This window comes from Candidatus Megaera polyxenophila, assembly GCF_029982035.1.
GTDB classification, from domain to species: domain Bacteria; phylum Pseudomonadota; class Alphaproteobacteria; order Rickettsiales; family Rickettsiaceae; genus Megaera; species Megaera polyxenophila.
In genome coordinates, this window is record NZ_CP104166.1 from 1,182,984 (window position 1) to 1,298,326 (window position 115,343).

At 32.8% G+C, this 115,343-nt stretch carries 107 protein-coding genes, 3 tRNA genes and 9 pseudogenes (1 of these 119 only partly in view); 71 read left to right on the top strand and 48 right to left on the bottom strand.

The window, feature by feature from the left end; translation table 11 throughout:
• Positions 1-34: 34 nt before the first annotated feature.
• Positions 35-439 carry a hypothetical protein gene (locus N3Z16_RS06320; protein WP_282485820.1) on the top strand — a complete coding sequence of 135 codons (405 nt, stop codon included), beginning with the start codon at positions 35-37 and terminating at the stop codon, positions 437-439.
• Between the two features lie 10 nt (positions 440-449).
• Here N3Z16_RS06320 and N3Z16_RS06325 read toward each other — a convergent pair whose 3' ends face one another.
• Positions 450-716: a hypothetical protein gene (locus N3Z16_RS06325; protein ID WP_282485836.1), complete on the bottom strand. Its 267-nt coding sequence runs from the start codon at positions 714-716 to the stop codon at positions 450-452.
• A 103-nt stretch (positions 717-819) separates the two neighbouring features.
• Here N3Z16_RS06325 and N3Z16_RS06330 point away from each other — a divergent pair, with 103 nt between their 5' ends.
• Positions 820-1,203: a hypothetical protein gene (locus N3Z16_RS06330; protein WP_282485819.1), complete on the top strand. Its 384-nt coding sequence runs from the start codon at positions 820-822 to the stop codon at positions 1,201-1,203.
• Positions 1,204-1,213: 10 nt separating this feature from the next.
• On the opposite strand, the gene N3Z16_RS06335 is transcribed toward N3Z16_RS06330, so the two are convergent.
• Positions 1,214-1,618, bottom strand: a complete 405-nt coding sequence (locus N3Z16_RS06335) for a hypothetical protein (protein WP_282485820.1) — start codon at positions 1,616-1,618, stop codon at positions 1,214-1,216.
• A 337-nt stretch (positions 1,619-1,955) separates the two neighbouring features.
• On the opposite strand from N3Z16_RS06335, the gene N3Z16_RS06340 reads away from it, so the two are divergent.
• Positions 1,956-2,114: a hypothetical protein gene (locus N3Z16_RS06340; RefSeq protein ID WP_282485837.1), complete on the top strand. Its 159-nt coding sequence runs from the start codon at positions 1,956-1,958 to the stop codon at positions 2,112-2,114.
• A gap of 27 nt (positions 2,115-2,141) precedes the next feature.
• On the opposite strand, the gene N3Z16_RS06345 is transcribed toward N3Z16_RS06340, so the two are convergent.
• Both N3Z16_RS06345 and N3Z16_RS06350 read right to left on the bottom strand, forming a co-directional pair.
• Positions 2,142-2,218 (bottom strand) — tRNA-Arg (locus tag N3Z16_RS06345).
• A gap of 102 nt (positions 2,219-2,320) precedes the next feature.
• The gene (locus tag N3Z16_RS06350; protein ID WP_223939449.1) at positions 2,321-2,518 is read right to left on the bottom strand and encodes a Fe-S cluster assembly protein IscX; all 198 of its coding nucleotides are present in this window, start codon (positions 2,516-2,518) and stop codon (positions 2,321-2,323) included.
• A 262-nt stretch (positions 2,519-2,780) separates the two neighbouring features.
• On the opposite strand from N3Z16_RS06350, the gene ligA reads away from it, so the two are divergent.
• Positions 2,781-4,850 (top strand): NAD-dependent DNA ligase LigA, encoded by a 2,070-nt coding sequence (gene ligA / locus N3Z16_RS06355; RefSeq protein ID WP_282485839.1) that lies wholly within the window; start codon positions 2,781-2,783, stop codon positions 4,848-4,850.
• On the top strand, positions 4,847-6,571 hold the full coding sequence (locus N3Z16_RS06360) for an aminopeptidase P family protein (RefSeq protein ID WP_282485840.1): 1,725 nt from the start codon (positions 4,847-4,849) through the stop codon (positions 6,569-6,571). The genes ligA and N3Z16_RS06360 overlap by 4 nt, the downstream gene beginning before the upstream one ends.
• A 72-nt stretch (positions 6,572-6,643) precedes the next feature.
• Here N3Z16_RS06360 and N3Z16_RS06365 read toward each other — a convergent pair whose 3' ends face one another.
• Complete coding sequence (locus N3Z16_RS06365) at positions 6,644-6,766, bottom strand: hypothetical protein (protein ID WP_282485841.1); 123 nt, start codon at positions 6,764-6,766, stop codon at positions 6,644-6,646.
• 6 nt (positions 6,767-6,772) lie between these two features.
• Between N3Z16_RS06365 and tnpA (N3Z16_RS06370) the strand changes: the two genes are divergently transcribed.
• Positions 6,773-7,210 carry an IS200/IS605 family transposase gene (gene tnpA, locus N3Z16_RS06370; RefSeq protein ID WP_282485546.1) on the top strand — a complete coding sequence of 146 codons (438 nt, stop codon included), beginning with the start codon at positions 6,773-6,775 and terminating at the stop codon, positions 7,208-7,210.
• A gap of 86 nt (positions 7,211-7,296) precedes the next feature.
• A complete protein-coding gene (locus N3Z16_RS06375; RefSeq protein ID WP_282485819.1) occupies positions 7,297-7,680 on the top strand; it encodes a hypothetical protein in 384 nt (127 codons plus the stop codon).
• Between the two features lie 10 nt (positions 7,681-7,690).
• Here N3Z16_RS06375 and N3Z16_RS06380 read toward each other — a convergent pair whose 3' ends face one another.
• Together N3Z16_RS06380 and N3Z16_RS06385 are read right to left on the bottom strand one after the other, a co-directional pair.
• A complete protein-coding gene (locus tag N3Z16_RS06380) occupies positions 7,691-8,095 on the bottom strand; it encodes a hypothetical protein (protein WP_282485820.1) in 405 nt (134 codons plus the stop codon).
• A 223-nt stretch (positions 8,096-8,318) separates the two neighbouring features.
• The gene (locus tag N3Z16_RS06385; RefSeq protein WP_282485842.1) at positions 8,319-8,819 is read right to left on the bottom strand and encodes a hypothetical protein; all 501 of its coding nucleotides are present in this window, start codon (positions 8,817-8,819) and stop codon (positions 8,319-8,321) included.
• A 147-nt stretch (positions 8,820-8,966) separates the two neighbouring features.
• Between N3Z16_RS06385 and N3Z16_RS06390 the strand changes: the two are divergent.
• Positions 8,967-9,101: pseudogene (locus tag N3Z16_RS06390) on the top strand (IS6 family transposase); the annotation flags it as partial.
• A 138-nt stretch (positions 9,102-9,239) separates the two neighbouring features.
• On the opposite strand, the gene N3Z16_RS06395 reads toward N3Z16_RS06390, so the two are convergent.
• Positions 9,240-10,397 (bottom strand): hypothetical protein, encoded by a 1,158-nt coding sequence (locus tag N3Z16_RS06395; protein ID WP_282485843.1) that lies wholly within the window; start codon positions 10,395-10,397, stop codon positions 9,240-9,242.
• 280 nt (positions 10,398-10,677) lie between these two features.
• Between N3Z16_RS06395 and N3Z16_RS06400 the strand changes: the two genes are divergently transcribed.
• The 14 genes from N3Z16_RS06400 (at position 10,678) to N3Z16_RS06465 (ending at position 28,952) form a co-directional block, all read left to right on the top strand.
• Entirely contained in the window at positions 10,678-12,309 is a 1,632-nt protein-coding gene (locus N3Z16_RS06400) for a glycosyltransferase (protein WP_282485844.1), read from the top strand.
• 8 nt (positions 12,310-12,317) lie between these two features.
• On the top strand, positions 12,318-13,412 hold the full coding sequence (gene wecB / locus N3Z16_RS06405) for a non-hydrolyzing UDP-N-acetylglucosamine 2-epimerase (RefSeq protein ID WP_282485845.1): 1,095 nt from the start codon (positions 12,318-12,320) through the stop codon (positions 13,410-13,412).
• A gap of 13 nt (positions 13,413-13,425) precedes the next feature.
• Entirely contained in the window at positions 13,426-14,073 is a 648-nt protein-coding gene (locus tag N3Z16_RS06410) for a PIG-L deacetylase family protein (protein WP_282485846.1), read from the top strand.
• Positions 14,074-14,084: 11 nt separating this feature from the next.
• The gene (asnB, locus tag N3Z16_RS06415) at positions 14,085-15,941 is read left to right on the top strand and encodes an asparagine synthase (glutamine-hydrolyzing) (RefSeq protein ID WP_282485847.1); all 1,857 of its coding nucleotides are present in this window, start codon (positions 14,085-14,087) and stop codon (positions 15,939-15,941) included.
• 10 nt (positions 15,942-15,951) lie between these two features.
• On the top strand, positions 15,952-16,401 hold the full coding sequence (locus tag N3Z16_RS06420) for a GNAT family N-acetyltransferase (RefSeq protein WP_282485848.1): 450 nt from the start codon (positions 15,952-15,954) through the stop codon (positions 16,399-16,401).
• Positions 16,402-16,408: 7 nt separating this feature from the next.
• Positions 16,409-17,080, top strand: coding sequence for a WbqC family protein (locus N3Z16_RS06425; RefSeq protein ID WP_282485849.1), 672 nt, complete (start codon positions 16,409-16,411; stop codon positions 17,078-17,080).
• Between the two features lie 3 nt (positions 17,081-17,083).
• On the top strand, positions 17,084-17,908 hold the full coding sequence (locus N3Z16_RS06430; protein ID WP_282485850.1) for an ABC transporter permease: 825 nt from the start codon (positions 17,084-17,086) through the stop codon (positions 17,906-17,908).
• On the top strand, positions 17,901-19,853 hold the full coding sequence (locus N3Z16_RS06435) for an ABC transporter ATP-binding protein (protein WP_282485851.1): 1,953 nt from the start codon (positions 17,901-17,903) through the stop codon (positions 19,851-19,853). The genes N3Z16_RS06430 and N3Z16_RS06435 overlap by 8 nt, the downstream gene beginning before the upstream one ends.
• A 25-nt stretch (positions 19,854-19,878) precedes the next feature.
• Positions 19,879-20,526, top strand: a complete 648-nt coding sequence (locus N3Z16_RS06440) for a hypothetical protein (RefSeq protein ID WP_282485852.1) — start codon at positions 19,879-19,881, stop codon at positions 20,524-20,526.
• A 132-nt stretch (positions 20,527-20,658) separates the two neighbouring features.
• On the top strand, positions 20,659-23,454 hold the full coding sequence (locus N3Z16_RS06445) for a class I SAM-dependent methyltransferase (RefSeq protein WP_282485853.1): 2,796 nt from the start codon (positions 20,659-20,661) through the stop codon (positions 23,452-23,454).
• Positions 23,455-23,814: 360 nt separating this feature from the next.
• Positions 23,815-25,722 carry an asparagine synthase (glutamine-hydrolyzing) gene (asnB, locus tag N3Z16_RS06450; protein WP_282485854.1) on the top strand — a complete coding sequence of 636 codons (1,908 nt, stop codon included), beginning with the start codon at positions 23,815-23,817 and terminating at the stop codon, positions 25,720-25,722.
• A gap of 2 nt (positions 25,723-25,724) precedes the next feature.
• On the top strand, positions 25,725-26,948 hold the full coding sequence (locus N3Z16_RS06455; RefSeq protein WP_282485855.1) for a glycosyltransferase: 1,224 nt from the start codon (positions 25,725-25,727) through the stop codon (positions 26,946-26,948).
• The gene (locus N3Z16_RS06460; RefSeq protein ID WP_282485856.1) at positions 26,945-28,183 is read left to right on the top strand and encodes a glycosyltransferase family 4 protein; all 1,239 of its coding nucleotides are present in this window, start codon (positions 26,945-26,947) and stop codon (positions 28,181-28,183) included. Before N3Z16_RS06455 ends, N3Z16_RS06460 begins: the two co-directional genes overlap by 4 nt.
• A 184-nt stretch (positions 28,184-28,367) precedes the next feature.
• The gene (locus N3Z16_RS06465) at positions 28,368-28,952 is read left to right on the top strand and encodes a UbiX family flavin prenyltransferase (protein WP_223939297.1); all 585 of its coding nucleotides are present in this window, start codon (positions 28,368-28,370) and stop codon (positions 28,950-28,952) included.
• Between the two features lie 59 nt (positions 28,953-29,011).
• On the opposite strand, the gene N3Z16_RS06470 is transcribed toward N3Z16_RS06465, so the two are convergent.
• Together N3Z16_RS06470 and N3Z16_RS06475 are read right to left on the bottom strand one after the other, a co-directional pair.
• A complete protein-coding gene (locus tag N3Z16_RS06470) occupies positions 29,012-29,518 on the bottom strand; it encodes a hypothetical protein (RefSeq protein ID WP_223939296.1) in 507 nt (168 codons plus the stop codon).
• 155 nt (positions 29,519-29,673) lie between these two features.
• Entirely contained in the window at positions 29,674-32,055 is a 2,382-nt protein-coding gene (locus N3Z16_RS06475) for an AAA family ATPase (RefSeq protein ID WP_282485857.1), read from the bottom strand.
• A 154-nt stretch (positions 32,056-32,209) separates the two neighbouring features.
• On the opposite strand from N3Z16_RS06475, the gene N3Z16_RS06480 reads away from it, so the two are divergent.
• From N3Z16_RS06480 to N3Z16_RS06500, 5 genes are all read left to right on the top strand, one after another.
• Positions 32,210-32,578, top strand: coding sequence for a glutaredoxin (locus N3Z16_RS06480; protein WP_282485858.1), 369 nt, complete (start codon positions 32,210-32,212; stop codon positions 32,576-32,578).
• 323 nt (positions 32,579-32,901) lie between these two features.
• Complete coding sequence (locus tag N3Z16_RS06485; protein WP_223939292.1) at positions 32,902-33,501, top strand: ATP-dependent Clp protease proteolytic subunit; 600 nt, start codon at positions 32,902-32,904, stop codon at positions 33,499-33,501.
• A gap of 175 nt (positions 33,502-33,676) precedes the next feature.
• Positions 33,677-34,951: an ATP-dependent Clp protease ATP-binding subunit ClpX gene (gene clpX / locus N3Z16_RS06490; protein WP_282485860.1), complete on the top strand. Its 1,275-nt coding sequence runs from the start codon at positions 33,677-33,679 to the stop codon at positions 34,949-34,951.
• Between the two features lie 8 nt (positions 34,952-34,959).
• The gene (locus N3Z16_RS06495) at positions 34,960-35,949 is read left to right on the top strand and encodes an aminoglycoside phosphotransferase family protein (RefSeq protein ID WP_223939290.1); all 990 of its coding nucleotides are present in this window, start codon (positions 34,960-34,962) and stop codon (positions 35,947-35,949) included.
• A 22-nt stretch (positions 35,950-35,971) separates the two neighbouring features.
• Positions 35,972-36,745, top strand: a complete 774-nt coding sequence (locus N3Z16_RS06500; RefSeq protein WP_223939289.1) for a sugar phosphate nucleotidyltransferase — start codon at positions 35,972-35,974, stop codon at positions 36,743-36,745.
• A gap of 294 nt (positions 36,746-37,039) precedes the next feature.
• On the opposite strand, the gene pal is transcribed toward N3Z16_RS06500, so the two are convergent.
• Entirely contained in the window at positions 37,040-37,480 is a 441-nt protein-coding gene (gene pal / locus N3Z16_RS06505; protein ID WP_223939288.1) for a peptidoglycan-associated lipoprotein Pal, read from the bottom strand.
• A gap of 259 nt (positions 37,481-37,739) precedes the next feature.
• On the opposite strand from pal, the gene N3Z16_RS06510 reads away from it, so the two are divergent.
• The 3 genes from N3Z16_RS06510 (at position 37,740) to N3Z16_RS06520 (ending at position 42,079) form a co-directional block, all read left to right on the top strand.
• Positions 37,740-38,741, top strand: a complete 1,002-nt coding sequence (locus tag N3Z16_RS06510) for a mitochondrial fission ELM1 family protein (RefSeq protein ID WP_282485862.1) — start codon at positions 37,740-37,742, stop codon at positions 38,739-38,741.
• A gap of 8 nt (positions 38,742-38,749) precedes the next feature.
• Complete coding sequence (locus N3Z16_RS06515) at positions 38,750-39,157, top strand: HIT domain-containing protein (RefSeq protein WP_282485864.1); 408 nt, start codon at positions 38,750-38,752, stop codon at positions 39,155-39,157.
• Between the two features lie 129 nt (positions 39,158-39,286).
• Positions 39,287-42,079, top strand: a complete 2,793-nt coding sequence (locus N3Z16_RS06520; RefSeq protein WP_282485865.1) for a sodium:solute symporter family transporter — start codon at positions 39,287-39,289, stop codon at positions 42,077-42,079.
• Positions 42,080-42,097: 18 nt separating this feature from the next.
• On the opposite strand, the gene N3Z16_RS06525 is transcribed toward N3Z16_RS06520, so the two are convergent.
• The 4 genes from N3Z16_RS06525 to N3Z16_RS06540 all read right to left on the bottom strand — a co-directional run bounded on the left by N3Z16_RS06525 (position 42,098) and on the right by N3Z16_RS06540 (position 46,026).
• A complete protein-coding gene (locus N3Z16_RS06525; protein WP_282485866.1) occupies positions 42,098-43,336 on the bottom strand; it encodes an MFS transporter in 1,239 nt (412 codons plus the stop codon).
• Positions 43,337-43,662: 326 nt separating this feature from the next.
• Positions 43,663-43,747 (bottom strand) — tRNA-Leu (locus N3Z16_RS06530).
• Between the two features lie 69 nt (positions 43,748-43,816).
• A complete protein-coding gene (locus tag N3Z16_RS06535; RefSeq protein ID WP_223939283.1) occupies positions 43,817-45,091 on the bottom strand; it encodes a citrate synthase in 1,275 nt (424 codons plus the stop codon).
• Between the two features lie 89 nt (positions 45,092-45,180).
• Entirely contained in the window at positions 45,181-46,026 is an 846-nt protein-coding gene (locus N3Z16_RS06540) for a uracil-DNA glycosylase (RefSeq protein WP_223939282.1), read from the bottom strand.
• Between the two features lie 65 nt (positions 46,027-46,091).
• Here N3Z16_RS06540 and N3Z16_RS06545 point away from each other — a divergent pair, with 65 nt between their 5' ends.
• The 4 genes from N3Z16_RS06545 to dapB all read left to right on the top strand — a co-directional run bounded on the left by N3Z16_RS06545 (position 46,092) and on the right by dapB (position 49,065).
• On the top strand, positions 46,092-47,051 hold the full coding sequence (locus tag N3Z16_RS06545) for an RluA family pseudouridine synthase (RefSeq protein WP_282485867.1): 960 nt from the start codon (positions 46,092-46,094) through the stop codon (positions 47,049-47,051).
• A gap of 61 nt (positions 47,052-47,112) precedes the next feature.
• The gene (locus N3Z16_RS06550; RefSeq protein ID WP_282485868.1) at positions 47,113-47,856 is read left to right on the top strand and encodes a transporter substrate-binding domain-containing protein; all 744 of its coding nucleotides are present in this window, start codon (positions 47,113-47,115) and stop codon (positions 47,854-47,856) included.
• Positions 47,846-48,322: a flavin reductase family protein gene (locus N3Z16_RS06555; RefSeq protein WP_282485869.1), complete on the top strand. Its 477-nt coding sequence runs from the start codon at positions 47,846-47,848 to the stop codon at positions 48,320-48,322. The genes N3Z16_RS06550 and N3Z16_RS06555 overlap by 11 nt, the downstream gene beginning before the upstream one ends.
• Entirely contained in the window at positions 48,319-49,065 is a 747-nt protein-coding gene (gene dapB / locus N3Z16_RS06560) for a 4-hydroxy-tetrahydrodipicolinate reductase (RefSeq protein WP_282485870.1), read from the top strand. Before N3Z16_RS06555 ends, dapB begins: the two co-directional genes overlap by 4 nt.
• 69 nt (positions 49,066-49,134) lie before the next feature.
• Here the strand turns inward: dapB and tsaB are convergent, their stop codons facing one another.
• Positions 49,135-49,830 carry a tRNA (adenosine(37)-N6)-threonylcarbamoyltransferase complex dimerization subunit type 1 TsaB gene (tsaB, locus tag N3Z16_RS06565; RefSeq protein ID WP_282485871.1) on the bottom strand — a complete coding sequence of 232 codons (696 nt, stop codon included), beginning with the start codon at positions 49,828-49,830 and terminating at the stop codon, positions 49,135-49,137.
• 40 nt (positions 49,831-49,870) lie between these two features.
• On the opposite strand from tsaB, the gene N3Z16_RS06570 reads away from it, so the two are divergent.
• The 5 genes from N3Z16_RS06570 to N3Z16_RS06590 all read left to right on the top strand — a co-directional run bounded on the left by N3Z16_RS06570 (position 49,871) and on the right by N3Z16_RS06590 (position 54,827).
• Positions 49,871-51,295 (top strand): phosphomannomutase/phosphoglucomutase, encoded by a 1,425-nt coding sequence (locus N3Z16_RS06570; protein ID WP_282485872.1) that lies wholly within the window; start codon positions 49,871-49,873, stop codon positions 51,293-51,295.
• Positions 51,296-51,339: 44 nt separating this feature from the next.
• On the top strand, positions 51,340-51,882 hold the full coding sequence (locus tag N3Z16_RS06575) for a GNAT family N-acetyltransferase (RefSeq protein ID WP_282485873.1): 543 nt from the start codon (positions 51,340-51,342) through the stop codon (positions 51,880-51,882).
• Complete coding sequence (locus tag N3Z16_RS06580) at positions 51,845-52,756, top strand: ribose-phosphate diphosphokinase (RefSeq protein ID WP_282485874.1); 912 nt, start codon at positions 51,845-51,847, stop codon at positions 52,754-52,756. Before N3Z16_RS06575 ends, N3Z16_RS06580 begins: the two co-directional genes overlap by 38 nt.
• A 139-nt stretch (positions 52,757-52,895) precedes the next feature.
• Positions 52,896-53,300: a hypothetical protein gene (locus N3Z16_RS06585; protein ID WP_282485875.1), complete on the top strand. Its 405-nt coding sequence runs from the start codon at positions 52,896-52,898 to the stop codon at positions 53,298-53,300.
• A gap of 174 nt (positions 53,301-53,474) precedes the next feature.
• Complete coding sequence (locus tag N3Z16_RS06590; RefSeq protein ID WP_282485876.1) at positions 53,475-54,827, top strand: carboxypeptidase M32; 1,353 nt, start codon at positions 53,475-53,477, stop codon at positions 54,825-54,827.
• Here the strand turns inward: N3Z16_RS06590 and N3Z16_RS06595 are convergent.
• From N3Z16_RS06595 to N3Z16_RS06610, 4 genes are all read right to left on the bottom strand, one after another.
• On the bottom strand, positions 54,824-55,513 hold the full coding sequence (locus tag N3Z16_RS06595) for an IS630 family transposase (protein WP_282485877.1): 690 nt from the start codon (positions 55,511-55,513) through the stop codon (positions 54,824-54,826). The genes N3Z16_RS06590 and N3Z16_RS06595 overlap by 4 nt on opposite strands.
• Positions 55,428-55,904: a helix-turn-helix domain-containing protein gene (locus N3Z16_RS06600; RefSeq protein ID WP_282485878.1), complete on the bottom strand. Its 477-nt coding sequence runs from the start codon at positions 55,902-55,904 to the stop codon at positions 55,428-55,430. The genes N3Z16_RS06595 and N3Z16_RS06600 overlap by 86 nt, the downstream gene beginning before the upstream one ends.
• 152 nt (positions 55,905-56,056) lie before the next feature.
• Complete coding sequence (locus tag N3Z16_RS06605) at positions 56,057-56,875, bottom strand: IS3 family transposase (protein ID WP_282485683.1); 819 nt, start codon at positions 56,873-56,875, stop codon at positions 56,057-56,059.
• 7 nt (positions 56,876-56,882) lie between these two features.
• Positions 56,883-57,182: a transposase gene (locus N3Z16_RS06610; protein WP_282485684.1), complete on the bottom strand. Its 300-nt coding sequence runs from the start codon at positions 57,180-57,182 to the stop codon at positions 56,883-56,885.
• Positions 57,183-57,274: 92 nt separating this feature from the next.
• On the opposite strand from N3Z16_RS06610, the pseudogene N3Z16_RS06615 reads away from it, so the two are divergent.
• The 5 genes and pseudogenes from N3Z16_RS06615 to N3Z16_RS06630 all read left to right on the top strand — a co-directional run.
• Positions 57,275-58,204, top strand: a pseudogene (locus N3Z16_RS06615) (IS630 family transposase); the annotation flags it as partial.
• A gap of 125 nt (positions 58,205-58,329) precedes the next feature.
• A complete protein-coding gene (locus N3Z16_RS11000; protein ID WP_410519611.1) occupies positions 58,330-58,503 on the top strand; it encodes a hypothetical protein in 174 nt (57 codons plus the stop codon).
• Positions 58,504-58,684: 181 nt separating this feature from the next.
• Positions 58,685-59,044, top strand: a complete 360-nt coding sequence (locus N3Z16_RS06620) for a cupredoxin domain-containing protein (RefSeq protein WP_282485879.1) — start codon at positions 58,685-58,687, stop codon at positions 59,042-59,044.
• Entirely contained in the window at positions 59,037-59,855 is an 819-nt protein-coding gene (locus N3Z16_RS06625) for an FTR1 family iron permease (protein WP_282485880.1), read from the top strand. Before N3Z16_RS06620 ends, N3Z16_RS06625 begins: the two co-directional genes overlap by 8 nt.
• On the top strand, positions 59,848-60,381 hold the full coding sequence (locus tag N3Z16_RS06630; protein WP_282485882.1) for an inner membrane-spanning protein YciB: 534 nt from the start codon (positions 59,848-59,850) through the stop codon (positions 60,379-60,381). The genes N3Z16_RS06625 and N3Z16_RS06630 overlap by 8 nt, the downstream gene beginning before the upstream one ends.
• Before the next feature lie 218 nt (positions 60,382-60,599).
• Here the strand turns inward: N3Z16_RS06630 and N3Z16_RS06635 are convergent, their stop codons facing one another.
• Genes N3Z16_RS06635 through hflK form a run of 5 tightly spaced genes read right to left on the bottom strand, consistent with a single transcriptional unit; the run spans position 60,600 to position 65,499 of the window.
• Positions 60,600-61,229 (bottom strand): winged helix-turn-helix domain-containing protein, encoded by a 630-nt coding sequence (locus N3Z16_RS06635; RefSeq protein ID WP_223938439.1) that lies wholly within the window; start codon positions 61,227-61,229, stop codon positions 60,600-60,602.
• The gene (gene trhO, locus N3Z16_RS06640; protein ID WP_282485883.1) at positions 61,226-62,050 is read right to left on the bottom strand and encodes an oxygen-dependent tRNA uridine(34) hydroxylase TrhO; all 825 of its coding nucleotides are present in this window, start codon (positions 62,048-62,050) and stop codon (positions 61,226-61,228) included. The genes N3Z16_RS06635 and trhO overlap by 4 nt, the downstream gene beginning before the upstream one ends.
• Positions 62,051-62,072: 22 nt before the next feature.
• Positions 62,073-63,545 carry a Do family serine endopeptidase gene (locus tag N3Z16_RS06645; RefSeq protein WP_282485884.1) on the bottom strand — a complete coding sequence of 491 codons (1,473 nt, stop codon included), beginning with the start codon at positions 63,543-63,545 and terminating at the stop codon, positions 62,073-62,075.
• 3 nt (positions 63,546-63,548) lie between these two features.
• A complete protein-coding gene (hflC, locus tag N3Z16_RS06650) occupies positions 63,549-64,406 on the bottom strand; it encodes a protease modulator HflC (protein ID WP_223938442.1) in 858 nt (285 codons plus the stop codon).
• A 28-nt stretch (positions 64,407-64,434) separates the two neighbouring features.
• Positions 64,435-65,499, bottom strand: coding sequence for an FtsH protease activity modulator HflK (gene hflK, locus N3Z16_RS06655; RefSeq protein ID WP_282485886.1), 1,065 nt, complete (start codon positions 65,497-65,499; stop codon positions 64,435-64,437).
• 91 nt (positions 65,500-65,590) lie between these two features.
• Here hflK and N3Z16_RS06660 point away from each other — a divergent pair, with 91 nt between their 5' ends.
• Positions 65,591-66,580, top strand: coding sequence for an Mrp/NBP35 family ATP-binding protein (locus N3Z16_RS06660; RefSeq protein ID WP_282485887.1), 990 nt, complete (start codon positions 65,591-65,593; stop codon positions 66,578-66,580).
• A 211-nt stretch (positions 66,581-66,791) separates the two neighbouring features.
• Here the strand turns inward: N3Z16_RS06660 and N3Z16_RS06665 are convergent.
• From N3Z16_RS06665 to N3Z16_RS06680, 4 genes and pseudogenes are all read right to left on the bottom strand, one after another.
• Positions 66,792-67,921 (bottom strand): annotated as a pseudogene (locus tag N3Z16_RS06665) (IS91 family transposase).
• A gap of 73 nt (positions 67,922-67,994) precedes the next feature.
• A complete protein-coding gene (locus tag N3Z16_RS06670; protein WP_282485543.1) occupies positions 67,995-68,249 on the bottom strand; it encodes a hypothetical protein in 255 nt (84 codons plus the stop codon).
• A gap of 98 nt (positions 68,250-68,347) precedes the next feature.
• Positions 68,348-68,734, bottom strand: coding sequence for a rhodanese-like domain-containing protein (locus N3Z16_RS06675; protein WP_282485888.1), 387 nt, complete (start codon positions 68,732-68,734; stop codon positions 68,348-68,350).
• A gap of 28 nt (positions 68,735-68,762) precedes the next feature.
• Positions 68,763-68,999 carry a DUF2312 domain-containing protein gene (locus N3Z16_RS06680; RefSeq protein ID WP_223938446.1) on the bottom strand — a complete coding sequence of 79 codons (237 nt, stop codon included), beginning with the start codon at positions 68,997-68,999 and terminating at the stop codon, positions 68,763-68,765.
• A gap of 189 nt (positions 69,000-69,188) precedes the next feature.
• Here N3Z16_RS06680 and N3Z16_RS06685 point away from each other — a divergent pair, with 189 nt between their 5' ends.
• Positions 69,189-69,920, top strand: coding sequence for a hypothetical protein (locus N3Z16_RS06685; RefSeq protein WP_282485889.1), 732 nt, complete (start codon positions 69,189-69,191; stop codon positions 69,918-69,920).
• Positions 69,921-69,943: 23 nt separating this feature from the next.
• On the opposite strand, the pseudogene N3Z16_RS06690 reads toward N3Z16_RS06685, so the two are convergent.
• Together N3Z16_RS06690 and N3Z16_RS06695 are read right to left on the bottom strand one after the other, a co-directional pair.
• Positions 69,944-71,073, bottom strand: a pseudogene (locus N3Z16_RS06690) (IS91 family transposase).
• Between the two features lie 73 nt (positions 71,074-71,146).
• Entirely contained in the window at positions 71,147-71,401 is a 255-nt protein-coding gene (locus N3Z16_RS06695; protein ID WP_282485543.1) for a hypothetical protein, read from the bottom strand.
• A gap of 253 nt (positions 71,402-71,654) precedes the next feature.
• Here N3Z16_RS06695 and infA point away from each other — a divergent pair, with 253 nt between their 5' ends.
• Both infA and N3Z16_RS06705 read left to right on the top strand, forming a co-directional pair.
• Complete coding sequence (gene infA, locus N3Z16_RS06700) at positions 71,655-71,870, top strand: translation initiation factor IF-1 (RefSeq protein ID WP_223938448.1); 216 nt, start codon at positions 71,655-71,657, stop codon at positions 71,868-71,870.
• Between the two features lie 84 nt (positions 71,871-71,954).
• Positions 71,955-72,284 carry a HesB/IscA family protein gene (locus N3Z16_RS06705; protein ID WP_282485890.1) on the top strand — a complete coding sequence of 110 codons (330 nt, stop codon included), beginning with the start codon at positions 71,955-71,957 and terminating at the stop codon, positions 72,282-72,284.
• Positions 72,285-72,409: 125 nt separating this feature from the next.
• Here N3Z16_RS06705 and hisS read toward each other — a convergent pair whose 3' ends face one another.
• The 11 genes and pseudogenes from hisS to N3Z16_RS06760 form a co-directional block, all read right to left on the bottom strand.
• Positions 72,410-73,669: a histidine--tRNA ligase gene (hisS, locus tag N3Z16_RS06710; protein WP_282485892.1), complete on the bottom strand. Its 1,260-nt coding sequence runs from the start codon at positions 73,667-73,669 to the stop codon at positions 72,410-72,412.
• Positions 73,666-74,277, bottom strand: a complete 612-nt coding sequence (locus N3Z16_RS06715) for a hypothetical protein (protein WP_282485893.1) — start codon at positions 74,275-74,277, stop codon at positions 73,666-73,668. The genes hisS and N3Z16_RS06715 overlap by 4 nt, the downstream gene beginning before the upstream one ends.
• Positions 74,278-74,541: 264 nt before the next feature.
• Positions 74,542-75,671: pseudogene (locus N3Z16_RS06720) on the bottom strand (IS91 family transposase).
• Between the two features lie 72 nt (positions 75,672-75,743).
• Complete coding sequence (locus N3Z16_RS06725) at positions 75,744-75,998, bottom strand: hypothetical protein (RefSeq protein ID WP_282485543.1); 255 nt, start codon at positions 75,996-75,998, stop codon at positions 75,744-75,746.
• Between the two features lie 121 nt (positions 75,999-76,119).
• The gene (locus tag N3Z16_RS06730; protein WP_282485894.1) at positions 76,120-77,175 is read right to left on the bottom strand and encodes a hypothetical protein; all 1,056 of its coding nucleotides are present in this window, start codon (positions 77,173-77,175) and stop codon (positions 76,120-76,122) included.
• A 24-nt stretch (positions 77,176-77,199) separates the two neighbouring features.
• The gene (locus N3Z16_RS06735) at positions 77,200-78,507 is read right to left on the bottom strand and encodes an amino acid carrier protein (RefSeq protein WP_282485895.1); all 1,308 of its coding nucleotides are present in this window, start codon (positions 78,505-78,507) and stop codon (positions 77,200-77,202) included.
• A 545-nt stretch (positions 78,508-79,052) separates the two neighbouring features.
• A complete protein-coding gene (locus N3Z16_RS06740) occupies positions 79,053-80,366 on the bottom strand; it encodes an IS5 family transposase (protein ID WP_282485558.1) in 1,314 nt (437 codons plus the stop codon).
• Between the two features lie 249 nt (positions 80,367-80,615).
• Positions 80,616-82,922: a tetratricopeptide repeat protein gene (locus N3Z16_RS06745; protein ID WP_282485896.1), complete on the bottom strand. Its 2,307-nt coding sequence runs from the start codon at positions 82,920-82,922 to the stop codon at positions 80,616-80,618.
• Positions 82,897-84,186 (bottom strand): hypothetical protein, encoded by a 1,290-nt coding sequence (locus N3Z16_RS06750; RefSeq protein WP_282485898.1) that lies wholly within the window; start codon positions 84,184-84,186, stop codon positions 82,897-82,899. Before N3Z16_RS06750 ends, N3Z16_RS06745 begins: the two co-directional genes overlap by 26 nt.
• Before the next feature lie 81 nt (positions 84,187-84,267).
• A complete protein-coding gene (locus N3Z16_RS06755; protein WP_223939319.1) occupies positions 84,268-84,528 on the bottom strand; it encodes a hypothetical protein in 261 nt (86 codons plus the stop codon).
• Positions 84,509-84,928 (bottom strand): helix-turn-helix domain-containing protein, encoded by a 420-nt coding sequence (locus N3Z16_RS06760; RefSeq protein ID WP_282485900.1) that lies wholly within the window; start codon positions 84,926-84,928, stop codon positions 84,509-84,511. The genes N3Z16_RS06755 and N3Z16_RS06760 overlap by 20 nt, the downstream gene beginning before the upstream one ends.
• Before the next feature lie 238 nt (positions 84,929-85,166).
• Between N3Z16_RS06760 and N3Z16_RS06765 the strand changes: the two genes are divergently transcribed.
• From N3Z16_RS06765 to N3Z16_RS06775, 3 genes are read left to right on the top strand one after another with little or no spacing between them, the layout of a single operon-like run.
• Complete coding sequence (locus N3Z16_RS06765) at positions 85,167-85,928, top strand: 2'-5' RNA ligase family protein (protein ID WP_282485901.1); 762 nt, start codon at positions 85,167-85,169, stop codon at positions 85,926-85,928.
• A gap of 13 nt (positions 85,929-85,941) precedes the next feature.
• Positions 85,942-86,697 (top strand): PAS and helix-turn-helix domain-containing protein, encoded by a 756-nt coding sequence (locus N3Z16_RS06770; protein WP_282485902.1) that lies wholly within the window; start codon positions 85,942-85,944, stop codon positions 86,695-86,697.
• Positions 86,698-86,702: 5 nt separating this feature from the next.
• The gene (locus tag N3Z16_RS06775; RefSeq protein WP_282485903.1) at positions 86,703-87,926 is read left to right on the top strand and encodes an MFS transporter; all 1,224 of its coding nucleotides are present in this window, start codon (positions 86,703-86,705) and stop codon (positions 87,924-87,926) included.
• On the opposite strand, the gene N3Z16_RS06780 is transcribed toward N3Z16_RS06775, so the two are convergent.
• The 4 genes from N3Z16_RS06780 to rpiB all read right to left on the bottom strand — a co-directional run bounded on the left by N3Z16_RS06780 (position 87,923) and on the right by rpiB (position 90,695).
• Positions 87,923-89,035 (bottom strand): IS630 family transposase, encoded by a 1,113-nt coding sequence (locus N3Z16_RS06780; protein ID WP_282485904.1) that lies wholly within the window; start codon positions 89,033-89,035, stop codon positions 87,923-87,925. The two genes, N3Z16_RS06775 and N3Z16_RS06780, sit on opposite strands and share 4 nt — an antisense overlap.
• Positions 89,036-89,100: 65 nt before the next feature.
• A complete protein-coding gene (gene xerD, locus N3Z16_RS06785) occupies positions 89,101-90,030 on the bottom strand; it encodes a site-specific tyrosine recombinase XerD (RefSeq protein ID WP_282485905.1) in 930 nt (309 codons plus the stop codon).
• Between the two features lie 14 nt (positions 90,031-90,044).
• Positions 90,045-90,119 (bottom strand) — tRNA-Cys (locus tag N3Z16_RS06790).
• A gap of 81 nt (positions 90,120-90,200) precedes the next feature.
• Complete coding sequence (rpiB, locus tag N3Z16_RS06795; protein ID WP_223939324.1) at positions 90,201-90,695, bottom strand: ribose 5-phosphate isomerase B; 495 nt, start codon at positions 90,693-90,695, stop codon at positions 90,201-90,203.
• A 93-nt stretch (positions 90,696-90,788) separates the two neighbouring features.
• Here rpiB and N3Z16_RS06800 point away from each other — a divergent pair, with 93 nt between their 5' ends.
• The 18 genes and pseudogenes from N3Z16_RS06800 to N3Z16_RS06945 all read left to right on the top strand — a co-directional run bounded on the left by N3Z16_RS06800 (position 90,789) and on the right by N3Z16_RS06945 (position 111,605).
• Complete coding sequence (locus N3Z16_RS06800; protein ID WP_223939325.1) at positions 90,789-91,664, top strand: murein hydrolase activator EnvC family protein; 876 nt, start codon at positions 90,789-90,791, stop codon at positions 91,662-91,664.
• Positions 91,665-91,825: 161 nt separating this feature from the next.
• A complete protein-coding gene (locus tag N3Z16_RS06805) occupies positions 91,826-92,653 on the top strand; it encodes an aminoglycoside phosphotransferase family protein (protein ID WP_282485907.1) in 828 nt (275 codons plus the stop codon).
• A 246-nt stretch (positions 92,654-92,899) separates the two neighbouring features.
• Positions 92,900-93,034 carry a hypothetical protein gene (locus N3Z16_RS06810; protein ID WP_282485908.1) on the top strand — a complete coding sequence of 45 codons (135 nt, stop codon included), beginning with the start codon at positions 92,900-92,902 and terminating at the stop codon, positions 93,032-93,034.
• Between the two features lie 195 nt (positions 93,035-93,229).
• Positions 93,230-94,359 (top strand): annotated as a pseudogene (locus N3Z16_RS06815) (IS91 family transposase).
• Between the two features lie 672 nt (positions 94,360-95,031).
• Positions 95,032-95,709, top strand: coding sequence for an HD domain-containing protein (locus N3Z16_RS06820; protein WP_282485909.1), 678 nt, complete (start codon positions 95,032-95,034; stop codon positions 95,707-95,709).
• On the top strand, positions 95,702-96,013 hold the full coding sequence (locus N3Z16_RS06825) for a Tn3 family transposase (protein ID WP_282486974.1): 312 nt from the start codon (positions 95,702-95,704) through the stop codon (positions 96,011-96,013). The genes N3Z16_RS06820 and N3Z16_RS06825 overlap by 8 nt, the downstream gene beginning before the upstream one ends.
• 64 nt (positions 96,014-96,077) lie before the next feature.
• Complete coding sequence (gene tnpA / locus N3Z16_RS06830; RefSeq protein WP_282485655.1) at positions 96,078-96,521, top strand: IS200/IS605 family transposase; 444 nt, start codon at positions 96,078-96,080, stop codon at positions 96,519-96,521.
• A 7,969-nt stretch (positions 96,522-104,490) separates the two neighbouring features.
• The gene (locus N3Z16_RS06895; RefSeq protein ID WP_282485921.1) at positions 104,491-104,769 is read left to right on the top strand and encodes a hypothetical protein; all 279 of its coding nucleotides are present in this window, start codon (positions 104,491-104,493) and stop codon (positions 104,767-104,769) included.
• Complete coding sequence (locus tag N3Z16_RS06900; protein WP_282485922.1) at positions 104,757-104,918, top strand: hypothetical protein; 162 nt, start codon at positions 104,757-104,759, stop codon at positions 104,916-104,918. Before N3Z16_RS06895 ends, N3Z16_RS06900 begins: the two co-directional genes overlap by 13 nt.
• A 72-nt stretch (positions 104,919-104,990) precedes the next feature.
• Positions 104,991-105,647 (top strand): group II intron maturase-specific domain-containing protein, encoded by a 657-nt coding sequence (locus N3Z16_RS06905; RefSeq protein WP_410519612.1) that lies wholly within the window; start codon positions 104,991-104,993, stop codon positions 105,645-105,647.
• A gap of 82 nt (positions 105,648-105,729) precedes the next feature.
• Positions 105,730-106,260 (top strand): annotated as a pseudogene (locus tag N3Z16_RS06910) (MFS transporter); the annotation flags it as partial.
• Positions 106,261-106,327: 67 nt separating this feature from the next.
• The gene (locus tag N3Z16_RS06915; protein ID WP_282485609.1) at positions 106,328-107,365 is read left to right on the top strand and encodes an IS630 family transposase; all 1,038 of its coding nucleotides are present in this window, start codon (positions 106,328-106,330) and stop codon (positions 107,363-107,365) included.
• Between the two features lie 294 nt (positions 107,366-107,659).
• On the top strand, positions 107,660-107,914 hold the full coding sequence (locus N3Z16_RS06920; protein ID WP_282485543.1) for a hypothetical protein: 255 nt from the start codon (positions 107,660-107,662) through the stop codon (positions 107,912-107,914).
• Positions 107,915-107,987: 73 nt separating this feature from the next.
• A complete protein-coding gene (locus N3Z16_RS06925) occupies positions 107,988-108,560 on the top strand; it encodes an IS91 family transposase (protein ID WP_282485923.1) in 573 nt (190 codons plus the stop codon).
• Positions 108,503-109,116 (top strand): annotated as a pseudogene (locus tag N3Z16_RS11065) (IS91 family transposase). Before N3Z16_RS06925 ends, N3Z16_RS11065 begins: the two are co-directional and overlap by 58 nt.
• 355 nt (positions 109,117-109,471) lie before the next feature.
• Positions 109,472-109,726 carry a hypothetical protein gene (locus N3Z16_RS06935; RefSeq protein ID WP_282485543.1) on the top strand — a complete coding sequence of 85 codons (255 nt, stop codon included), beginning with the start codon at positions 109,472-109,474 and terminating at the stop codon, positions 109,724-109,726.
• Positions 109,727-109,799: 73 nt separating this feature from the next.
• Positions 109,800-110,929, top strand: a pseudogene (locus N3Z16_RS06940) (IS91 family transposase).
• Positions 110,930-111,194: 265 nt separating this feature from the next.
• Positions 111,195-111,605, top strand: a complete 411-nt coding sequence (locus tag N3Z16_RS06945) for a DUF2660 domain-containing protein (RefSeq protein ID WP_223939327.1) — start codon at positions 111,195-111,197, stop codon at positions 111,603-111,605.
• A gap of 285 nt (positions 111,606-111,890) precedes the next feature.
• On the opposite strand, the gene N3Z16_RS06950 is transcribed toward N3Z16_RS06945, so the two are convergent.
• Positions 111,891-112,130 (bottom strand): DUF2671 domain-containing protein, encoded by a 240-nt coding sequence (locus tag N3Z16_RS06950; RefSeq protein ID WP_223939328.1) that lies wholly within the window; start codon positions 112,128-112,130, stop codon positions 111,891-111,893.
• A 183-nt stretch (positions 112,131-112,313) separates the two neighbouring features.
• On the opposite strand from N3Z16_RS06950, the gene N3Z16_RS06955 reads away from it, so the two are divergent.
• Both N3Z16_RS06955 and N3Z16_RS06960 read left to right on the top strand, forming a co-directional pair.
• Positions 112,314-114,110 carry an ABC transporter ATP-binding protein gene (locus N3Z16_RS06955; protein ID WP_282485926.1) on the top strand — a complete coding sequence of 599 codons (1,797 nt, stop codon included), beginning with the start codon at positions 112,314-112,316 and terminating at the stop codon, positions 114,108-114,110.
• Positions 114,111-114,122: 12 nt separating this feature from the next.
• A complete protein-coding gene (locus N3Z16_RS06960) occupies positions 114,123-114,572 on the top strand; it encodes a 23S rRNA (pseudouridine(1915)-N(3))-methyltransferase RlmH (RefSeq protein WP_223938302.1) in 450 nt (149 codons plus the stop codon).
• A gap of 243 nt (positions 114,573-114,815) precedes the next feature.
• On the opposite strand, the gene N3Z16_RS06965 is transcribed toward N3Z16_RS06960, so the two are convergent.
• Positions 114,816-115,343 carry the 3' portion of an amino acid permease gene (locus tag N3Z16_RS06965; RefSeq protein ID WP_282485927.1) on the bottom strand. The gene runs 873 nt beyond the window's last position, so only the last 528 of its 1,401 coding nucleotides appear in the window; its start codon lies beyond the right edge, outside the window; the stop codon is at positions 114,816-114,818.

Sequence of the window (115,343 nt, forward strand, 5' to 3'; positions counted from 1 at the left end):
GCTGTAGGCTATAGTTTTCAGAGCATAATGGTTTATGCTGTGGAATTCAAATCTCAGTAACAACCGTTTGAATTTATCTTCCCAGGCAAATATTCTCTCTATCGTTCTAAACCTTTCTTTAAAGATTTTCCGGCAAAAAGTTTGCTTTCTTCCTCGCTTAGATTTCTTGCGACTCCTTTTATTCTCTGGCATATTAGGAGTCATGCCAAGATTAAAAATTGCTTTACGATTTTTACGTGAATTATATACACCATCTAAGCTCATGGTACTTTCCTTGAGATCTATACCTATTAGTTTTACAATCTTTTTTAAGTTTGATATTGCAGGAGTAAGCAGGATTCCTTCATTCCTATTACCCGGAGCAGTAACAAAAGGCGCAATAACATTGCAGTTTCTATCACAAAACGGTACAACCTTGTCTCCTTTAGTGTGTTTATGACCATTATACCCTAAGTTGTCACCCCTTTTTTAGCAGAAGTACAAGTACCATCACCATGTAATATATCAGTATCAAGCATTCCAGCTTTAAATAACCTTGCCACCGAAGCTTCGAAAATCTTATCAAAGCATCCGTGCTTAACCCAGAACTTAAAAGCATTATAGATATTAGTATAGTGAATTTCTGGCATGCCGTCTTTATTTTTGTCTATTGGTATCTGTTCCCATTGGCAACCAGTATGCATGAGTTTAAGAATGTAATTAAATAATGAACTCATTGCGGGTTTGAATTTTTACGAAATAAAACCATTATAGCCTTGTATTTAAAAGGTTTGTAGATATATTGAGTATTCATTAATTTTATTTAAGTAACCAAATAGAATGAGCAGAATTAGACGATACAACAAGCTTCCTACTGTTTTGAGAGAAGATGAATTTAACGAATTTGTCTTACCGCATCTTAAAAAAGGCACACGTGGTCCAAGTAAAAAGATATCATTTTTCAAATTATTTAATTACATTCTTAAACTCATGCATACTGGTTGCCAATGGGAACAGATACCAATAGACAAAAATAAAGACGGCATGCCAGAAATTCACTATACTAATATCTATAATGCTTTTAAGTTCTGGGTTAAGCACGGATGCTTTGATAAGATTTTCGAAGCTTCGGTGGCAAGGTTATTTAAAGCTGGAATGCTTGATACTGATATATTACATGGTGATGGTACTTGTACTTCTGCTAAAAAAGGGGTGACAACTTAGGGTATAATGGTCATAAACACACTAAAGGAGACAAGGTTGTACCGTTTTGTGATAGAAACTGCAATGTTATTGCGCCTTTTGTTACTGCTCCGGGTAATAGGAATGAAGGAATCCTGCTTACTCCTGCAATATCAAACTTAAAAAAGATTGTAAAACTAATAGGTATAGATCTCAAGGAAAGTACCATGAGCTTAGATGGTGTATATAATTCACGTAAAAATCGTAAAGCAATTTTTAATCTTGGCATGACTCCTAATATGCCAGAGAATAAAAGGAGTCGCAAGAAATCTAAGCGAGGAAGAAAGCAAACTTTTTGCCGGAAAATCTTTAAAGAAAGGTTTAGAACGATAGAGAGAATATTTGCCTGGGAAGATAAATTCAAACGGTTGTTACTGAGATTTGAATTCCACAGCATAAACCATTATGCTCTGAAAACTATAGCCTACAGCATGGTTAACCTGCGGCATTTTTGTGGATAACGGCTAAGCATGGATTAAACAAGGTGCGGATGAAGCTAAAGGGAGAATACTGCCCAAATTGCCAAAAATTAAGCAATTTGATTATAAAATCATCAAAAATTCCAATACAAAAGCTGCAGTTCCAAAATCTTATCGACGAGAATAAAAACCCACCCGTTTTTAAACTATGAAACCAGCAATGAGTTCTTAGATAATTCTTTTTTTGATACTACGGTTTGGCAGGAGGTCACAGATTTCATAAAGAAGTACGTAGCTCCTAAAGCAGATAAATATTTGTCTATAAGAGAGAAGATTCAATGCTTTATGGAAAATCCAGGGAGAGATACGCACGACCAAACTATCTTGAGTAATATCATAATGGGATACATAGATATTGATGGAATTGTGGAAAGCTCTGCTATTCAATCAATAGACGCACTAGGGGATACCTAAAATTAAGTAATAAGATTTTTAAATATATGGTGGGATCGAGAGGATTCGAACCTCCGACCTAGTGATTAGGAATCACTTGCTCTATCCTGCTGAGCTACGACCCCGTGGTCAATAAATCAAAATATCAAAATAGATAAGGTTATATCTTAAAAAAATTTTTATACAAGAAAATTAAAGGAAATGAATTTTGATGATAACCAGTCCAATTAACCTCTAAGCTCCAGCCAGTATTCCATAATCCGCTTTAGATGGTCATCATCAACTTCAACGTCATGGTCTTCAAAATCGTTTAAAGACATTACCATTTCTTTTAAATAAGCCAAATCATTTTCATTAGGGATTTCTTCTTCTGAATAAGTTTCTTCTAAATTTTTAGCTATTTCTTCAATATTATTCCAATTCATTACTGTTCCTAGATAATTAAATAGGTTGTTACTTAAATTACCTATTTAAACGTAACTGACCTTAAAGAGAACATTAGGTTATATTACCAATGGCAATATGCCAACAAAGTGAGGTTATTATGCAACAGCTATATGTATTTGTAATTGGAGGTAGTTCTGATTGCGAAATAAAAGAGGATTTTAGTACCCGGGATACATAACCCTTGCAACTGCTGAAGATTTTGCTAAAACTGTTCTATATATTAGCCTTAAGAGGACAAAAATGGATATCCAGAGGATTACCCAAGAACAAGCTAGAGAACTTATTAAGAAACTCTCACAAGAAATAAAAGAGTATAACATTGCTTACTACCAAGAAAATGCTCCTAAGATTTCAGATGCAGAATATGACCAGCTGTTTTTTACTCTTAAAAATTTAGAAGAAGAATTTCCTGAGTATTTAACAGATGATAGCCCAACTCAAAATGTTGGCAGCCACATGTTGGATAAATTTGAAAAGCACGAACATAAAACCCCAATGCTATCTTTAGCGAATGGTTTTGAGATTGATGATATTGCTGATTTTATTGACCGAACCAAAAGATTCTTACATACAGATGATTTTCCTGAAATATTTTGCGAACCCAAAATTGATGGGGTTTCTTTTTCTGCTACCTATATAAACGGTAAACTTACGACTGGTGCTACCAGAGGTGATGGATATATTGGAGAGGATATTACCGCTAATATTAAAACTATTAAAAATTTTCCCCATAAAATTACTAATGCTCCCGAATTTTTAGAAATCAGAGGAGAAATATTTATCGAGAAAGAAGATTTTATAAAGCTTAATCTACAGCAGGAATTGCAAGGAAAGCAGATTTTTGCTAATCCAAGAAATTCAGCTTCAGGTTCTCTGCGCCAGTTAGATTCAAACATAGCACTCTCAAGGCCGCTGAAATATTTTACTTATGGTATTGGCTATTCAAACATGAAATTTGCCGATACCCAAGAAAAACTACTATTAGTCTTGGCTAATTTTGGATTCCAAACAAATAAAATTGGCAAATTGGTAAATTCACTTGAGGAATTAAACACTTTTTATGAAAACCTTCTAGTAACAAGAAATACTCTTGCTTATGAAATTGACGGAGTGGTGTATAAGGTTAATAATTTTGAATTACAAGAGCGGTTAGGGTTTATTGCCCGCAGCCCCAGATTTGCTATAGCTCATAAATTTCCGGCTATAATTGCTGAAACAAAATTATGCGGTATTACTGTTCAGGTAGGTAGAACAGGAGTTCTAACGCCAGTTGCAGAATTAGAGCCTATAAAAATTGGCGGAGTTACTGTAGCCCGGGCCACTTTACATAATTTCGCTGAAATAAAACGGTTAGATATAAGAATCGGTGATACAGTTTTATTACATAGAGCTGGCGATGTTATACCTAAAGTAAATAAAGTAAATTTATCCAAACGTACCGGCTCAGAAAAAATAGTTTCCTTACCGACTAATTGCCCTTCTTGTAATTCTCTTCTCCATATTTTACCTGATGATGTGATAATTCGCTGTGATAATGGCCTTAGTTGCCCAATACAGCTAGTACGGTCAATTATTCATTTTGCAAGCAAAGATGCTCTCGATATTGATGGACTGGGGGCAAAACAGATAGAATTCCTCCAAGCTTTTGGGTTCATTAATAACCCAGTTGATATATTTTTTCTCGAAGCTAAAAACACCCAAAGTCTTGCAAAACTTGAAAATATGAGCGGTTGGGGAGCGAGATCAGTAGAGAATCTGTTTAATAGCATTAAAGAGGCTAAGCGTACGACTCTAGCCAGATTTATCTACTCGTTAGGTATAAAACAAATTGGCCAATCTAATGCTAAAATACTGGCAAAAGAATTTGGAAGTGTGAAAAATTTTATCAATTCTATGTTGCTGCTTGCAGAAGGGGATGAGAAGAAATATTTTCAGCTAAGAAGTTTAGAAGGTTTTGCTGATAAAACAGTTGCGGATATAAAAAACTTTTTCTCTTGTAAGCAGAATGTGGGTACTATTAATCAACTGGCTAACATCCTTATCATTGAGGATTATGAAAATAATACAATCCCTTCTTTTATTACAGGGCTGAACGTTATTTTTACCGGTACTTTAAATTCTATTTCCAGGAATGAAGCTAAAGCAAAAGCTGAAAAATTAGGGGCAAAAATTGTCAGCAGCGTTTCTGCTAATACCGATTTGGTGATTGCTGGGGAAAAAGCCGGAAGCAAATTAAAAAAAGCCGAGGAGCTTAGTATTAAAGTTATTTCCGAGAAGGAATGGTTAGAGATAATTAAGGGGGTAATATGACTAATGTAACCAAAACGAAATTGCATCAGGTGAGGTTGTTATTTCCAGAAAATCAAATTAATGGTTATATTATTTCTACCAAAGATGAGTATTTATCCGAATATCCTCCCGCTTATGCAAAAAGACTGGAATATTTAACTGGTTTTAGCGGATCAAATGGTCTAGCGGTTATTCTAGAAAATACTGTTTTATTTTTTACGGACGGTAGGTATTTAACACAATGCTCAAAAGAGCTAGATAGACATTCATTTCAAATTTTTGATCAAAAACAACTGATCGATTTTTCATGGCAAAATTGCGCAAGGCCGGGTGATATAATAGGTTATGATCCTGCAATTTTTACATGTAATGCGCTTCTACCTTTTAAAAAGCTTAATTTAAAGGCAGTTCAGGGAAACTTAATTGATAAAATATGGGAGGACAGGCCATCAAAGCCAAATTCTAAAATTTATAATTATGATGTTAGTTTTGCAGGGGAGGAAAGGGCAGAAAAAATTGCCAAATGCCGCAATTTTTTAGATACCCATGGGGGAGAAGCTTTAGTAATAACTAATCCAGAAATATTGTGCTGGTTGTTTAATATCAGAGCTGCAGATATAGAATTTTCACCTCTGTTGCTAGCTAATGCCTGTATTACGAAAGAAAATTCTTACTTATTTACGGATATTACTCGAATCCACGGCGATTTGAAGGAAATTACTATTATGTCTGAAAGTTCTTTCGTTCAAATAATCCAACAGCAACAGGGAAAAATATTATTTGATGATAGTTTATGTTCGAAATATATCTCGGATATAATAAAACAGAAAGAATATCAAAATGTAGTGAATCCATGTCTTTTATGGAAAGCATGCAAAAATTCCGTAGAAATTGATAAAATGGTAGCAGCCCACGTTCAAGACGGCATAGCTGTCGTCGAATTTTTATCTTTTTTGGCAAATAACGATTTAAGTAATTACTCCGAATATGATCTTGGTTTTAAACTTAAGAAATTTCGAAGTAAAGGTTATAATTATGTAACTGATAGTTTTCCGGCAATTATAGGGTTTAAGGAAAATGGAGCTATTATTCATTATAGAGCCAGTCAAAATTCTGCAAAGAAAATTGCGGGTGACGGTTTACTATTAATTGACTCTGGAGGGCAATATCTCGGAGCAACAACAGATATCACTAGGGTAGCGGTTATTGGTAGATCTGAGCAGAAACATCGGGAATATTATACTAAAATATTAAAAGGTCACTTAAACCTTGCCATGATAAAATTTCCAAAAGAATCGGTAACAGGTGCGAATCTTGATATTCTGGCCAGGCAATTTTTATGGCAAGATGGAGATGATTATCCACATGGTACCGGTCATGGAGTTGGTAGTTTTTTAAGTGTTCACGAAGGACCACAAAATGTCAGTTTAAATAGCTATGGTACAAAGTTAGTAGCTGGAATGGTTATCTCGAATGAACCAGGTTTTTATCAGCCAGGTGAATTTGGGATTAGAATAGAAAATATGATGTATGTTAAGGAAACGACCAATTCCGACTTTCTGGAATTTGGGATGTTAACTTTAGTTCCTTACGAGAAAAGTCTTATAGATAAGGATTTGCTTGCTAAAAATGAATTAAATTATCTAGTTAATTATTACAAATTAATAGAGGGCAAAATCATGCCACATTTATCAGAACAGGGAAAAAAATGGCTTCAAATCCAATTGCAATTGGTTCTCTGAAATTTAATTCTTAAACTAAGAACTCATTGCGGGTTTGAATTTTTACGAAATAAAACCATTATAGCCTTGTATTTAAAAGGTTTGTAGATATATTGAGTATTCATTAATTTTATAGTCCCTTTGGTGGTGAAAACCTCCATCTTCCAGATGGAAAAGCTTTAGCTTGTCTAATGCGCCATGATGCGGTAGCATCATAAGTCTATGACTTACTATAACAAAAGATCACATTCAGTTTTTTATCATCGTTATCATATAGTATGGATAACGAAATATCGCTATAAGGTACTTACTTACGACATAAAAAAACGTGTTCGGGAACTAGTGTTACAGGTAGCTGAGGAAATGAGTATAAAGATAGAAAATGGCGTTGTATCAAGCGACCATGTCCATATATTTGCAAATATTCCTCCGCATATTAAAATTAGTGAATTTGTTCAGAAAGCTAAGGGAAGATCATCTAAAAGAATACAGGAAGAATTTCCGATACTAAAAAAGAAATACTGGGGTAGACATTTATGGGGCAGAGGATACTTCAGTTCAACTAGCGGTAATGTTACAGATGATATGATTAACGAATATATCAACAAACACACTGACGCTCATGAGACCGACTTTACTTCAAATATTAGGCTAGAATGAGCTTTAGCTTGATAAGCGACTTCTAGTCGCAAAGATCAAACTTTCATCTCTCAGATGAAAGTGGTTGATTTAAGTAACCAAATAGAATGAGCAGAATTAGACGATACAACAAGCTTCCTACTGTTTTGAGAGAAGATGAATTTAACGAATTTGTCTTACCGCATCTTAAAAAAGGCACACGTGGTCCAAGTAAAAAGATATCATTTTTCAAATTATTTAATTACATTCTTAAACTCATGCATACTGGTTGCCAATGGGAACAGATACCAATAGACAAAAATAAAGACGGCATGCCAGAAATTCACTATACTAATATCTATAATGCTTTTAAGTTCTGGGTTAAGCACGGATGCTTTGATAAGATTTTCGAAGCTTCGGTGGCAAGGTTATTTAAAGCTGGAATGCTTGATACTGATATATTACATGGTGATGGTACTTGTACTTCTGCTAAAAAAGGGGTGACAACTTAGGGTATAATGGTCATAAACACACTAAAGGAGACAAGGTTGTACCGTTTTGTGATAGAAACTGCAATGTTATTGCGCCTTTTGTTACTGCTCCGGGTAATAGGAATGAAGGAATCCTGCTTACTCCTGCAATATCAAACTTAAAAAAGATTGTAAAACTAATAGGTATAGATCTCAAGGAAAGTACCATGAGCTTAGATGGTGTATATAATTCACGTAAAAATCGTAAAGCAATTTTTAATCTTGGCATGACTCCTAATATGCCAGAGAATAAAAGGAGTCGCAAGAAATCTAAGCGAGGAAGAAAGCAAACTTTTTGCCGGAAAATCTTTAAAGAAAGGTTTAGAACGATAGAGAGAATATTTGCCTGGGAAGATAAATTCAAACGGTTGTTACTGAGATTTGAATTCCACAGCATAAACCATTATGCTCTGAAAACTATAGCCTACAGCATGGTTAACCTGCGGCATTTTTGTGGATAACGGCTAAGCATGGATTAAACAAGGTGCGGATGAAGCTAAAGGGAGAATACTGCCCAAATTGCCAAAAATTAAGCAATTTGATTATAAAATCATCAAAAATTCCAATACAAAAGCTGCAGTTCCAAAATCTTATCGACGAGAATAAAAACCCACCCGTTTTTAAACTATGAAACCAGCAATGAGTTCATATTTAAGACCTTCAGGGCCTTTTAAATTAACGTCTTTTATTTCGTATAAAAAAGAAGCTATGTTAGTTTGTTTATTCCAATTAAATAATAAAATATTGGAAACTTGATAGTTAGTAACAAATAGCACATGAGAATTAGCATCATAAAAAATTCCTGTTGGATGAAAGTTGCCGTTATAACTATCTATAGCTTTTGATGTTAGCTGAATATCAAATTTAACTTGAGAAACGCTTTTTTTCTTTATATCAACAAAAAAGATGTTTTTATAATCTGATATAAGAAGTTGATCCGATCCTACTGGTGTAACAGATGTAGGAAGCCCAATGTTACCATACTCCAAATATTCAGAAGGTATACTTCTAACGTTGCTCTTAGGATCATGTAACGCATTACATGACAGTTGAACTAAAACAATATGGAAAAATAGAAGGCATCTAAAGAAACTTAACTGACTTTTTAAACTCTTACTCACCTTATTAAAAATATTTGTAATTATTTAGATTATTAAATTTACTTTTGTGGGTAAATATCTTTAATTAGTTACAAAATAACTAATAACATTATAAATGAACATAAACATATAGTAACAAAAGTCAATAACGTATTAATATAATACCATCATAACAAGCTTAAGCACTTAATAAAGCCAACCTCAGGTTTTAAGTCAATGAAAACAGCCTATGCTACCATCAAAGATTTTGAAGTTAGGTTAATGTTTAGAAAAGGAAGATTTAACTTCTGGAAATATGGCTAGGGTATTTTCGTTAAAATTAGAATTATTACTGATGACTTACTCAACTGTTAAACCATTGGTGTTACCTTTGAACTAATTCGTCTTATCTCTTTATTTGCAACAGGGCCAATAACTACTTGATAATTTTTGCTACTTCAGCTATTGTCGCGACAATAATTTACTTACTATAAGAAAGAGTGGATAATATTCAGAATCAGTTAGCTTTATTAAACTTATTCTGTTTGTATCAACCGGGAGAAATGAATAATATCCAGAATCAGTTAGCTTTATTAAACTTATCCTGTTTGCATGAACCGGGAGAAATGAATAATATCCAGAATCAGTTAGCTTTATTAAACTTATCCTGTTTGCATGAACCGGGAGAAATGAATAATATCCAGAATCAGTTAGCTTTATTAAACTTATCCTGTTTGCATGAACCGGGAGAAATGAATAATATCCAGAATCAGTTAGCTTTATTGAACTTATTCTGTTTGTATCAACCGGGAGAAATGAATAATATCCAGAATCAGTTAGCTTTATTGAACTTATTCTGTTTGCATCAAGCGGGAGAAATGAATAATATCCAGAATCAGTTAGCTTTATTGAACTTATTCTGTTTGTATCAACCGGGAGAAATGAATAATATCCAGAATCAGTTAGCTTTATTAAACTTATTTTGTTTGCATCAACCGGAAGAAATGAGTGATATTCAGAATCAGTTAGCTTTACTAAACTTATTTTGTTTGCATCAACCGGGAGAAATGAATAATATCCAGAATCAGTTAGCTTTATTGAACTTATTCTGTTTGTATCAACCGGGAGAAATGAATAATATCCAGAATCAGTTAGCTTTATTGAACTTATTCTGTTTGTATCAACCGGGAGAAATGAATAATATCCAGAATCAGTTAGCTTTATTGAACTTATTCTGTTTGTATCAACCGGGAGAAATGAATAATATCCAGAATCAGTTAGCTTTATTAAACTTATCCTGTTTGCATGAACCGAAAGAAATGAGTAATATTCAAAATCAGTTAGCTTTATTGAACTTATTTTGTTTGCATCAACCGGGAGAAATGAATAATATCCAGAATCAGTTAGCTTTATTGAACTTATTTTGTTTGCATGAACCGAAAGAAATGAGTAATATTCAGAATCAGTTAGCTTTATTGAACTTATTCTGTTTGTATGAACCGAAAGAAATGAGTAATATTCAAAATCAGTTAGCTTTATTGAACTTATTCTGTTTGTATCACCCGGGAGAAATGAATAATATCCAGAATCAGTTAGCTTTATTGAACTATTATATAACAACTTCTAATGAAGCTAAGCCAAATCTTTTGTTTTTTATTGTTAAGGCTTTTGTAAGGTTAATATTTTTATTAGGTAGTTTGTTGCCATGGAAAATAAAAAAAATTATAAAAAAAATGATTAAGAAAGCCATTTATCGATTGCCATGGTTTAGCAATTTAGTGAAGTTTATTCTCAATAAATACCGAAAAGACAACTACCTATGACATATTCCTCTAAAAATATTTGGGTGATAACCCATGATAACCATATTGATCACCGAATTTTATTTGTGGCCAAGAGCTTGTTACAGCAAGGAAATAAAGTGAAGCTATTTGCTGGTCAGTGTTTTTCTATTTTTGATGAGGATCAGGATTTTATTGTCCGACCTTACATTAACCAATCAGGAGACATCGATAGTATATTTAAGCGCCAAAATATTAATGCTGATGATTGTAAAGAACTTGAGGTGGTTAAATCTATTATTTCTACTTTTGATTTAGGTAAAATAAACGCTTCTGAAGTTATAAAAAAAAGAACTGATATATACCAGTGTTTTTGCGTAAAAGATAAGGAGGGGATTATTTATATAGATATTTTAAATGTCCAAACAAAAACGCATTTCTACTGGAATAGTTATGACGAAGAGATTAAGGAGGTTGTAGCATCGGATTTTGGAGCTAATAGTTTAGCTTTTTGCTATTATTATGACAAACTAATTCAGTCAAAATTTCATAAACCATCTTTTTTGAGTGATTTTTACAAAGCCGGTTTAATTAAAAAAAAAGAAGAACAGAACGTCTCTTTTTATAAAAATAAAATTTATTCTGGAAATGTTGATGATTACTTAGTTATTGATTTGGACCATAATACTTTTGTATCTTGCTCTAAATTGCCGGGTTTATCAATAGGTACAATAGAGTTTCAGGGGCAAAAATTTTATTTTAACGAATTTTGCGAAAATATTTATAACTTTACCCCAATTTTTCAGTCTCTTCTTAGGTTTATTGATGAAAAGCCTGATTATGTTTACGTGGCGGATTTGCCCACCTTACCTATAGGATATATATTAAAAAAGGTTTTAGGTGTAAAATTAATTGTCGATTGTCATGAGTGGTGGATGGGTCAGTCACTGTTATGGGAGCCTGATGCTACTAAAAAAATTCAGCTGATTAATAAATATGAAAAATATTTATATTCTGCTTGTGATAAGAGAATAACTATAGGCCAACAACTTGGCCATTTTTTAGAACACTATTTTTCTTTACCCTTTGAATATTTTTATACAGTATCTAATCATATCATCAATTACAACGAGGTGTCAGCTTTAGAAAGCGCTGAACTGAGAAAGGAAGAATTTTGGCATAGCAAATTTAGTATTCCTAAGAATGCAAAAGTATGTATTTTTCAAGGTTCTTTAACTAGTAATAGGAATATAGAAAATTTGGTAAAATCAGTAGATTACTTAAATAATAACCATTATATGGTAATAATAGGTAACGGTCCTATTTTTTCTAGTTTGCAGTCATTATCAAAAAAGTTAAATAAGAAAAAGCAAATTATATTTGTAGGGTGGGTGTCGCAAGAGGAATTATTAGCTTTTGCTATTAACGCAGATGTAGGTGTAATTCCGTATGTCGCAATTAATGAATATTATGCTACAAGCGCCCCTAATAAACTTTCAGAATACTACGCTGCTCATTTGCCAATTGTGGCAGATTCTTCCATGAAAGAAATATGCTCTAATATAACAAAAGACCGTGTTGGTTTGGTGGTGAATTGTAAAAAACCTTCTGTCCTTGGCGAGTCAATAAGCAAGTTATTAAACGACAATGACTTACTTACATCAATGAAAAAAGCTTATGAACAAAAATTAGAAACGTTTGACGAAAAAACCCAGCAACAAAAAGTCCTAGACATTTTACTAAACCATTAAATAATCATATGAAAAACTTAGTTACTATTGTTGGTAATAGACCACAATTTATCAAAATGGCTCCTGTTTCACGAGTATTAAAAAACAGAGGATATAGAGAAATTATCATTCATTCGGGGCAGCATTTTGACTATACCATGAGTGAATTATTTTTTAAGGAGCTTGAAATTACTAAACCTGAGTACTTTTTAAATATTACGCACCAAAGCCATGGTAAGATGACAGCCGAAATTTTATCTAAGCTAGAAGACATTTTTCAAAAAATAAAACCTCAAAGTGTTTTAATTTACGGCGATACTAATACAACGTTAGCAGCAGCTTTAGCTGCTGTAAAACTTAAAATTCGCCTGGCCCATGTAGAATCAGGTCCAAGAATTTATGATATTGATACCCCAGAAGAGATTAATAGAATTGTAGCGGATCATGCGTCAAAAATTAGATTTTGTCCAGATATACCTTCTATACAAAATTTGGCAAAAGAAAATATTACTAATGGTGTTTACCTAACTGGCGATGTAATGTATGATGCCTATATTTATTTCACTAACATATCTGAAAAAAAATCTACCATCTTACGTGATTTAGGTTTAGAACCAGAAAAGTTTTTATTTTTAACAGTTCATCGTCCTAATAATACTGACCAAAAAGAAGTATTAGAAAATATGCTTTTTACTATTAGTAAGCTAAAATATAAAGTTGTATTTGCAGTGCATCCAAGAACAGAAAAAAGTTTTAAACTATATAATTTATGGGATTCATTAAAAGCAATTTCAAACTTGGTAATTACGCCGCCTTTAGGTTATCTAGATACGTTAGCTTTAGTAAACAATTGTAAATGTGTGCTTACAGATTCTGGCGGTTTGCAAAAAGAAGCATATTTTGCTAGAAAAAAATGTTTAGTTTTGTTTTATACTACTCCCTGGCCTCAAATAAAGGATTGTGGATGGCAAAAAGTTATAGGATGCTTTGATGTGGTAAATAGCGAGGTCATTTCCAGTGAAATAAAAAGTTTTAGTAAAGATACGTGGCATAAGGAAATTTTTGGAAATGGAAATGCAGCAGAAATCATAGTAGACCTTCTTGAAAAACATAATTTTGTATAATGGATTATTCACAATGTTAAAGAAAACATCTTCTCCTAAAAAATTATTAGTATTAGGACCTCATCCTGATGATGAAATTGCATGTGCAGGTCTAATTCGACGATTAGCAGAAAATGGATTTGAAATTTACCACTGGTTTTTTTCTTTATGTGAAAATAGTATAAAGAGACTGGGGGGAACAGAAAAAGATTTATTAGAAGAATGTAATAACAGCCGAACCACTTTAGGGATTCCTTTAAAAAATTGCGGCCATTTTTCTTTTCCTGTGCGTCACTTCCAAAAATACAGACAGGAAATATTAGAAGAGTTAATTTTACTCAAAAAAAAAATAAATCCATCCTTGGTTTTGATTCCATCCCGTCATGATATTCATCAAGATCACTCTTGTGTTTACCAAGAAAGTTTACGAGCCTTTAAGCATTGCTCGATTCTAGGTTATGAATTGCCTTGGAATATGTTTTCTAGTAATCATAATTTTTTTGTTAATTTAACGGAAGAGCAATTTAAAATAAAAATGGATGCTTTAAAGTGTTATAAATCTCAGAGTTCCAAAATATATTTTGACCAAGAATTTTTTTATAGTTTAGCAAAAGTTAGAGGGGTACAGGTGAGTACTCAATTTGCTGAAGCCTACGAGCCTATAAGGGTAATTATAGAATAGGAAAAATAATTATGTGTGGAATTAGCGGGCAAGTAAGATTTGATAAATCTCCTATAGATAATGGCATTATTGAGAAAATGCTTAAGTCTTTAGAACATAGAGGTCGTGATGATAAACAGTATTTGTTAAATGGGAATGTACTATTAGCGCACAATAGGTTGTCTATTATTGATATTTCTGAATCTGGTCGGCAACCTATGGTAACTAGCGATGGAAATCTTGTTATTGTATTTAATGGAGAAATTTTTAACTATCTCCCTTTAAAAGAAAGTTTAATTAGTAAAGGATATAGGTTTAAAGGAACAAGTGATACCGAGGTGTTACTTTATTTATGGCAAGAATTAGGAGTAGGATGCCTAGAAAAAATTGAAGGTATGTATGCTTTTTGTATTTATGACAAATTTGAAGACATTCTGTGGATTGTAAGAGATCGTATGGGAATTAAGCCGCTTTATTATTATATTAATGATAAAGCTCTAACTTTTGCTAGTGAAGTGAAAGCTATTTTGGCGAGTGGTGTAGTTAAGCCCAAACTAAATATTTTAGGTTTAAGTGATTACTTATTTTGCCAATCTTATTTGCAGAATAAAACCCTTTTTCACTCAATAGAGAGCGTGGAACCGGGAAGTGCTTTAAAAGTATTTATAAGTTCAGGAACTTATAAAGTAATAAAATATTGGGATTTTCCTGAAAAAGAAGATTCAGATATTAATTATTCCGATGCAGTGGAAGAACTTAAGCATTTAGTGTTTCGTGCTGTTAAATCTTGGTCTATTTCTGATGTGCCTATGGGATCTTATTTGAGTGGTGGAATTGATTCTTCAACTGTGGCTGCAATTGCTTCGAGTTTTTCAAAAGAAAAATTAAAAACTTTTTCTAGTATATTTAATGTGCAGGGTTATGAAGATGAAAGTTTTTACTCTACTCTTTTAGCTCACCATATTTCCTCAGATCATTTTAAAGTTTCCCTTTCTGAAAATGAAATAATAGATGATCATAAAGATTTAATGTATATTTTGGATTACCCTATAGCAGGATATTCTGCTGCCTATAGAACTCTTTCAAGAGAAGTAAGAAAATATTGTAAAGTTGTTTTAACGGGGCATGGGGGAGATGAATTATTTTGTGGCTACCCAAAATACCTAATAGCACAGCTTTCAAATAATTTAACAGATAATGCTAATGGGAAAGCAAATTCTATAGATTTGAGCAAGCTTAAATTCATAAAATTTTTTGAGCAACAAGCAAGGAATATTCTTGGCCAAAGTGCTTTTACCAGCGAGTATGCAATTTTAAAACATTTATTTGACCGCAGTTATGGTCTGTGGGATTTAATTAATCCTGATATCAAATCCCAAGCAAGGGGTTATAGTTCTATGGATGTATTATATGAAATGCAGAATACTAGAAAAGAAAGTTTTTTAAAAAAAATTTTATATTTAGACCAAAAGGTTTTACTTCCTGCGCTTTTGCATGTAGAGGATAGGACATCAATGGCAGAAAATCTGGAATCACGTACTCCTTTACTTGATACTTCTATTGTAGAGTTTTCTTATAAGATGCCAGAAAGTTTTTTCATGCAGAACTCTCTTAAATCTCTTATGAGAGATGTAGCAAAACAAATTTTACCAGAAGAAATAATAAATAACTCAAAAAAATCAGGAATAGTTTATCCGGTTATGAGCATTTTTAATTATAAAATGAAGCATGAAGTTGACAAGGCTTTAGCAGAACTTGATAAAACTCAATTATTTATAAAGCCTTGCCATGCAATAATTAATAATTATAATGGCCAAAAAGATAGAGTTATCTGGGCCTTATGGTCTTTGTCAGAATGGATAAAAAGTTATCAAGTTTCTATAGATTGATATGGTTGTTGTGTCTAATAATAATTTATCTTTTTCTTTTGGGGGGTTAAATAAAGAGAGTATAAATAAACATATTATTTCTTTGTTAGAAATAGAGCGGCATACGTCTTTTTCTTCGTGGGATAAGAAGAATTTTACTGTAGAGCTAGAGTTGAAAGACGTGCTTTCTTTTATTTTATTTATAGATGAAGAGGTTGCGGGTTTTTCAATATTATCTCAAAAAACTAAAGATTGTGTACATTTACATAGGTTTTGCTTGGCAAAAAAGTGGCAAGGAAGAGGGATAGGAAAAATAATGATGGCAGAAAGCATAAAAAGAGCGAAAACAATAAAGGCTTCTTATTTTTCACTTAAAGTGCCTGTTGATAATCAGCAAGGGCTTAATTTTTACAATAATTTTAACTTTAAAGATTTATTTATTCAAGATGATTATTTTTTTAAAGTATTGTGCTTAATGTGAGTAAAAAATGATTATATCTATTCATCAACCTAATTTTCTTCCTTGGTTGGGTTACTTTTATAAAATAGCTGCTTCTGATATGTTCATTGTATTAGATGATGTTCAATACACTAAAAATTCATACATTAATCGCTCCCAAATTAAAACCCCGCAAGGTTGTCTCTGGTTAACTGTCCCTGTGCATGCTTCATTAAGTAACAAGATTAACGAAGTCCGAATTTCTCAGACGATATGGAAGGAAAAATGTTTAAAAACTCTTGAAAGTTTTTATAAGAAAGCGCCTTACTTTTTGAATTACAAAGAAGAAATTTTTGCTTTATTTTCTAAGGAATATACCTATATCTCTGAGCTCAATATCGCATTCATAAAATATTTATGCTCAGTTTTTGAAATTAAAACCCCATTTTTTCTGGCTTCTGAAATGCCTAGCAGTTTGAAAGGTGATGACCGCCTTATAGAACTAGTGAAGAATTTAAAGGGGAATGTTTATCTATCAGGCTTGGGAGGGAAGCAATATCAATCGGAAAAAAAATTCAAAGAAAAAGAAATTGAGTTGATCTATTCACCGTTTGAGCATCCTATTTATCCTCAGTTATGGAGGGATTTTGAAGCAGGGTTGTCAGCTTTAGACTTTTTATTTAATTGTGGACCTAATTTTAAAATTATATTTAAGGCGTAAGAAATGATTTCTAGATTATACGTAGATTTATTCAGATTTATCATCGAACCTTTATTATTAATATATAGGCAAAAAGAAATCCTATGGGTTACTGTTTATAGAGATGTAAAAGTTCGTTTTGCAGGATTGGCGTTGGGTAACTTATGGCTAATCCTTACACCTATATTTATGCTTGGGGCATATGCATGTGTTTATATCTTTATTTTTAAAGTTAAAGTTGAGGGATTAAGTTCTTTAGAATATGTAATGTTTATTTTTAGTGGATTAGTTCCTTATCTAGGTTTTTCTGAATCTCTGGCGATAGCGATACCTTCAGTTGTCGGGAACATGGCGCTTGTAAAGAACGTTTTATTTCCTATAGAGTTAGTTCCTGTGAAAGCGGTTTTAACAGCTCAAGTTAACCAATTTATAGGTTTGCTGTTAATATTTATCGGTCTGTGTTACCTTAATAAAGTGTCTTATCTCCTTCCTATTTCTATAGTTCTTTGGCTATTACAAATTTTGTTTTCTGTAGGGTTATGCTGGATCCTTTCGAGTCTTAATGTTTATTTACGAGATATTCAGCAAGTAGTGCCAGTTATACTGCTGACATTAATGATGTTAAGTCCTATATCTTATACTGAAAATATGGTTCCCAAAAACTTATTATATTTGCTAAAACTTAATCCATTGTATCATATGGTTATTTGTTATCAAAATGTTTTAATCTTTGGAAAGATGCCTCCTATAAATAGTTTGATTACTTTTATCATAATGTCTAATAGCCTATTTTTTATAGGCTATTTTTTCTTTAAAAAAATGAAAGTGTTGTTAAGTGATTATGTCTGATTATTCGATTATATTAGATAATTTAGGGAAAATGTATAAACTATACAATTCTCAAAACGATAGAATAAAAGAGTTATTTAATATTAAATTTGGAAAAAATTATTATAAAGAGTTCTGGGTTCTGAGGAATATAAACCTTGAAATAAAGCGTGGAGAACGTATAGGAATTCTTGGTAAGAATGGGGCGGGTAAGTCTACCCTACTAAAAATAATTTCAGGTAGTGTTGCGCCTACAGAAGGAGCTGTGTCAGTCAGAGGAAAAATTCAAGCTTTATTAGAATTAGGTACCGGTTTCCATCCTGAATTGACAGGGAGAGAAAATCTCCATTCAGTATTATCTGTTATGGGTTATTCTTCTAAAAAGATTAAGTTATTAGAGGAAGAGATAATTGATTTTGCAGAGTTAGAAGAGTTTATTGAGCAACCAGTTAAATTCTATTCGGCTGGGATGTATACAAGGTTAGCTTTTTCTGTATCAACTTCTATTGAACCTGAGATTTTGATTATAGATGAAGTGTTAGGGGCAGGAGATGTGTCTTTTACCCAAAAATGTCAACAGAGAATTAAACGTATTACTCATGAATTAGGATCTACAGTGCTTTTTGTTTCACATAGCATGTCAAGTATATTAGAGTTTTGTGACAGAGCTGTTTTATTAGAGGATGGGTTAATTACTCACGATGACCTGCCTTTAACAGTATCTAAAATTTATAACCATAAAATGAGGCAGGAGGAAGAGCTAGCATTAAAAGCTAAAGAACTGAAAATTAGAAAAAAAGATCTAAAGAAAATTGCTAATTCATTAGAATCTAACGCTTTATTGTTCCGAATCATTACTGAAAATTATGAAAATCCTACAAAAACTCATTTATTTTTTAGTGCTAAAATAGTAGTTGGAGACCAAATATTAGCATCAGTAGATATTGGTAAACCTATGGATAATAACGAATTATCTTCTTCTTGTATCATAGATGCCCCTGGTCTTACTAATTGGAGCGCTCCCTTAAAAATTAATTCACTTTATTGTAGGGCGTACCAAAATGAAAAGGGGGGGTATGTTCATGCCCCGTTTAAGCTCGGAATACCTCAGGGAGAAATACCTTTAAAAGAAAGCAAATTAATTTTGAAAGGTGTTGTAGATGATAGAGAAAAAGTGTTTCTAGATTTTTTTTGGGACAATAAATATATAAGATTAGGAGAAATAATGTCGCAACAGGAAGAGCATGTTTTCGATTTATATAAAGAAAAAGAGATTGTGGATACAGAAGATTTTTCTTCTAATATTGAAGTAGATAGATTAGATCTTTCTGCTTGTAAAGATTCAGATATTATCGATAATGATATGGATAACATAAATCCGACTGAAATAATAGACAGTACAAATGAGATGATGCCCTTGACGCAAAATTATACTGGTCAGCACTCACTTCTTTCTTCTTTATCATGTTATGGTACTCATGAAATTCTTGCAGAAGATTATGATATTGTTGATAAGCATGGAAAATCTGTCAGAACTTTTATAATGGGCGAGGAGTGGGTATTTAATATAAAAGCTCGAAAAAAAGATGGGGTTATTTTAGAACGTTTTGACTTTGTTTTATGTATATTAAAAGCTGATGGTAGTTGTGCAACACAAACTTTTGTTTCTTCTGAAGAGTTAGGTATACTGAAAGATAATATAAAGTTTTCTATTCAGGCAAAATTAAATCCATTGAGGTTAGGTGCGGGCGAATATATGGTTTCTATCGGTTTTTTTAAGAAGTGTAATTTTTTGACGATGGCAGAAGATGAAGCTTTTTTAGTAATTGATCGTTCAATACCGTTTAAGGTTTTTCAAAGTGATAAAATGTATAAATCTTTGGGGGCTTTTGGGCATCCTGTTGTTTTTAAGTGTAACCAAGGGAATGAAGTATTTTGTGATCCGTCCACTGCTTATCTTCCTTAATCTATTGTAAAAAGGTAGTTATTATATGAATTCTATAGCCTTAATAGGTGATGATAACAGTGATTATTTCGTATCTATTTTGCGAGCTTTAGTTAAAAGTAAATTAACTTTATCTTATTTAATTATTTGTGGTAGCAATAAAAGTGATTTTGCAAACACAATTTATGCTATAGATAACAATTTTTCGTTAAAAAATATAGAAAAAATACAATGTAATTTAATTAATCCTAATCTAATACAAATCTGTGAAGAAAATTCCATTCCATGTTTTTGGGTAAACCAATCAAATAGTCCTATTGTGAGTAGAATTTTAAGTCAATATCCGGTAGATGTTTTGTTTGTAACCAAGTGGCCAATAAAAGAAGAGGTTATATATATACCTCGCCTTTTTGTCCTTAGTTGTTGTACATCTTCTGTGCCCACAGGCACAGAAAATGTAACAATTAATTTTCCTTTGAACCATAAATATTCTGGTATGGTTTATTTATATGTGATGCAGCCTTATACAAATAGAGAGATTATATTAGTAAAAAAAAGGTATAATATCAATAAAGAGGATACATTAGAGAAGGTTAATAAAAAGCTCCAAATTGAATGTATAAACCTTTCTATAGAGGTTTTAAATAAGATACAAAATGACAAGATTCCGCAGTTGCACTACCAAAAGGAATAGGAAAAATTTTTATTTAATTTATGAAGGTGATATTATTTGATCAATAATACTTAATTCATTACTGCCAAACTTAAGAGAAGCACAAAGCTTCTTAAATTTATAAAAGGAATGATTCTAGTTAGAGAATGAAATATGATTCTTGATATTAATGACGCCATTAAAATTAAAAGTTACCGGTTTTTCACCCCATTGGAAAAGAATTGGTGGAGAATGTTGGGTTTTTACCTTGAAACGCCGATAATTTTTTCTTCTGGTTTAATAGAAGATCATTATACAGAAATTTCTTATAAGACATCTAAAATAAGAGTGGCATCTGAGGAAATAAAAGTAACAGAAGTTAATAAAAATAGTTTATTTTTCAACCAAGAAGAATTTTCCTTTTTATCAAAAGGAACACAAATCAATTTTATTGAAGTAGGACAAACTCTTGTTATTAATCAGGATATAATTACTCCTATTTTTAAAATGCTTGAGTTTAAACAAGACCCCATAAATAGTGATATGAGTGGGGAAGCGATAGCTAAAAATAAAAATTCATTTTTTCCTAATAACATTATATTTGCAGAAGATTATTTCTTAAATTTTATTCGTTTAATCGGATTATTTTTAAATAAAAAATTTTCTCTTGATTCCTACCCTTACATAATTTTTCTAACTTTTAATATAAATGAGTATCAAAATAATTATGATCAAATTAGGAGTGTTTTAAAATTAATACAAAAATGGCCATTGATTAAATACCCCACATTTTTTTTAGATGGTGGTAGTAACAGTGAAAGAGCTACTTTCACTTCTTTATGGAAAGAAGAGTCCGATTTAAAATTGATAAAAGAAAGTATAGAAATTGGTTTAAAAACCCCCTCTGGGGCTCGTAATCAATACGATGTATTAAAGCAGAGAAAAGATAGTATAGAAGAACAAATTGGAAAACAAGTTACTAGTCATCTATCGGATTGTGACTATTTTGAATGGTCAGAATCATGGGCTATGCAGTTGAAAACTGGTTTTTTTGCTGATATATCAGTTGGTTATGGAGGTATTGGAAGTTACTGGCGAGGCACAAACTTGCCTATTTATTTTCCTGATCCTGATGGTAAAGATATCGGGTTGTGGACTATAGGTACTACTACTTCTAATCGGCATTTCCCTCAATTGAAAAATGCTGTTATCGATAGTGATTCTATAAACATATTTAAAAACTTAATAAAGAAATATGGGATTATTACTCTTGGTTGGTATATTGGTGAGTCCAATCAGCAAAAGTGTAGTGATAATTTTAAAATCCTCGAGGAAATATTAGAGCAAGCTAGCAAAGATGGAGCATTAGTATGTGGAATACATTATATAGCAGAAGAGTTTAAGAAGAAGTGGGATGCGCTGTATCCTAACTTATTATGGAAGAATAATATACAAGAAGAGGAAAAATTTATTCCTAATTCAGATATAAAAAATGAAATCCCTACTTACGTGGACATTTTTAACCTTCCTTGTATAAAAGTCCGTTCTATAGATCATAGTATAGATTCCTTATTGTCTATTTTACCTCATGATGTAGAAAAAATAGCAGACATAGGTTGCGGACCTGGACTCTTAGCAAGAAGAATTCCCTCTTTTTATAAGGTGATCTGTATAGATTTAGACGAAAAAATATTAGCCCCTGTAGATCGCTATAAAAAATTAGGGAGCATTACAAAAATACCTTTAAAAGATAATAGTGTAGAATTAGTTATAGCGATGGATATTCTAGAGCATTTAAGCGATCAAGAACTTGAAAACGCCATTGTTGAATTAAGTAGAGTTTCTTCTAAATACGTGTATATACAGACCCCTCATAACGAAAATTTATCTTTTGGTCGGTATTTATGTCTGACATGTAATAAAACATCTCACATCAATCATCATAAGCAGTCATTTGTATATAAAAAGCTCACAGATTTGTTTAATCAAAAAGGGTTGAAAGAAAAAATTGTTAACTTAACAGGTGATATGACAACTAGTTGCTACTATCCTAAATATTATAGTGAAAAGCTTAATTTATCAAATTATAAAAATAGTGGAGTAGTTTGTCATTTTTGTGGAGAAACATCAAATTTTTTAGACGCGTCATCTAATGATTCTTTATCTTTAAAATTAGAGAAAATTAGTAGCTCGCTCTATTTAAATCCATGGTATTCAGAAATAGGTATTCTTTTTTCTAAAAATAATTTAAGTATTCCTTTGTATACCGATAAAAGTGTTAGAAAGTTTTATTCCAAATCTGGTAAAATAGAGGCAATAGATAGTCCGTTGTTGATTCAGTATAACGAAATGAGTTTTACAGAGGGAGGGGTAAAAGCTAAGAATGATATTTCTTTTTTGGAAACAATACCTTATTATGTTTCACGTAATGCTTATGTTGAAAGTTTAGAAGAAGGGATTAATTTATATCCATCCAATTATGCTTCTTATATTTCTTTCTATACTTGTTTCTCTAATCTACCTATACCATGTAAGGTGCAAGTTTCTATTAATGGATTATTTCCTTTGGGATCCACAATTGCATGTTCTACCTTTAATATACAACTTCAAGAAATAGAAACTATTAAATTAAATGTCAAAAAAGAAAATGAGAATTATACATTTGTATTTAACAAAAAAGATATTATTCCTATTTTTCTTTTTACATTTTTAGATAAAGGGAAACCCTTTTCAATTCGAAAAGTTTCTTATTCTAGATTAAAGGGTTATACCCCCCTTGTACAAGACCCTAAGTATATGTATTCATTTAAGCAAGGCCAAGGTGCAGGGCATATAGAGTACGTTGATGGAGAAACTGTATGGCGCTTATTATTACCTGCTGATGAAGAAAAAATATGTTTTAGCTATACTATTGAAAAATATGTAGAAAATATAATTAAGCAGTTAAGAGACTCTGCAACAATGATTTGAGCCTGTGCTTTTACTTAGAATACGGTTTAATTTTGGATAAGTAAAAATATTGTATAAGTATCTCGTGTAGTAAAGTTAAAAATAGCAATTGCTCAATTCCAATACCCAAGTAGCATAATAAATGAGATAATCTACCAATTAGGAGCGGTACTGTACTTGATTTAAAATTTTTTGTAGGTATTTTAGAAACGTCTCCCAATATTAGATTTCGGCATAAATTTAGAGAAGAACAAAAACTATTAGATAAGAGACGGAAAAGATTTGATATATTTGGTAAATATTTATTGACTAGAATATGCATTTAGAAGTACTTTTCGCTAAAAGTTGTAGTAGTAGTATCTAAAAAATTAAATAATCATAATGTGTGGAATTGTTGGTTTAATAAGTACCGAAAAAGACAAAATCTTTCTAAAAACAAGAATTGAACTGATGAAAGATTTAATCTCCCATCGAGGGCCCGATGGCGAAGGTATTTGGTTAGAGCAGGATGATAATATATGTTTAGGTCATAGACGTCTTGCAATTATAGATACTAAACATGGACATCAACCCCTTCAGTCTCAAGATGGAGATCTTGTAATAGTTTTCAACGGAGAAATTTATAATTATATTGAATTGCGTGAGGAGCTTATTAGGAAGGGTCATCCTATTATTTCTCATTCTGATACAGAAGTATTATTGTACGCATATAGAGAGTGGGGAGATGATTGTCTAAAGCATTTACTAGGAATGTTTGCTTTTGCTATATGGGACAGAAAAAAGAAAAGATTATTTTGTGCGCGTGATAGGATAGGTATTAAACCTTTTTACTATTTCTGGGATAGGAAAAATTTTGCATTTTCTTCTGAAATAAAATCAATTTTAGCTTCAAGTTTTGTTAAAGCAGAACCGAATCCACAGGGATTACAGGATTATATAACTTTTCAGTTTTGTTTAGGCGACAAAACTATGTTTAAAGATATTTATAAGCTTGAGCCTGGTTGGTTTATGGTAGTGCAGTATGGCAATGAAGAACTTACAATTAATAGATCCCAATATTGGGATCTTAATTATAGCACTGATACTGTTCATGATGAAAAATGGTTTAATAGTAAGTTATTAGAATTACTAGAAAATTCGGTAGCCATGCATCTACGTTCTGATGTGCCTTTGGGTGCCCATTTATCCGGGGGATTGGATTCTAGTACAGTCGCTTCTCTTGCTACAAGGTTTTTGTCTAATGGGAAGATTAATACATTTACGGGAGCATTTTCTGATGGTATAGCATATGATGAAACAAGATACGCTAAATCTGTTGCTAATCATATTGCTGCACAATATAATGAAGTGTACATCGAAGGGAATGACTTTCCATATGTCTTCCCTAAGCTTATTTATTATATGGATGAGCCAGCAGCCGGTCCAGGCCTTGTACCACAGTATTATGTTTCCAAATTGGCTTCTAAAAAAGTTAAAGTTGTATTAGGAGGACAAGGAGGGGATGAGGTTTTTATAGGGTATGCAAGGTATCTTATTGCATATTTAGAGAAGTGTGTTTTAGATAGTGTAAATGGTTCAGAAGTTAATGATAATTTAAGTTTGAATTCAATTGCTAAGAATCTTGGCACTCTTAAACCTTACATACCTCTGTTAAAAACTTTTTGGAAAAATGGGCTGTTTGAAACTTGGGATAAAAGATATTTTCAGTTAATAGACCGAAGAGAGGGATATAAAGATTTATATTCTGATCAGTTATTTAATACTGATTATTCTTCTTTTGAAAGCTTTTGCAGAATTTTTAACCGTTCCGGGATTTTATCCCTTACAGATAAAATGAGCTACTTTGATATTAAAGGCTCTTTACCAGCTTTATTACAAGTTGAAGACAGAACAAGTATGGCTGCATCAATTGAATCCAGGGTTCCGTTATTAGACCATAGGGTGCTAGAATTTATGGCCACTGTTCCTGAACATATAAAATTTAAAAATGGAGATACTAAACATCTATTTAAGAATGTGATTAAAACAATTTTACCAAAAGAAATATATGAACGTAAAGATAAAATGGGCTTTCCAACTCCCTTAGAAAAATGGGTTAAGAATGAGGCACGGGAATTTGTTTTAGACACTTTATTATCAAATTCTGCAAAGCAAAGAGGTATCTACAACATACAAAAATTAGAGCATGCTATAGGTAATGAACCAAAATTCGGAAGGGTAGTCTGGGGGATATTATCTCTTGAAACATGGTATAAAACCTTTATAGATAAAGATATTTCCAGTAGGTAATTATGAAACCTGATATGATGGTCATGCTAACTACAGATAGTAATATTGATCGTCGGATAATACAAGAAGCTGATAGCTTAGAATCTGCAGGTTGGAAAGTTACTATAATAGCGATGCCAAAAACTAGTGCTCTTTTCTCGGATGATAAAAGGGTACTTAGGCTTCCATTTTATCCAAGAATAGATAAAAATAACAGAAAATTATTTTTATTGTGGCTTTATAGGTGGGTGAACAAATACATGCTTCTTAGTTCTGCTGCCAGAACCTTAATTAGGAAGATAACCTGGCTTACTACGGATATGGAAGATTTTTATTTAAGTGTATTTCGGAGTGTATTAGATAAATATAAACCTGCGGTTTTTGTTGCGCATGATTTACCTACTCTTCCAGCGGCATGTTATGCAGCTGCTAAATGCAATGCAAAAGTAGTATATGATAGTCATGAGCTTTATGCTGAGCAGGAATTTTCCGATTTAGAAAAAAGAAAATGGAAACAGCTAGAACAAAAATACATCGGACATTGTGACAGTGTTATAACGGTTAATAACCTGATAGCACAAGAGCTAAAGCAAAGATATCATCTTCTTGATGAAGTATATGTTATTTCTAATGCCTTACCTTCCAAGAATAGGGTTAATATTAACAGTAAGATATTCCATCAAAAATTTGGTTTACAAGACCATGCTAAGGTTGTGTTATTCCAAGGTGGCTTATCGCTTAATAGGAATCTAGAAAAGTTAGTTGAATCCATGGCTTATGTCCAAAATCCGCTTGTTAATTTAGTAATTTTAGGAGACGGACAATTAAGAAGTTTATTGCAATCTATTACAATAAAACATAATCTATCCAAAAAAGTTCATTTTCATCAAGCAGTTACTCAAGAGGAGCTATTAGATTATACATCATGCGCGGATTTAGGAATTATTCCTTATCAAGCAACATGTTTAAATAATTATTACTGTACTCCAAACAAGCTTTTTGAATTTATAGCTGCAGAAATTCCAATTTTATCTGCAAAATTACCATCAATTGAGAACATATTAAATGAATTTCAGATAGGTTTAACAGCTGATTTTGCTTCCTCTTCCCAGATATCTCACGCATTAGATTCGTTATTTGAAAATGAGCAGATTTTAAAAAAATATAAAAATAACCTAAATAAAGCGTCAAAGGAAATAGTATGGGAAGATAAAAAATTTACTAGTATATTTGAAGGTTATAAGTGAATATAGTTATAATTTATCAGTTTTTTCAATCTGAGGACGAACCCGGTCATTCTCTTACATATAATCTTACACAAAATTTGGCTTTAAAAGGCAATAAAGTGACGGTGGTATGTAGTAAAATAGGATACATGAAAGGGAACACAGCTAATTTATCCTTTAAACAAAAGCTATTACAGAAAACTAAAGTAGGGCCAGTAGAAGTGATAAGGATCTGGTCATATTTGGGTTTGCACAGTAGCTATATGGGGAGAATTTTTAACTATATTAGTTTTTCTATTTCTTCTGCTATAGCAATGCTGTTAATAAAGAAACCAGATGTAGTTTTAATCTCTTCTCCTCCTTTATTTTGTGCCTTTACTACAGGGTTAGTATGTTTACTAAGGCGTATTCCTTTTGTATTAGAGGTAAGAGATTTATGGCCTACTTCTTTAATAGAGCTCGGAGCAATAAAAAATAGTCTAATCAAGAGCGTGATGTTTTTGATGGAAAGGTTTTTGTATAACAAAGCTTATAAGATTATTACCCTTACTAAAGGGATAAAAAATTACTTACTAAATATTAAAATACCCGCTGAAAAGATTGCTTTCATCCATTGTGGGGTAAATTTGACGAAAATGTATCCAGATTATAATGCTGGCCTTAGCGTGCGTAGCCAATATGGATGGGGTAGTAAAAAGGTAGTTATGTATTTTGGAGCTTTAGGAGAAGCTAATAATATTGATGTAATTATCAGAGCTGCTGCAGATTTAAAATATAACAAAGATATTATCTTTGTTATAATTGGAGATGGAATACGGAGAGAAAAAATCATACAGGATGTAGCTAATTTGAAATTAGAAAATGTATTAGTTTTACCGGCATTACCTAAAAGTGAAGGAAGAAAGTTTTTAAGCGCTGCCGATGTATGTATTGTAACTCTTAAGGATTTAAAAATTTTTGAAGGAGCTATACCTACAAAATTAATTGATTATATGGCATGTGCGCGGCCTGTCTTATGTGGGGTTAAAGGAGAAGCAGAAGAAATAATACAAGATGCTAAGTGTGGTTATGTTTTTAATCCAAATGATGAAAAACAATTAGTTTATTTTTTACTCAAAATTCTTAGCAATAATGAAAAAAGTATAGAAATGGGAACAAATGGATACAACTATGTGGTTAAAAACTTTACTATAGAAAAAATGCAGGAAGCCTTTGAAAGGGTTATAAAAAGTGTAGTAATATTCTCAAATTATTAATAGTTATTTTACAAAAGCTGAAAAAATATTAAACTGTAGCCGGTGAAATAGCGAGGTTTGGTATTAGGTATTTTGTATTTTTGTTTATTCTATGAATAATTCAGCTTAAACTCTAGTTGTTGCCAGTTTATTATTAGTATATTAGAATAAGGAGCTATTTAACTAAGTAAACCTTAATTTTAATATGCCCACAGAAATTAAAAAAATTATTGTTTCTATCACTGGTGCTTCGGGCGCAATTTACGGCATAAGATTACTTGAAGTATTAAGGGAATGCGGTGTAGAAACACATTTAATTGTTTCAAAATCAGCAAATTTAACCATTGCAACTGAAACATCCTTTTCAATAGGTGATATCAAAAAGCTTGCTAATTATGCTTACCATCCGAGTGATATAGGAGCTAAAATTTCCAGTGGGTCATTTAAAGTAAATGGAATGATTGTAGCCCCCTGTAGCATGAAAACATTATCAGCAATAGCCTCAGGCATGGAAAATGATCTTATTACGCGGTCAGCTGCTGTCATTATCAAGGAGCAAAAAAAGTTAGCTTTAATGGTTAGAGAAACACCTCTTAGTGCGATTCATTTAGAAAATATGCTTAAACTTGCCAGAATAGGTGTTGCTATATGCCCTCCTGTTCCAGCATTTTACCACAATCCTACTACCTTAGATGACATAATTAATCATTCAGTAGCACGAACCCTAGATTTATTTGATATACAAACAAATCTTATTAAAAGATGGCAAGGAATCTCCTCTAAAAATTAACATTACAACCATAATACTATTCTGGGCTTTTTCTTAGGCCAAATTCTAATTATATATAGCTAACGTCCTATAACCCCTTTTTGAATTGGTTTAGCTATTTTTGCGCTTTCACTATCGCCGACACTAACACTCATTTTTGTGCTAGCTACTCCGCTAGCAATTTCTTGCGCAGATTTTTTAAGAGTAACCTCTTGAGTATATTTTAAACAAGCATCGCCAATCTTCCCAAGGCCAATTTTTTTACAGAATTCTCCGAATCCTTTTATTAACTTCTCACTTTTGCTTAACTTACTTTCAGTATTTAGTTCTGCCGCCATTTGTTTAGCCATATCTTTACGAACTGGGTCTTGATCGAGGCGATTCCAGTTATCCACGATTCTAGGATCTTTAGAAAGGGTTTTATTTAACTTATCATATAAAGCTTCCACATCGTCTGCGGTAAATTGCTTTCCTTTATGATTTTTAGTAAAATCATCTATTATTGGGACTAATACTTGTTTAACGTAGACTTCCATTTCTTGTGGCGTTAAAGCGTTTGGGGTAGACTTTGGATCTGAAATAGGCATAAATTCCTCCATTAAGAAAATAAAATATATATATGATATTTTAGTATAGAAGTATCAAGTTAAGTATTTAATTTTAACAATTTAATTATTAAATAATTAAATTTATCCGTAATGTTGTAATTAGGGTAAGATACGCCCTATTAGCTAATTTAAATTCAATTACCATAAATACAAAACTTAGCTTGGCTCAAGTTCCTTGTAGTTTTTTTGTTAATTCCTTTAAATTTAAAAACGATTTTATCAAGTTTTTTAGAATAGTCTATATCGACCAATCCGCCATTTTTAAGTTTACCGAAAAGAATTGCGTCGGCTATATGTTGTTTTATTTCCGTATCAATTATCCTATCAAGAACTCTAGCACCACTTTGTGCAACGTTATAATTCTTAATAAGATATTGTTTAACAGAGTTGCTAACTGAAAATCTGACTTTCTTATCGGCTAGCTGAGACGTAAGTTCTTCAAGGTTTTTACCGACTATTTTACTGACTATACTGTCTATAGGATTAAATAAGATAATTTTATCTAACCGGCTTATTAACTCACTGCTAAATTCACTATTAATAATATTTATATCAAATTGATCTTCTTTTGGTAAAACTGAGCTGTTAAATCCCATAGATGGCTTTGTCTTTTGTATAGCGATATTACTCGTTAGTATGATAATACAGTGTGAAAATTTCACTTTTTTACCTGTACTATCTGTTAATATCCCTTCATCCATAATTTGTAGAAGCAAATTATATACTTCAGGATTAGCTTTTTCTATTTCATCGAATAATAAAACTGAATAAGGGTATTTATCAACTTCATCGGTAAGCATACCACCTTGCTCAAAACCAATATATCCAGGCGAGCTGCCCAATAGTTTAGAAACAGAACTAGTTTCTACAAATTCGGACATATCATATTTTAGGAGTTTCATATCACAAAAGAATGACAGTTGTTTAGCAAGCTCTGTTTTTCCAACTCCGGTCGGGCCGATAAAAAGGTAGCAACCAATAGGTCTGGTAGGCTTCTTAAGACCAGCTTTAGATAATTTTATACTAGTACAAAGGCTTTCTATAGCTTCATCTTGACCAAAAATCCTATTTTTTAACTTATTTTCTAAATCCCTAATTTGTTCCCCTTCATCAATTGTTAAGTTTAAATTTGGAATATTTAAAATTGATGACACTAAATCTTCTATATCTTTTTCGGTAATTACAGCTTTTTTGTTATTACTTTTTTGGGTTTTAGCTCTTGCTCCTGCTTCATCAATCAAATCGATTGCTTTATCTGGTAAATGCCTTTGATTTATATATCTTTCTGATAAATTAACAGCTGCTTTTAAAGCTGCTTCCGTATAAGTTATCTTATGATGTTTTTCATAATAGCCTTTTAAACCTTTCAAAATATTTAATGTAACCTCTTGGCTAGGTTCTTCAACAATAACTTTCTGAAAGCGCCTAACAAGGGCCATATCTTTTTCAAAATTATTACGGTATTCCTTAAACGTAGTAGCACCGATACATCGTAATTGGCCACTCGCTAAGGCTGGTTTTAATAAATTACTAGCATCAAGTGCCCCGCTGGTGGTAGAACCAGCTCCAATTATTGAATGTATCTCATCAATAAAAAGAATAGCATTTTTTAACTTTCTTAAACATTCTAACATTCCCCTTATGCGTTCTTCAAAATCCCCTCTAAATTTTGTCCCAGCCACTAAATTTCCTATATCAAGGGAGTAAATCACGGCCGTTCTTAACATATCCGGTACATCACCTCTGACTATTCTAATGGAAAGCCCTTCGGCTATTGCCGTTTTACCGACACCGGCTTCGCCAACTAGTAAAGCATTGTTTTTTTTACGCCTGCAAAGAATTTCTATTGTCCTTTGTATTTCCGCCTCTCTACCTATTAAACAATCAATATCATTCTTATTTGCTTTTGCATTTAGGTTAACAGAATATTTTTGAAGTTCTACCTCTGGAGCACTTAGAATAGTATTGTCGTTAGAGCTAGATTCATTCAGATTTTTAGGAGATTTTAAGGCGGTGGCAATATCATTTTCCTCTATATTTTCACTAGATGATTGCTTCTTTGAAGGATATTGATTAGTTATAATGGTAGAATTATTACCCCTGTTATTATAATTGAGCACGTCTCCCCTTTTTAGATGAGCTTGTTTTAGGCACGTAAGGGCGTACGAATTATTTTCGAAAAAAAATTCAGCAAGTACATTAACCCCAGTAATCGGTTTTTGTCCATTTGTTGGGCTATGTAAAACCGCTCTTTGTACTATCCTTTGAAATCCTGCTGTAGGTTTTGATTCTTTGATGTTTTCATTAACTAATTCAACAAGGTAATTTTTTAAATAAGCAGTAAGTTTTTTGCTAATTGTTCTGGGATTGATATCTTTTTCTATCAACACTAGCTTGACATCTTCATCCTCCATAAGAGCAAGTAATAAATGCTCATAAGTAGCATATTCATGTTTGTAACTTGAAGCTAGATGTAGAGCTTTTCTCAAAGTTAATTCTAATGTGTTTGATAACATAGCTATTTATTAACCCTAAAAAAATATACTAATTAATAGGTTACTACGTTTAGTTTTAGGTATAAAATAATAATCAAACTTGTTGATTAAAGATTCTCACTGTGTGGTCTTAATATCAACCATGTATAACTTAAAATAGATTAAGGTTTATTTCATGAAAATTGGTGGCAAATTACAAAACAAGATTCTTATCTTATTAGCTATTGTATTTATGGTTTTTATAATGTTTAAGCTGCTAACTATTAGTAAAAGTCGTGACTTGGCAGAGCAAGTTCTTAACCGAGAAAATATGCAAGTCATTATTTATATAAAAGAAGGGTGCAGTTATTGCATGATGGCAAAAGATTTACTTGCAGAGAGTAAAATAATTTATGAAGCGATTGACCTTGGTTCTGATCTGGATCTTCGAAAAAAACTTGTTGAAAAAACAAAACAGACTACGGTACCATATATTTTTATTAATAATAAATTTATAGGCGGTTATAATGATCTTCTAAAACTAAAGAAAGAAAATAAACTCTAGAAGTAAAATATATTTATAATATTAACTTAAGAGCTGATATCGGTAACCGGTGATGCAAAATTGATGCATAACAGCTGCAAAATTCGGTATTATAGATAACCCTATTAAGAATCCTAATATTTAGAGCTGGTAAGAAAATGAAAGAGCCTTGTAATTAAATATCCTGAATGTTAATACTTATACTCAAAACACTAAAATTTCTAGCATTTAGCTGTTTTATTTTGCTAGTTTAAATATATTTACAATATGGGTATCATAATGTATAACCCGCATTCTAAGCATATTTTTAGCTAACTATTTTTAAAAATCTTAAAGAGCATTTTATGACATATGTACCAATGGTTGTAGAACAAACATCGAAAGGTGAAAGAGCCTATGACATATATTCAAGATTATTAAAGGAAAGAATTGTTTTTGTTTGTGGAGAATTTGAAGACCACATGGCAAACTTAATCATTGCTCAGCTACTTTTTTTGGAAGCAGAAAATCCAGAAAAAGAGGTGTATATGTATATAAACTCTCCCGGAGGTGTGGTAAGTTCCGGTTTTGCAATTTATGATACAATGCAATATATAAAACCTAAAATAGCAACTTTATGTATTGGTCAGGCATGCTCTATGGGTGCTACAATTCTTCTTGCTGGAGAGCCAGGAATGAGATACGCATTACCAAACAGCCGAATTATGATCCACCAGCCAATTGGCGGGTATCGAGGCCAAGCAACTGATATAGAGATACATGCTAAGGAAACAAAAAATGTTAAAAATATGCTACAAAAAATGTATTCCAAGCATACGGGTCAAACTATTGCAACTATAGAAAATAGTATGGAAAGGGATAATTTCATGTCCCCTGCTGAAGCGCAAAAATTTGGTATTATTGATAAAATAATTCACAGCAGAGAGTTAATGACTTCCCAATAAGATTTCTTGTTTAAAAACTCAAAATTAGAATTTTTTGGTAAGTTATTAACATAAATATAATTTGTTATTTTGTGACCATAACCTTTATAAATAATACCAAATGTATTTATAGTTTACTTTCAAAAATTTACCTGATAATAATGTAATTTAAGATAAATGAAGAGTTAGAGTCATTATGAAAAACGAATCAGACAAGAAATCGCTGCATTGTTCGTTTTGTGGAAAAAACCAATATGAAGTAAAAAAGCTTATTGCAGGCCCTACTGTGTTTATTTGCGATGAGTGTGTAGAAATATGCCTGGATATCATAAAAGAAGAATCAAAAGAACAACTGGCAGAGGTAGCTTCTCTCATTCCGAAACCAAAGGAGATTTATGAAGCTCTGAATCAATATGTTATCGGTCAAGATAAAGCTAAAAAAGTATTATCAGTGGCTGTTTATAATCATTATAAACGTTTAGAAAGTTTTGCAAAGAAAGAGGATGATGTAGAACTCAATAAATCTAATATTATGCTAGTTGGTTCTACAGGATCTGGTAAAACATTACTGGCCCAAACATTAGCGAAAGTTCTTAACGTTCCTTTTACAATGGCGGATGCTACCTCCCTAACTGAGGCTGGATACGTAGGGGAAGACGTAGAAAACATCTTGCTTAGACTGTTGCAGGCAGCGGAGTTTAATGTAGAAAAAGCGCAGAAGGGTATAATTTACATAGATGAAATTGATAAGATAGCTAAAAAATCTGAAAATGTCTCGATTACCAGAGATGTTTCCGGAGAAGGGGTGCAGCAAGCCCTACTAAAAATAATGGAAGGGACAGTTTCTTATGTTCCTCCTCAAGGCGGAAGAAAACATCCTCAGCAAGATTTTATTCAAATCGATACCTCAAATATTTTATTTATATGTGGCGGGGCTTTTATGGGGATAGAATCTATAATTAATGCCAGAAATAACAAAAGTTCTATAGGTTTTGCAGCTTCTGTAAAATCTAAGGAAGATATGCGCTATAGTGATTTGCTAAAAGATTTACAAGTTGAAGATATAATTAAATTCGGGATGATTCCTGAATTTGTAGGGCGTTTACCGGTTATTACTAGCCTTGATGAACTTGATAAGGAGGCTTTAATCAGTATTTTAACAAAGCCTAAAAATGCAATCATAAAACAATATAAAAAATTATTTGCGTTGAATGATGCGGAGTTAACTATAACTGATGATGCTATAGAAGCAATCGCTGAGAAAGCTTTAAAAAGAGCTACTGGGGCAAGAGGGCTTCGTTCCATAATAGAGGAACAACTTTTGGAAAACATGTTTAATTTTTCAGAGCTTAAAAATAAGGAAGTCATTATTAATAAGAGTGTGGTAGAAGGAAATGAACTACCCAAAATAACAGCAAGAAAAGCTGTAAAGGCGACAGCTAGGCCGCAAGCAAAACGTATTGCTGTATAAATAATTATATGGTTTCTGCGGTATCTTTCAGAAAAACTGATTTAGAAGAGTTTTTGCAAAACTACTTTTATAAGGGGTTTCAAAGCTGTATACCGCTGCAAGGGGATGCAGGTCTTCGCTCATACTATCGGATTAAGGAAAGCGATGACAGATCATACATTCTGATGGATTGTCCTCCTACATATTGTAGCATTGATCCATTCATTGAAATAGCACACTACTTAAGATCACAGAATTTTTCTAGTCCAGAAATTTTCCATTTTGATAGTAAAAAGGGGTTTATTATATTGGAAGATTTTGGCGATGTGAGTGTTAAGAATGTAATTCAAAATTCTCCACACGATTTGCATTTAAGGAAAAATACTTATTCCTCTATGCTTGACGTATTAATTTTGTTACAACAGAATATACCTACTTTTAGTTTAAAAATTTATGATAATAATTTACTGCTCAATGAACTTAAATTATTTACAGAGTGGTATATTCTTTATCGGTTAAAAAGAAATTTAAGTATTATAGAATTAGATGACTTTAAAGATATTTGGCAGAGAATTTTAAATCATCAACTCTCTTTTAATAATTGTCTTGTACTAAGAGATTACCACGTTGAAAACATAATGTATCTTGAGAGCTATAAGGGTATTAAATCACTGGGGTTACTTGATTTTCAAGACGCAATAATAGGTTCGCCTATATATGACGTTATATCAGTTTTAGAAGATGCAAGAATTAAAGTACCACGAGCCTTTGCTCTTGATTGTCTTAAATATTTTGCTGCGGAAAAAAAACTAGAGTTACCAGACGTTTTAGTAGATTATCATATTCTGGGAGCTCAAAGAAACCTACGAATTTTAGGGGTATTCGCCAGAAAGTATATTAGAGATAAAAACGGTAATTATTTACGATATATTCCCTTAGTCCTTGAATATTTGAATTATGATCTTTCGCACCCGATAATGTTAAAATTAAAAAATTGGTTTAGCAAAATTATTAATTAAGTAGTAAAATACCATAATGACCATGGATTTAATTAATAAAACAGAGAAAAATAAAGGAGGGCAACCCCTGCCCCCTATTGATACTATTATGCTTTTTGCAGCTGGTTTAGGGTCGAGGATGAGGCACTTAACTGAAAATAGTCCTAAATCACTTATTCCTGTACTTGGTAAGCCAATACTACATCATGCTCTGGATTTATGCAAAACTTACCCTTTTAAGAAAATTGTTATTAACACGCATTATCTTCGTAAACAAGTCGAGTCCTCATTAAAGGAATATATGGTTAATAATCCGAATTTTTCTGACGTTACTACTATATATGAGGAAGAATTATTGGAAACCGGAGGGGCTATAAAAAATGCAAAGGAAATATTAGGAGATAAACCCATATTTACTCTAAATACTGATACTATACTGCGAGCAAATTATAACATTTTTAAAGATATGATTAAGGAATGGAATCCAGAAAAAATGGATTTTTTACTTCTTTTGCAGCCCTATGATAGAGCAGTTGGGTATACTGGCCGTCATGGAGATTTTGAAATGGATCGATACGGCAGGCTTAGTAGACCAGATATAGAAGGTAATTACAGTTTTATGTATACAGGACTTAGTATTTTAAAACCCGCTACCATAGCCAAAAACCCTCTTAAAATTTTCTCCTTAAAAGAATATTATTTAAACAGCCAGAAAATATTCGGTATTAAAGCAAAAGATGCACGATGGTATCATGCAAGCAGACCAGAAGACTTAGTAGAAATTGAAATTGACATGCTTGCTTACGGAAATATATAAACTTATCAGTTAGTAAACGTTTAGTTACCTGTGTAATTTATAGATATGATTACACAACTGCATTTTTAGGTTAATTTACAACCCGATAGTAGGAAGTGAGTTTTTTAAATTTACTAACAAACTTCCGGTCGGCGGTATACTGATAATTTTGTATTGGAAAACCTAATTTTTTATTTTCTTTCCCCTAAATTATCTATAGCGAATGAGCAGAAAGAAAGAAATTGTTTTAATAAAAAAAAAGAGCCAACTAAATAAATTAGCTAGCTCCCTAGAGTAATTTGTACTGCTTGCTTATTATTTCAGCGCAGTAACACCCCTACGATTTTTGCTCCATGCTGCTTCGTTATCACCGATAACTTCTGGTCTTTCCTTACCATAAGAAATGGTTTCAATACGTTTTGAATCAACACCGTGGTGCGCTAAGAACCCCTTAACTGCGTGGGCTCTTCTTTCACCTAAAGCAATATTGTACTCTCTTGTACCTCTTTCATCGCAATGTCCTTCGATTACCATGCTAATGGCTGGATGCTCTTTTAGCCATTTTGCTTGGCGCATCAAGGTCTGTTGTGCTTCATGGGAAAGAGAAGAACTATCGTAGCTAAAGAATATTTTAGATCCGGCTTCTTTTTCGAATGCTGCAGCCTGGGAATGGCCAGCACCATGCTTGCCTACAGAAGAGCTACAACCAGCAAGTAGAAGCATTGTGCAGAAAGCTAATGCAATTTTTTTTATCATAACTAAATCTCCATAAATTAACTTAAAAACTTATTATCTAAAACACCTCGTGCAATTTGGATTGCATTTTAGTATATGATAATAATGATGGATTATAACAACTTTATTTATCGTGATAAACCTTAATTTTTAGGGAATCAATTAAAAGAAGATGTGTTAAGTTTTATGTGGCATAAATATCATTATTTACCTGATATAGACATGGGATTATATTAATTATTTATTGGTTATTTACAACAATTTCACTAGATTAGTTAATATGACCTCAGATTTAAGCAATAAATCATATCCTGATATTTGGGTGTTAGTTGATAACCGCACAGGAGGAGCTAATCAAGCTTTAGCGTTAGCTTCTAGATTGAGCCCAAGGCATCAAGTAAAAAATATTGAATATAATAATTTCAGTAGTTTACCGAGTTTTGTACTAGTTTCCTGGCCGATAAATATAAGAAGATCAGTTTTAAATGAGTTAAAGTCTCAAAACCCTCCCGATATTATTGTTTCTTCAGGTAGGAGAACTGCTGCGCTAGCGATTTACTTAAAAAAGAGATTCAATAATAAAATTAAGGTTGTTCAAATTATGCGCCCGGGACTGAATCCCAAATTGTTTGATCTAATAATTCTTCCCCAGCATGATAATTATAATTATACCTTACCTAATATAGTTAGAATAATTGGTGCTTTAAATGATGTGCAGAGTTCGATGCTGCACACTAAATCTGCATTTAGGACCAATTATCCGGAGTTACCAAATTTTATTGCAGTTATTATAGGGGGATCGACCAAAAGTTATAAATTTAGTGCAGAAACTGCCGAATTCTTATCTAATAAAATTCTTGCTATATCTGCCTATCATTCTTTACCAGTTTTTATTAGTTTTAGTAGAAGAACCCCACAAGACGTAAAAGAAATTTTTAAAAATAAATTTCCAGAGCCTCATATGATTTATGATACGGATGGGAATTTACCGAATCCATATCCAGGAATCATAGGAGAAGGAGAATATATAATCATTACTGCTGATTCAATTTCTATGTGCAGCGAAGCAGCAAGTACAGGTAAGCCAATTTACATTTTCTATCCGGAAAATTTTAAACTTAAAAAACATAGGTTTTTCGTTCAGCAATTAATAGATATAGGTGTTGCAAGGATTTTAGGTCAAACTACTGCTTTTCTTGAAAAATATGATTACGAGCCTCTATATGAAATAGATAAAGTTGCAGGAATCATTAATAAGAAACTTGTTAAAGAAAAAGTATAAATATTTTTATGAGCTTTAAGTTAGATCCAATCCTTGAAAGAGATAGTCATCATTTAACCCAGCTAAAACTGTGTCAAATAAGGTTAATGGATAATTCTAATTACCCATGGCTTATTTTAGTACCGATGAAAAATAATATTATAGAAATTACTGATTTTGAACAAGCTGATTATGATCTCTTTAATTGGGAAATAAGAAAAGTAGCTAAAATTCTTCAGAATGAATTTAAACCAGATAAATTGAATATTGCCACCATAGGCAATATTGTCCCCCAGCTGCATGTTCATATTATTGTACGGTTTAAGAATGACGGGCTATTTCCTAAAACGGTTTGGGGGAGTCAGTTCGTACCTTACGAACACGAAAATTTGAAAGCCATAAAAGATATCATAATTAAATCCCTTATTGCCTATTAAAATAGGAAAACATAGTTCTTATAATTATTCCTAAACTAAATATGAAATTTTAGGTATGTACTTCAAGTGCTAAATATATTATCGTTATTAAACTTTCAATTCTAATTTAAGTTACCGTAAATAAATATTATGAAGTTTGATTTTGATATAGCAGTTATAATCGCATTTTTATTATTAAATTTAATTTTCGGGCTAGCATCAGGGCGGGGTATAAAAAACATTCGCGAGTATGCTATAGGTAGCAGAAATTTTAGTACTGCAACTATAGTAGCTACCATAGTTGCGACATGGATTTTTGGTAGCGTCGTTTCACTCAACTTAATAGAAACATATAATAATGGATTATATTTTATAATTCCTGGTATAGCTGATGGAATATCATTTTTTATAATTGCCTATTTTTATGCTCCGCGCATGAAGGAATTTCTAGGAAAGTTATCAGTAGCTGAAGCTATGGGCAGCGTATATGGAAAAAATGTACGTATTATTACCGCAATTTCAGGGATAATTCCGGCAATAGGGAATATAGCGATACAATTTTCAATTTTTACAATTTTGCTTAATTATTTATTTGGGGAAGTAAATATTTATATTTTATTATTTGGTAGTTTGGTAGTTATTACTTATTCAAGCTTAGGAGGAATTAAATCGGTGACTTTTACCGATATGATCCAATTTTTTACTTTCGGAGTAGTAATCCCCATGATGGTTTTTCTAATCTGGAAAGAAATAAGCAGCGTAGATGAAATTTCAAACATTTTAATAACAAATCCTCTTTTTGATTATAAAGAGGTTTTAAATATTGATAACCCAAGGTTTAGCACTGTAATATTACTATTTTTATTCTTCATGATTCCTGGGCTAGATCCTGCTCTGTTTCAAAGGATAACAATGGCTAAAAGCACTACGCAAATCACTAGAGCTTTTATCGTTTCCGGAATTATTATTACTTGTTTTTATATGTTAATTGATTTTGCAGGTGTATTACTCCTAGCGGATAATGTGACCAATATAAATGAAAATAATATACTACGGTATGTTCTGGATAATTATTGCCATGCTGGTTTTAAAGGGTTTTTTATAATAGGCATTATGGCAATGATAATGTCTACTGCTGATTCTTATATTAATACTTCCTCGATATTATTTTCTTACGATTTATGCCAATCTTTAGGCGTTAGGCTATCAGAGCAGAAAACCTTATTATTGATCCGTATCTCTTCTTTATTTATAGGATTTGCAGGGCTATTACTGAGTTTTTTGTCAGGAAATTTGCTTGAAATGATTTTGGCTTCTCACGGGTTTTACATGCCGATAGTATCGATTCCATTAATATTAGCCATATTTGGTTTTCGCAGTTCTAGCACAGCGGTATTAATCGGAATGGTTGCAGGGTTTGTTACAGTAATTTACTTTAAAGTCTTTTCGAAAGTAGACAGTATTATACCCGGTATGCTCGGTAACCTGATATTTTTCATGGGAAGCCATTATATATTAGGTGAAAAAGGCGGGTGGGTTGGAATTAAAGATAAATCTCCACTTGATGCTTTAAGACTTGAGAGGAAAAGAAAAATTAACCGTTTTCTCCAATCAATCAAAACGTTTAGCTTTATTGGATTTTGCCAGAATAATACTCCAAAAGAGGAAAGGATATTTGTTTATTTTGGCTTATTTTCTGCAATTATAGTATTTTCAAATGCTTATCCCCTCCCGAAAAATTTACAAGAGCAATACATAACTACTCTTAATTCCATCTATTATTCAACATTAATGCTATCAGCTGTATTTATAACTTATCCGGTTTGGCTCGAAAAATTTAAGAATAAAATATTTATTTCTGTTTTATGGAATCTAACGGTATTTTACAACTTAGTTTTTTGCAGTAGTTTACTCGTTGTTATAAGTCTATTTAACCAAATAAATGTAGCGGTACTAATTACCGGTTTAATAACAGTTGCAATCCTCATGAGGTGGCAAGTGGCAATTTTAATGATTATAAGCGGCGTAGCTATGTCTATCTGGTTTTATGAAAATTATCTGCAGCTTGATTTTGTTCCTGATTATGTTGTTAATCTGCAATTTAAAATAATTTACTTTCTGCTATTGATAAGTACTGTATTAATTGCATTTTTAAAACCCAAACAGGAGCAAAATCAGCTTACAGAAGATAAAGTACTTCATCTGGGTAATCAGTTGCAAGATCATGCTATAAGTTTAGAAAAGGCATTAAAAGTAAAAAGCGAATTCTTACAAAATATTGAACATGAGGGGCATACCCCAATTACCGGAATTACAACCACAGGCCAGGTACTTTATGAATATTATGACCAGCTCAGCGAAAAAGAACGGAAAGAAATGGCCAGGAATATTGCTAAAAGCTCTGACAGGTTGCTTACTTTAGTAAACAATTTAATTGACGTTTCAAAACTTAGTACCATGAAATACCAATTAAATAAAACCCAAGTAAATTTAAGCGAGCTTTTATATGATCGGCTAGAATATTGCAAAAAATTATATCTAGAACAAAAGAACTTGAATTTTTTTAATAGAATGGAAGATAATATACTGATCGAATGTGATCGACACTATATAACTTCAGCTATTGATAGTTTAATTGTTAATGCAATAAAGCATACCCGCGAAGGTGACATAACCATAGGTCTGCACAGAAGCGAATTTGAACTTAAATTTAGCATAAGTAACGGGGGAGAAATACCAAAAGAAGAGTTAAATACTATATTTGAACCATTTACGATTGGTTCAAATAGCCGCACAAAATCGGGTGCTATTCCTAATGGACAAAGAGGTTTAGGCCTGGCTTTGTGCAAGTTAGCTATAGAAGCTCATGGCGGGTGCATCTGGGTTGAAAATAGCATGCACAGAGAGGTTATTTTTACATTTACTATCCCAGTAAACAAGTAGTTTAATTTAAATTAAGGATCATATTTTGGCCTTATCGTTATAAGGCCAAGCAATTGCCAAAATTGTTGCTAATGAAATGATGAACATGAACCACCCTATTACAAATGGGGATTTTGTATAATGGTATAACCCAAGACAAATAGCTGGGGCCATTTTACCTATAATTGCTGTTCCTATTGAATATCCAATACCGACTATTAAATATTTTTCTGGTTTATGTATAATAGTCTCATACCATAAGTTTATAACATCACTAAAAACAACCCCTATTAATATGATCCAAATTTTTATCGATATTATATAAGCAAATGAACTGGTTTCAATTGGATACCATATTGGGATTATGGTAATTGCCATGATTCCAGCAGTAAATAATAATAAGTTTTTGATCTCAAATTTAAACAGAAGAGTTCCTATTACGGGAAGCAGGATCATATCCATGATTAAGAGTATGGTATTAGAAGTCATCATATTTTCTAAAGTAAATCCGGTAAATTCTGGAATTAAATTATTCATAATAATAAACGGTACTGAGTATGTTGCATAACTGAATCCGGAGGTAATAGCTACCCTCAGTAATGAACCTTTATTATCCCATAGGGTTTTTACTGTTCCGATAGAATATAATGATAATGTTTGTTTAATATTGAGCGGTAACTTTTCAGTTTTATAAATTCTTAAGATATAACCGAATAAAGCAGTAATGCCCCCAATGACAAAACACATGCGCCAATATATTGATTCTTGACGATTAAGAGCAATGGTACTTGCAAAAGATGCAAATACTATACCTAACATTACAGATGTCTGGTACAAATAAGAACTTTTTAAAGCCTCGCTCTTCTTTTTCTCTGCTAAAATATATAGCTTTGCTATTGAAATTTCACCTGCTGAAAAAATTCCTGAAAAAAAACGAAGGATAATAAGCAAGATAGGGGCATAAACTCCTATCTGATTATAGGTAGGTAGAAAACCAAGAGCTAAAGTGGTCATCCCCACCCCAACTAAAGAATATGATAAACTCATCGCCGGTCCGGAAGTTAGAGCTATAAGGCCAAAAATATACGATCCTAATGGCCTTGTAATTATTGTAGTAGCTAAAACGCTGTAAGCTAGTATTAAGGAAATTATCGGATCGGAAGTGGGAAAAAACAATTGGGCAAATATCGGAGCTAAAAAACTATAGAGAGCCGTATCAAAATGATCTACTGCGCTGCCAATTAAAATTGAGTAATCTCGTTTGGATAAATTTTTCATATATTATGTTATAATAATATTAAATTTACCAAGAGATGATCATCTTAAGGCGATGTTCTAAACATGCCATTAGGTACGAGTGCTATTTACCTCCCTTCGCAGGCATTATCCTGAATCAGGTAGATCAAATTTCTAAAAATTTGAGTAGGGTATAATCTCAGCCTTTATTTATGGCACCCCTGGTATCTTCTATCCAAGATATATAAGTATTTTTTATTGTCAATGAGCAGATAACTTTTTACGTTGTAGCTAACTAAACTGAAAGAGTTTTTAATGATGTTAGATGAGAAATTTTGATAACTGAAAAAGATCTCTTTTTTAAGGTTTGGTACCCGCGGCCGGACTTGAACCGGCACGAGCTAAGCTCCACAGATTTTAAGTCTATTATGTCTACCATTCCATCACGCGGGCACAAACTTGAGTCGCAATATTATTCGAAAAACTTGGGCGGTGCAAGTTTTTTTTCATCTATCTACCTAGTTATAAGGTTCTTTTAACGTGACCAGTATATAGCTGGCGCGGCCTCGTAATTTTGAATTCTTGATCTTCCCACATTTCTTTCCATTGAGAAACCCAGCCTGCTGTTCGTGCTACGGCAAATAATACTGTAAACATAGAAGCGGGAATTCCCATGGCTTTGTATATTATGCCTGAATAAAAATCTACATTCGGATATAGTTTTCTTTCGATAAAATATTCATCATGGAGAGCTATTTTTTCTAGTTCCATAGCTATTTCAAGCATTGGATTACCTTTTAATTGACCCAGTTCTTCAAGAACCTCTTTGCAAGTTTCTCTCAGTACTTCTGCTCTTGGATCATAATGTTTATATACTCTATGGCCAAAACCCATCAAACGGAAACTGTCATTTTTATCTTTTGCACGTTTTATATAGGTCGGAATATTATTAACAGAACCTATTTCTGCCAGCATTTTTATTACCGCTTCATTAGCTCCCCCGTGAGCTGGCCCCCACAAAGATGCAATACCGGCACTAACAGCAGCAAAGGGGTTGGATCCGGATGATCCGCAAGTGCGTACGGTTGAAGTAGAAGCATTTTGCTCATGATCTGCATGTAAAATAAAAATTTTATCTAAAGCTTTAGCAAGTACAGGATTTACCTTGTACTTCTTGCTCGGTGAGGCAAACATCATGTGTAGAAAATTTTCGGTAAAATGTAGCTCATCTAATGGATAAACAAAAGCCTGGCTAAGTGAATATTTATAAGTCATTGCAGCAATGGTTGGCATCTTGGCAATCATTCTATGCGCTGCTAACTCTCTTCCTTCTATTGAAGTCATATCAAGGCTCTCATGATAAAAAGCAGAAAGAGAACCTACTACCGATAATATAACAGCCATGGGATGTGCTGAATGACGGAAAGCACCGAAAATATTCCTTGTTTGTTCATTAACAAGAGCGTGATAGGCAATATCCTCTCTAAAATCTTTATACTGTGTTGCATTAGGTAGCTCACCATGGAGCAGAAGGTGTGATACTTCAAGGAAATTCTTGTTTTCAGCAAGTTCCTTTATGTCATATCCTCGATGCCTTAATATCCCATTATCGCCGTCGATATAAGTAATATTAGAAGTGCATGATGCCGTAGACATGAAACCAGGATCATAAGTAAAGTAACCGGTCTGGCTATATAATTTTGTAACATCTATCACATCCTGACCAATCGAAGCTTTTTTAATTGGTAATTTATGGACTTTATCCTTGATTTTAAGTTCTGCAAATTCTTCGCTCATTGTATACCTCTTGGTTTATCTACTTAGCAATTTACTAGAATTTTTAATTGTAGTTTATTGCTGAAAGAATTTACAACCAAAATAGTATATCAAATAGTTTCTTCGATAAATTGTTGTATCTTTATTAAATCAAACCAGGTGTCCTTTTTTTTAGCAGGTTGCCTAAGAAGATAAGCTGGGTGAAAAATAGCCATAGTGGTAATGGGCTGTGGCAAATAGTTATTTTGATAAAAATGTTTAGTATTCCTGGCTGTATTAATGCTAGTTTTATCACCGAATAGACCGGTAACGGCCGTGCTGCCTACGCAAATGATTAGTTTAGGATTTATAAGAGCAATATGCTTTTCCAAAAATGGCTGGCAAATATTTATTTCCTGTTTTGTAGGTTTTCTATTTGCTGGTGGTCGCCAAAAAACTGTATTAGTTATATATATATTTTCCTTTCTGGATAGTTTAACTGTAGAAAGCATTATATCTAGCAGCATACCGCTTTCACCGCAGAAAGGAATGCCCAATTCATCTTCTTTTGCTCCTGGTGCTTCGCCTATTAACATTATTTTTGCTCCCGGATTACCATCTGCAAAAACGGTATTTAGTGCAAAGTTTTTCAAAGTACAACCGTTAAAATTGGCAACTATTTCTTTTAACTTATCCAATGAACTGATACTATCTGCCAAAGATCGTGCTTCTTTAACGCTTGATACTTCTTTATCCACGTCATTATTATTAATAACAGTTAGTTTCTCTGCGGTATGGAATTTTGTTGATTCATTGACCATAATTGTATCACAACCTATTTCTTGCTTCTTGTTGTAGTGGCCTTTTAATTCGTTAATAAGAGAAATATCACTATCTTTTTTTGTAGAAAAATAATATTCTATACCAATTGATTTAAGCCATTTTATATATTCTAATTTTTGAGCTATATTGTTCATAGGTATTTTACTTATAAGTTAAAGGTTTTTAGCTGGTAAATCAATATTAATCATTGTCCTATAATATGTCCCGACATAATTTTATTATCCCTGAAAATTTAGATGGTTTAAGAGTAGATAAAGCTTTGACTTTATATTGTGGCGATACTTCAAGAAGCCAAATTCAAAAAGCTATCAAGCACCAAAAACTGCTGCTAAATGGCCAGATTGTTTCAACCTTATCGTTACGAGTCAAAAAAAACGATGATATTGATCTGCTTCTTGAAGAAGAAGTACAACCAGGAATCGTATCGTCTAACATTCCTCTTGATATCATTTACGAGGATAATGACTTAATAGTATTAAATAAATCATCCTCCATGACAGTCCACCCAGGAGCTGGTGATTATAAAGATACTTTGGTTAACGCTTTGCTGTACCATACTGATAAATTATCGGATGAAGGGGGAGAAATTAGACCAGGTATTGTTCATAGGTTAGATAAAAATACTTCGGGTTTAATGGTTGTAGCAAAAAATAATGCGGCCCATCGAGCACTCGCTACGCAAATTGAATCAAGAACGCTTAAAAGAAAATATAAAGCTTTGGTTTGGGGAATAATCAAGCCTCCCGAGGGGATCATAACTCAACCGATGGCTCGAAGTAAATTAGACCGAAAAAAGATGACTACCGTAAAATCAGGAGGTAAAGCTGCAATTACCCATTATAAAACATTAGAGATTTTTAAAAGCGGTATGTTCAGTTTGGTTGAATGTAGCCTTGAAACTGGTAGAACTCATCAAATTCGTGTTCATTTAAGCCATATCGGCCATTCGATAGTAGGAGACCAAACTTATGGAAATAATAAGAGGAAAACCACAGGCTGTCCCAAGACTCTAAGGGAGGTGCTTATTAAATTTGACCATCAAGCTTTGCATTCTTTTTATATCAGTTTTATTCATCCTATAACTGAGGTATTGATGGAGTTTGAAAAAGAATTACCGGTTGATTACAATGAGCTCATAACTTGCTTAAAAACAAGTTAGTTGACTTTAACTGTGTTTGTAAATAAAGTCTTTGTAAAAATTGCAATTTCTTGCCATTAAAATGAAAAAACTAAGCATTTTACTATCTATCTTATTTTTATTGCTATTGCCGGCTTGTTCCGATAATAAGAATGATCATGTCTGGATTGCTGGCACTAGTGCTGATAATCCACCGTATGAATTTATGCAAAATGGTGAAATAGTTGGGTTTGATATTGATCTTATTAATGAGATCGGAAAATTTTTAGGCAAAAAACTCGAATTTAGAAACATGGAGTTCCACAGTTTGCTTGCTGCTCTTTCTACTAACAGCGTGGATCTAGTTATCGCTGGTTTATCTAATACACCAGAACGATCCTCAAGAGTGGACTTTTCTATTACTTATATTTCTTCGGAAATTGCAATTTTATATAGAAAAGAGGATAATTTTACTAATTGTAAGGATTTAAAAGGTAAAAAAGTAGGAGCCCAACTCGGTACCACATGGAACTTAATTGCTAATGAGCTAGCTACAGCCAACGATTTTACTATTACTTCTTTATCCGGTAATTTAATGCTTGTAGAAGAACTAAAATCCAGACGTATTGATGCGTTAGTTTTAGAGGAAGCTCAAGCTAAAAAATTCATAGAGATTTATCCGGATTTGGCTAGATTTGCTGAGAAAAATTTAAGTTCCTCATTTGCTATTGCGATGCCAAAAAATTCGCCTCATAAACAGGATATAGATCGTGCAATTAAAGCCCTTAAAAATAATGGAACAACTCAGGCTTTAGCTAAAAAATGGGGATTAGCTGGTGCAAAGTGACGAATTTAAAGCTGCAGTCGGGAAGTATCCTACTGGCATAACTATTGTTTCCACCAAACATGACAATAGATTTTATGGATTTACGGCTAATTCTTTTACTTCGGTTTCTCTTGATCCTGCTTTAATTTCGTTTTGTTTAAATGTAAAATCCGCTAGTTTCGATGCTTTTTTCAGTACAAAATATTTTGCAATTAATATTTTATCAAACTACCAGATAGATTTAGCAACACGCTTTGCTTCTTCAAATATTGATAAGTTCCAAAATGTCAGTTTTACAGAAAATAATTTTGGTGTACCCCTGGTAAGTAATGTTTTAAGCTGGATAGAATGCGAGAAATACAAGCATGTAGAATGCGGGGATCATTATATTTTCATAGGTAAAGCATTGAAAGTAACAGTAAATAACAATTTGGATTCTATTTCTCCTCTTGTTTATTATGGAAAGTCTTATAAAGAACTAAAATGAGCATTATTAATATTGGATTACATGGAGCTTCTGGAAGGATGGGCGCGGCAGTTACGGAAGCTATTGCAAGGCAAAGCGATAAATTTGATCTGGTTACGAAATTTTCAAAACACCGAAATAATTATACATTATTGGATTTTTGTCTAGCTTCCGATATAATAATTGATTTTTCATCTGCGGACGCATTAGAAAACCTGCTTAAGGTATCTACCGAAACTGATAAAAAACTAGTTATAGGTACTACAGGCTTATCTAGTACGCATATTAAAGAAATTGAAAAAGCTTCACAATCAATTGCAATATTATATTCTCCCAACATGAGTATAGGCGCAAATCTAGTAATAGAGATGGCTGGAAAAATATCCAGAATTTTAGAAGATTATGACGTTGAGATTATTGATATTCATCACAAGCATAAAAAAGATGCTCCTTCCGGAACTGCTATTGCTATTGGCCAAAACATAGCTAAACATAGAGAGCAAAAGTTTGAAGAAGTTGCCGTTTTTGATAGGGTTAATAAAGGGATTAGGAAGGATGGTGATATAGGTTTCTCTGCTCTTAGATCAGGAGGAATTTGGGGAGAGCATGAAGTAATATTTGCAGGATCTACTGAAGTAGTTACTATAGGCTCTAGAGCTTTAAGTAGAGAGGTATTTGCAAATGGGGCTTTATTTGCGGCAAGGTGGTTAAGTTCCATAACTGAGCCTGGTCTTTACCTAATGCAAGATATCTTCAAGATTTAATTTTAGTTAGGTGTTAGCTTATAGAAGTGCTTTTGTACACTAGTGATTTGCAATTATATATCTGGTTTATTAAAATATAGTCCGTTTTGTTGGAATTTTTGCATCCGGAGGTCTTATATATAACTGCCCTATACCTTGATTTACTTCTCCATTATTTATTTTTTCATCGGCATATTTACAAACTTGAGTGGCATTAATCCTGGCAAAACGGGGCAAGATAGTAATATTAGTGTTTTTCTCTATTTGATCATATATTTCACTCATGCCGCTTCCCGTACAGACTATTTTCTTTTTTTTATCCCTAAATAAGTTAGAAACCTTATCAATATCAATTAATCCATATTTGCCTTTATTGCTTTCAGGGTCAAATTCCTGATAATATAGCTGATTCCTATAAGCATTAAGTAAAATCACTGCTTTATCAAAATATTTTACCTGGCGTTGTAAACGGTAATAAGACATCTCAAAATTCGAAATTGCTAGGCCTTGTATGTTAGTAGATATTAAAATACCCTCTGCTGTAGCTAGGCCAATCCTAATTCCTGTAAAACTTCCTGGCCCATTAGTAAGAGCCAAATAATCAATATCTTGGTAATCATAATTTATTGATTGTAACGCTCTTTCAATTAATAAAATTAGAATTTCTGCCTGCATAGATGGTCTTAAGTCTTCTTCATAGGCAAGAATCTCCTGGCCAGCTGAAATAGCCACACTACAGTTATTATTAGAAACATCAAAAGCAAGTATACGATTTACCGGTTTCACAATGATTAATATTTTAAAAACCCAAATTTATTTGTATAGTATGTGTAATTTAAGAATCAAATTTAAAGAAAAACATATGATTAATCCAGCAATATTTAGAGCTTACGATATCAGAGGCAATAGCAATAACGACCTCTCTCCTGAAATAGCATATAAAATTGGCTTCTGCTTTGCACGAATTATCCTATCAAGTCAGAAGGAAGCGGAATCAAATTTTATTTGTGTAGGAAGAGATGGGCGGCTGAGTTCTGAGGAACTTTGTAACGCTTTGTTGCAAGGGATAAGAGCAACAGGAGCAAATGTTAAATATATAGGTTTAGTTGCCACTCCTACTTTATATTTTGCTGATAAAATCTTCTCTGCTCCTGCGAGCATTATGGTTACTGGGTCTCATAACCCAAAAGACGATAACGGTTTTAAAATGGTGAAAAATAATGCCCCTTTCTTTGGTTTAATGATTCAGGATTTAAGAAAACAGATAGAAGAATTTAACTGGCCCGCCCTTGAAATAAAAGATAATTATGTTCAAGATTGTATTGACCTTAAAGAGCAATATATAGATAGAATATTATTAAATAGGAAAATTAGTAAAAACCTAAAAATAGCTTTTGATCCGGCAAATGGAGCAGCCGGAGAGCTCGTTTCAATTTTATGTAGAAAATTACCTGGCCAAACTTTTATCATTAACGAGAAAATTGATGGCAATTTTCCTGGGCATGATCCAGATCCGACTATTCCTCGGAATTTAGACCAATTAAAAAATTATGTTTTAGAGAATAATTGTGATGTTGGGATCGGCTTTGACGGAGATGCTGATAGAATAGGAATCATTACCAAGAAGGGAGGCTTTGTTCCCGGTGATCAGCTCCTTTGCTTATATGCAAAAGATGTAATATCAAAATCACCTGGGGCGAAAATAATTGCTGATATTAAAGCAAGCGGAGTACTATTTGATTATGTAAAGGAAATCGGAGGTGTTCCAATAATGTGGAAAACCGGACATTCATTTATTAAAGCTAAAATAAAAGAATCCGGCGCAAAGTTAGCTGGAGAAATGAGTGGGCATATATTTTTTGCTGATGAATATTATGGATATGATGATGGTTTATATGCTGCTGCTCGGTTAATCGATATTATGTCAAACTCTTCGGAATCAATCGATGATATGATAGAGAATTTGCCAAAAGTATATAATACTACAGAAATAAAATTAGCTGTTAATGACGAAATAAAATTTAAAATAATTGATAGTGTTAAAGAATTAATTAAAAACCGAAATATTGATTTTGTTGATATAGATGGTTTACGCGTTACCACTAAGCATGGTTGGTGGTTGCTTAGGGCTTCAAATACTGGGGCGGCTATTATTGCTCGGTTTGAATCCTCGAGCGAAGAGGGACTAGAAATTATAAAAAATGAAGTTAAGGGGATATTATCTAAATATAATATTAATTTAGAAATTTAATTTAAATTGATTATCTATCTTCAAATCCAATTTTTGTAACCAAGATGAGCATTATTACCTTCAAGCCATTAAGTAAATCCCATCTGGATTTGTTGCTAACATGGCTAGAGACTTCTCATGTAAAGGCATGGTGGGATCAGGATGTTAAATGGACGATGAAGTTGGTTGAGGAGAAATACGGTCATTATATTAAGGGATATAAAAAACTTCAGGGTAAGGAAAAAATAATTAAAAAGTCTATGTGGGCTTTTATCATTTTTTTTGAGGAAATCCCAATCGGCTATATCCAATATTATAATGTTCATGACTTTCCGCGGGAACAAGGCTATGACATTTCGGAATTACCTATCTCTTGTGCTGGCGTTGATTGGTATATTGGCGAAGTAGAATTTGCCGGTAAGGGTATTGGAACTAAAGCATTAAGCGATTTTTTACACCAATACGTTTTTCCTTCATTTAAGCATGTATTTGTTGATCCGGATACTGCTAATACTCGTGCAATTAGAGTTTATACAAAAACAGGATTTACAGTGATTAAAAAAGTAAATGGTGGTAAAATTACCTGGATGTTATGCGAAAGGGACTAAAATTATGCAAATCATTTCAGGATCAAGCAATAAGCTGCTAGCTAAGAAAATCGCTGAAAATACAGGTTATAAGCTACTTAATACCGAAATCAGAAATTTTGGTGACGGTGAATTAAGAGTAGAAGTTCAAGATAAGATCGAAGAAGATGTGATTATAGTGCAATCTACCTCTTCTCCTGTTAATGATCATCTTATGGAGCTATTGCTTTTAATAGATACGGCTAAAAGAGCTGGGGCAAGGAATATAATCGGTGTAATTCCATATTTTGGTTACAGCAGGCAAGACCGTTCCACCTATCAACATGGTCCGATATCTGCAAGCTTGGTAGTTAAGCTCTTGGAAGGTGCAGGAATAACAAAAATTATAACTCTTGACCTTCATTCAAAACAATTAGAAGGTGTATTTAATGTTCCAATTTTTAACTTTGATCCAGCAAGTATATTTTTCCCTTTTTATAAAAACAGCCAGGAGATAGTTGTGGTTTCGCCTGATATAGGTGGGATTGCTAGAGCTCGTAACTTTTGTTCTCTTTTCGGCAAGGATCTAGCAGTTATTAATAAATATCGTGATACTAACAACGAATGTTTTATGTCTAAAATAATTGGTAACGTTAAAAATAAAAAATGTATTATAATTGATGATATAGTAGATAGTGGAAATACTTTATGCAAAGCTGCCCAGTTGCTAAAAGAGCATGAGGCCTTAGCTATAGAAGCGTATGTTACTCATCCTGTTTTATCAGGAAATGCAAAAGAAAAAATCATGCTTTCTCCAATTGATAAAATTTTTGTTTCAGATTCAATTTATCATACTTCCTTACCTGATAAATTTGTAACTGTATTTATTGATGAATTGTTAACGCACAAGTTGTAATTGATTTTTGCAAAAACATATTATACAAGCTATACTATAACTTTAATTAACAATTAACCTGTTTTATAAAATGCTTTATATAAAAAAATCTGTAATTTTTTTCACTATCATTATAATTAGCCTAAGCCTAAACAATTTTGTGAAAGCTGCCCAGGATATTACAACTGGTAATTTAATAACTAAATATCTTCAATTCCAAGATAATTTAGGTAAATCTGAGTCTAAAACTCACATTAAAGAAATAAAAGAGCTTTTTACACCTGAAATAGTATGTATAGAGGATGGTCAGATCTTCGCAAAAGGATACAAAGAATTAGAAAAACTTTTGGTAGAACTTAAGGAAATGTATGGTAGTTGGGGTGCTGTATTGCAAAAACAAACTATTTCTGCAGATGGGATCACAGCTACAATACAATATGAGCTTGTAACTGAGAAAGCTGGTATTTTTCACGTGGTCTCAATATTGCACATATCAAAAGACCAGAAAATTTCAACAATTGACGAATCATATTATAGGGTAGATACTGAATTGGAGGATAATTAACACTTCCGCAATTAGCCCTAAGACTTGTATAAATAGGGCTGTAAGAAAAAAACTGTAAGCTAATGGTTAGTTGAATATCACCGTCTATAGTTGACAGGTTTTGGATAAAATTATAAGCTGTAAGTCCTCTTACCTATATTTATTATAACATCTTCAGAAGATTTTCTTATATTTATGTCTAATAAAATTAATAACTACCTAAAATTAGAAAAAGAAATTGAACAGATTTCTCATTTAAGCAATATTTCATCTCTTGTACACTGGGATTCCGCAACTATGCTAAGATCCGGATCTGCCAAAACAAGACAACAAGAAATGGCTACACTTGAATCTTTGATTCATGAAATGAGTACTAGTCAAAAATTCGGTGATTTGATAGAAGCTGCTTTGCCTGAGCAGGATTTTTTAGATGATTGGCAAAAAGCAAATCTGAAACTTATCAAAAAATCTTATGAAGAAGAAGTTTGTATTACTCCGGAAATGAAATATGAGTTTTCGATAGCTTCAGGGGAATCAGAATTTGCTTGGCGCAAGTGCAGAGCTGAAAACGATTTTAAAACTTTAGTTCCTTATTTAGATAGGGTATTTAATACTTGTATTCAAATAGCTACTGCTAAATCTGAAAAACTTGGAAAACCTATTTACGATAGTTTAGTTGATAGTTTTGATCCAGAAAGGGAAGTATCAGAAATCACCAGTGTTTACAATGTTCTAAAAAAAGAATTACCCGGGTTAATTGCTAAAATAGCTGAAAAGCAATCCTCCGAAAAATTCATAAAATTAACTAAACCGATAGATGAAAGTACCCAGAAAGCTATAGGTGTAAAAGTTCTGGAAAAAATGGGATTTGATTTGAATCGAGGCAGGTTAGATAAATCCACACATCCTTTTTGTATAGGAGGACGTTTTGACGTAAGAATTACTACAAGATATGATGAGAATAATTTTTTATCTAGCCTGTTTGCAGTAATTCATGAAACCGGTCACGGTTTGTATCAACAAAATCTACCTGAAAAATACATTAATCAACCAGTAGGAAAACCTAAGGGAATGGCTTTTCATGAAAGCCAATCATTGATTATGGAGATGCAAGCTTGTACTTCTTTAGAGTTTACCGAATTTTTAGCACAATTACTAAAAGACGAATTTAGCATTAGCGGAGCAGAATATTCAGGAGAAAATCTATATAAATTAATGACAAGAGTACATCCTAGCTTTATTAGGGTAGATGCAGATGAAGTAACCTATCCGTTACATGTTATTTTGCGTTTTGAAATTGAACAGCAAATAATAAATGGTAAAATAAAAGCCGCTGACTTGCCGGAATTATGGAACAGTAAAATGAAAGAGTATCTTGGTATTACGCCGGATTCTTATTCAAATGGCTGCCTGCAGGATATACACTGGCCGGCGGGTATGATTGGTTATTTTCCTTCTTATACTAACGGGGCTATAATTTCTAGTATGGTTATGAATCGTGCCAAAAAACAAAATATTATTAACCCACCAATTAAATACCCGACTTAGGCGGCATATTTTACTTCTTTCGCCTGAAATAATCTTTTGATATGTTCTGGGTTATTTTGCAGAGTCCTTAGGTAAGATTTTAAATTCCCTTGGAGTTCAGATTTTGTAAGAGGTATATGTTTCCTATTTACATTTCTTTTTAAATCGTTGTTTAAATATTCATCCGGATTATGTTGCGGAGTATACGGAGGCAGAAAAAATAAAGAAATTTTCTTTTTATGTTTCCGAGTCCATATTTGTACTTTTTTGCTATGATGAACCTTGAGATTATCTAGGATTAAGAAGATTTTTTTCTTGGAGTATTTTACCAACCTCCGTAAAAATTCTATAAATACATTTGTTTTTAGTGTCTCTTCGTACAGCATAAACCTTAGCTTACCGTTATTTGTAACAGTGGATATCATGTTTATACTAAATCTCTTCGATTTATGAATCACAACAGGGGTTTTTCCTTTTAAAGAATAGCTTTGTAATACCTGACACTCTTGTTTTATCCCTACTTCGTCGCACCAATGTATTTCTGCCTTTTCATATTCTGCTTGCTTGGCTATTGACGGATATTCTTCATCTAACCAAAATTGAACCCTTTTGGGTTGCTGCTCATATGCTAACTTCTTTGGCTTTTGTGCAGTATACCCCCATCTTCTTAAATATTCGCCTATTGTACTTGGGAAGAAAAAATCCACAATGTTTTTTGATGAGTGCATTAACTGATTTTCTTGACCATAATGCTGATTTGATATTGTGATCTTCTGGTCTAGAGATATTTACGTACCCTTGTATTATTTTACTTTGATCTTCGGTTATAAGCCTTTTCTCTCCTATCTTTCTACCTCTTAACTTCCCACTAATTGCGTACTTGTCGCCTCTCTTTTCCCTCCTTACCCATTCATTTACTGTCTGGCGACTCACTCCTATTAATTCACCTACCGACGATTGACTCTCTCCTCTTTTTACTAGTTTTAGAGCAATCTTTCTCATCGACGCTTGTGCGCTTATTGATATTAACCCACCAATTAAATACCCGACATAACTATTGCCAAGAAGGAAGGAATTTGTATAATGCAATAATGTCAAAAAGTGAAGATTTTAGGAAATTATCAATAAGCGCACAAGCGTCGATGAGAAAGATTGCTCTAAAACTAGTAAAAAGAGGAGAGAGTCATAAGGTGGCCCAATTTGTCTAGACTAAAAATCAGAAATTATGAGATATAATTTGCGTTATAATATTAGCCAATAATTTTTGTTAAATACACCTGTTCTGGAGTTAAATATTCCAAGGATTGGTGCATCCTTTTACTATTATAAAAAGTTATGTAATCTGTTATAGCATTTTTTACCTCCTTGACAGTATTTAAAATTATCAAATATATTTTTTCTTGTTTTAATGAACGCCAAAATCTTTCAATAAATACATTATCTAAAGCCCTACCTTTACCGTCCATGCTAATCTTGATTTCACGTTTAACAAGTTCGTAGATGAAATTTTTTGACGTAAATTGAGAACCTTGATCGGTATTAAAAACCTCAGGTTGACCGTGCTTTTCTAGGGCTTCTTCTAGTGCGTCGATGCAAAAATCACTTTCTAAGCTAATAGAAACCTTCCAGCTCAGAATATAACGGCTAAACCAATCAATAATGGCTACTAGATATACAAATCCTTGTGCCATTCTAATATAAGTTATATCGGTGCTCCATACCTGATTTGTCTTAGTAATTTCAACGCCTTTTAAAAGATAAGGATATACCTTATGAGCTTGGTTGCGCTTGCTTAAATTCATTTTAGGATAAATGGCTTCTATTGACATTATTCCGTAATAACGACTTACCGCTTTGCGACCAATAACAATTCCAAACGGTACAAGATGCTTGGACATTCTTCTGGCCCCGAAATACGGATGCTCTGTATAGATTTCATCAATTACTTTCATTATTTCTAAGTCTCTTGTAGTTATTCCTTTTGCCTTGTAATAATAAGTAGATTTATTAATTAAAAGTAGATCGCATTGCCTAACAATGCTTAGATTTATACAATTATTATCAATCATACTTTTCCTAGTTTCCAAGTCCAAACAATGTAGATTTTTTTTTCAGCCAGTCACGCTCAACGCTTAACTGTCCTATTTGTTCATATAATTGTTTTATCAAATCTTGATTGTCTGGATCTTTTGTTGCCGGCTTAACTTGAAAACCACTAACTAAATTTTCTATACCTCTTTTTTTCCATGCTTGTATTTGAGTTGCATGAACCCCGTACTTACTGCTTATTTGTGCTATTGTCATTTCAGCTTTTATTGCTTCTATAACAATTTTTGTTTTTTCCGTCGCACTATATTGCTTCGCTTTTTTAGACATATAATTTCCATTTCCTTGTTGTGAAATTATATCTCATTCTTCATTTTTAGCAGTCCAGTTTTTGGGTACCATTATATCAATCGTCGGTAGGTGAATTAATAGGAGTGAGTCGCCAGACAGTAAATGAATGGGTAAGGAGGGAAAAGAGAGGCGACAAGTACGCAATTAGTGGGAAGTTAAGAGGTAGAAAGATAGGAGAGAAAAGGCTTATAACCGAAGATCAAAGTAAAATAATACAAGGGTACGTAAATATCTCTAGACCAGAAGATCACAATATCAAATCAGCATTATGGTCAAGAAAATCAGTTAATGCACTCATCAAAAAACATTGTGGATTTTTTCTTCCCCTAAGTACAATAGGCGAATATTTAAGAAGATGGGGGTATACTGCACAAAAGCCAAAGAAGTTAGCATATGAGCAGCAACCCAAAAGGGTTCAATTTTGGTTAGATGAAGAATATCCGTCAATAGCCAAGCAAGCAGAATATGAAAAGGCAGAAATACATTGGTGCGACGAAGTAGGGATAAAACAAGAGTGTCAGGTATTACAAAGCTATTCTTTAAAAGGAAAAACCCCTGTTGTGATTCATAAATCGAAGAGATTTAGTATAAACATGATATCCACTGTTACAAATAACGGTAAGCTAAGGTTTATGCTGTACGAAGAGACACTAAAAACAAATGTATTTATAGAATTTTTACGGAGGTTGGTAAAATACTCCAAGAAAAAAATCTTCTTAATCCTAGATAATCTCAAGGTTCATCATAGCAAAAAAGTACAAATATGGACTCGGAAACATAAAAAGAAAATTTCTTTATTTTTTCTGCCTCCGTATACTCCGCAACATAATCCGGATGAATATTTAAACAACGATTTAAAAAGAAATGTAAATAGGAAACATATACCTCTTACAAAATCTGAACTCCAAGGGAATTTAAAATCTTACCTAAGGACTCTGCAAAATAACCCAGAACATATCAAAAGATTATTTCAGGCGAAAGAAGTAAAATATGCCGCCTAAGTCGGGTATTTAATTGGTGGGTTAATAATTTCCTAAAATCTTCACTTTTTGACATTATTGCATTATACAAATTCCTTCCTTCTTGGCAATAGTTATGTCGGGTATTTAATTGGTGGGTTAATAAGATGGATACGGAATTGTCTAAAGGTACTTTTGATAGTTTAAACAATTACTTGAGCAACAACTTGCGCCAATACGGTTCTTTAAAATCTTCACGAGAGTTATTACAAGAATCAACCGGTTTAAAACAAATTGATCCTATAATTTTTATTAATTATTTAAAAAATAAATATCTTTAGTGAGCATAAACCGTAGAAGGTATAACTAGATGCCCAAAAGCTTTTGGCATCTAATATTTATAAATTTCGTTGTTTGATAGCTTAAAATGCTATATCATTATAGGTAGATAATTTATTAGCTAATCAAAATATATTAGCATTATGTTTGTACAATCATGTAATGAATTTTTACTGGCAGATTATGGTTAAAAAAAGTCAATCTCTAATATTTCTGTTAATTATTTTCTTAACACAGATTTCTATTGCTTCGGATGATGATGTAGTCAAAGTTGATCTTCACATCAAGGATCATAAATTTATGCCTGATATTGTTGAACTGCCTACTGATAAAAAGGTTAATATTACCGTATATAACGATGATCCAACAATAGAAGAGTTTGAGAGTATTGATTTAAAAAGGGAAAAAATAGTCCTTGGTAATAGCTCTATTAAGATTGTTCTAGCCCCTTTAGCTCCTGGAGAATACAAGTTCTTTGGCGATTTCCATCAAGAAAGCGCTCAAGGTAAGATTATTGTAACAGAAAAAAGTAAAGATGTTTAAAATAGCAATTATAATCTTTCGTGAATGCCTTGAGATTGCCTTATTATTAGGCGTGATTTTAGCTTCAACAAGTCATATAAAAAATTCTAGAATTTATGTTATTATGGGGGCTATGACCGGTATCGTTCTGGCTTCTATATTTGCCTTTTTTATTAGAACCGTAACAACAGTTTATGGTACTTACGGCGACGAAATATTTGATTCTAGTGTTATTCTGCTAACAGCTGTGATAATAAGCTGGACAGTAGTATGGATGCAAGGTTATACTCAAAAAATTAAAAATAATTTAGGAAAATTAGCAGAAAAAATAACTACAAATAATGCAAGCAAAACCCTGCTAGTTGCGATTGTTGCAAGTACGATCTTTAGAGAAGGAGCAGAGATCATTTTATTAGTCTACGGAATATCTTCTGCCTCTTTATCAGCTAGTGAATATGTAATAGGTTTAGTTATCGGGAGCATTAGCGGTTTTATTGTTGGTGTGGTGATATATACAGGCCTGATAAAACTAGCAGGTAAATATATATTTAAAGTTTCTACTATATTACTAATACTTATTGCTGCTGGTCTTGCCTCAGAAGCTGCAGGGATATTAACCTCTGTGGGTGTTATTGAAATGTATAGAGAAACTTTATGGGATACTTCATGGTTAATTGACAATAACAGTATAGTAGGTAAGTTACTACATATTACAGTTGGTTATGATTCTAAGCCAAATGGTATGCAAATTATTTTTTACCTTTCAAGTATTATGTTTACATTAACTATGATGAAAATTAGGACACTCTTAACTAAGAGCAAATATGCTTAAGTTTTTGGCTGAATTCGGACCTGTACTGGCCTTTTTTATTGGTTACAGCAATAATGGCGTTCTTACCGCAACGTTATATATGCTTATTGCTTCTGTAATTGGAGTAATAATTATCTACGTTATGGAAAAGAAGATAAACATGGTTAATATAATTTCTTCTGGGTTACTTCTAATATCTTCTAGCTTAACATTGTTTAGCGGTAATAGTGTTTTTATTAAAATGAAACCAACAGTGTTATATATTGTTTTTGCGCTAATTTTTTTGATTACCAATTTTAAATGGCAGCCCGCCACTAAAATCGTTTTTGGGAAAGCCATTTCCTTTAAGGAAGAGGCAAAATGGCGGCAGCTTAATATCCGCTTTATGTTCTTTTTTATAATAATGGCAATGACCAATGAAGTAATTTGGCGGAATTTTACAGAAGAAACCTGGGTGAATTTTAAGGTTTTTGGCGCTCTTCCAATTACCTTATTATTTATGATTACTCAAATGCCTTTTATTATACGTAACAAAATAGAAACATAAGTATACATTTTAGATTTATCCATTCTCCGCACTTAGCGTTTTATGGGAATACTCCAGATAATCACTTCGAAACTAGTTATTATCTAACATAATAAAAATTCGATAATTGTATGGTTTTTTATTCAAAAAAGAATAATAAATAATACTAGTATTTATCGGTTATCATGGATGCCTTTATGACTTCCCTAATAAGAGCTACACTTCTAGTAATCTTGTGTCTAATCCAGGGAGGTAATCTTTAGTTGACAACTATTACTTTTAAGTTCCAACATATTATCAGGTAGTTTGGCTTTAAGCCTGTAAAGGTGAGTGTCAATGGTAGATGACTCGCTGTTTTCGTGGTATTTCCACACATTTTTTAAAAGAAATTCTTTTTCAATTCTAAAGTCTGTGCTAAGTAACATAGACTTAAAAATGTTATTTTCTTTTGCCGTTAATCTAATCGAGTTTTCTTGCGAGCTAAGTGTATGTAATTTCTCGTTATAAATAAAATCATTATTAATTACACAAAAAATATCCTGGCTATTATTTACACCCTGTATTATTTTTAAGAAGTTATTCAACCTGAATGGTTTAGAAATATTTATCTCATCTTGTGAAAATTTATTTTTACTAGTTAAATTTATAATAGTCTTGATTTTATGATGCCAGATATTATCAAGAGTTAAATCACTTAAGTCTATTATTAATAAATTAATTTTATTATGGAAATTAATAAGTGCTTGGTAATCGTTATATATATAAAAAAAGTCAGCATCTAATAAATTATCCCTTATTGAATTAGCAAGCAGATTACTTCTGGTAAGCAGAATTACTTCTTTAACCAGTTTAAATTGCGCTTTGATCATTTATTTCTACTAACACTCTTAGCATTTTGGCCTTTTTGAACCCAGTATCCTTCAGTAGGTAATAGATCCGAATCAACAGCCCCTCTATCGTCAAATACAAAACAATTTCCTTTCCAAACTCCATTTTTGTTTTTGGTATCTTCAAGATATTGCAGAATTCCTCCTTTGAGATGATACACTTCATTGTAACCAAGGGCTTTCATGTAAGCAGTAGATTTTTCACACCTGATACCTCCAGTGCAGAACATGGCTATCTTTTTGTTTTTAAACAATTTAGCATTATTTTTAGCCCACTCTGGAAACTCTCTAAAACTTTCGGTATGTGGATCTAGTGCTCCTTCAAAAGTACCGGCTTTTACCTCATAGCTATTCCTTGTATCTACTGTTATTACATCACTTCTTTGGATCAACTTATCCCAATCAGTTGTTTCAATATATTCTCCTTTCAATCTTTCTACATCGATCTCCCCAGCTTTCATGGAAACAATTTCATTTTTTAGTTTTATTTTAATTTTAGAAAATGGCTGGATGTTGCAATAGTTTACTTTTACGCTAATATCCTTTGGATTAGTAAGAGCTTGTAATGTTTTAATAACTAGATGCAAATCGTCTTCTGCGGTAGAAGAGATGGAACCGTTAAAACCTTCTTTTGCAAGGATAATAGTACCCTTTACATATTTTTTCTTAGTAATTAACAGAATTTTGGGGAGTAAAGCTTCTGGCTCAGGAATATTTACAAAACTATAAAAACTAAGAACAGCCACAGAATCCGTATTCTTGCTTAAATTTGTATTATCTAAATAATTATCCGTTTTCTCCATATTAATTCTTTTTAAGCCTTCATTATTTAATCGGGAATGTCATAAACATACTAAAATCTTTTCTTTTTACAAGTACGATCGCATTTTTTTTGTCCTCGGATTTTAGCTTTTTGTATATTGAATTAAATTGTTCTATATCATTTATAGACTCCTGATTAATAGCAAGTACTATATCTCCAGCTATTAATTTAATGTTTGGATCGTTGGTTTTGACTTCAACAACAAAAAGCCCATTAATGGTTTTATCAAGGTAAAACCTATTTTTTATGTCTTCAGTTATATTAGTAAAAACAACTCCTGATTTTTCTAATAAATTTTTGTTGTTGATATTTTTTAGAGGTACATCATTTTCTTCTTCTTGCTGTTCTTCTTCATTATCCTTTACTTCGGAAATCTGAGTTTTAAGATCAATTGTTTTACTATCCCTGATAACTGTTAACGTGACTTCTTCGTCAATTTTAGCCTCAGCTACAAATAGTTGTAATTTTCTTGAATTTAAAACCTCTTTATCATTAAATCCAATTATTAAGTCGCCTCTTTTCAGTCCAGCTTTATCACCTGAGCCGCCGATTTTAACATCTACGACTAGTACTCCGTAGTTTTTATCAATATTTAATGCTTCTGATAGTTCTTTCGTATTTTCTTGAATAGCTATATCTAGTTTTCCCCTGCTTATTTTTCCATTTTTCTTTAACTGATCCACGATATTTTGTGCTTTATTAGATGGAATTGCAAAACCAATACCCACATTAGTACCGCCGCTTACCGCAGGAATAGAAGTATTAATACCAATTACTTTTCCTTCAATATTAAACAGTGGCCCTCCGGAGTTTCCAGTGTTTATCGCTGCGTCGGTTTGGATAAAATCATCAACTAATTCATCCATACCAGAACCAAGATCCCTTCCTTTAGAAGAGATAATCCCCGTAGTAACAGTTCCACCAAAACCAAGAGAATTACCTATAGCAATTACTACATCCCCAACTCTTGCTTCATTAGAATTACCAAAGGAAACAAACGGCAATTTTTCAGCGGTATTAATTTTGATTAATGCTAAGTCCGTTTGCGGATCCCTACCTATAATTACTGCTGGCAGTTCTGTATTATCGGATAATTTAACGTGTATTTCATCAGACCCTGCAATAACGTGATAATTTGTTACTATTAGGCCGGTTTCGTCAATAATAAAACCAGATCCAAGCGACATGGCATGCAGATTGGGATACAAGTCAAAGGCAAAAGGTATATTAAATTGCTTGAAGAAATCTTTGAATTCTTCAAAAGGTATTAACTCCGGTAAAGGATTGTCCTTGGATTGTCTTCTTTTGTTATATTTTATTGTATAAATATTTACTACAGCCGGCATTAAAGGCTCTATAATATCAGCAAAACTTGTTACTTGAGTCTCTGGTTTGTTGTTAGCCCAAGTAAGACCACTAAAACAATTTGTAATTAATGTGATTAAAAGAAAGCCTTGGATAAAATGCTGCCTCATATGCTATTTTCCTAATCTTAAGTATTTAAAAAACTCAGAATCTGGAGAAAGAACAAATTGAGTATTTTCTTTTGATAATGAAGCTTTATAAGTGTTTAAGGAGGCATAAAACTTAAAGAATTCCGAGTCTCTTGAATAAGCCTGGTTATAAAGATGTGCAGCTTCTGCATCACCTAAACCTTTAGTTTTCTGAGCATCCATGTAAGCATTAGCTAAAATTATTTTACTTTCTTTATCAGCTTTCGATCTGATTCTAGCTGCTTCTTCGTTTCCTTCTGCTCTAATCTGATTTGCTTCCTTTTCACGATCAGTTTGCATGCGCATGTAAATCGCAGTACTATTTTCTGGTGGTAAATCCGCTTTTAAAATCCTAACATCAATTACTTCAATACCAAAGTTTTTTGCTTCTGAATACGTTAAATCTCTTATCTGCAGCATTAAGTTTGCCCTTTTATCAGTAAGAAGGGTATTTAATGGAAATTTACCAATTACGGTACGCATCGCTGATTCTAGAATCCTGTTCAGACGAAGTTGAGCTCCTTGGTAATTATGTACTGTCTTAATAAATTCAACTGTATTTACAATCCTGAATTTTGCAAAAGCATCTACAATTACCCGCTTTTCATCTGAAGCTGTAAGCTCCTTTGCCTCAGCTTTTACATCTAGAATCCTTTTATCAAAGAATTGGACATTTTGAATGAAAGGAATTTTTATGTTTAACCCCGGAGATTCAATTACTCTAACTGCTTCCCCAAACTGAAATACCACTCCATTTTGTCTTTGATCAACGCTAAACAAAGATCCAGACAGAATCATTAAAAAAGCAAATGCTGCGAATCCGACGTAATGTATCTTGTTCATATTTATAACCTGTTAGCTTTTGTAAATTTTACTGACTATTTGTGGAAGCCTTAGGCTTTACTGCCATATGAGGTAATACCCCTTCAGTACCCATAATTACTTTATCAGACTGATATAATATCTCCTTTAAGGCATCTAAATATAACCTACCTCGAGTTACTTCCTTGTTCAATAAATATTGTTCGTATATTGCATTAAACCTTGAAGCATCACCTTCTGCCTTAGCAATTACTTCTACCTTATACCCTTCCGATTCCTCCAGAATTTTGGCTGCTTCTCCTCTTGCTTTTGGTAGAATATTATTTCTATAAGACTGTGCTTCATTGATTTCTTTTTCCTTGTCTGCTTTTGCTGTTTGCACATCTCTATAAGCCTGAATAGCCTCCTTCGGAGGTTCTGCTTTTAAAAGTTTTACCTGCTCTATTGCCACACCAATTTTATATTGTTCTAAAATCTGCTTTATTAATCCCTCAATTTTTTCAGTAATCTCTTGTTTTTGATTCGAAAGTACAGAAGCAATAGGCATATTTCCTATTACTTCCCTTATTGCACTTTCGGAAACAGCTTTAACAGCTTCTTCTGGATCGGTAACATTGAAGAGGTAATCAGATAAATTTGATATATGCCACATTACATCTACGTTAAGTTCAATAATATTCTCATCTCCTGTTAACATTATACTTTCAGCAGCGATGTCTCTATCTTTATTTAAATCAGCTCCTATGCTATTTCTTAACTTACCGCTAGACCTATAACCGATTTCTATTCTTCTAGACTGGGCAACTTTTTCTATTTCCAACGTTTCAAATGGAGACGGTAATTTATAATTTAGCCCCGGCATAGCCGTTCTATTAAATTTACCAAATCTGATAATAGCTGCTTCCTCTCCTTCTTCCACCTTGTAAAACCCATTAGCAAGCCATAGTAATATAATCCCCCCTAAAATCCAGATGACCGACTTAGGGTTGAAATTAAATTGGAAATTATCAAAGTTAAACTGGTCTCTACGTTTCTTAGTAAAAATATTTTCTTTTGGCTCAGAATCTTCCCAAGGAGATTTTTTAAAAGTGTGTTGATATATGTATTTTTTCATTATTTGAACTATCGTTTAGGTGGTAAATAATATATAGTTAAGTAGAAACTAACAACATAATAATATAATAATATTATTTAATATTGCAAGCATGCCGCTTTTAATTAAGACACAGATTCAAACAAAAATTGCAAATATCTGCTTTTCCGACAATTCTAAAGCTAGTGAACGAGCTTCAGAAATCATCATTAAAGGTAAAGAGGCAGGTTTTGCCTTAGATATTAATGGAATTGCCTTAGAAGAAGCACAAGAGGTTAGAAATCATATAATAAACGAATTAGAAAAGATTGCTGACATTGAGAGAATCAATATTGTTTTAACTAGTTCTGAAAATAAACAGGCCCAACCAAAAAAAGAAAATTCCAAAATAATACTTGATAACATTAAGAAGGTGATCTTGATTGCTGCAGGTAAAGGAGGAGTGGGAAAGTCAACAATAGCAGCACTTCTTGCTCAAAAACTTGCCAGCCAAGGAAAAAAAGTAGGCTTGCTTGATGCAGATATTTATGGTCCTTCCATCCCCAGCATTTTTGATCTTAAGGGGAAACCAGAGTTAGTAAATAAGAGAATGATTCCTCTTTGTAATTATAATGTTAAAGTAAACTCAATCGGTTTCATTACTGATCCTTTATCATCGATTAGTTGGAGGGGGCCTATGACGAGCAAAGCTCTGTATCAACTTATTTCCTTAACTAATTGGGGACAGCTTGATTATTTGATAATTGACACTCCCCCCGGTACTGGTGACATACACTTGAGTTTATTACAAAATTATGTAACTGCTGGAGTAATAATGATAACAACTCCACAAAAAATTTCGGCAATTGATGTGCAAAGAACCATAAATTTATATAGAAAATTTGGAGTACCAATAATTGGTATAATCGAGAATATGAGTGGTTATTTTGCTCCAAGTTCAGAAAAAATTACCATATTCTCCGGTAATAGCGGTAAACAAATTGCAAGTGATTATACTTTACCTCTTCTAGCTAAAATAGCCTTAATTCCAGAATTATCTGCATCGTGTGATAAAGGGCTAGCTCTTGAAAAGTATTTTGATCTATTAGATTTTACAATCTAATATTTTATAGTATAGGAATTTCAAAATTTGTAACCAGAAAAATTGTTAATCAAAACTTTGAAAATTCATTTAATAAATATGTAGTTACAAGCCACAATATTAGAAATTATCAACACTTTTACAAAAATCTCTGCCAGAATCCATCTAAAAATAGGTTCAGTTTTACAAATTATGTGGCCAAGACGTGAAAGAAGTGTTCGCCATAATGATGTTATCTAGGCGTTGATAATAATTCATTGATTCTTATTAATAACAATGGCGGAGATAAACCGTAATAAACTTGCCGCAGATTCATACATTTATTGCAATTATAGCAAAACAGAGGATCTATTTTAAAATTCAACCAAATCATTAATCTCCAACTAATGAGCTTGGTTTTCTTATGAACGATTTGATTAATTGCCTTATATACGATAGGTAATTGTACACCCCTAGTTCTATTAGATAAAAAACCGTAATACCTAATCATTCGAAAATAACGATCTGGTATATGCATAATCAGACTAGCTATGAACTGCATCACGGGCATAGTTATGCGATCAATTGTATTATTATAGTGATCAAGAAATTTAAACGTTACCTGCTTTCCGTCGTAATTTTCTATTCTTGTCTCGGAAATAGGGGGCGTTTTATATACCGCCCTAAATATTCTATGTTGCGTTTATGATCATCCGATGGTTTTTGTAAATAAACATACCAACTGATTTCGTATAAACTACTCATCCAGTTATTAAAATTCTCAGCATTTTGATATGCGGACGGCAACTTCAAATTACTTGAGATATATTGAAAGCGAAATAACTCAAGGACTCTATGTCTCCACATTTTTTTAATAGGTTCGGCAGGAAAAAATAATTTTTGCCACTTGCCTTTGCTATTTATACCGCCGCAAGTAACCGATAAATGGATATGAACATTGCGTTTTAAATCTCTACCGAAAGTGTGTAAGGCAGTAAATATACCAACCACAAGATTTTTCTTTGTAGCTATCTCCTTAATAATTCCTGCTGCAATACCGGAAATCAATCCAAACAGATCACGATTGAGCCAAAATATCGGCCATAAAGAGTCCGGCATTGTAAATGTAATGTGCTGCCATCGTGTTTTTGGTAGAACATTGCTAGCCTTACTCACCCATTGATCCGTTTGTTTCTTACCACAACGAGAACAAAACCTACCTTTACAGCTGAATGCTAACGATTTATTGCGGTTACAATCACGGCAGCTATAACGTTTAAATCCTAAATATTTCGTTCCACACGATATAACTTTAGTGACGTTGAAAATAATGCCGTATCTTAGCTTGCCGTATTTTTTAGCGAAATCGAGACCAATTACCACGGTCTAGAAAAATATGTTTTATAGATATTCCTTTACCGACTATTTCCATAAATTACTTATAGTTAATGTTTTCTTACCAAGGAATCTTTCTTCCTTTGCGTTCTAAATCAAATTCTTTACAATCAGGGCAATAGTAAACAGAATTATACTTATGATTGGGAGATATTTTTCGCAACATTATCCAGAAAGCCTTGGCTATTTCCTTATCTCCTTCGGAAAAAATCTTTTTGATCCTGCTGTAAGGAATTGCTTGCTCTTTAGAAATGGCCTTAAGAGTTTTTACCGCTAATTCATTGACCAAATGCTGCTCAGAGTGCAAGTTACTCATAACTCAATTATATATTATCTTATGTATGTCTAACATTCAGTCTTTATAACTCAAGTTAAAACAAATCAAATACCAGTATTATAATCCTCCATAAATATTTATCGGTCAAGAGTATCTTCTTTTAAGCTGCCACCGATAGGTGGCTTATCTTGTTTTAGCGTCATAATTGGGAATCCTGAAGAAGACCAAGCGTGAATTCCACCTTCAAGATTCCATAAACTGTACTGAAAACCTTCTTTATTTAAGGTCTGACATCCAATCATTGATCTAATACCGGATTTGCACTGTAAAACTATTTTCTTCTCTCCTAAATCAGGAAGCTGATGAATTTTTGCAGGAAGTTGAGATAATGGTATATTAATAGCTTTTTCAATATGTGCTTCTTTATACTCGAGTGGTTCTCGGACATCAACCAGTATCACCTCATTTTTATCCAGCCAAAATTTCAATGTTTTGGGATCTAGAGTTTTTATTTCTGCCATCATTTCTGCCTTTCTTGATTTACTTATAATACTAGACTTCCAAAGCTTGCCTATAAAGCTCTAATATAGCATCTTGCTCAGCTAATTTATTTTTATCAAGTTTTCTTAACTTAATTATTTGTTTCATTGTTTTAACATCAAAACCGTTAGCTTTTGCTTCATCAAAAACCTGTTTTATGTCATCAAGTAATGCGCTTTTTTCAGTTTCTAGTCGTTCAATTCTGTCTATATATTGCTTCAGTTGATCTTTTGCTACTATTTCAGCCATAAAAATCCTCTTTATTAATTATGATGTTTTTTATAAACACATTTAAAACAAAAAACCACTAAAAGCTTGTGATTTTATATAAAATATATTGCTTGGGACTAGAGTTTAAACTATTTAATTATACTAGCCTATTAAACTTATAGTTTAATGCAATTGGGCTTAAAATCATTTAATATAATTATAAAATCTATGGAGATAGATATTGTCAGCAAAATTTATATTGCTTTATCAATAGTTGTTTTGTATCTGCTTTTTAAAACAACTGTTGAATGGAAAAAAGGATTAGACAGAAAAAATTTAAGCTTAATGCAATTATACTTAGAACTCAAATTTTTGTACAAAAACCTTGGGCACAGTACACAATATAGTTCCAGCGAGAATTTTTGCATTGAATTAATGTTATCTATAAAAGAATATTATAATTTAGAAGAAATTATGGTAATTGATTCAATCCATATGGAATTTAAAACCAGAGCTATTAGTTTATTAAAGAAAGAAGTTTATAATTTTCTTCCGGGTAATTTAATCTCTCTCAAAGAAAAATTTAAAACTAAAGATATTGTAGTGCTAAATACCACAATTAATAATAGAAAATATGTATTATATATTGCGGAATTAGCACAAGGTATCGACTGTAATGGTTTTATTATATGTGTTGAAAACTTTCCAAGCTTATTAAGTAAAAATGAATTGCTAGGCCTTGAGTCTAATAATAACCTCCTTAAAACGAGATTATTTTATAGTATAGGAAATTCAAAATTTGCAACCAGAAAAATCATCAATCAGCTTTTTAAAAATTCGTTTAATAAATATGTAGTTACCAGCCACAATATTAGAAATTATCAACACTTTTACAAAAATCTCTGCCAGAATCTATCTAAAAATAGGTTCAGTTTTACAAATTATGTGGCCAAGACGTGAAAGAAGTGTTCGCCATAATGATGTTATCTAGGCGTTGATAATAATTCATTGGTTCTTATTAATAACAATGGCGGAGATAAACCGTAATAAACTTGCCGCAGATTCATACATTTATTGCAATTATAGCAAAACAGAGGATCTATTTTAAAATTCAACCAAATCATTAATCTCCAACTAATGAGCTTAGTTTTCTTATGAACGATTTGATTAATTGCCTTATATACGATAGGTAATTGTACGCCCCTAGTTCTATTAGATAAAAAACCGTAATACCTAATCATTCGAAAATAACGATCTGGTATATGCATAATCAGACTAGCTATGAACTGCATCACGGGCATAGTTATGCGATCAATTGTATTATTATAGTGATCAAGAAATTTAAACGTTACCTGCTTTCCGTCGTAATTTTCTATTCTTGTCTCGGAAATAGGGGGCGTTTTATATACCGCCCTAAATATTCTATGTTGCGTTTATGATCATCCGATGGTTTTTGTAAATAAACATACCAACTGATTTCGTATAAACTACTCATCCAGTTATTAAAATTCTCAGCATTTTGATATGCGGACGGCAACTTCAAATTACTTGAGATATATTGAAAGCGAAATAACTCAAGGACTCTATGTCTCCACATTTTTTTAATAGGTTCGGCAGGAAAAAATAATTTTTGCCACTTGCCTTTGCTATTTATACCGCCGCAAGTAACCGATAAATGGATATGAACATTGCGTTTTAAATCTCTACCGAAAGTGTGTAAGGCAGTAAATATACCAACCACAAGATTTTTCTTTGTAGCTATCTCCTTAATAATTCCTGCTGCAATACCGGAAATCAATCCAAACAGATCACGATTGAGCCAAAATATCGGCCATAAAGAGTCCGGCATTGTAAATGTAATGTGCTGCCATCGTGTTTTTGGTAGAACATTGCTAGCCTTACTCACCCATTGATCCGTTTGTTTCTTACCACAACGAGAACAAAACCTACCTTTACAGCTGAATGCTACCGATTTATTGCGGTTACAATCACGGCAGCTATAACGTTTAAATCCTAAATATTTCGTTCCACACGATATAACTTTAGTGACGTTGAAAATAATGCCGTATCTTAGCTTGCCGTATTTTTTAGCGAAATCGAGACCAATTACCACGGTCTAGAAAAATATGTTTTATAGATATTCCTTTACCGACTATTTCCATAAATTACTTATAGTTAATGTTTTCTTACCAAGGAATCTTTCTTCCTTTGCGTTCTAAATCAAATTCTTTACAATCAGGGCAATAGTAAACAGAATTATACTTATGATTGGGAGATATTTTTCGCAACATTATCCAGAAAGCCTTGGCTATTTCCTTATCTCCTTCGGAAAAAATCTTTTTGATCCTGCTGTAAGGAATTGCTTGCTCTTTAGAAATGGCCTTAAGAGTTTTTACCGCTAATTCATTGACCAAATGCTGCTCAGAGTGCAAGTTACTCATAACTCAATTATATATTATCTTATGTATGTCTAACATTCAGTCTTTATAACTCAAGTTAAAACAAATCAAATACCAGTATTATAATCCTCCATAAATATTTATCGGTCAAGGGTATCTTCTTTTAAGCTGCCACCGATAGGTGGCTTATCTTGTAATTAAAAAATTCTGAAATTACTGGGCTTGTAAGTAAATTATCCCTTGTTTTAGAAGCTGATATTTGCTATAGTTTCAGCATAATTTATGTGCAAAAACAATGGCAAAAGAAGAATTACTTCAATTCGACGGGAAAGTATTAGAGCTTTTACCCAATGCTCATTTTAGGGTTATCCTTGAAAATGGACATGAAATTATAGCTCATACTTCTGGTAAAATGAGAAAAAATCGTATTCGTATTTTAGCTGGTGATAAAGTTAAGGTAGAAATGACCCCCTATGACTTAACAAAAGGTAGGGTTATACATCGCAGCTAAATTAACCTAAGAATTGTTGAAGTTTTTTTAAGGTGCTAAAATTACCTGGAACTTATCTTAAAATACTAAATCTGCTCTTAATAAATGATAAATTTTGATGTAAGCCAGAGCGCAGCTCTCCGTATTTCTGAACTTCTAAAGAATGAACCAGACAGTAAAATAGCTATTAGAGTGGCTGTAGATAGTGGAGGCTGTTCAGGCTTTATGTATGATTACAATTTGATTGATAAGGTAAATGATGATGACTTTGTTTTAGAAAAATATGGAGTAAAAATCGCCATAGATCCTTTATCTCAACAGTTTTTAGAGAAATGCAAATTAGAATTTATTGAAGAATTGGGAAGTGCTTATTTTCAAATATCCAATCCAAATGCAACTGCGAAATGTGGTTGCGGTAATTCATTTAACGTTTAGGTTTGTTGTTACAATAAATAAGCCCTATATTCTCTTTAAAAAAATGCCTAATTTTTACTAAACTTTTAAGAATGCTAGAGTTTGTTAGAGCGAATTACGCAAATAAACTTATTTAAAAAATTATACTAATTATATGTAATTTTTATAAGGTCTAAGAGCTGCTGGGCTGAAACTGTTTGTTCCTCTTTTTTATCTAAAAACCTTAATTTGAAGCTATTGCTTTGTATCTCATCAGCACCGGCAAATACAATATAATTAGCTCCATCCTTTAGTGCTTTTTCCATTCTTTTTTGTACTTTACCTTTTAGTTCAATTGCAACTGGAATAGAATGAGACCTTAAGAAATCAGCTAGTCTAATAATATAATTTTTGCATTCCTGTCCAATCGGAATTAGATAAAGCGGTGCTAATTTTTTGCTTTGATAATTTTTGAGCAGCATCATTAAAGCTAAACGTTCAATACCTAAACCAAAACCAATGGCAGGTACATCTGTTCCTCCCATCAATTTACATAGATAATCATAACGTCCGCCCCCACCTACTGCGTTTTGAGAGCCCAATTTATCAGTCGTAAATTCAAACGCCGTATGACAATAATAATCAAGACCCCGTGCTAATCGTGGATTTAGCTTATAATTAATATTTAAAATACCTAAATAATCAAGTACCTTATCGAAATAAGCCTTTGATTCCGCTGTATAATAATCAGCAATAAAAGGAGCTCCTGTTGCTATTTTTTTATCGTTTTCATCTTTTGAATCAAGTATACGAAGAGGCTTTTTTCTTAATCTCTCCTTACTATCGCTTGAGAGCTCATTTTCATATTTACTAAAGTAATTGATTAGAGCTTCCTGATATAAAGACCTTGAATTTTGACAACCCAGGGAATTTATTTCCAGTGTTATATCATCAAGGATATTTAGCTCTTGAAGTAAATGTAAGGCAAGTTTAATACTCTCAGCATCAGAATACGGTTCACCAGACCCTATATATTCACAATTAATTTGGTGAAACTGCCTTTGTCTTCCTGCTTGAGGACGGTCGTACCGGAATACCGGACCATGAGAAAATAATTTTAACGGGAGTTTCTGCTGAAGTCCGTTCGAAATAAAAGCTCTCATAATACCTGCAGTAAATTCCGGCCTAAGGGCTACACTTTCACCGCTTCTGTCTAGGAAACTGTACATTTCTTTGCTGATAACATCCGAACTATCGCCAAGTGTACGATCAAAAACTTTTGTGTATTCCAGTATAGGGGTACTTGCCCCCTCATAACAATATAAGGCAGTTATTTTTCGGGCAGTATCTATGATGTAGCTATGAAGCTCGAAATCCTCGCCGAAGAGATCTTTCATTCCTCTTAGTGATTGCAGTTTATCGGTCATGGGGTAGGGTTATCTTGGCTATTATTATTTGTCGAACTTGCCGAAATTTCTTCATTAGGCAGTACTGACTCCTGATGATCTTCCAGAGAAGCTTCTGCTGCTGGTAAGGCCTGATTATCTTCTTGAGTATAAAACCCTCTGAGAAACTTAACTATTTTCTCGTCTGTAATAATTTCCCAGAATGATTTATTATTGATTTTAAGGCTAAAGCTTTTTGGCTCATAACTGAAATCTGTTTCAAATTTATCTCCTTGGGTTAACTCCGGTATTTTATTGAAAACCCTCAGAGCTTCAAAAGCATTACTTTCAATATTACTAACATATTTTTGCATAATATCTAAACTGCTTTTATCATCACCGCTTATTTTTTCTATTAGTGGTAAAACTATTTCATGAGCAAATTTTGTTTTTGCATTTATGATTTTAAAAGGATCAGATAATGTTAACATACCATTATAGCGTTCCTTGTCTTTATTACTAATCGCTAAATCCATACTATATTCGTTAATACCGAAATGTAGGTTTGCGTCAGTAATGGAATCTTCAATTTTATAGGTTAAATTAGTACTGAATTTGGTGTTTTTTATATCAATAAGACTATTTGCCAAATTCATGAAATCTTCTACCGTTAATCCCTTAGACTTAATTAAGTTGCCTTTAGTTATTTTATAGTATAGGAATTTCAAAATTTGTAACCAGAAAAATTGTTAATCAAAACTTTGAAAATTCGTTTAATAAAATGTAGTTACAAGCCACAATATTAGAAATTATCAACACTTTTATAAAAATCTCTGCCAGAATCTATCTAAAAATAGGTTCAGTTTTACAAATTATGTGGCTAAGACGTGAAAGAAGTGTTCGCCATAATGATGTTATCTAGGCGTTGATAATAATTCATTGATTCTTATTAATAACAATGGCGGAGATAAACCGTAATAAACTTGCCGCAGATTCATACATTTATTGCAATTATAGCAAAACAGAGGATCTATTTTAAAATTCAACCAAATCATTAATCTCCAACTAATGAGCTTAGTTTTCTTATGAACGATTTGATTAATTGCCTTATATACGATAGGTAATTGTACGCCCCTAGTTCTATTAGATAAAAAACCGTAATACCTAATCATTCGAAAATAACGATCTGGTATATGCATAATCAGACTAGCTATGAACTGCATCACGGGCATAGTTATGCGATCAATTGTATTATTATAGTGATCAAGAAATTTAAACGTTACCTGCTTTCCGTCGTAATTTTCTATTCTTGTCTCGGAAATAGGGGGCGTTTTATATACCGCCCTAAATATTCTATGTTGCGTTTATGATCATCCGATGGTTTTTGTAAATAAACATACCAACTGATTTCGTATAAACTACTCATCCAGTTATTAAAATTCTCAGCATTTTGATATGCGGACGGCAACTTCAAATTACTTGAGATATATTGAAAGCGAAATAACTCAAGGACTCTATGTCTCCACATTTTTTTAATAGGTTCGGCAGGAAAAAATAATTTTTGCCACTTGCCTTTGCTATTTATACCGCCGCAAGTAACCGATAAATGGATATGAACATTGCGTTTTAAATCTCTACCGAAAGTGTGTAAGGCAGTAAATATACCAACCACAAGATTTTTCTTTGTAGCTATCTCCTTAATAATTCCTGCTGCAATACCGGAAATCAATCCAAACAGATCACGATTGAGCCAAAATATCGGCCATAAAGAGTCCGGCATTGTAAATGTAATGTGCTGCCATCGTGTTTTTGGTAGAACATTGCTAGCCTTACTCACCCATTGATCCGTTTGTTTCTTACCACAACGAGAACAAAACCTACCTTTACAGCTGAATGCTACCGATTTATTGCGGTTACAATCACGGCAGCTATAACGTTTAAATCCTAAATATTTCGTTCCACACGATATAACTTTAGTGACGTTGAAAATAATGCCGTATCTTAGCTTGCCGTATTTTTTAGCGAAATCGAGACCAATTACCACGGTCTAGAAAAATATGTTTTATAGATATTCCTTTACCACTATTTCCATAAATTACTTATAGTTAATGTTTTCTTACCAAGGAATCTTTCTTCCTTTGCGTTCTAAATCAAATTCTTTACAATCAGGGCAATAGTAAACAGAATTATACTTATGATTGGGAGATATTTTTCGCAACATTATCCAGAAAGCCTTGGCTATTTCCTTATCTCCTTCGGAAAAAATCTTTTTGATCCTGCTGTAAGGAATTGCTTGCTCTTTAGAAATGGCCTTAAGAGTTTTTACCGCTAATTCATTGACCAAATGCTGCTCAGAGTGCAAGTTACTCATAACTCAATTATATATTATCTTATGTATGTCTAACATTCAGTCTTTATAACTCAAGTTAAAACAAATCAAATACCAGTATTATAATCCTCCATAAATATTTATCGGTCAAGAGTATCTTCTTTTAAGCTGCCACCGATAGGTGGCTTATCTTGTTAAAAACTTTACTTAACAAGTCTGATGTTAATTTTGCAATTTCTTCAATCCTATCTTTTGGGTAATTTTTATTATCTTCAACATCCAAATTACCTTTTAGGACTTTACCATCGCCGGAAAGATTAAATGAAAGTTTATTGTTAAATAAGTTATTGCCATAAGAAGCAAGTATTGCGATATCAAATAACTCCTTATTTAAATTGAAAGTTTTAGCCAAATTTGAGGCTAGTTCTTCAAAGTGGATTTTGCCTTGAATAAATTTGAAAATGTTTTCTAAATGATTCTTATCAGCTGTTATTGAAACATTCATGTTAGAGTCGATTAAATTATCTGGTACAGTTGCATAGTAATAATCAGCAGCAATGTCATTTAAAAAATCTGTTAGAGGTTGACCTTCCTGAATCATTTCAAAATTTTTACTAGTTAATTGATGAGACCATTTAAAATAGTTGCGAGTTATACTTATACCCTTGGTATTTGCTACCAATTTTAATAGGTACTGATTAGTTTTTTCATCTAATTTTCCTGTAATTTCATAAGAAGCCCCTTTATCTGTCATAAGAGGTAATTGGTCAGCTGATCTTAAAAACTGCTGGGGCGCACTATTAAAGGTAACACGAATATCATTCATATTACCTTGAAAAACAGAACCACTAATTTTGGCAGAAAAAGACGGGTTAGCTATATATATTTCAGTTTCGCCCGTACCAATAGAAATCTTGTCACCGAAAGAAGAAACTGAAATATCTTTAGTTAAAGGATTATAGAATAAAGAAACTCCATCTAGTTTAGTCTGAAAAATATCGGATTTTGGAAAAATGATAACATTTGTTATTGCGACAGCAAATTTATATTTATGAATTTTAATATTATCCAACTCTAATTCAATTGCACCTTTTTCTTTTTGCTCTTGTAAGATCGGTAAGTATACGGTGCGTACTTTATCTTCAAATTTATTTGCAAGTACAAACCACGTTATTCCAAGAACAGTAACAACAGCAAAAAGCCCTATTTTCTTCTTCATGTTTTTAATTATATAAATATTTATTCAATTGAATTTAATTTCCTTCCGTAATTTTATCATTCCGGATACATTTATCAATACAAGAATTCCGCTAAGCAATCCCATTACTACAATAACTTTATCTTGGGAAAAATTGCAGAAAAATATAAAAGCAAATATAGCATATATCAAATATATTATTTTTCCATATTTAGGACTTAAATATTTTGCACATTTTGTTCCGGTTGTTAAATAAGCGATTATTGTTGTAAATCCGGCAAAGAATAGTAATAAAGTTACAAATAAATCGCTATATGGAAAGTAATTAGCTATCGTCTTTGAAACTATTGTGGTTTCATCCAGATGATTAAATTTATACCATGCACCGGTTACCCCAAGCATAGTATTAGTAAGTATGCATATAAAAGTATCGGTAAATAATGCGTATACAGCTAGAGTAGCTTGTTTTTCCGGATTTACTATATTAGTTTCGCTTTGCACTATGGAGTCATAACCGATACCAATATCTCCGGAATAAACGGTTTTGGACATGCCATGGTATGTGGCTAAGATCATACTACTGCCGACAAAACCTCCTATTGGAGCATGTCCAGTAAAAGCAGAAGTAATGACGGTAGCAAAAAATTCTGGCAAAATATGTATATTACTAACAATAATGTATAAAGCTACAAAAACATAAACAAGCATAAATATAGGCATTATTATAGTGCATATGCTAGCTAGCCTTTTTATGCCGCCAATAGAACTATATAAAACTAATGCTAATAGTCCTAAAATTACGGCCATTCTATTTAATTCAAAACTATGCTCAATTCTGTCTACTAGTACTAAAAACTGATAAGTTTCTACACCGTATAAACATATAAGAAAAGCCGCAATACATGGTACATAGTTATTTTTAAAAGCGTCACGCAGGTAATACATAGGACCACCGTCAAATCCTCCATTTTTATTTGGCTGACGATGTTTTACTCCCAAATATATTTCTGAATATTTTATTAACATGCCACAGATTGAAGCTATTATAGTCCAAAAGATACTTCCCGGGCCGCCAATCATGAGGGCAGTACTTATGACGATAATATTTCCAAGTCCTACCATTCCTCCTACAGAGGCAAAGTAAAGTTTTATTGGATGAATGCCAGTATTAGCCTTATTACCACCTTCTTGTAAAATATCCTTTATATTTTTTTTGAAATTGCCAATAGCACGGAATTGGAAGCCTCTAGATATTATAGTAAGATAAAATCCCGCAGCGCAGATTACTGCCCAACCTATATAACTCCAGTATAAAGAACTTAATGCGGCAATGATGTCAAATAAATAGTCCATAATAATTTTGTTTTTAAGTTAATTTTGATGTTTTTTAAGTAATTGGTTTAAAAATTATCAAGGACGTTTTCGTGCCATCAACAACTTAAGAGTAAGGAGGAGATAAGTAAGGAAGGTTATAAAAGGTTGGTACATAATAAAACAATAAAAACAAATTCTAGAAAAATTTAAAAAGCTCAGCTTTGAGCGGCAGATAATTAAACTAAAAATGTTTTCGCTTTATCATAATATTTAATAATCTAGGTATTGCTTTTATTAGTATAGGTATTGTAACATAATTTTTAGAAAAGACCACTCTAAAAATTATTTTTATAGAAAAAACTGCTAAACCAATTGTTACTATCTAGTCTTTCCGTCAAAATTCTAAATTTTTGATGTAGTTTTAATAATTTTAAAAGTCAATCATCGCATTTTTATTTTTTTGGGGTATTTTTTTACCAAAAATATAAAATTTAGGTGCTATGATGGCAAAAATTCACAATTTACTCATGATTCTCTCTTGAGCAATGCTAATTGCTTAAATTATTAAGATTTTCGGAAAATTATTATGCGGTGGATTCTTTGAGAATATTAGTGATTCTACGCAAATTCAAGCCAACGGCAGAGATAAGCGGATTAACGATATCTCCAATTATTCCCTTAAGGTAGTTTCTACCCATACGACCAAAATTCTTTAGATGACCTATTATCGGTTCAATTGCACTTCTCCGCTTTTGCATCTTTTTGTCATCGGTTGATAAAGCTTTCTTGGTCTTGGCGGTAAAAACCTTGCCTTTTTCTTTGAAGTTATGGCCGGTGTAACCAAGATCTACAAAAATTTTGCTAGTCTCCGGACTTAGCTTGCGCAGCTCCGATACCGTTTGATCTAAAGTATGTCCGTCGTAGGGGTTACCGTGAAAAGATTTAACCCCAAGAATAAAGTTGCCTCGGCCGCTTACTGCAATCCCGACTTTGTTACCAAATTCGTAAGGTTTATTCATTTTACCCTTGCCGATACACTCTACCTCCGGAGCATGAAAGCTATAGACTATCTTATGCTCTTTTTTATAAATATCCTTGTCCTTTTTCTTAAGCACAGACTGGGCATGAATATTTTTAACTCTCGTAAAAATGGCGCTATCCTCAGCAGATAGTTCTAATTTTGATTTTTCTATACCTCTCCAGCATATACGGATCAACCTACCTAAGCGGACTTTTAAGCTTATCATTATTTTTCTACGTTGCCTTGCTTTACTATCTTCCTTGTACTTCCAAAGCTTGATCGTCTTATATTTAAAACTCTTGGCGTATGTCTCGTTAAGCGAAATACCAAGTCGTTTACAGAGATCTACTACTTTTGCTCTTGCGGTCTCCATTAAATGTACGTCATGTGGATGTTTGATATTCTTAATCTGTACAGTCGTATCTATAATCGCCGATTCCAAGTCTTTTTTTTTGAGTGCTCCGACCTTCAGTCCTATACGCAAAAGCTCTTTTAGAATCTCTTTATATCCTTCCTCTCCCAGAGCATTGCGGAATCTACGTATAGTCGCCTCCGATACGTCAATATCTTGTTGCATATACTCATAGCCGCAAAAATATTGCCAATATATATTTTCCTTTAATTCTTCCTCCGTAAACGAATCAGAACCGTTATACATAGCTTGCAGCATTGATAGTCCTAGCATTACTCTATGATCCTTCTTATTTCTACCGAATTGCTTGATTTCAACCTTAGCTAATGCCAGCGCTTCAAGTTCAGACCAATTTACCAAATCTCTCAGTTTATATAATTTGTTTTTGCGATTTAGTTGTATAGATAATTTTTCACCAAATAATCTTTCTTGTTTTTGAGAAAAACTAATATTTTCTATAGGCATATACTTTAAAATCCATAAGCTTTATGCGCTAATTATAACATTTTCTTATGGATTTCGTAAGCCATTTATAACATGAAACCCCTTCTAATTCAGGGGTAGAGAGTTTTGACGGAGAGACTTATTAGTTCAGGAGATATGTTCCTATGCGGATCAATTTAGTAACACAACTATTGATCCGCAATTCGTCAAGTGGTTAATTACGAAATACTATTCGCCTGATAAAAAATAAAGTTTCTTTCATTTATATTTCTACTTAAATTTGTCACAAACAGCTATTGTATCAACTACTCTTGGATGGTCCTTAGCAAAATTAGCAATCATTTGATCATAAAAATGCTTTTTCCAAAATTGATTTTTACCTATACAAGCAGCTTTTGATCCTTGCGATAATAAATAAGAAACATCATCCATACGGCTATAATTATTACCGTATGTTCTAAAATAAATAGCTTCCGCTTCATTATAAGCTGTTAAAGATTCATCAAACCGATTTTTCCTAAATAACGCATCTCCTTTAGCTACTAATGCGGTAGCAAATTCGGGGTTAGTAACAGCGGTGATATTATACTTGTCCATTTCTTTTTGAAAAATGTCACAAGCTGTAGTAGCATGTTCTAACGCTTCATCAACCATTCCTAAGCCTAGTTCTGCTCTAGATAATTGCACCAGTATTCTAGCATGTAATTCATGGATAGCCTGGTCATCAGGCATTGTTTCTTTTGCAGCCTGCTTTATAATATCATAACTGTCTTTAAATTTTTCCATATAATTAAGTACCTCTGACTTTACAATATAACAAGGCAAGGTAGCAGTGGCTTCCGGGATAAGCTGTTCTTTGGCAAGCTCTAACACTAATTTAATAGTATTATCTATGGCAGCTAAAGCATCCGGATATTGCCTTTTCGACAATAATACCCTAGTCTTTATATACCAATACGTTGCTTCGTCATCTTTACTGTCTTTATTATCGATATATGGCTTATTTTTTTCTGCCAGAATACTATATTGTTCTAATTCTTTTTCTGTATTAATAATATCACCGCTATAAACCTGAGCCTGCGCAATTTGCAGTAATATTGCAGCTTCTAACAAGCGGGCTTCTTTTATATCTTTTATTATATCCCGAGCTTTTAAGAAATAAGATAATGCACTAACATATTTACTTTTAGCAAAATGTTCATAAACGCCTATATCGTTTAAGTACCAACTGTAACTAATTTTCTGCGGATTAGTCATCTTTCTACTATCTAAAGATTCGGATATTTTTTTATCTTCTAGCCAATTTTTCATCTTTTCCATGTTATAGTAATCCAGCAATGACATATAATATCCGGCAAGATTTTTCCTAAGTTCCAGTACAACGTATATGTTAACCTTATATTTTTCAGCATTATCGAGTAAAATGTCTAAATTGGATTTAATTGTTGCATCACTAGTGATAAAACCATACCTACTCATTTCTCCCTTTTTTTGCATCAAGGAGTTTAATGCCCCTATTACCTTAGTAAGTTCCTCTTCTACTTCTTTTTCTGTGGCAAGTTCTAAGACGCCTTCTTTTATTGCGTCATGCATCTCAAATAGGTTGGTATTATCCTTATTTTCAGTATTTTTTATTAATCCAAATTGAGAAAGATGCTGTAATCCTTCGGCTATATAACCATCGTTACCCAAAAGAATATTGAGTAAATTTTTTGAAAAGTTTTGGTTATTCAATACAGCAATAGTACGTAAAAGTTTTTTATCATTATCATTTAACAGATTTAATACAAGTTCCATATGTTTTTTTACCGGATTAGATGATTTCATTAATATATTTTTATACTCGTCGATAGAGAGGTATTTATGCTCTTTTAGTAAAAGAGCGCCTTGGACAATAGGCCCTGGATATCCTTTAAATATATCTACTAATTTCTCAAGCAGTTCCTGGCTTACCTGATCGTTGCCCAATATTTTTTGTAAAAGCTTCATGCCGTTTTCCTTATCTAATTGATGTATATATATGTTATTCGGTAAAGTAGCAGAATCCTGAGCACATGTTATAATATGCCCGTCATGATTCCAGTTGATTATTGGAGCTATCTTTTTGTTTTGATTTAATCTTAAGTTGTCAAAAACCAATAACCAATTTTTTCTTCCCGTTAAAAAGTCCATGGTTTCTTTCTGGGCCTTATTGGGCTCTTCGGAAAGTTTATTTTTGCTTGTTGCCAATAATGTCTCGTTAATCTTCTTTGCTAATAACACAAATTGTTCATTTAGATCCAGGCTAGCGTCAAAAAACCAGATCAATTCATATTTCTCACGATTAGTTAGCGCATAGTTGCGGGCAATCTCAGTTTTTCCAATACTGGTAACGCCAACTAAACTTACTGTTTTGTGTAATGAGAGACTCTGTAAAATATCTTTTGTAGGTTCTGTGCGGTCAACGAAATAAGCCACCGGATTTAACCTTTTTTCTACCACAATATCAGTTTTTTCAGCAGAAAAAGCACATCCACTTAACCAAATTATATGTAATAAAACTAATGGCTTACTATTTTTTATTAAACTTGATAACACGATTAAACTCCCCTTTTTTAGTTAAATTAAAAATTGTTATTTTATTGTTACCTTGCTGAGGAGCAACTTCATAACTTAATCCGCATTGCTTGATTAACTGAAATATCCTTTTGCAATTGAGTATATAAGGATTACATATGTGATGAGATATATCTTCAGACCATTGGCACATATGCTTTTCACTGGCAGCAAATGAATCGTAAATTATAAACATCCTATCTTCCTGGAAATTAATAGAGAAATTTTTTATATGAGTTCCACCCCTCATAAAGTATAAAATATTCAATAATAAGCTAATAATAATTTGTTTAAACAACGCTGTATTACATGCTATATCGATGGAAGAAACATCAGATATTAGTTGTAGCTCGAATTTATAGAAAACTCGCGTAGTGTAGGCTAGAACAAGGACTCTTATCTCTTCTAGGAGTTCAGTAACATTTAAGTGATCAACAGTTGGTTTTATAACAAAAAACTCAGTCCCCAAAGCATGTTGCTGGTCTAAACCCTTAAAAGCTTTTGCATATCCCAGATAAAGTTCATGCTCTTTCTTTAAAACTGAAATTTTTCTAGTTAACTCATTAAACTGTTGTATTTTATGTATAAAATACATGATTAACGGGATCGCCGCTAAAAATCCTAACACGGAAATTATAACCAAGCCAAAAGTTTGACGATTGAGGTAACTTAAATTAGCTTGTGCAAAAGATGATTCCTGTTTAATGCCCAGTTTAAGCGTGAGGCCATTCTCCCTATTAATTTGATAGGTTTTTATAGAAGAAAATTGCAAATCTTCAATATTTGCCATTAATAGTTTACCATTCAAAGTTAATTGACAATAAAAATTTTCAGTTAAAATAGAACTTAGCAGATAAACCAAGGGTTGTAAATCAAAAATTATTTGTTCTGGGCCGCGGCTAATGTATAAAACATTTCCTGTAATTATTGTATTTTGTTTTTGCGTATTAACTGGTGAATAATTTTTAAGTATAATTAATTTATTAGAATCTGAAACACCATCATAAACCAATTTTAGATCATGCAATATAAGGTTTTTTATAGTGACCTCAGCGCCTTGGAGAAAAGATTCCTCCTTTTCTTTTACTTGGAAAGCAAAATCTCGATAAACCACAATATCTATAACAGCTACAACTAAAAATGTAGTGATTATAGAGACTGTATAATACTGCCAATAATTTTTCTCTGCGTTTTTAACTACCTTGTTTAACCCATAAGCAATAATAGATTTTCTTAGATGAGGCATCGATCTTGCTCTTGTAAAAAATTTTTACAAGAAAAAATAGCAACTATACATTAATTATCGGTTAATTTTTATGAAATTTATTTATTCAGGGTTGTTTTTTATTCCATTAAACAATAGAGTTATTAGCTGCTGCAGTTCATCTATCTCTTCACGAAGCAATTCAATAGAGGTTTTAGTGGACTTTAAATGAGCTGCTACTAATTCGTTAAAATCGATGCTACGGTTTTTCTTTATATAGTTTTCGATCTCGTGCTCCTGTTTTCTTACCTGCTTTTCCATATTCTCCAATTTATCCAAAATAAAAACTAGAGAGTCCTTGAGTTTATCTACTTTCTGTTCCATTAGAATATCCTTTTATATTTCCTTCAGCGATTGTATCTTTTAACAATAATCTGATAAGCTGATTAATAGCATTCTGATGCTCCAAATTATTAAGCCGCATAAAGTTACGGACCACTTGCCTGCAAATTTGCTCTTGGTCTATCGGCAGCTGATATGTGACTTCAGTTTCTAGCCCCTCATAAAAGTAAGATACTCTCTCACCGAGCGCTTTAGAGATTAAAATTAACCTTCCTATTGAAACTCTATTTTTTCCTTTCTCATACTTAGAAAGCTGCTGACCGGTTATACCAACGGCTTCTGAGAGTTGCTTACGTGAAAAACCTTTTGACAACCTTAACGAAGCTATTTTATTACCGATAAATTTGTCTATTTTTGCTATATAATCGTTTTTACGTGCCATTTTGTCCTTTTGGTAAAATATTTACCTTTTTATAGTTATAATTTTAAAACTTTAAGGTATAGCCTGTTTTTTCCCTACCGAATCCTGCACTAAAGGGCTAATTACTACAGTATTTATTACGGTTAAACTATAATTGAATTTCTATATATAATAATAATCCTGGAATTACTAAAAAACATTTGGTATAAAAAATTTTGTACAAAAAATAGACAATCAATTAGGAGGGAAATAGACTATTATGCAATTTCACGTACAAAATTTTTTAGGGAAATACTATACATTAACTACTAGATCGGCAAAAGATTTTATTGGCAAACCATGGTTTTTAATTGCAGTGGTCACTTGCCTTATATTTGCTTCCATTAACCCATCACTAGCTACAGAACATAATATTAAAGAATATGGTATTGTTATATTACCAGAAGAAAAGTGTACAAAAGTGGCAGAAAAATTAAACAAGGACATTACAAAAATATTAAGCCACTTCAAAAATGCTAAAAACCATTGGCATGTTACTTTGTATCATGGAGCATACGACACCAAGGATATAAACGAAATATATAATAAAATTAAAGCTATAGAGCTCAAACCATTTACTTTAAATTTTTCTAAGATTTCATCTACTTCAGATAGATGGATAGATTTAGGCACAGAAAAAACTGAATATCTTCAGGAATTACATAAGACCATTGTTCAGCTTGCTAGCCCTTACCATAAACGCCCTCTAGATCGCTCTAGAGATGTTTATAAAGATATGACAGGTGTACAGCGTGAACAAGTAGACAATTATGGTGTTAGCGGTCTTTTAGAACTATATAATCCCCATATGACATTGTTTTATCAATACCCACCAAGCTCCGAGTTACAACACGCTGCAAAAGAAATAGGAGTTAACTTTAAGGAAAATATGGTATGTAAAGCCTCCAAGATAGTTGTAGGTGAATTAGGATATAATGGCAATATTCAAAAAATAGTTTATAGCATAGATATACCTAAGTAATTATTTAAAATACATGCCCAATACCTTACAAGAAACAAAATCTATAAAGAATAGATTGATCATCAGTTCTAAACAAAATGATCTGAAATCTGAATTTTCGTCTATAACAAATATACCTGGCTTTGTTATCGCTAAAGATATTCATTCAAGATATTCTGTTATTAGCAAAGATTACGCCTTATTACTTGGCTGGAAGAGCCCTGATCAATGTATTGATTTAACAGATTTTGATATACCTTGTGAAGCGGTAAAGGCAGCAGAGCAATTTAGGACTCTTGATCAAAAAGTGGTGGATACTGCAAAAGCCGTACTAAGCGTGTACATTTGCAATTATTCGTCCGGTTGGAAAACCTTAATTAGCAATAAGACTCCTATACAACAGGAAAACGGCACAGTTGCCGGAATATATGGCCAGGTGATGGATGTATCGAATACCAATATGTTTAATTGGTATTTGACCTTAAATCAAAAGGATCAGAAATTCATAAATACCAAAAATAAACCAGCAATTTATATTTTAAATCAGGAACATTCCCCTCTCCCGTTAAGCAAACAACAACAAGCATGCGTGTTTTTATTGCTGCGAGGCAAATCCATGAAAGAAATTGCTAAAATTTTAAATTTGTCGGTACGCACTGTAGAATCCTATTTTATGATAATCAAGTTAAAACTAGGATGTAATAATAAATCTCAAATCATAGAAAAAGCAATTAATAGCGGATTTCTATATTATATTCCAGAAGATATAATTTCTATGGAAATGCATTAGGTATTATGAGAAAAATTATTATCACCTGTATGGTAGGTAACGCATTAGAGTGGTACGATTTTATCTTATACGCTCAATTTGCTTACATACTTAAAGAAAAGTTTTTTCCAGATAGTTATATTAATGAAATACTGACTTTTGCAATATTTGCAGCTGGATTTATTGTTAGACCGATCGGAGGAATTATTTTTGGAAACATCGGAGACCGATTCGGTAGGCGTATTTCTTTAGCTATCGGCATACTAACAATGGTAGTACCTACTACCATAATTGGGTTATTACCAAGTTACGATTCAATCGGTCTAGCTGCTCCTATAATTTTAACCATAGCACGATTGGCACAAGGATTTTCATTAGGTGGAGAATTCAGCGGTTGTGTAATTTACCTTACAGAACATTCCCCAGCAAATAAAAGAGGGTTAGCCGGTAGTATTGTATATATTAGCCAATGTTTAGGTATGTTGTTTGGGTTAATAGTTGCCTACTTACTTAGTTTCCTTTTATCAAAAGAAGATTTATGGTCATTTGGCTGGCGCCTGCCTTTTATTAGTAGTTTTTTTATCGGTATGATAGGGTTGTACATAAGAAATAGCCTATCGGAAACTCCATTATACACTAAAATAAGGGATCGGGGATTAACTGCAGCATCTCCTTTAAAAGAAATACTGCTAAATCATAAAAAGAAGATTTTTCTAGCAGTGGGGCTTTATATTAATGTTACAGCTCCTTTTTACGCCGCAACAATCTTTATTCAAAATTACATGATAACCCTTGGTTACAACCAGAACGAAAGTTCAATATCAGGCGGGCTGACTCTAATAATCATGATGGTCAGCTTCCCAGTGGCAGCATTGATCTCAGATAAAATTGGACGCAAACCTGTAATTTTTTATAGCTGTCTGGCACTTGTAATCCTTACATATCCGATTTTTCTCATGATAAATGCTAAATCTTATTACCTTGCAATAACTGCGCAAGTTTTATTTGCTATTATAGTGGCATTTCATATGGGGGCAATTCCAACAATTCTAGTAGAGCTTTTTCCAACTAGAATTCGTTTTACGGGAGTAGCGTTATCATGTAACCTAAGCGCTGCTATATTTGGAGGTACAGTACCAATGATTGGTACATGGTTATATCAAATCACGGGAGACAGGTTAGTCATGTCTTATTATTTAACTTTTCTAGCTGTTCTAGCTATTAACCCACCAATTAAATACCCGACTTAGGCGGCATATTTTACTTCTTTCGCCTGAAATAATCTTTTGATATGTTCTGGGTTATTTTGCAGAGTCCTTAGGTAAGATTTTAAATTCCCTTGGAGTTCAGATTTTGTAAGAGGTATATGTTTCCTATTTACATTTCTTTTTAAATCGTTGTTTAAATATTCATCCGGATTATGTTGCGGAGTATACGGAGGCAGAAAAAATAAAGAAATTTTCTTTTTATGTTTCCGAGTCCATATTTGTACTTTTTTGCTATGATGAACCTTGAGATTATCTAGGATTAAGAAGATTTTTTTCTTGGAGTATTTTACCAACCTCCGTAAAAATTCTATAAATACATTTGTTTTTAGTGTCTCTTCGTACAGCATAAACCTTAGCTTACCGTTATTTGTAACAGTGGATATCATGTTTATACTAAATCTCTTCGATTTATGAATCACAACAGGGGTTTTTCCTTTTAAAGAATAGCTTTGTAATACCTGACACTCTTGTTTTATCCCTACTTCGTCGCACCAATGTATTTCTGCCTTTTCATATTCTGCTTGCTTGGCTATTGACGGATATTCTTCATCTAACCAAAATTGAACCCTTTTGGGTTGCTGCTCATATGCTAACTTCTTTGGCTTTTGTGCAGTATACCCCCATCTTCTTAAATATTCGCCTATTGTACTTAGGGGAAGAAAAAATCCACAATGTTTTTTGATGAGTGCATTAACTGATTTTCTTGACCATAATGCTGATTTGATATTGTGATCTTCTGGTCTAGAGATATTTACGTACCCTTGTATTATTTTACTTTGATCTTCGGTTATAAGCCTTTTCTCTCCTATCTTTCTACCTCTTAACTTCCCACTAATTGCGTACTTGTCGCCTCTCTTTTCCCTCCTTACCCATTCATTTACTGTCTGGCGACTCACTCCTATTAATTCACCTACCGACGATTGACTCTCTCCTCTTTTTACTAGTTTTAGAGCAATCTTTCTCATCGACGCTTGTGCGCTTATTGATAATTTCCTAAAATCTTCACTTTTTGACATTATTGCATTATACAAATTCCTTCCTTCTTGGCAATAGTTATGTCGGGTATTTAATTGGTGGGTTAATATGTTCATAATGTATTTTTATAAGGAGACATATGATAATATATTATAACTTTATTTAATTATATCCTCCAAAATCAACCCTTATCTTTTGCTTCAAGCGGGTGAAACTCTTTTAATGTCTTTTTCAAATGAGAAGCTTGTACGTGCATGTATATCTGGGTAGTGCTAATATCACTATGCCCGAGTAATTCTTGAATAACTCTTAAATCTGCGCCATTCTCAAGTAAGTGGGTAGCAAAACTATGGCGAAGAATATGAGGGGAAATACTATCATGATCAAGACCTGAGTTCAAACTTGCTTTTTTTAATAACAATGCAAAATTCTGCCTTGTCATATGGCCCTGATTCGAATAGCTGGGAAAAAAATAGCTATTTGATTTCGAATTTTTACTAACACAAAAACTAGTGCGAATTTTCAAATATTTTTCTAAAGCGCTCTGTGCTTGATCATTAATAATTATAACTCTTTCCTTCGAACCTTTCCCTTTAATTAAAAAGTTCTTTCTAATTATAGAGCAATTACTTCCACTAGTAATATCACTCATTTTTAAACTGACAAGTTCACTAACACGCATACCGCTAGCATATAATAAATGGATCATCGCGTTTAATCTGATCCCGTCAGGAGTACTGTCCTGCTTACAATATTCAAGTAATGTCTTTATATCTTCAATCGATAAAAATTTAGGTAATTTAGAATTATAACGGGGTAAATCCACCACCAAAACAGGGTTGTAATCTGTGTGATTCTCACTTACTAAAAATATAAAATAGCTTTTTAAAGTTGAAATTTTACGATTTATCGACCTAGGGGATATTCCAGATTTAGCCAGTTCTGAAATGAACTTACTAATATCAGAATCTTTTACTTCCAGTTCCGTTAATCGGTTTTTAATTAAAAACTCCCAGAAGTCTTTTAAATCACGTTTGTAACTGAGTACCGAATTTTTGGCAATCCCCCTCTCCGCAAGCATCATCTCTAAAAACTGCTCGATAAAGTTCATATGTTAGAATTTTTTGGAGGCCAAGGCCGGAATCGAACCGGCGAATAGAGGATTTGCAGTCCACGGCATTACCACTTTGCTACTTGGCCATTTTTTAAAGATATGTTAGCGCTGCTTCCAAGTTCTAGCTAATTTCGGCATAAAAAGCAATAATATTTTCAAGGATAGGGTTAGCTAATCTTGTTTACGCGTTGTGCATGCCGTCCGCTTTCAAATTCCGTAGTTAAAAATTTGTTTATAATACGAAAAACAACTGGTTCTTCCGTGATTTTACTAGCAAGAACTAGCACATTTGCATTATTGTGTAATCGTGACCTCTCTGCCATAAATTCATTTAAGCATAAAGCTGCTCTTACCGAAGAACTACGATTGGCTGCAATTGACATACCAATGCCCGTGCCACAAATCAATATTCCTTGCTTTATATTACCCTCAATAATTTCCTCAACAACTTTTTTTGCGTAATCGGGATAATCCACCCTATCCGTATTATAAGATCCCAGATCAATAATACTTTTTTTCTTATTCTGATAAGTTATTAAATGGCGGTTTGCTGGATTATTCGAATATATCTCATAGCCAATATGAGTTAAGAATTCAAGAATTTTTAACTTTAAATCAAATCCCGCATGATCATTTGCAATGGCTAAATCATAATTTCGCATAAAAATATCCTTTTTATAGAAAATAATTAGTATTTATTATATAATACGGTCGAGTTAATAAATAATAAATTTTAAACCGTAGGCATAAGTTAAATGAAAAATTATAGTTTTTGTATATTACTATATTTAGCTGTTAGCACTTTATCCGGTTGTGCGGTAACAAAGCAACAAGCTCCCATAGAATACCACCATGGTAACTCAAACCTAGGAGATTCGAGGAGTTTAAATGAAAACACAGTAACTGTCATTAGCAATGATGGAGAAATAATATCGAGCAAGCCGGAAATTGAAGAGCTGCCAGAAGTTATCAAACCTAATCTTGATAACGAAAACTATATAGTACCAGAAAGCAAACCTACCGACATTAATTATAAAATAGTTGAGCATTACGTAGTAGAAAATGAAACAATCCACGAAATAGCTGCCAATTATAAGCAAAATGTAAATGCAATTGCAGAAATCAACGATTTAACCCCTCCTTATCATTTAGAAGAATCTCAGATCCTAAAAATAAAAGTACCAAAAGATTTTATTCAAAAACCTATAGTAACCACTAAGGCAAAGGAAACCACGGTGAAACCACTAGAGGAAGTTACGGATTACATCTCTCCTGTTGTAGGTACTGTTATAGCAAAATTTGGACAAAAAACAGAATATGGAACAAATAAGGGTATCAATATTTCTGCCGATGAAGGAACAAAAGTTGTAGCATCAGCATCTGGTAAGGTAATTTACGCAGATTATGATGCTACTTTCGGTAATTTAGTTATCATAAAACTAGATAATAAAAATATAGTACTTTCTTATGCTCATCTCGCAAATTTAATAGTAGCTAAAGGGGCTAGCCTCAACCAAGGTGATATAGTAGGTTATGTGGGCCATACCGGCAAAGTAAAACAACCACAACTGCATTTTGCGATAAGGGAAGGAAAGAACGCAGTTGATCCATTAAAATTTGTGAGTTATTAGTGCAAAATAAGACTTGTGTATCAAGTAGCAGCTGTGAAACTTTTAACATAAAGCCACTCTGAAAACTAATTTAGCATTAGCTAATCTTAAAGTAATTTCTTTTAGCTGCAGATGTGCTGTATAACAGTAAAAACTGTATTTCCCTTACCTAAGAAAATAACATGATTCAATTCTTAGCAAGCAACTTGAAATCTAAAAATGAATTAAGTGCTCTTACAAGACAAGAGCAAATTATTAACAAAGGGGAATATGTTTATCGACCTTCTGGCAATTGGACTAAAGATGTACATAAATTCCTAGCTTATCTACATAATAAAGGTTTTGATGCTACGCCAAAACCTTTAGGATTTGATAAAACAGGCAGAGAAATAGTAAGTTTTATAAAAGGAGAAGTAAGTAACTACCCACTCACTAAAAATGCCTCATCTATTGGAGTCCTTACCTCGGCTGCTATTTTACTACGTAAGTATCATGATATCTCCCTGGGGTTTTTAGAAGATAATAATGTTGAAGAGAAATGCTGGCAGTTACCATGCCGTTATCCAATAGAAGTTATATGTCATGGAGATTATGCACCTTATAATGTTGTTTTAAATGGAAAACAAGCAGTTGGAATAATAGATTTTGATACTGCTCATCCCGGACCTCGTACATGGGATATTGCATATGCCTTATATAGATGGGCTCCTTTAACAAATCCTAACAACCATGATGGATTTGGCCACTTAAAAAGCCAAGTTGCAAGAGCTGCTTTATTCTGTGATTCATATGGCTTACCTATAGAAAAAAGAATTAATATGGCAGCTTTGATTATTGAAAGATTACAATCATTAGTAAATTTCATGTATAAAGAAGCAAAAGAAGGCAAAGAAACCATGAAAACTAACATAGCAGACGGACACCATCTACTGTATATTGAAGATATAGAATATATTAAAACTCACTCGCCTTATATCAATGACAAATTATGCGGTTATGAACCTAATTAAAACAGCAAATTATATGCATGTAGTAAATATTACTTAGAACATAGAGCACACACCTATTATCTAAATGTTAGATTTCATATAATAAATTATTAGGCAAGATAAGCCACCTATCGGTGGCAGCTTAAAAGAAGATACCCTTGACCGATAAATATTTATGGAGGATTATAATACTGGTATTTGATTTGTTTTAACTTGAGTTATAAAGACTGAATGTTAGACATACATAAGATAATATATAATTGAGTTATGAGTAACTTGCACTCTGAGCAGCATTTGGTCAATGAATTAGCGGTAAAAACTCTTAAGGCCATTTCTAAAGAGCAAGCAATTCCTTACAGCAGGATCAAAAGAAGATTTTTTCCGAAGGAGATAAGGAAATAGCCAAGGCTTTCTGGATAATGTTGCGAAAAATATCTCCCAATCATAAGTATAATTCTGTTTACTATTGCCCTGATTGTAAAGAATTTGATTTAGAACGCAAAGGAAGAAAGATTCCTTGGTAAGAAAACATTAACTATAAGTAATTTATGGAAATAGTCGGTAAAGGAATATCTATAAAACATATTTTTCTAGACCGTGGTAATTGGTCTCGATTTCGCTAAAAAATACGGCAAGCTAAGATACGGCATTATTTTCAACGTCACTAAAGTTATATCGTGTGGAACGAAATATTTAGGATTTAAACGTTATAGCTGCCGTGATTGTAACCGCAATAAATCGGTAGCATTCAGCTGTAAAGGTAGGTTTTGTTCTCGTTGTGGTAAGAAACAAACGGATCAATGGGTGAGTAAGGCTAGCAATGTTCTACCAAAAACACGATGGCAGCACATTACATTTACAATGCCGGACTCTTTATGGCCGATATTTTGGCTCAATCGTGATCTGTTTGGATTGATTTCCGGTATTGCAGCAGGAATTATTAAGGAGATAGCTACAAAGAAAAATCTTGTGGTTGGTATATTTACTGCCTTACACACTTTCGGTAGAGATTTAAAACGCAATGTTCATATCCATTTATCGGTTACTTGCGGCGGTATAAATAGCAAAGGCAAGTGGCAAAAATTATTTTTTCCTGCCGAACCTATTAAAAAAATGTGGAGACATAGAGTCCTTGAGTTATTTCGCTTTCAATATATCTCAAGTAATTTGAAGTTGCCGTCCGCATATCAAAATGCTGAGAATTTTAATAACTGGATGAGTAGTTTATACGAAATCAGTTGGTATGTTTATTTACAAAAACCATCGGATGATCATAAACGCAACATAGAATATTTAGGGCGGTATATAAAACGCCCCCTATTTCCGAGACAAGAATAGAAAATTACGACGGAAAGCAGGTAACGTTTAAATTTCTTGATCACTATAATAATACAATTGATCGCATAACTATGCCCGTGATGCAGTTCATAGCTAGTCTGATTATGCATATACCAGATCGTTATTTTCGAATGATTAGGTATTACGGTTTTTTATCTAATAGAACTAGGGGCGTACAATTACCTATCGTATATAAGGCAATTAATCAAATCGTTCATAAGAAAACTAAGCTCATTAGTTGGAGATTAATGATTTGGTTGAATTTTAAAATAGATCCTCTGTTTTGCTATAATTGCAATAAATGTATGAATCTGCGGCAAGTTTATTACGGTTTATCTCCGCCATTGTTATTAATAAGAACCAATGAATTATTATCAACGCCTAGATAACATCATTATGGCGAACACTTCTTTCACGTCTTGGCCACATAATTTGTAAAACTGAACCTATTTTTAGATAGATTCTGGCAGAGATTTTTGTAAAAGTGTTGATAATTTCTAATATTGTGGCTGGTAACTACATATTTATTAAACGAATTTTTAAAAAGCTGATTGATGATTTTTCTGGTTGCAAATTTTGAATTTCCTATACTATAAAATGGAATAAGGGTCTTTAATTCTACAGGAAATGTCTGTTGTTATACCGAGTGCTTGTAATTGATTGCAAATTAAGTTAATTGCTTGGTTATACGAAAAGTCTTTTGATTTATTCTCCATTTTAAGCTTATTCGGCTAGGTTTAACTAGGAGCCCAAGTCTACCAAAGGTGGTTAAGCCTGTCAACGCCCCTGTAAATGGGATATATGATTAAGTTACATACCGTGAACGCTACGTCTCTGTAGCAAATAATATCTTACCTATGTAAAGCCCGTAAACTTATCTTTTATACGATACCCTACTTTACCTATGGAAATCATCGTTGTAAGTATTGTCCTAATTAAAATTATATTAATACTTAATTTGTAACATTTAAGGAAATAATTTAATAAATATTCATAATTTGCTTATATTTCAACTAGTAAAGAGTTATTATATAGTTATGTGATTAATTAATTCTTAAATTATGGATTATTCAACACCCTGTAAGTATTCAATAAGACTGCTAGAGAAACTAAAGTCGTTAGATACTCAAAATGTGCTTGATTTTGAGTTAATTAATAAAGCTATTTATTGGGCTAAGAAGTATCACGGCAATCAGAAAAGAAAGAGTGGTGAGGCGTATTACACCCATCCCTTAGAAGTTGCTTATATGATTTCTGATTATAAGCTAAAAACTGATGTAATAGTTGCTAGCATATTACACGACACTGTTGAAGATACCGAAGTTACTGTAGAGATGATACAGGGCACTTTTGGACAGAGAATAGCTCAGATGGTTGATAGGCTTACCCGTGATAGACCAGATGGTAGCAAGTTAAGTGTAGAACATATAATAAACAATGCCTACCACCTAAAAGATAAGGAAGTATTAATAATAAAGCTATTTGATAGGTTTCATAATATACAAACCTTAAATAACATGAGCTTAGAAAAAATAGAGAAGAAGATAAAAGAAAGCTTGAAATATTTTTTAATTGCAGCCATGGATATTGAGTTATCTTCAAAGTATATCAAAGAACTAGTGGATTTATGTGCACAAAACTTACCAACTCAAAAGAATGTAATACCTGTTACTGACTCAGACTCATCGATTCTCTATCCAGTTTTTCAAAAGTACATACATACTCAGGTACCTGCATGATGAAAAATTACGCTATGCGGTAAGACAACAATTAAATCGTGGGGAATCCAGGCATGCACTCGCAAGGTATGTATTTTTTGCGGATCAGGGATCATTTAAGACAAATGATTACGAAGAAATGATGAACAAAGCCAGTTGTCTTAGTTTTGTGTCAAATGCAATGGTACTATGGAATACGGAGCAAATGCAAAAGGTATATGAAATGTTAAATCAGAAAGGTTTTAAAGTAGATGAAGAAGATATGGCAAGGGTTTTACCCCTATCAACAAAAAATACATTGGTGCATGGCCAATATTCTTTTTAGGAAAGTAGAAGTTTTTAATCTCTTTTGGGTATATTCCCCGCCGCTTGCGGCGTAAGATGTGGGGATGAGCAAATATATACACAAGAGTCACAATGTTACTGTTTTACTGTATCACCTGGTATTTCCAGCAAAATATCGCCGAGCGGTGTTTGATGTATCGGTTGATCAAGTGCTAAGGGAAGTATGTTTAGGGATAGAAAAGAGATATCAAATAAAATTTTTAGAAATAGGAACTGATGAAGACCATGTACATTTTTTAGTACAATCTGTACCGACTTATAGCGTAACAAAAATAGTAACGATAATTAAAAGTGTTACGGCTCGTCAAATATTCAGATTATGTCCACAGGTTAAGAAACAATTATGGGGCGGAGAATTTTGGACTGATGGATATTTCACAAGTACGGTAGGTAAGCATGGAAATGAGAATATGATAGGAAAATACGTAAAAAATCAAGGCAAGGAATATAAGAAACTGCATGACGACCATCAGTTAGCTTTTTTCTAAAATTCTAAAATACCCCGCTGCTTGCGGCGGGGATTTCTTTTATTGAACTCCAACAGATAACCTGCTTTGCAGGTTACTTTAGAAAAAAGTAACTGTCAAGATAATATTAATGGGCTATTGTTCGTATAATACGCTATAGGTCTTTTTAGCAGCTATGTTGCCGATAGCCCTATAATTGCAATAAATGTATGAATCTGCGGCAAGTTTATTACGGTTTATCTCCGCCATTGTTATTAATAAGAATCAATGAATTATTATCAACGCCTAGATAACATCATTATGGCGAACACTTCTTTCACGTCTTAGCCACATAATTTGTAAAACTGAACCTATTTTTAGATAGATTCTGGCAGAGATTTTTATAAAAGTGTTGATAATTTCTAATATTGTGGCTTGTAACTACATTTTATTAAACGAATTTTCAAAGTTTTGATTAACAATTTTTCTGGTTACAAATTTTGAAATTCCTATACTATAAAATATTTAAAGGTAACATATATGAAATGCAGATACACCAAATATTTATTGTGGTTCATGCTCGGTGCACTAATAAGTTTAGTTGAATATACAAGATTCTTTTCAGAAAATATCGCCGATAACTGTCAGCACTTACATCATCAAGCCCATATAGCTTTACATAATGAAAAATACGAACACGTTATAGAAATATGCGATCAAGCAATAAAGGCTGATACCTCCCCTGATAATAGATACCTAATATACGTTAAGAAAGCAAAAGCATTAAATAAATTGCATCGTTATGAAGAAGCACTTAAAAGTGCAGACTTAGCAGTTACCATTTATCCTAAAAAGGAAGAGGCATATTTAGTTAAGGTAGATGCTTTATTTACTTTAGGAGCAGAAGAAGAACTTACCACTATTCTAGAAGAAATTGAATCAATAAACTCACATACACCTCTTAAGCCCTTATTAAATTCTTTAAGACTAGAGCGCGGTAAAGTACAATACCCATAATGGGTTTCAGCATATTATATTAAGGAGTATAATGTTGTATAGACCTTACTTTTTTTATCAAATATCGTTCTATTTTGAGTATATTCTTAAAAAAACCATTCCAAAACTGGTATCAATTGAAAAAGCAAAAGAATAGGTTTGGATTTTGGTTTTTGGAATAAGAAAATCTTTCATAATCATTAAGCTTTAATTTTAGATTCTAAGTTTTTAATTTCTTTTCTAGATAGACCCGTAAAATCCATGATTTCTTCAATATCCTTACCTTTACTTAGCATTTTAGCGGCCATTGCAATTTTTTCTTCAGCTTTACCTTCAGCTTTACCGATTTCTATACCTTTTTCTTCAGCTGAAACTATATAATCTCTTTCTTTTAGTGATTCATTACGGTAAGCGGTGTATTCTTTTCTTTCGGAAGGAGTCATTTTAAAGATGTTCAATCTATCTGCTACCTTTTTCATATAAGGAGATTTAAAATCTTCTTTTACTTCAGAATGTTTCATCATGTAGAGCTATTCGTCTAATTCATTTTTAATGACATCATTAAATAGCGGAACCAATATTACAAAATATTCGGGCAAGATATTATGAGCATCAAAAAACCTCATGCCAAGATCCGCAATATGTAGGTTTTGGGGATGAGATTTATCTATTTCATGGAAAACGGTTTTACCGTAATGTAGAGGAGCTTTTATATTACCGAACGGAAAATACAGTAGGTTAATATGTATTATCTTTTTAATTGTAGAATAATCATCGTTACTGGAGATATAGTCTACTATTAATCTAGAACTGTTAAAACAAGCCTTATGTAGAAACAGGCTCGTGTAAGAACGATCTATTTCTACGATATATTTATTACCCGTATCGTCTTCTACTACAAGATCGGCTATACTTGACTTTAACTCTTTAAGATTCTTTGTTACTGGCAGATTCAAGTAATGCTTTAATCTTTATAGGCTTATAACCGCATGAACTTATTAATGCAGAGATAAAGGCCTCTACGATATCGTAATCTCCTTTGTCTTTGATGGCATAATCAAAGGAAACTAAATCGCTCATGGGTTTTAATTCGGTATATTGTTAATTATGAATTACTGAAGTCTATTATAGCATAAAATCTCTACAGCTACAAATCATAAGCAATATTTTAGTGTCTTAATAAACGTTGGTTTATTATAATAGCTTTCAATTATATTCATCGAAAATACACCGGCACCAATCCAAGTAGCTAGAAATGGCAAGTATAGCTAAAACATTTTTTATTACCGCCTCTACTTTTGGCACAATGAGCGCATATACGGTCATACTACCAGAAAGGATTTAAGCAGTTTGGCCTCATTTGCTTATATGGGATTGATAGGTCTGGTTATTGCTAGTCTGATTAATTTCTTTCTTCGCTCTGCTGCACTGGATTTTGCTATCTCTTTATTATACTGCTTCATTTCTTTGGGATCAGAAGAAGTAATGATTAAATCTGATTATGGCAACAGATTACATGATTGATGATTTTACTTAAATTTAAAGAGCTGAAACGATACTATCATCTTTACCAACAAAATAACATATTTGGTGTTATTACTCTTATCTGCGTGTGTGGTGCTTTTGATAGTAAAAGAGGAGGATACAAATTTATTGCTTGTAAAAATCAGTTAAAACTATACTATATTGACTCGGCAAAATAACAAAAATCAGACTAAGCAGAAAATATTGTCTGTATTAACTGTCAAAATATTTGTGAACATTCCAATAAATTAAATATGGAGAAAAAATTGTATAACCCAATAATGGAGTGGGCTTGGACAAATGAACTATGCGTTGCCGAATTAATAGGCTATGCTGCTGCATTTTGCGGCACTGTATCGCTTATTCCTCAAATAGTAAAATTATGGAAAGAACGCTCAGCAAAGGCTATATCTGCTACTATGTATTTAATTTATACCCTTGGAGTGGTGCTATGGTTAATTTACGGCATCATGATTAATTCAATTCCATTAATCATTGCAGAAATAATCACTCTTGTTTTATCTATTGCTATTCTGATAATGAAATATTTATGGAAATGATAATAAAAAATCTTTATTAATAACAAGACTTACTATCTAATCTTAAAGATTAGATTTAATAATAAATCTACCGTAAAATAATTAAAATCTATAAGTATGAACAAGGAAAGTTCGACATTACCTAAAAACATTATTTTAAACTGGTTGTATTCTACCGATATGCACGTATCATTGGATAAATTAGGAAAATGGCTTGAGCAGAATACAAACGGCAAATAAAGCTAGTTGATACAGATGCTCAGGATAAGGTAGTGCAAAACAGTAATAATCCACTCTATAAGGAGTGTACATAAGTGAAAGTAATGAAAGATACTGATTAAAATTCTAACTATTATAATTTTAACAAATAAAAACAATAACTTGGGGCTACTCTTATGAAAACGTTTATATTTATTTTATTTTGTACAATCTCTTCATCAGCTTTGGCTGCTAGGATTGCGGTTGTATATCATAGCGGTTATGGTCATACCGAAGTAATTGCTAAAGCTGTTTACAAAGGTACGCTTGAGATAAAAGGAACTGAATCAAAGTTAATTAAAGTTAACCCTGAGGGTAAGATACCAGAAGAAGCTTGGCATATTCTTGAAAAATCTGATGCTATTATTTTTGGGGCTCCAACTTATATGGGTTCTCTATCAGGACCATTTAAAATGTTTATTGATACAACTTCAAAAATATTTTTTGAACAAAAATGGAAAAATAAGGTTGCTGGAGGTTTTACTAATAGTGGAGGCTTAAGCGGTGACAAACTATCATCAATACTGGAATTGGTAGTTTTAGCTGGTCAACATGGAATGATTTGGGTTAGTCCAGGTATATTACCGGAATCACCATATGCTCCTGAAAATATTAATCGTTTAGGTAGCTATCTTGGTGTTATGGCACAATCAAATCAAGGAGCCCCAGAAACAACAACAGCTTCGGGAGATATTAAAACCGCAGAGCTTTATGGGAGACATATTGCAGAAATCACAGAAAAATTGGTTAAGTGATTTAATGAATTTAATAATTAAAAAGATAAAAGTTAAAATTGTACAATGAAGTTATACATTTTTGGTTTAATGAATTAACGCCAAGCGATTGGTTTATTGATAGTATTCATATTGATCAAATTATTATTGAGCGTTTTGGTAGCTTACATAAGCAAGCTGTACAAGGAGAATTATATGACTGGAGATTTTCTCCCCAAGGGGGTTTAGCAGAAATTATAATTTTAGATCAATTTTCCAGAAACATACATAGAGGTCACGCAAAATCATTTGATAATGATGGTATGGCTTTGGTATTAGCCCAAAATATGATAGAAAAACAACAAGACAAACAATTAATTCCAAATATGAAAGCTTTTTGTTATTTACCGTTTATGCATAGTGAATCACAAATAATTCATAAAAATGCCTTAGAGTTATACAATCAAGTTGGTTTAGAGCAACACCTTAAATATGAATTAAAGCATAAAGTAATCATTGATAAATTTGGAAGATATCCACATCGTAATCCTATTTTAGGTCGTTTTTCCACACAAGAAGAATTAGATTTTTTAAAAACATCTTTTTAAAAATTTTATAGATAAACTTAAAAATTTAAATTAATTAATTAAAGACTTATTATGAACAAAGCAGAATTTATAGACCATATCGCAAATCAACAGGGATGCACAAAAAGAGAAGCTGAAAAGGATATTGATATAAGTAAGATTTAATAAGTTATACTATTATGCAAATCGGTACTCTCAAATGGTTCAATTTTACTAAAGGGTATGGTTTTATAGAACCTAGCGACAGATCAAGAGGCATATTCCTCCATATCTCAGCTTTAGAACAAGCTGGTATCAAGAATATTGACTCAGGACAGAAACTCAGTTTTGAGACTGTAACACAAAAAGGCAAGTTATCGGCTACTAATATTAAGTTACTATAGTAGTGGAAGATTAAGTATTTAAGCTCTTATGGATAACATTAACTAAACAAGAATTGATGATTTTAAATAAAGCTGTAGTTTCCTTGATCAAAAGTCATCAAAATGTGGATTTTAAAAAAGCAGCTACTGGAACAGCTGATTATAGATAATTTACCAAAGGAAGAGGCAAGTAATATCATGAGAACCATTGCAGATTCATATATCGAAGAAGGGTTTAACAAGGGTATCTTACAGGGTATTGAGAAAGAAGAAAACAAAAAAGCCATAGAAATCGCCAAAGCTATGCTACTAGACGGATATGCCATTGAAAAAATATCTAAAATTACAACAGGTTTAACTGTTGAAGGAATAGAAAAGTTAAAATGATCATGAGTAATAATATTAAAACAAATACAGATTTTATTTTGGAAAAAACAGCTCTTAACATGTTAAAACAACAGCTGGGCGATAAGTTAATTTCTTCCGTAACAGGACTTAGTTTAGAGGAAATAGCAAAGCTAAAAGTAAGGCTTAAAAGATATGAATAGAACAATCTTACGTGATCTTGAGTATCTTAAGCAAAACTATGAACCGGCTGAAATACAGAAACTTTTAAATAGTAGTAAAATTAAAAGAGAAGTGTATCAAGAATTGAAGGTATCTGAGTATGTTTTGAATAATTATATAAAGCATTATAAACTTTCTGGTATAAACAAAAAGGGACAAAGACCATTAGATAAAAACAGTATAGAAAACAAGAAACCACGAAAGGTATCGGTTGATAATTCTGTCTTTCGAGAAATGGAAGATCCTGTAGAGAGTTTTCAAGAAAAACTGGCTAGAAAGAAAGAGGCAAGGACATTAAAGGAGTTAAGAGATCCCTATTATTGACCACAGAAATATATTGTAAGAAAGTATACAATTGTCGCTAACTGTGCCCAATACTATATGCCATAATCACTAATTAAGGGCTTAAAATCCATAAACAAAAAAGAAATTATCACCTGTATTAAACAATACAAATTAAAATAACAGGTAATCTCAACAATTATTTAATAAACAGTTGAAAAGTAGAACAAATAGCTGTTTTAATTAGGAAATGTTTATAAAATAACCATTACTCTTAATGAAAGTATCAGAACAGAAAAGCCTTACAAGAGAACAGAAAGAAGCTGTAGGATTATTATCTATAGGGACTTTTCTTGAATATTTGTGCGTCCAGTTAAGGCGCTTATGTTGAGTGAGAGATAAACTCACCACGGTAAAAGTTAGAGCCGTGTAACTAGGATAGCAATATAATGCGAAATCATTATATTGAAGCCTATCGACAAACCAATTTAAAGAATTGGTGTGACTGTTCAGGTCGTAATGCAAATGAACACATTGGTAGCCTCGTAAAAGAATTAAGTCTGAAGGTTGAGCCTCTAAGTATTAGGTGAAAACAGTAAAACAAAATGAAATCTAACTGACACGTTTTGTTTCTTCAGCGGGGTAATAGTGACGACATGAACAGATATTAACCCACCAACTAAATACCCGACTTAGGCGGCATATTTTACTTCTTTCGCCTGAAATAATCTTTTGATATGTTCTGGGTTATTTTGCAGAGTCCTTAGGTAAGATTTTAAATTCCCTTGGAGTTCAGATTTTGTAAGAGGTATATGTTTCCTATTTACATTTCTTTTTAAATCGTTGTTTAAATATTCATCCGGATTATGTTGCGGAGTATACGGAGGCAGAAAAAATAAAGAAATTTTCTTTTTATGTTTCCGAGTCCATATTTGTACTTTTTTGCTATGATGAACCTTGAGATTATCTAGGATTAAGAAGATTTTTTTCTTGGAGTATTTTACCAACCTCCGTAAAAATTCTATAAATACATTTGTTTTTAGTGTCTCTTCGTACAGCATAAACCTTAGCTTACCGTTATTTGTAACAGTGGATATCATGTTTATACTAAATCTCTTCGATTTATGAATCACAACAGGGGTTTTTCCTTTTAAAGAATAGCTTTGTAATACCTGACACTCTTGTTTTATCCCTACTTCGTCGCACCAATGTATTTCTGCCTTTTCATATTCTGCTTGCTTGGCTATTGACGGATATTCTTCATCTAACCAAAATTGAACCCTTTTGGGTTGCTGCTCATATGCTAACTTCTTTGGCTTTTGTGCAGTATACCCCCATCTTCTTAAATATTCGCCTATTGTACTTAGGGGAAGAAAAAATCCACAATGTTTTTTGATGAGTGCATTAACTGATTTTCTTGACCATAATGCTGATTTGATATTGTGATCTTCTGGTCTAGAGATATTTACGTACCCTTGTATTATTTTACTTTGATCTTCGGTTATAAGCCTTTTCTCTCCTATCTTTCTACCTCTTAACTTCCCACTAATTGCGTACTTGTCGCCTCTCTTTTCCCTCCTTACCCATTCATTTACTGTCTGGCGACTCACTCCTATTAATTCACCTACCGACGATTGACTCTCTCCTCTTTTTACTAGTTTTAGAGCAATCTTTCTCATCGACGCTTGTGCGCTTATTGATAATTTCCTAAAATCTTCACTTTTTGACATTATTGCATTATACAAATTCCTTCCTTCTTGGCAATAGTTATGTCGGGTATTTAATTGGTGGGTTAATAGGACATAGGTAGCAACTGGAGTTATCAAAAGGAATTTCATCCCTAGAGAAATACTAGGAGCAAGATCTTTTCTATAACGAGATATATCTCGGAAAAGAAGAGAAGATGAAGGGAGTCGGATAGGGGCATTTAGTGATGAAGCAAGGTAATGCTTGTGGAGCGAAGGCCTCTTATTAGAAAACATCTTCTAACAAAACGAGAGGTAAAGGAGAATGATAAAAACTCCAATTTTATTACAAGATCTGAGGAAGAAGATATACATTCAAGCGAAGTCTGAAAAGACTTGGCGATTCTGGGGCATTTATGTACATATGTGTAAAATTGAAACCTTAAGAGAATCGTATCGTCTGGCACGAAAGAACAATGGAAACCAGGCATTGACAAGATGACCTTTGAGGATATAGAAAGAAACGGTGTTGAATCGTTTCTTCACCAGATACACAATGAACTTAAATCAGAGACTTACTACCCTTTACGAAACCGTCTAAAAGAAATACCAAAAGCAAGGAAAAGGTATGCGCAAGCTTTTAATTCCTTCCATACGGGATCGTGTGGTTCAGGTGCTTTAAAACTCATTCTTGAACCTATTTTTGAAGCAGACTTTCAACAAGGATCTTATGGATACGACCTAGTAAAAATGCACAAGAAGCAGTGCAAAGAATAGCAGATGATCTCGTTAAGAAGAAAGGAAACGTCATTGATGCCGATCTTAAGGATTATTATGGCAGCATCAGACATGATATTCTTCTTACCAAATTAGCTAAAAGAGTTAAAGATTCATCTGTTATGAGGCTTCTTGAAGCTAATAATTAAGGCGGGAGGTAAAATGGAATTTTTCAAGGAGGCCCTTTATCACCTCTGTTAAGCAACATCTATCTGACTTCAGTGGATGAGATGCTTGAAAGAGCAAAAGAGGCTACAAAGATTGTAATTCAAGGCAAAAGCTACACTAACCTAGAATATTATAGATGGGCCGATGACATTGTGATTTTAGTTGATAGTTATCAAAAATGGGAATGGCTCTTTAAAGCTGCTTATAAAAGGCTTCGAGAAGAACTTAGTAAGATTGGAGTTACGCTGAACACTGATAAAACTAGACTTGTATATGCAGAAAAAGGTAACACTTTCTCTTTCCTTGGTTTCCGCTTCAAACGAATACGGACAAGGCAATTAAAAGAAGGAGTACTGCGCCTCCCTAAAATAGAAAGTCGTACAAAACTGTTGAGAAAGCTCAAAGAAGTATTCCGACAACATCGATCACATCATGTAAGACAAGTTATCGATGAGATCAACCCAATTCTAAGAGGTTTATCCTATTTGACGAGGATCGGGAATTCAAGTGAATGCTTTGCATTTATCAAAGACTGGGTAGAAAAGAAGCTGAGAAGACATCTTATGTATGCCCAAAAGCGTCAAGGATTTGGATGGAAGAGATGGAGTAAAGAGACACTTTATAAAACCTTAGGGTTATATAATGGATACCACCTCTTGAAAGTAACTCCTGTTCAATTAGGTCTCATAAACTTGGATACGAAATTCTAAGGGAAAACGGGAAACCGCACGGCGGGTTTGATTGGCGGGGGCAGGAAACGTGGCTCTTGAGTTTGGAGTATGCGCGCCTGACCTCGACCCTACTGATTTGATGCTCTACGTTCATATGGCAGTACTGCTTAATGAATTATTTTTTCCAAAAACTGATCCTTTTACTGCTTCTTTATTATCGGCTTTCAATTTTTTGTTCCATCTTTGTTTTTAGACCGTTTGGGGCTTTGATATTTGGCTATATTGGTGATAATGTAGGTCGCAAGGCCACAGTTATAATAACCACTTTTTTGATGTCTATATCATACGTAGTAATGGCTACTTTGCCTACTTATGCACAAGTAGGCATAACAGCATCTTGGGTTGTTACTATTTTCGGATGATTCAAGGCATGTCTTCTATGGGAGAGATAGTAGGGGCAGAAATATATCTAACCGAGGTTGTAAAACCGCCACTGCAATATCCAGTTGTAATGATGATCGCTGTTGCTTCTATTCTAGGAGGCGTATTTGCTTTAGCACTGGCTTCTCTTTTTACGAGTTACGGATTCAATTGGCGATATGCTTTTTGGGTAGGTACTGTAATAGCTTTAGTGGGCGCATTAGCAAGAACTATTAACCCACCAATTAAATACCCGACATAACTATTGCCAAGAAGGAAGGAATTTGTATAATGCAATAATGTCAAAAAGTGAAGATTTTAGGAAATTATCAATAAGCGCACAAGCGTCGATGAGAAAGATTGCTCTAAAACTAGTAAAAAGAGGAGAGAGTCAATCGTCGGTAGGTGAATTAATAGGAGTGAGTCGCCAGACAGTAAATGAATGGGTAAGGAGGGAAAAGAGAGGCGACAAGTACGCAATTAGTGGGAAGTTAAGAGGTAGAAAGATAGGAGAGAAAAGGCTTATAACCGAAGATCAAAGTAAAATAATACAAGGGTACGTAAATATCTCTAGACCAGAAGATCACAATATCAAATCAGCATTATGGTCAAGAAAATCAGTTAATGCACTCATCAAAAAACATTGTGGATTTTTTCTTCCCCTAAGTACAATAGGCGAATATTTAAGAAGATGGGGGTATACTGCACAAAAGCCAAAGAAGTTAGCATATGAGCAGCAACCCAAAAGGGTTCAATTTTGGTTAGATGAAGAATATCCGTCAATAGCCAAGCAAGCAGAATATGAAAAGGCAGAAATACATTGGTGCGACGAAGTAGGGATAAAACAAGAGTGTCAGGTATTACAAAGCTATTCTTTAAAAGGAAAAACCCCTGTTGTGATTCATAAATCGAAGAGATTTAGTATAAACATGATATCCACTGTTACAAATAACGGTAAGCTAAGGTTTATGCTGTACGAAGAGACACTAAAAACAAATGTATTTATAGAATTTTTACGGAGGTTGGTAAAATACTCCAAGAAAAAAATCTTCTTAATCCTAGATAATCTCAAGGTTCATCATAGCAAAAAAGTACAAATATGGACTCGGAAACATAAAAAGAAAATTTCTTTATTTTTTCTGCCTCCGTATACTCCGCAACATAATCCGGATGAATATTTAAACAACGATTTAAAAAGAAATGTAAATAGGAAACATATACCTCTTACAAAATCTGAACTCCAAGGGAATTTAAAATCTTACCTAAGGACTCTGCAAAATAACCCAGAACATATCAAAAGATTATTTCAGGCGAAAGAAGTAAAATATGCCGCCTAAGTCGGGTATTTAGTTGGTGGGTTAATACATTAAAAGAAACCGTAGATTTTGCCGATGCTAAACGTAGAATGGAAATAACTTTACAAAAAGATTTAACAAACGAAATATTAAAGAACAATTATCTTTACCAACAAAAGGGCAACAAGATAAGCCACCTATCGGTGGCAGCTTAAAAGAAGATACTCTTGACCGATAAATATTTATGGAGGATTATAATACTGGTATTTGATTTGTTTTAACTTGAGTTATAAAGACTGAATGTTAGACATACATAAGATAATATATAATTGAGTTATGAGTAACTTGCACTCTGAGCAGCATTTGGTCAATGAATTAGCGGTAAAAACTCTTAAGGCCATTTCTAAAGAGCAAGCAATTCCTTACAGCAGGATCAAAAAGATTTTTTCCGAAGGAGATAAGGAAATAGCCAAGGCTTTCTGGATAATGTTGCGAAAAATATCTCCCAATCATAAGTATAATTCTGTTTACTATTGCCCTGATTGTAAAGAATTTGATTTAGAACGCAAAGGAAGAAAGATTCCTTGGTAAGAAAACATTAACTATAAGTAATTTATGGAAATAGTCGGTAAAGGAATATCTATAAAACATATTTTTCTAGACCGTGGTAATTGGTCTCGATTTCGCTAAAAAATACGGCAAGCTAAGATACGGCATTATTTTCAACGTCACTAAAGTTATATCGTGTGGAACGAAATATTTAGGATTTAAACGTTATAGCTGCCGTGATTGTAACCGCAATAAATCGGTAGCATTCAGCTGTAAAGGTAGGTTTTGTTCTCGTTGTGGTAAGAAACAAACGGATCAATGGGTGAGTAAGGCTAGCAATGTTCTACCAAAAACACGATGGCAGCACATTACATTTACAATGCCGGACTCTTTATGGCCGATATTTTGGCTCAATCGTGATCTGTTTGGATTGATTTCCGGTATTGCAGCAGGAATTATTAAGGAGATAGCTACAAAGAAAAATCTTGTGGTTGGTATATTTACTGCCTTACACACTTTCGGTAGAGATTTAAAACGCAATGTTCATATCCATTTATCGGTTACTTGCGGCGGTATAAATAGCAAAGGCAAGTGGCAAAAATTATTTTTTCCTGCCGAACCTATTAAAAAATGTGGAGACATAGAGTCCTTGAGTTATTTCGCTTTCAATATATCTCAAGTAATTTGAAGTTGCCGTCCGCATATCAAAATGCTGAGAATTTTAATAACTGGATGAGTAGTTTATACGAAATCAGTTGGTATGTTTATTTACAAAAACCATCGGATGATCATAAACGCAACATAGAATATTTAGGGCGGTATATAAAACGCCCCCTATTTCCGAGACAAGAATAGAAAATTACGACGGAAAGCAGGTAACGTTTAAATTTCTTGATCACTATAATAATACAATTGATCGCATAACTATGCCCGTGATGCAGTTCATAGCTAGTCTGATTATGCATATACCAGATCGTTATTTTCGAATGATTAGGTATTACGGTTTTTTATCTAATAGAACTAGGGGCGTACAATTACCTATCGTATATAAGGCAATTAATCAAATCGTTCATAAGAAAACTAAGCTCATTAGTTGGAGATTAATGATTTGGTTGAATTTTAAAATAGATCCTCTGTTTTGCTATAATTGCAATAAATGTATGAATCTGCGGCAAGTTTATTACGGTTTATCTCCGCCATTGTTATTAATAAGAATCAATGAATTATTATCAACGCCTAGATAACATCATTATGGCGAACACTTCTTTCACGTCTTAGCCACATAATTTGTAAAACTGAACCTATTTTTAGATAGATTCTGGCAGAGATTTTTATAAAAGTGTTGATAATTTCTAATATTGTGGCTTGTAACTACATTTTATTAAACGAATTTTCAAAGTTTTGATTAACAATTTTTCTGGTTACAAATTTTGAAATTCCTATACTACAAGATAAGCCACCTATCGGTGGCAGCTTAAAAGAAGATACCCTTGACCGATAAATATTTATGGAGGATTATAATACTGGTATTTGATTTGTTTTAACTTGAGTTATAAAGACTGAATGTTAGACATACATAAGATAATATATAATTGAGTTATGAGTAACTTGCACTCTGAGCAGCATTTGGTCAATGAATTAGCGGTAAAAACTCTTAAGGCCATTTCTAAAGAGCAAGCAATTCCTTACAGCAGGATCAAAAAGATTTTTTCCGAAGGAGATAAGGAAATAGCCAAGGCTTTCTGGATAATGTTGCGAAAAATATCTCCCAATCATAAGTATAATTCTGTTTACTATTGCCCTGATTGTAAAGAATTTGATTTAGAACGCAAAGGAAGAAAGATTCCTTGGTAAGAAAACATTAACTATAAGTAATTTATGGAAATAGTCGGTAAAGGAATATCTATAAAACATATTTTTCTAGACCGTGGTAATTGGTCTCGATTTCGCTAAAAAATACGGCAAGCTAAGATACGGCATTATTTTCAACGTCACTAAAGTTATATCGTGTGGAACGAAATATTTAGGATTTAAACGTTATAGCTGCCGTGATTGTAACCGCAATAAATCGGTAGCATTCAGCTGTAAAGGTAGGTTTTGTTCTCGTTGTGGTAAGAAACAAACGGATCAATGGGTGAGTAAGGCTAGCAATGTTCTACCAAAAACACGATGGCAGCACATTACATTTACAATGCCGGACTCTTTATGGCCGATATTTTGGCTCAATCGTGATCTGTTTGGATTGATTTCCGGTATTGCAGCAGGAATTATTAAGGAGATAGCTACAAAGAAAAATCTTGTGGTTGGTATATTTACTGCCTTACACACTTTCGGTAGAGATTTAAAACGCAATGTTCATATCCATTTATCGGTTACTTGCGGCGGTATAAATAGCAAAGGCAAGTGGCAAAAATTATTTTTTCCTGCCGAACCTATTAAAAAAATGTGGAGACATAGAGTCCTTGAGTTATTTCGCTTTCAATATATCTCAAGTAATTTGAAGTTGCCGTCCGCATATCAAAATGCTGAGAATTTTAATAACTGGATGAGTAGTTTATACGAAATCAGTTGGTATGTTTATTTACAAAAACCATCGGATGATCATAAACGCAACATAGAATATTTAGGGCGGTATATAAAACGCCCCCTATTTCCGAGACAAGAATAGAAAATTACGACGGAAAGCAGGTAACGTTTAAATTTCTTGATCACTATAATAATACAATTGATCGCATAACTATGCCCGTGATGCAGTTCATAGCTAGTCTGATTATGCATATACCAGATCGTTATTTTCGAATGATTAGGTATTACGGTTTTTTATCTAATAGAACTAGGGGCGTACAATTACCTATCGTATATAAGGCAATTAATCAAATCGTTCATAAGAAAACTAAGCTCATTAGTTGGAGATTAATGATTTGGTTGAATTTTAAAATAGATCCTCTGTTTTGCTATAATTGCAATAAATGTATGAATCTGCGGCAAGTTTATTACGGTTTATCTCCGCCATTGTTATTAATAAGAACCAATGAATTATTATCAACGCCTAGATAACATCATTATGGCGAACACTTCTTTCACGTCTTGGCCACATAATTTGTAAAACTGAACCTATTTTTAGATAGATTCTGGCAGAGATTTTTGTAAAAGTGTTGATAATTTCTAATATTGTGGCTGGTAACTACATATTTATTAAACGAATTTTTAAAAAGCTGATTGATGATTTTTCTGGTTGCAAATTTTGAATTTCCTATACTACAAGATAATTACCTAGGTTGTAGAATATAAAATACAATTTAAATTAAAAATTACCTAAATAATGTCAAATTTACTTAATGTGGTTCTTTTAATTGCGGCGGGTATCGTTTTAGTCTTAATGTATATAAAACTAAAAAAAGAAAAAGAACCAAAACTTAAAAAAGTGGTCGTGGTAGATCCTGAAGCTCAACAGCTATACGCCACTCAAAAACACAAAACCGATGAAGAAAAAACTCTTACTATGCAAGAAAAAATTGAGTTATCATGGCAATTTGTGGTAAATATTAAAAATCAGGTGCTAGAAAAATTTTCAAAAACAGACCAAGAAAAAGTAGTAAGAGCCGGTACTATACTTCTTGAAAATGGTATGAAGTACCAACATGATGTTGAGTTAGAGGTGAGAATTAGCCAAGAATCAAAAGCTAAATCTGTGACCAAATCTAAAGAACAGGAACAATCAATGGCCAGATAATCGGGCTAAGGTAAATTAGTTAAAAATTTTAAGCTACGAAACCTAAAATTATCTGGTTATTACTTAGGCTAGAGATTATAGCTTTGATTTTTTTTTGAAGACAACTTTAGAAAACTAAACCACACCATACTATAGTCAATTCAGTGGTATTTGCTGCTAGAAATGATAGCCCATTACCTGTCAAACAAGTAAAAGACAAACAACAACTCTCCTAAGTACCAATTTAATTAAGTTTAATACAGCCAAGGTAAAAACCCAGGGATATCCATATTATATGATAAAGAGCTAACTCTGGCTAGCTTTAAACATTTTTTGCCTTGTTTTATCCCAGCTATACTGAGTATTAACAGTTTTAACTTCTGTAGTTAGAATATCTCCATTTGGTAATTGCGCTACATCTAGGCCATTCTTAAGGGATTCAACAATAAGAGGTGTTGTTTTACAAATATAGTTAATATCAGAAAAGATATCGTCTTTGTTCTCATCTTCTACATATAAATCATTTTTTTCTAAAATATTAGACATATATAAAATTAATAATTAAGTTAAGTAAAACTAATGGTTTAACTATAACATTTTTTAGAGTAAGCATCAAGAATCCTTTTTAAAGAAACTTATAGAGAAATTGTCCTACCTGAACAATAAAAAACAGAGTATAATCGAAACGTTATAAAACAAGCAATTAATCGCTAGAAAATCAAATTTTTTATGGATAATAATATAAATTCAGTAGTTCCGCTAAGGGAAGTATTTAAAAAAATTTGTTATTTCCTCTTTAGCAAGCACAAATGGAAGGTGGTTTCTTTAATAACAATAATCTTCGTTTCAGGAATAACTACCTCTATTGACAGTATTTTACTCCAAAAACTCACCGATCAAATAGAACAATATTCAAACCATCATATCCATGAATCTAATTTAGCAGTAATACTACTCAAGTGGATAATAATATACGCCTTATGGTGGGAAGCATTAAATATTACTTGGCTTATCTACAACTACATATATCTAAAAACGTTACCTAAAGTCAAAGCCCAGGTTATTAACGAATTATACGATCATGTCCAATACCATAGTTATAGTTTTTTCCAAGGTAAATTAGCTGGAGAAATTACAAATCGAATTACTGAAGGTTCAAGATCATTAGAAATGATTTTTACTCATTTAAATGAAGATATTTTAAGAAAATTCTCAGTCATTACTTTTGCGCTAATAACCATGTATATAGTACATTATGTTATAGCACTTATATTTTTAACTTGGCTCATAATATTTGTTAGTACCAGCTTATATTTTGCCAAAGATATACATAACTATTCAGCCATATACAGCAATAATAAGTCTTTAATCTCGGGGAAAATAGTTGATGCTATAGCTAATATTTCAGTAATAAGAATGTTTACCTCCCACAAATTTGAAAAAAAATATCTTTTTACGCAAACAGAAAAAGCAGCACTTAGCGATCAAAACATGTTATGGTTCATGCTTAAACTTAGATATGGCCTTGGTATATCATGTACAATTATGATCGCTGCCGTTGTTTATTATATTGTTTCTCTAAGAGGACAATATATTATAACAATCGGCCAGTGTGTTCTGGTTATTACTTTATGTATTGCAATTACTGAGGATATATGGGACTTAACAAAGGAATTTGGGGATGTTTTTGAACAGATAGGGGTTTTTAGTCAAACCATAAGTTTAATTCAAAAATATACAATTACCGATGTAGAAAATGCACAAAAATTAATCATAAAACAGCCTTCTATTGAGTTTCAAAACGTCACCTTCTACTACCAAAACCAAGATAATATTTTCAAAAACAAATCTGTAAAAATTGACGCTTATCAAAAAGTTGGTTTAGCCGGTTTTTCTGGTTCTGGCAAAACTACTTTTACTAACCTGATAACAAGACTTTTTGATATTGAAGAAGGAAGAATATTAATTGATGGACAGGATATTAAGTTGATAACACAAGATAGTTTGCGCCGAAATATTTCGATTATCCCGCAAGAGCCTATCCTATTCCACAGATCCATTATTGAAAATATAAAATATGGTACTGAAAGCGCAACATATGAAGAAGTTGTTGCTGCCGCAAAATCAGCTTATATACATGATTTTATAAACAAATTACCAGATGGTTATAACACCCTTTGTGGCGAAAGAGGTAACAACTTATCAGGAGGGCAAAGACAACGTATTATAATTGCTCGAGCTATACTTAAAAATGCTCCTATCCTAATATTAGACGAAGCAACAAGTGCCTTAGATAATCTTACTGAAAATCTAATTCAGAGATCACTTAAAACTCTTATGAAAGGTAAAACAGTTCTCGTTATTGCTCACAGGTTATCTACTTTACTGAATATGGATCGGATTCTGGTGTTTGATAATGGTCATATAGTTGAAGACGGAATTCATAATGAATTGAAAACTAACGGTAAACTATACCAGCAATTATGGAATGCGCAAAAAGGCGGATCAATAGCAGAATTATATTAGGTACACTATTTAATGATAATTAATATTATTTCTGTAGGCAAATTATCTCCAGGGTACAGAGGGCTAGCAGATCATTATTACAAAATGATTAAATGGAAGGTAAAAGAAACAGAATTAAATTATAATAAAAAATTATCAGAAAACCAGGCTAAGACTTACGAAGCTAAATTAATTAACAACCACATAAATATTAATTCATATAAAATTGTTTTGGATGTACAAGGACAACAGCTAAACAGTCAGGAATTTAGCTTGTTATTTAAAAACCAGATGATGATAGGACAAAATATAGATATTATAGTCGGCGGGGCTTTTGGTCTAGACGATTCAATTACTAAAAGTGCTCACATCAGATTAAGTCTCTCGAAGATGACCTTACCCCATCAGCTAGCTAAACTTGTTTTACTTGAACAAATATATAGATCCCAAACTATATTAGCAGCGCACCCTTATCATAAATAATTAGTTTATAGGCCAACTGCAGACCTTCGGTGCTATAAATAATGAAGTAAAGCTAAACCCTAATAGGGGCAAGCAATGAATTACAACATCTCCTCGTGTTACCCAATCTGCTATAATTGCACCAAAAGCAACCAAATTGAATATACCAAAAAAGTTTACTCTAACTTGTGCCTTATCAATATAAGGTACAAGTTAGAGGGGAATTGATTAAGAGCTTTTCTGTCTAGTGGCACTTATATTTAATTAAACCTTTTCTCTTTTACTGAAGATAAGCACTTTTAGGACATATAAAATAAATATAACTACAAACCAGTAGATAATAATTTCTCCTGTTAAAAGCAACGAGCCATCTTTACCAATTATTTGCTTGAATAATAGCCATATCGAGGCAATAAGGGCTGTTGGCGCTATTATAAATACTGCTGGGCACTTAAATGGCCTTTCCACATTTGGCAAACGAAGCCTAAATATCATAACTATGATAGCTACTACCACATAATCAAGCAAAGCTGCCATACTAGAAAGTTGTCCTAGTATGGAATAAGGGCAAACTGCCGCCATAACGGCAAATACACTTGTAAACATTATAATCGTTATGTGAGGGCTATCATATTTATGGTGTAATTTTGCCATAAACTTCGGTAATAACCCATCCCTTGCAATTACATAAAAAATACGTGATTGACCGTAAATATTCATCATTATAACAGTAGTCATACCGGCTATACCGCCTGTAGCAACAAGAGCAGAACCAATATTACTGTTATTAAA

Bases quoted from the DNA above. Each gene is read 5' to 3' on its own strand.
- pal (WP_223939288.1), bottom strand. From the start codon at position 37,480: ATGATAAAAAAAATTGCATTAGCTTTCTGCACAATGCTTCTACTTGCT.
- N3Z16_RS06380 (WP_282485820.1), bottom strand. From the start codon at position 8,095: ATGCTGTGGAATTCAAATCTCAGTAACAACCGTTTGAATTTATCTTCC.
- N3Z16_RS06525 (WP_282485866.1), bottom strand. From the start codon at position 43,336: ATGAAAAATTTATCCAAACGAGATTACTCAATTTTAATTGGCAGCGCA.
- N3Z16_RS06765 (WP_282485901.1), top strand. From the start codon at position 85,167: ATGCAATTTCACGTACAAAATTTTTTAGGGAAATACTATACATTAACT.
- N3Z16_RS06820 (WP_282485909.1), top strand. From the start codon at position 95,032: ATGGATTATTCAACACCCTGTAAGTATTCAATAAGACTGCTAGAGAAA.
- N3Z16_RS06495 (WP_223939290.1), top strand. From the start codon at position 34,960: ATGGTTTCTGCGGTATCTTTCAGAAAAACTGATTTAGAAGAGTTTTTG.
- N3Z16_RS06535 (WP_223939283.1), bottom strand. From the start codon at position 45,091: ATGAGCGAAGAATTTGCAGAACTTAAAATCAAGGATAAAGTCCATAAA.
- N3Z16_RS06570 (WP_282485872.1), top strand. From the start codon at position 49,871: ATGTGTAATTTAAGAATCAAATTTAAAGAAAAACATATGATTAATCCA.
- N3Z16_RS06775 (WP_282485903.1), top strand. From the start codon at position 86,703: ATGAGAAAAATTATTATCACCTGTATGGTAGGTAACGCATTAGAGTGG.
- N3Z16_RS06955 (WP_282485926.1), top strand. From the start codon at position 112,314: ATGGATAATAATATAAATTCAGTAGTTCCGCTAAGGGAAGTATTTAAA.
- N3Z16_RS06725 (WP_282485543.1), bottom strand. From the start codon at position 75,998: ATGAGTAACTTGCACTCTGAGCAGCATTTGGTCAATGAATTAGCGGTA.
- asnB (WP_282485847.1), top strand. From the start codon at position 14,085: ATGTGTGGAATTAGCGGGCAAGTAAGATTTGATAAATCTCCTATAGAT.
- N3Z16_RS06545 (WP_282485867.1), top strand. From the start codon at position 46,092: ATGTCCCGACATAATTTTATTATCCCTGAAAATTTAGATGGTTTAAGA.
- N3Z16_RS06660 (WP_282485887.1), top strand. From the start codon at position 65,591: ATGCCGCTTTTAATTAAGACACAGATTCAAACAAAAATTGCAAATATC.
- N3Z16_RS06680 (WP_223938446.1), bottom strand. From the start codon at position 68,999: ATGGCTGAAATAGTAGCAAAAGATCAACTGAAGCAATATATAGACAGA.
- N3Z16_RS06675 (WP_282485888.1), bottom strand. From the start codon at position 68,734: ATGATGGCAGAAATAAAAACTCTAGATCCCAAAACATTGAAATTTTGG.
- N3Z16_RS06550 (WP_282485868.1), top strand. From the start codon at position 47,113: ATGAAAAAACTAAGCATTTTACTATCTATCTTATTTTTATTGCTATTG.
- N3Z16_RS06625 (WP_282485880.1), top strand. From the start codon at position 59,037: ATGTTTAAAATAGCAATTATAATCTTTCGTGAATGCCTTGAGATTGCC.
- N3Z16_RS06730 (WP_282485894.1), bottom strand. From the start codon at position 77,175: ATGAAGAAGAAAATAGGGCTTTTTGCTGTTGTTACTGTTCTTGGAATA.
- N3Z16_RS06330 (WP_282485819.1), top strand. From the start codon at position 820: ATGAGCAGAATTAGACGATACAACAAGCTTCCTACTGTTTTGAGAGAA.
- N3Z16_RS06320 (WP_282485820.1), top strand. From the start codon at position 35: ATGCTGTGGAATTCAAATCTCAGTAACAACCGTTTGAATTTATCTTCC.
- N3Z16_RS06515 (WP_282485864.1), top strand. From the start codon at position 38,750: ATGAGCTTTAAGTTAGATCCAATCCTTGAAAGAGATAGTCATCATTTA.
- N3Z16_RS06325 (WP_282485836.1), bottom strand. From the start codon at position 716: ATGAGTTCATTATTTAATTACATTCTTAAACTCATGCATACTGGTTGC.
- N3Z16_RS06605 (WP_282485683.1), bottom strand. From the start codon at position 56,875: ATGATTGATAATAATTGTATAAATCTAAGCATTGTTAGGCAATGCGAT.
- clpX (WP_282485860.1), top strand. From the start codon at position 33,677: ATGAAAAACGAATCAGACAAGAAATCGCTGCATTGTTCGTTTTGTGGA.
- N3Z16_RS06645 (WP_282485884.1), bottom strand. From the start codon at position 63,545: ATGAGGCAGCATTTTATCCAAGGCTTTCTTTTAATCACATTAATTACA.
- N3Z16_RS06935 (WP_282485543.1), top strand. From the start codon at position 109,472: ATGAGTAACTTGCACTCTGAGCAGCATTTGGTCAATGAATTAGCGGTA.
- N3Z16_RS06445 (WP_282485853.1), top strand. From the start codon at position 20,659: ATGATTCTTGATATTAATGACGCCATTAAAATTAAAAGTTACCGGTTT.
- N3Z16_RS06760 (WP_282485900.1), bottom strand. From the start codon at position 84,928: ATGGCACGTAAAAACGATTATATAGCAAAAATAGACAAATTTATCGGT.
- N3Z16_RS06705 (WP_282485890.1), top strand. From the start codon at position 71,955: ATGATAAATTTTGATGTAAGCCAGAGCGCAGCTCTCCGTATTTCTGAA.
- asnB (WP_282485854.1), top strand. From the start codon at position 23,815: ATGTGTGGAATTGTTGGTTTAATAAGTACCGAAAAAGACAAAATCTTT.
- N3Z16_RS06510 (WP_282485862.1), top strand. From the start codon at position 37,740: ATGACCTCAGATTTAAGCAATAAATCATATCCTGATATTTGGGTGTTA.
- wecB (WP_282485845.1), top strand. From the start codon at position 12,318: ATGAAAAACTTAGTTACTATTGTTGGTAATAGACCACAATTTATCAAA.
- N3Z16_RS06335 (WP_282485820.1), bottom strand. From the start codon at position 1,618: ATGCTGTGGAATTCAAATCTCAGTAACAACCGTTTGAATTTATCTTCC.
- N3Z16_RS06455 (WP_282485855.1), top strand. From the start codon at position 25,725: ATGAAACCTGATATGATGGTCATGCTAACTACAGATAGTAATATTGAT.
- N3Z16_RS06695 (WP_282485543.1), bottom strand. From the start codon at position 71,401: ATGAGTAACTTGCACTCTGAGCAGCATTTGGTCAATGAATTAGCGGTA.
- N3Z16_RS06350 (WP_223939449.1), bottom strand. From the start codon at position 2,518: ATGAATTGGAATAATATTGAAGAAATAGCTAAAAATTTAGAAGAAACT.
- N3Z16_RS06540 (WP_223939282.1), bottom strand. From the start codon at position 46,026: ATGAACAATATAGCTCAAAAATTAGAATATATAAAATGGCTTAAATCA.
- hflK (WP_282485886.1), bottom strand. From the start codon at position 65,499: ATGAAAAAATACATATATCAACACACTTTTAAAAAATCTCCTTGGGAA.
- N3Z16_RS11000 (WP_410519611.1), top strand. From the start codon at position 58,330: ATGGATACGGAATTGTCTAAAGGTACTTTTGATAGTTTAAACAATTAC.
- N3Z16_RS06945 (WP_223939327.1), top strand. From the start codon at position 111,195: ATGTCAAATTTACTTAATGTGGTTCTTTTAATTGCGGCGGGTATCGTT.
- N3Z16_RS06575 (WP_282485873.1), top strand. From the start codon at position 51,340: ATGAGCATTATTACCTTCAAGCCATTAAGTAAATCCCATCTGGATTTG.
- N3Z16_RS06630 (WP_282485882.1), top strand. From the start codon at position 59,848: ATGCTTAAGTTTTTGGCTGAATTCGGACCTGTACTGGCCTTTTTTATT.
- N3Z16_RS06485 (WP_223939292.1), top strand. From the start codon at position 32,902: ATGACATATGTACCAATGGTTGTAGAACAAACATCGAAAGGTGAAAGA.
- N3Z16_RS06470 (WP_223939296.1), bottom strand. From the start codon at position 29,518: ATGCCTATTTCAGATCCAAAGTCTACCCCAAACGCTTTAACGCCACAA.
- N3Z16_RS06375 (WP_282485819.1), top strand. From the start codon at position 7,297: ATGAGCAGAATTAGACGATACAACAAGCTTCCTACTGTTTTGAGAGAA.
- N3Z16_RS06750 (WP_282485898.1), bottom strand. From the start codon at position 84,186: ATGCCTCATCTAAGAAAATCTATTATTGCTTATGGGTTAAACAAGGTA.
- N3Z16_RS06610 (WP_282485684.1), bottom strand. From the start codon at position 57,182: ATGTCTAAAAAAGCGAAGCAATATAGTGCGACGGAAAAAACAAAAATT.
- N3Z16_RS06780 (WP_282485904.1), bottom strand. From the start codon at position 89,035: ATGAACATATTAACCCACCAATTAAATACCCGACATAACTATTGCCAA.
- N3Z16_RS06410 (WP_282485846.1), top strand. From the start codon at position 13,426: ATGTTAAAGAAAACATCTTCTCCTAAAAAATTATTAGTATTAGGACCT.
- infA (WP_223938448.1), top strand. From the start codon at position 71,655: ATGGCAAAAGAAGAATTACTTCAATTCGACGGGAAAGTATTAGAGCTT.
- N3Z16_RS06950 (WP_223939328.1), bottom strand. From the start codon at position 112,130: ATGTCTAATATTTTAGAAAAAAATGATTTATATGTAGAAGATGAGAAC.
- N3Z16_RS06620 (WP_282485879.1), top strand. From the start codon at position 58,685: ATGGTTAAAAAAAGTCAATCTCTAATATTTCTGTTAATTATTTTCTTA.
- rpiB (WP_223939324.1), bottom strand. From the start codon at position 90,695: ATGCGAAATTATGATTTAGCCATTGCAAATGATCATGCGGGATTTGAT.
- N3Z16_RS06960 (WP_223938302.1), top strand. From the start codon at position 114,123: ATGATAATTAATATTATTTCTGTAGGCAAATTATCTCCAGGGTACAGA.
- N3Z16_RS06520 (WP_282485865.1), top strand. From the start codon at position 39,287: ATGAAGTTTGATTTTGATATAGCAGTTATAATCGCATTTTTATTATTA.
- N3Z16_RS06895 (WP_282485921.1), top strand. From the start codon at position 104,491: ATGACCTTTGAGGATATAGAAAGAAACGGTGTTGAATCGTTTCTTCAC.
- N3Z16_RS06800 (WP_223939325.1), top strand. From the start codon at position 90,789: ATGAAAAATTATAGTTTTTGTATATTACTATATTTAGCTGTTAGCACT.
- N3Z16_RS06740 (WP_282485558.1), bottom strand. From the start codon at position 80,366: ATGCCTATAGAAAATATTAGTTTTTCTCAAAAACAAGAAAGATTATTT.
- N3Z16_RS06440 (WP_282485852.1), top strand. From the start codon at position 19,879: ATGAATTCTATAGCCTTAATAGGTGATGATAACAGTGATTATTTCGTA.
- xerD (WP_282485905.1), bottom strand. From the start codon at position 90,030: ATGAACTTTATCGAGCAGTTTTTAGAGATGATGCTTGCGGAGAGGGGG.
- dapB (WP_282485870.1), top strand. From the start codon at position 48,319: ATGAGCATTATTAATATTGGATTACATGGAGCTTCTGGAAGGATGGGC.
- N3Z16_RS06685 (WP_282485889.1), top strand. From the start codon at position 69,189: ATGGAGATAGATATTGTCAGCAAAATTTATATTGCTTTATCAATAGTT.
- N3Z16_RS06365 (WP_282485841.1), bottom strand. From the start codon at position 6,766: ATGATGCTACCGCATCATGGCGCATTAGACAAGCTAAAGCTTTTCCAT.
- N3Z16_RS06465 (WP_223939297.1), top strand. From the start codon at position 28,368: ATGCCCACAGAAATTAAAAAAATTATTGTTTCTATCACTGGTGCTTCG.
- N3Z16_RS06915 (WP_282485609.1), top strand. From the start codon at position 106,328: ATGTCAAAAAGTGAAGATTTTAGGAAATTATCAATAAGCGCACAAGCG.
- tnpA (WP_282485655.1), top strand. From the start codon at position 96,078: ATGAGCAAATATATACACAAGAGTCACAATGTTACTGTTTTACTGTAT.
- N3Z16_RS06635 (WP_223938439.1), bottom strand. From the start codon at position 61,229: ATGATCAAAGCGCAATTTAAACTGGTTAAAGAAGTAATTCTGCTTACC.
- tnpA (WP_282485546.1), top strand. From the start codon at position 6,773: ATGACTTACTATAACAAAAGATCACATTCAGTTTTTTATCATCGTTAT.
- N3Z16_RS06360 (WP_282485840.1), top strand. From the start codon at position 4,847: ATGACTAATGTAACCAAAACGAAATTGCATCAGGTGAGGTTGTTATTT.
- ligA (WP_282485839.1), top strand. From the start codon at position 2,781: ATGGATATCCAGAGGATTACCCAAGAACAAGCTAGAGAACTTATTAAG.
- N3Z16_RS06425 (WP_282485849.1), top strand. From the start codon at position 16,409: ATGATTATATCTATTCATCAACCTAATTTTCTTCCTTGGTTGGGTTAC.
- N3Z16_RS06430 (WP_282485850.1), top strand. From the start codon at position 17,084: ATGATTTCTAGATTATACGTAGATTTATTCAGATTTATCATCGAACCT.
- N3Z16_RS06590 (WP_282485876.1), top strand. From the start codon at position 53,475: ATGTCTAATAAAATTAATAACTACCTAAAATTAGAAAAAGAAATTGAA.
- N3Z16_RS06735 (WP_282485895.1), bottom strand. From the start codon at position 78,507: ATGGACTATTTATTTGACATCATTGCCGCATTAAGTTCTTTATACTGG.
- N3Z16_RS06810 (WP_282485908.1), top strand. From the start codon at position 92,900: ATGAGTAACTTGCACTCTGAGCAGCATTTGGTCAATGAATTAGCGGTA.
- N3Z16_RS06435 (WP_282485851.1), top strand. From the start codon at position 17,901: ATGTCTGATTATTCGATTATATTAGATAATTTAGGGAAAATGTATAAA.
- N3Z16_RS06805 (WP_282485907.1), top strand. From the start codon at position 91,826: ATGATTCAATTCTTAGCAAGCAACTTGAAATCTAAAAATGAATTAAGT.
- N3Z16_RS06755 (WP_223939319.1), bottom strand. From the start codon at position 84,528: ATGGAACAGAAAGTAGATAAACTCAAGGACTCTCTAGTTTTTATTTTG.
- N3Z16_RS06770 (WP_282485902.1), top strand. From the start codon at position 85,942: ATGCCCAATACCTTACAAGAAACAAAATCTATAAAGAATAGATTGATC.
- N3Z16_RS06475 (WP_282485857.1), bottom strand. From the start codon at position 32,055: ATGTTATCAAACACATTAGAATTAACTTTGAGAAAAGCTCTACATCTA.
- N3Z16_RS06670 (WP_282485543.1), bottom strand. From the start codon at position 68,249: ATGAGTAACTTGCACTCTGAGCAGCATTTGGTCAATGAATTAGCGGTA.
- hflC (WP_223938442.1), bottom strand. From the start codon at position 64,406: ATGAACAAGATACATTACGTCGGATTCGCAGCATTTGCTTTTTTAATG.
- N3Z16_RS06500 (WP_223939289.1), top strand. From the start codon at position 35,972: ATGGATTTAATTAATAAAACAGAGAAAAATAAAGGAGGGCAACCCCTG.
- hisS (WP_282485892.1), bottom strand. From the start codon at position 73,669: ATGACCGATAAACTGCAATCACTAAGAGGAATGAAAGATCTCTTCGGC.
- N3Z16_RS06480 (WP_282485858.1), top strand. From the start codon at position 32,210: ATGAAAATTGGTGGCAAATTACAAAACAAGATTCTTATCTTATTAGCT.
- trhO (WP_282485883.1), bottom strand. From the start codon at position 62,050: ATGGAGAAAACGGATAATTATTTAGATAATACAAATTTAAGCAAGAAT.
- N3Z16_RS06920 (WP_282485543.1), top strand. From the start codon at position 107,660: ATGAGTAACTTGCACTCTGAGCAGCATTTGGTCAATGAATTAGCGGTA.